Genomic DNA, 115,343 nt, shown 5'->3' on the forward strand with positions numbered 1-115,343 from the left:
CCCATGAGGAAGTGCTGAGATGATTTCATGCGCACCTGTTTTCTTGGCAACATCGATGATTTCATCAATGGTTGCTTCCGGGTTGGCATAATGGAGATTCTCGAGGATCGTGCTTTCAAAGAGAAGGCAATCCTGGAAGGCAATCCCGACGCTCTCACGAAGATGTTGCAAATCGTAGTCCTTGATATCGACGCCATCGATCGTAAGCATGCCTTTGGTGGTATCAACAAATCGGAGCAGGAGTTTCGCAAGAGTACTTTTACCTGAACCTGAGGGGCCCGTGAAAGCACAAACGGTGCCCGACTCGATTTCCAGATGAAAACTATTAATGAGAGGTTCGCGATCATCGAAAGAAACCGCGACATCACGGAAAGCGATGTCGCCGCGAATTGGCTTTTTGATCGGGCTGACTACATCGGTTTCAGATTCTTGAGAATCAAGTACTTCAAAGACGCGATCAATGCTGGCGGAGACACGTGTGAGCTTCGCAAACCCGCTCATAAGTTCCATGACATTGGGGTAGAGTTTCAGAACATACCCAAAGTACATCACAAAAACACCTGTGGTCATGACGTTGCCGTAGACTTGGTAAGCACCGAAGCCGATGAGCGAAATTGTGCCAAGCCCGATGAGCAAATCACCGACCACCTTTTGACGGACATGAAACTTTTTGCTGCGGATCTGGCTTTTGCGGGTGCGATCAATTGCTTTTGCGAAGGCGAGATTCTCTCGGCTTTCGCCAGTAAAACCTTTAACGACTTCAGCAGCAAACAGTTTTTCAATCAGGCTGCTTTGCGCATCCGCAAGATGCTCTTGAGCTTCACTGCTTGCAGCTTTGATGGGGCGTTTAAACCATGTTGCGGCGAGAACATGAAGTGGAAGTACTGCGGTGGCGACAATGGCGAGTTTCCAGTTGATCGCATAAAGCACTGCGATCAGTGCTAAGAAAAGCAATAGCGACTGGAGCAGTGTTGGTAGATCGTCTTGTATGAATGATTGAATCATGAAGCTGTCGTTCATGACGCGGCTGGAGACTTTGCCGGGGCTATGCTTACGGTAGTAGCGGAGATTTTTTCGTTGCAGTTGCTCAAACAACTGCTTACGGAGCGAGAATGCGACATGCTCACCAACATTCACGGCTGCAAACTTGCTGTAAAAATACAGTATGTTGCGCAAGCCGAAGTAGACGATGTACCCCCCGATAACGAACCAAAGAAACACAATCTTTCGGCCATTCAAAACTTCATCGATCAAAAACTTGCCCAGCATTTCGGGGACAAGCGAAACCCCAGTCAGGATCATCAACAGCATCAACATAAAAGTGATCTGCTTGGTATTGGGGCGCAGCAAAGCACCAAGGCCTTTCAGTGAGCCCGCGAGGTCATCACTGGAAATTGCTCTCTTGGTTAATTTTTTCTTAGTCTTTAATTGTTCATCCGATTCGGATTTCATGCTCTGGCCCATTCGAGCGTCCTGCTCAATAATGTTGACTTCATGTCTGGTCAGAAGCGATACGCCACTTCATGCAAACTGCAAATATACAGATACGCACGGAGCATACACCACAAAGGAGTCGAAACTCACCCAATCATCCCACGATGCGGCCAATGCATATATGGGCACATTTTCCACGAATCTGCCCCAATCAGCAAGCTTCTTCTTACACAACGATCATTTGACATCACGATTGGTGAACTCGCGTCAATAACCCCTCAGATATGAGAATTATCGGCTAAACCCTTGTCGATCACCTCCATTTTAGCACGTACACTAAAACCAGTGACGGGAAAATGCAGGCTACGCCAACTTCAGGTCGATTCATTACTAGCCGACACACCGGAGATCACTCCATGCCCAAGCAGCAGACAAGCTCAACCGATGCCAATATCAACAAGCAGCAATCCTCCACATTACCGGAGGGGCTGCCTGCAGGTATCGCTCGCCTGCCAGATATCGATTTGAGACAGCTCTATCAATTAACTGATGATACGGGCATCTTTCAACACGCGGTTTATGCGGCTCCAGACCCCAATCACGGCTATTGCATTGATGATAATGCCAGAGCACTGATCGCAGCAGTGCTTCATGCGAGGCTTCGTGGCTACGACGAGCGAATTGTTCCATTGCAGCGATATCTAACTTTTTTAGCCTACGCATACAACGAAGACACGCATGCATTTCGTAATTTCATGGGATATGATCGCCATTGGCTAGAGGACATTGGCTCGACTGATTCGCAAGGCCGCACAATCTGGGCGCTCGGCCTGACGGTGCATCATGCACCCAATGATATCATTCGTGAATTGGCGGAGCAGCTTCTATTTAAAAGCTACCAAGCTGCATCACATTTCAAATTCATACGCTCACAGACCTTTTCCCTGATCGGGCTACAGGAATACCTAAGCTACAATCCTGATCACAAAGAGATCCGTGAACTTAGAGATGTGATCGCAAATCGTTTGTTCGATCGCTACAAAGAGAACGCAACACAAGATTGGCCATGGTGGGAAAATACCGTGACCTATGACAACGCCAAACTCCCGCATGCACTTTTAATTTGCGGCAAAGACATGCGTCGAGATGATATGGTCGAAGCAGCACTAACTTCACTTGAATGGCTATATGAAGTACAGCTGGCTGACGATGGGCATTTATCGATTATTGGGAATGATGGCTGGCTTCAAAAAGGTCACACAAAAGCAATGTTTGATCAGCAGCCTCTAGAAGCTTATGCCATGATACATGGCTGCCTCACAGCCGCTGCCATGACAAAAGACAGTAAATGGGCAAAATATGCCTGGAATTGTTTTTCATGGTTCACTGGTAGAAATGATACTGGCATACCACTCTATCACCCGGATACTGGAGGTTGCCAAGATGGGCTTGAAGCAAGCGGGCCGAATAAAAACCAAGGCGCTGAATCCTCATTAGCGTACCTTCTATCTGTATTGGAGCTACATCTATATTATGAGTTACTTGCAGCTCGGATCACTTCAACACAGCCTGAAACTTTCGGTATTGGCTTGATTGGTGATGGCAATACTGCGGCCTTTACAATGCAGAACTTTGTCAAACATGAGCACCTTAGACCAATTTCAGCATGGTCCACTGCTCCAGAAAAAGTCAAACATATCACAAGCCCCCTGAGCATGACTGCCTGCAATGATTTGAAAGACTTGCTTGACGACCCTCGTATACAGATCATTTACATCGCCAGTCAACCCAACATGCGTTCTTCACATGCAATCGCAGCTCTCAATGCAGGGAAGCATGTACTACTTGAAAAACCAATCGCAACAGATCTGGGTAGCGCTCACCAAATCATTCAAACAGCTCATCAACGAGATCTTGTCTTGGGCGTGAATCTAATGATGCGATTCGGCCCCCTAACACATCCTGTCAAACAGTTGATTAGACGATCAATTCTCGGTATGCCTTTGCGTGGCTATTACATCAACCGCGCGGGTGATGCTGGATTACCTGACAACCACTGGTTTTGGGACAATGAAATTTCTGGCGGCATCTTTATTGAACATGGTGTACATGCTTTCGATTTAATGCGTTATTGGCTTGGTGAGTCACAAGTACTCTCAGCTTCTCGTTTTCGACGCCACTTCAACGATGATCCGAATGAACAATCACTGATAGATCAAGCAACATGCGATCTGAGATATGGATACCAAACAACGGTAAATTTCTATCATGGCTTCAATCAACCTGTGCCTTTAGATATGCAAGATTCTCGCATCATCTTTGAGAGAGGACAGATTATTTTACGGGGTTGGATACCATCCCAAATCGAAATCCGCGGCATTCTGACCAATTCCGAAATCGATCAATTGCAAGCACTTTTCCCTAAAGCCACAATCAAAACAATTCGCACCTTCGATGAGCCACTCGATATCATGCATCATCACGGCAGGAGTACACGAATTGATTGTGAAATACATCTAAAATGGTCTAGCGATCACGACAAGCAAACACTCTATAGCAACGCAACACAACACTTGATGCAAGATTTTATCAAACGCATTGAACACCGTCGGCATCGACTTCGTGCTGACGCCAATGATGCATTGGCTGCTCTGATGATTGCACTCGATGCTGACCGTATTGCAAAGGGTGTAACGCCATGACGTCAGATGATATGACTAATCCCCCCATCCGTTATGCGCTTATTGGTTGCGGCGGTTTTGGTAGATTCTGTCTCGATCAATACAAGCAAATGTCGAATCTTAAAATTGTTGGCGTATTTGATCTTGATCAAACACTCTGTACAAAAACTGCGATCGAACATCAAATCACCGCCTACACAGATATAGACCAACTTCTCAAGTCTGATGAAATTGATCTCGTACATATTGCAACGCCACCTTTTGCTCATACCAATATCGCAATTCAAGCTTTGAATAATGGCAAACATGTGCTGTGCGAGAAACCATTGACCCTGACACTCGACGAAGCTCAATGCATGATTGAGCTTGCCCGTTCACAAAAACGTGTTCTCGCCGCGAATCTCATCATGCGATACGACCCTCTATCACAAAAGGTCAAACAGCTCATTGATTCGAATATCCTTGGCCAGCCTTTACATGGTTTTTTTGAAAATTACGCAGCTGACGAACCACTCCCCCCAACTCATTGGTTTTGGAAACCTGAACTCTCTGGCGGCATTTTTATTGAGCATGGCGTGCATTTTTTCGATCTCTATCGCTACTGGCTAGGTGATTTCAAAATATCTAGCGCCCAGCACACCGCACGACCCAATCAACTAACCGATGATGGCCGCCCTATCATGGATCAAGTCAATTGCACCGCTATTGTTCGCGACTATATTCCTGTCAATTTTTATCACGGATTCACACAACCCCATCGTTTAGATCGACAAGAGATGCGTATCGTTTTTGAACGTGGTTCTATCCGTCTTTTCGAATGGGTCCCAACATCATACGAACTCGATTGCATTCTCAGTAAACATGACTTCGAGCAAGTACAAACCATTTTGCAGCCTCAGTCTTTCGAGATCACTGAGAACTACAGTCAAACTGATCGTGAATTTCATTCGTATAATCGTGACTACCTAATCGATGGCCGATATCGCATCACCGGTGACGTCCAGATGCCCAAGACAGATCTTTACGGCCACATGGTCCGCGCACTTCTTGACGATCAAATCACTTTCATCCATAACCCCAACCATCAACGCCTGCTGACCGAAGACAATGGATTCACATCTCTTCAAGCCGCCGTACATGCAACTGAACTTGCCTCGCAATTGGGTTCACCATTCAAATAAAGTTCGCAAACAAGAGTGCCCGCGAACATAATCGTTATCAACATCATGCAAAATTTTTATTCTCGGGGTGTTGCAACACCTTCCATCAACTCCTGAGCATCAATGACCGCTTGCGCTAATTCCGCCATTGGACGCCTGGTATCTCGAGATTGTTTTTGCAATCGCCGCATCGCTTCAGATTCGCTCAGCCCAAGATTTTGCATGATCAAGCCTTTCGCTCGCTCAATAAGCTTGCGATCTGCCAATCGTTTTTCTAACAATGCACATTCAAGCTCAGCTTTGCGTTTCTCAAGATACCGCTGCCAAGCCACCGTCATCGATACTCGAAGCGTATCTGCACTCACCGGCTTCAACAGGTATCCGATCACACCCAAATCACCCGCTGCTTCAACATACTCACGATCACTGTATGCACTCACGATCATGACCGGTATACCCATCTCTTCATATAGCACCTTCGCCGCCTCAAGCCCTGTCATCTCCGGCATGCGCAGATCCAATAGAGCAATGTCCGGTCGTTTTTCGCGCGCAAGATCAATAACCTTGCGACCGTTCGATGCCATGCCCAGAACTTCGTAACCTAGCCCAGTGAGTTCCTCGCACAGACTCCTCGCCAGAAGATGTTCATCCTCTGCAATGATGACTGTGCGCACCTCTGGTAACGCAGCTCCGCGACTTGTAGCCTTGTCAGACTCAAAATTCGCCATTTTCTTTTCCCAGATTTTCAAAAATTCTATCCGTTGCCCTCCATCAACCGTACGCGTCCAAACCCGACGAATGTCGTTCCATCCAAAATAATGATATGCAAACGGTTAAATACGAAGGCAATTAAATGTTACCCGATTTAGTAGTTCCGGCATACCTTGTTTCGATCATTTACTTTTCCCCCATTTTTATACACACTTATAAACCCTTCTCATGCCTGATCTTCCCAGTACTACAAACATTCACACTCAAACTAACAAAATCAATTTAGTTAACTTTTACATTCATACACTCAAATGGAAGTACGTCCAATAATTCTCATTTCACGTAAAAACCCCTCGTCCGATCATAACTTCGATTAAGTCCCCACAACTAACCGTCGATAACCCCTGTGACTTCTGTAACGGTTGCGCGACCTATGCCGCGCATCTCTGAACCGATAACACAGCAGCCACAGGGAAAAGCAGTGTCACAAATTAGTACCGCAGACAACCTATTTAAGCCGCCGCAAACGATTGTCATTCAGCCACGCAAGCGTCTATCCGTTCGGGATTTCACAGAGATGTGGCAATATCGAGATCTTTGCTGGACGCTGTCGATTCGTGACATACAGATCCGTTACAAACAAACGCTTCTCGGAGCTGTTTGGGCGTTACTCCAACCGCTCGCCACCTCAGGTGTTGCCACCGTTGTGTTTGGCCATTTCCTTGGCCTCGCCTCCGGATCACTCGCCGATTACTTCCTGCAAGTTTTCCCCGCAATGATCATCTGGAGCCTCTTCTCAGCCATCATCACAGCTACAAGTAATAGCCTTGTCAGCAATGCTGAAATGCTTCGCAAAGTCTATTTCCCACGTCTGATTATCCCACTCAGTTCCGCTGGCGCTCCCCTCCTTGATTTCCTCGTTGCATCATCCGTTGCAATCGCATTCCTCACATTCACTACTCAAAGTATCTCCATCCATTTTCTCCTCATTCCCTTGATTGTTCTCTCGACACTGATTGCGGCATTCGGAATCGGCCTCTCGTTGGCAGCTCTTACTGTCGTTTACCGCGATTTTCGACTGGTTGTCCCTTTTATGGTTCAACTACTCTTCTTTGTGACACCCGTACTCTACGCCCTCCCCGTCACAGACAAATGGCTCCCCTACGCAAGCCTCAATCCGATGTTCGGCCCGATCACAACGCTCCGCGCCATACTCGAAGGCAATCCTTATTCCTTCACACCATGGGCTATTTCTCTCAGTATTTCCGCAACCACGCTTTCCTTCGGCATCTTTGTCTTCACACGCATCGAAAGAAAATTCGCTGACATTGTTTAATCAAACAACTCACCGTTGTTTCAAGGACTACAAATGAGTGACCCGGTCATCCAAGTAAATAATCTCAGCAAGCTCTACAACCGTGGGCAGCAATCAACGATTCACAAAAACTTCGTTGACACTTTCTCAAACCTCATCAATTTTCGTAACAGACAGAAAAACACGACCAACAAAAAAGAAAATCAATTCTGGGCTCTCGATAACATCAATTTCTCCCTGGCTTCAGGCGAATGCCTCGGCATCATCGGCCACAACGGTGCAGGAAAATCAACACTACTGAAAATCCTCTCTCGCATCACCGCCCCAACGCAAGGTCGCATCGAAATCGCAGGGCGTGTCGCATCACTTCTCGAAGTAGGCACCGGGTTTCATCCCGAACTGACCGGCCGTGAAAACATCTTTCTGAACGGCACCGTCCTCGGTATGACCCGCTCAGAAGTCAAACGAAAACTCGATGAAATCATCGAATTTTCTGGTGTTGCAGAAGCACTCGATACGCCAGTTAAACGTTACTCTTCAGGAATGCGTGTACGTCTCGCTTTCGCTGTCGCAGCCCACCTCGATCCCGAAATTCTTATCGTCGATGAAGTCCTCGCCGTTGGCGACATGGACTTCCAAAAGAAATGTCTCGGTAAAATGCAGCAAGCATACAAAGAAGATCGCACCGTGCTCTTCGTCTCTCACAATCTCTCAGCAGTCCAATCTCTATGCACCCGCTGTATCTGGCTCGACAATGGCCAAATTCGCGCGATGGGTGATACCGCAGATGTCATTGAACAATATCTCGCCACCGCTTCCGACCGATCAAGTTGCGATACAAAGAACAATAAACGCTATTACGACAAACATGGCATCGATGCACGCATAACCCGAATTGAACCCAGTATGCAGCACAATGCTGGCTTCTACTACAAACAACCACTTTCATTCAAGATCCACATCGACGCGAAATCTCATCATTTTAATCAGCGTTTCCGTGCTTCCATTCACGATCTCTCAGGCGGCACCATAATCACAAACTTCTCTACCCCCAATATCTCCCTCACTCCCGAACGTGATAATGTCTTCACTCTCACCATCCATGAAGAAAACCTGGTCCCAGGTTCGTACAAACTTTCCCTCTCAATTGGGCAAGGTATGCAAGATCAAGCCCGCGCCGACCTCGACACAATCGTCGACGGCCCAACATTTGCCATACACCCGCTCTCTCAAAATGGTCAAACCCTACACAACTGGTCACGCAATCTAGGCCCCCTCACTCACAACAATGTTTCAGTCATCAACGCATATGTCCATGAAAACAAGGCCGCCTAGTAAGGATCACAAATGCATATGCCATCACATAACCACACACCACTCGTCACCGTCGTTATCCCGACATGGAATGATGACCAATATATTAGTGAAGCAATCCAAAGTATACTCAAACAAACATTCACCGACTTCGAACTCATCATCGCTAACGATGGTTCAACAGACAATACACCTGTCATCGCAGAAAAATTTGCCAAGCAAGACGACCGCATCATCATCCTCAACAAGCCTCATTCCAATGGCTCTATCATTCGCAATCATGCACTCGAAATAACACGCGGCCAATTTACCGCTGTTATGGATGCCGACGACTATTCGGATCACACTCGGCTTGAAAAACAAGTGAATTTTCTTCTCGAAAACCCAGATCATGTCGCCGTCGGCTCATGGTTCGTCCGTGTTGATCCTGAAGGTAATACTCTTGGCATGAAAATGCTTCCCGAAACACACGAAGAAATCGACAGCTTACATATTGAAGGCAACGCCGGTGCGATCGCACACAGCTCTCTGATGTATCGTACTGATGCCTTCCGAGATATCGGCGGTTATAGCGAACGCCCATGCGCAACCGACTACGATCTCGCTTTAAAACTAGCTGAAAAAGGCAGAATCGCAAACCTCCCAGAGGTTCTCTACTACTGGCGTCAACACCTGAAATCAACATCATCGAACAAAAGCATAGAGCAAGCTCGTTGTGCTTTTCAAGCATGGATCGATGCCCGCAATCGCCGCGATCTTCCCATCGATCATAATACTGCGGAACGATTAGGTGACGAAATCAAAACGATGAAGCCCGCCACCAAAGCCCAAATTCTTTCCCTCTGGTCGCGTTATGCACTTCACTATGGTGAGCTTCCCGTTGCACGCAAACATGCCATGCACGCTCTTGCCCGCAACCCATTTTGCCTGCAAAACTGGCGCATTTTCAAATGGTCACTCACGGGTTAATCGGATTAAACAAATGACGCAATACCTAACAAACAACACGACAACTCACAGTCCTTTAATCTCCGTATTGATGCCCGTTTACAATGCGCAGGACTATCTTACTGAAGCCATCGAATCAATTCTCAATCAAACAAGCTCTGATTTTGAGCTTATTTGTATCAACGATGGATCGACCGATGATTCTCTCTCCATCCTCAATGGCTACCAAAAATGTGATCCACGTATCATTGTTCTATCCCAGGAAAATCAAGGTGTTGTCGGCTCAAGAAACAATGCTCTAACTCATGCTAAGGGAGAGTTTATCGCACTTATGGACGCTGATGATCTCTGTGATCCGACACGCTTCGAAAAGCAGATTGGTTTCCTCAAAGCCAATCCCGATCACGTTGCAGTCGGATCCTACCTCATCCGTTCTGACCCCTATGGTTCACCCGCTGGCATGCAAAAACCGCCACTAAACCACGAAACGATCGAATCGGCACTCATCCAGGGCGACGGCTCCGCTATTACACAAGCCACAATGATGATCCGCACCCATGCTCTTAAAGCAATCAACGGCTGGTCACCAGAATACAACTTTGTAGAAGACCTAGATATGCAAATCCGCCTGAGTGAATTGGGCAAACTTGCAAATCTTCCAGAGGCGCTTTTTACTTATCGCCGCCACATGAACTCATTCTGCTTTCGCAACTATAAATCCATGACGACACAAATCGCAGACATCCTTAACCAAGCTTACAAGCGTAGAAATCTTGATAAGCAAGTAACACTGTATCAAGTTCGTCCAGACCTAAATCAGAAGCATAATCCTGCAGATATTTATCGCAACTGGGCATATCACGCTATCGAGAACCGCAATCGTCTCATTGCCTGCAAACATGCTTTGAATGCCCTACGCCGCGACCCGTTTAACACTAAATCCTGGAAAGTAGCCTACTGCTCACTAAGCGCTTAATAGGTTAAGAAGAATATGTCGTTCCACACGATCAAACAAAAATACTGGACCATGCTTAACAAAATTGAGCAGCGTCGGCATCCCTACGAGACGGTTTTATCTCCCCACGATTGGCAATCCGCTATCGATAGCCTTCTCCCACACAACACGCCAATCACACTTGTAGACGGCGGTGCCCACGACGGCATCTTTGCCAAGCAATACGCACAGAATTTCTCCAACATACACATTCATGCCTTCGAGCCCAATACGGAACTTGCTGGCAAACTCAGCGGCAATCTCTCAGGTATTCCGCACACCATCAATCATACTGCACTCGGCAACACCGTTGGCTCAACCACATTCAATATTGGCGATTCACCCATGACATCATCCGTCCTAAACTCCAATCAGAACGGTCGACAGTTTTATCACGATGTCATCAATCCCAAAGAATCTCGCACCATCCCCATCACCACACTCGATCACTACGCAAAAAAACACAATATCCAGCACATCCACATTCTCAAGCTTGACCTTCAAGGCTACGAGCTTCACGCACTCCAAGGCGCGGAAAAACTCCTCAAAAACAAGCAGATTTCATGCATTTTCACAGAAATCAACTTCATGCCCTTCTATGATGGCTCCGCTCTTTTCTCTGACCTCGATCAATATCTTCGTCCACTTGGATATCAATTACATAATCTCTACAACCTCGCAACACGCAATCACAACAATCAACTTAGCGGCGGCGACGCACTTTTTATCACCGAACAATTACAACAACAAACTATCGCAGCATAATTGGCTTTACATGATGAACACTAAAAAATATCCAATCACAGCCATCATCATCTACCGCAACGAGAAGCATTTGCTCACCAACTGCCTCGAAGCACTCCATTGGTGCGATGAAATCATCACTATCGACATGCAATCGACCGATGGCTCCAATGTCGTTGCGAACAAATATGCAAACCGCCAATTCGAGGTAGACCCCTACCCTATCGCCGAACCTACGCGCGTCGAAGCTGCTAAACACGCAAAAAACGATTGGATTTTCTTTGTTGATCCCGACGAGATTATCCCTCCAGATCTTTCAGAAGATATCATCGATGCAATCGAAACCAGCCCACAAGTTGGTGTTATTCAAATTCCGATCCGCTTCTACTTCAAGCGCAGAATGCTTACCGGCACTGTCTGGGGCACATCAACTCACGTCTCCAAAATCGCCAACCGCAAGCGTGCAAACATACTCCCGCTCTGTAACCGCCTCATGGAACCACGCGAAAACTACGAAAATTATCGCATCCCTCATCGTCCACTCAACCACATGATCCACCTTTGGTCCGATTCATATCGCGATCTTTGCCACAAACACTTCGTACGATACCCACATCTTGAAGCGAAGGCCAAAGTCACTCGAGGCGAATCTTTCTCATTGTCACGCGGATTTATAGAGCCATTCAACGAACTTAAAATATGCCTTCGTGATTTCGACGGCTGGCGTCTTGGCCCACGTGGATTCGCACTATCCATTATTTATTTCATCTACACCATTGCGTCAATTTGGCTCATGCTCAGATATCAGGGTAAAGTCACCCCCAACGACACCCAATCGCATCACTCCTCACCACAGCTTCGCGAAGTTAACCCCGCAACCAAATCTTCCCACGCAAGGAGCGCAGCATGAGCACCCACAGCCTCCCGCGCATCACGGTCATCACCCCATCATTTAATCAAGCTATTTTCCTTGAACGTACCATCCGTTCTGTATTGGATCAGAACTACCCTAATCTTCAATACGGCATCGTCGACGGCGGCTCAACGGATGGGTCTGCAGCCATCATCGAGAAATATCAAGATCAACTCGACTTCGCAATCATTGAATCCGACAACGGCCAAGTCGACGCGATCAACAAAGGCTTACGTCGCGCTAACGGCGACATTCTCTGTTACCTCAACTCTGACGATACATTCCTTCCCGGTTCACTCTTCTCAATCGCCAACTATTTCATAGAAAACTCAACCTGCAATTGGCTCATTGGTAATTGCGTTGAAATCGACGCTGACGATAAGCCGCTTCGCCGTCTCAACACAACCCCCGTCAACACACTCGCCCATGCGTTGATTAGATCCCAGCGTCTTGAAATCCCTCAACCCGCTATCTTTTGGCGTAAATCACTCACCGATCAACTCGGACTCTTTGACGAATCATACAACTTCGCATTCGACTACGATCTCTGGTGCCGTTTCCTCGCCGCAGGCCAAACACTTCACAAAATCAATGTCGACCTCGCCACTTATCGCCTCCACGATCAATCTAAAACCTGTTCACTCCAGATTGGCTTCATCGAAAATCATCTCCGTATCGAAAAGCATCACGCACATCTCTTGCAACTCAAGGATCGTGTAAAGCTCTCTCGCTTTTTAGGTTACCGCCATCGCCAGTATGCACTTCTCCAAACGACAGGCCGCCCATGGAAGCATATCCTCACACATCCATGGTGGCTCGCCTCGCAGCAAATTTGGAGCCGTCTTCTCTCACCATTGCCACAAACCACTTAGTAACGTCCCAATAACCAACCCACCCTTACGTACGTCCAGATAAATTCTCCTCTGCCCTATCGATCACTCACGATAACAATACTGCTATCCACCTTATTATTGTGACCCTGAAAAAACTTGACGTTTGTAACGATTATTTCGATTGCAACGTTAACTCTCCCACATCCTGCGCCGATATAACCTGTGAAGACGCAAACGATATGGCCTGTTTCTACCAACACCATATCACAACAAAAGAGGCTCAGTTCATTCCATCAATTCTGCTTATCAATCACATCGCGTAGTTTCATGTGAGGGAAACGAACCATGAATAATCACAACGACAATCAACCACGCATCACCATTATCACACCATCCTTCAATCAAGCTCAATACCTCGAACGCTCCATCTGCTCGGTTATCGATCAAGGCTATGAAAACCTCGAATACTTCGTCATAGACGGTGGATCGACTGACGGATCGCAAACCATCATCGATTTTTATAAAGATGACATCACCTGGTCAGCCTCGTACCAGAACCTCAACGCCGCACAAGCCATCAATAAAGCCTACGAAAAAGCCACAGGCGACATCATCGCCATCCTCTCCTCAGACGACATCTACCTCCCGGGTACTCTTCAAGACATCGCACACAAATTCACCAAGAACCCCGACATCGCATGGCTTACAGGCAACATCCGCCGTATCGACAATCACGACAATAATCTCGGCAAATTCACTGCCACCATGCCCGATGACTTCGCCGCATTCCTAATCCAAGATACAAGCTATACCAGCGGAGCCGCCACTTTCTTCCGCACCTCACTCCTGAAGAAACGCCAACAACTCCTCGATTCCTCACTCAACTATGCACACGAATTCGATCTCGCCTGCTACTGTATTGATCAAGGTCACCTCCCCTATATCTTCAAGAAAACCCTCACCGCTAAACGCGAACACCCACTCAGCAAATCTTCAACCTACACGCTCAAACGTGGCGAAGAATTCGTCACTGTCTGCGAACGATATATCGACGACCTCCCCATCTCCGATCGCTATAACGTTTGGCATAATTGCCAGCAACGACGAAAAATTTTCGACCTTGCCAACCTCGAATCTCAAACCTCACAGACACGCTCATTCCTCTGGAAGCAGCTCCTACAACGACCATCTTGGCTCGCTAGCGACAACTACCGCCAATCACTCCTCAACGATATCACTCAATCCGCTCCACTACGAAATGCAGCATAAGCCTCTCTCTCCTACCAACGTTTATGCAAAACACACAACGTCTCCAAACACAAAACACAATCCTCACAGAAAAAGCTGCCATTTTTGGCAGCTTTTTCATTATCTTTAATCGTCTAATACTTGATTAGTTCAAGATTTCTTCACTCGTCCCGTCAAGGAAACCAGCCAGTTTTCTTGCTCGAACCGGGTGCTGTAATTTCCGGATGGCTTTCGCTTCAACCTGACGCACACGTTCACGCGTCACCTTGAAGATACGGCCAACCTCTTCCAACGTATACGTATAACCGTCACCAATACCATACCGCAGCTTAATAATCTCACGCTCACGATACGTCAACGTCTTCAAAACCTGTTCAATTCGGTTCCGCAGCATCTCGCTCGTCGCGCTATCCGTCGGGCTTGTTGCCGATTCATCCTCAATGAAATCACCGAAGTACGAATCTTCACTCTCACCAACAGGCCGGTCCAAACTGATCGGGTGACGTGAAATTTTCATCACACGACGCGCCTCGCTCACAGGCATCTTTGCTGCTTCCGCAATCTCTTCGATCGTCGGCTCGCGCCCAAGATCCTGCAGCAAGTTCTTCGCAATATTACGCAGCTTGCTCATCGTTTCAATCATGTGCACCGGAATACGAATCGTTCTTGCATGATCCGCAATCGCACGCGTAATCGCCTGACGAATCCACCACGTTGCGTACGTCGAGAACTTGTAGCCACGCTTATATTCATACTTATCAACCGCACGCATCAACCCCGTATTGCCTTCCTGAATAATATCCAAGAAGCTCAAACCGCGATTACGATACTTCTTCGCGATCGACACAACCAACCTTAAGTTACCACCTGACAAATCACGTTTCGCCGACTCATATTCATCGAATACAGTCGTAACATCCTTCACACGTGACGCCAATTCATCCGAGTCTTCCAGAACTAATGATCGCAAGCCAACCAATTCCTCACGCATCACCATCACATCTTCTGGATCATAGCGATCTGGGAATTTCTCAGCATTATCCGTTCGCTTCTCAAGATCTTTCATCTTATTTGAGATCGAACGCAGCTTTTTAAGCAGCGGCTGAACCTTCGACGTACGCAATGACAATTCTTCAATCAACGTCACGATCTTACGTCTTCTCACACGGATACGGTTGATCATCTTAACCGCTTCCGCCTTCTTCACGCCGCCCTCTTCCATCTTGTCCCAATCATTGCGATTCATATCCAGTAACCGCTTGATTGTTTTCAGATTCACCGGGATACGTGCAGCGATCTTGCTCTTCGCATCTTCCTCAGCCGTCGAGATCTTCATCGTACGGTCAAAAGGCAGTTCGCCTTCATCAACCATCTCCAGAATCTCAATCACTTGGCTAATCGCATAATCATTCTCAAGCACTTTTCGCCTGAAAATCATCCGAGTCGTTTCAATCTTCTTCGCCAAACGAATCTCTTCGTCGCGAGTCAGCAAACTGATCTCACCCATCTGCGTCAAATACATACGCACCGGGTCATCAATCCGCCTGTGACCTGATTCATTCAAAGCCACAGCCAACTCATGTCGCATCTGCTCTTGCGTCAGCAGATCCGTACCACCACTACTCTCTTCCTCTGTTTCCTCATCGGAAACTTCTTCTTCATCATCCACCGCCGCTTGTTCATCGTCGACCGGGATCTCTTCCACAGCCGCCTTCTTATTATCAGGAGCCGCATCGGCCTCCTCGATTACGTCCACTTTCTTCTTTGGCTTGAACTTCTCAGGAACCTGCAGGTTGTTGTATAAACCAACACCATCAAGCTCCATCACTGATAGTAAGCCTTCAACTTTCACCGGATCAACATACTCGTCCGGCAACAAGGCGTTCATCTGATCAAACGTGATAAAACCACGCTCGCGACCAAAACCTAACAATTCTTCTACCGCAGGATGCAACACGTCCATCAAGCTGCTACCTACCTCTCTTTTATAGTTCACTCGCGCCCAGCTTTCGCCAGACAGCCATTTCACTCGATGCTAACCGTCCGATGCTTCAGCCCAATCTATCCATCCGTTAGATCTCTAACAGACATCAGAACCAGACCTAGACCACACACACTCGTCCTGAATGTGCGCCCGCAACGCCGCGGGCCTTGTCTTTCTCATCACTAATACCCATCGGGTATCAGCCTCACTAATCACGTCTCACTCTTGCAATTCGCACTGGAGATGGGTTCATCCGACGGTTCTCGACAAGTGCATTCATTAACCGCAACTTGTCCTCTTCTGTTTGTGAACCCGCTCGTCCCTCAGCCTGCAAATGCCGACGTTGTTCTTCATATTCCTTCTCACGACGACGCGATACAATCTTCTTCACTGCCTCGTGAAACATCTCCCTCACCTCATCACCATCACCAATCCCATACCGATCCAGCTCCATCTCAATCTCGGTCACAAGACGAACCAGATCCTCTCGCCCACCACTCGCAAGATCAGCGATCAGACTCGTAACACTCAGTTCCTGTCCTTCGCTTAATCTGTCGTATATTTCCTGATACAGCATCCGATGCTGTTGTTCTTCCATCTCAGCAGGCAGAATCGCTTCATCAAACACCACTTCGTAAATACCCGCCTGCTCATCACCCATCTGAACCGACTCATGGAACAATCCATGCTCTCGAATCAGGCATCCCATGACCTGACGCTCGGCTTCCCTTACTGATTTAAGTTTATGCCCCATTTCCCTTCCGGCAACTTGATTACCAACTCTTTTTTCAGTGTATTCCCCTACCCCACTACCCTCTCCCGCATAAGCAGACTCTCCACCATTCAACCCACCCATTTCCTCACCCCGAGGCCGCCGATACTGCTCTACCCTCGCCGCCTTCGCACTAATCAACTGTCCCACCGCCTCTTCACTCATCCCCAATAATCCAGCCATCTGACGTATCACAAGCGCCCGACGTATCGCACCCGTCTTACCCAACCCCATCTGCACCATCCGATCAATAAACCCTTCCGCAATCCGCTCTCGGCCCGTCACCGTGTCATTCCCCGCCATCTGTTCTTTCAACCGACTAAACAAGAAACTCAGCGCATCTTCCGCACCCGTTACAAACCCATCCCATTTCTCACGCCCACCCTCTTCCTTCATCAAGCTGTCCGGGTCATGCCCGTTCGGCAACACCGCAATCGCAACATCAATCTCACCCGTCAAAAAGACCTCAGCCGCGCGATCCGCCGCCTTCTGACCCGCCTCATCCGCATCAAAAATCAGCACAACCTTCTCAGCATATCTTCGCAACTCACCCGCATGCTCACGCGTCAACGCCGTCCCCAGCGTTGCCACCACATTCTTCGCTCCCGCCTGATGACACGCAATCACATCCGTATACCCCTCCACAATTACCGCCGTCCGACTATCAATGATCGGCTTCTTCGCCGCATGCAGCCCATACAACGTCCGACTCTTATTGAACAGCTTCGTCTCAGGACTATTCAGATACTTCGGCTCATCCTCTTCTCTTAACTTCCTTCCCCCAAACGCGATCGGCCTCCCAATTGCATCGAAAATCGGGAAAATTAACCGGTGCCGCATCCGATCATAAAGACTCCCATCCTGACGCCGACCAACCAACCCCGCCAACTCAAAACCCCTCACATCCCAGCCTCTTTTTGCGATCACCTGCGCCAAACCATCCCACGCATCTACACTCACACCGACCCCAAACACCTCCATCATCTCATCGCTGATCTCACGCTTCCCAACATATTCTCTGCCCACCGCCCCATGCCGTTCATGCCCATACATCGCACGGAAAAACTTCACCGCAATCTCATTCGCCTCCCCAATCAATTGCCTTTCCCCCTTCGCCTCCATCTGCTGCTTCGTCATCTTCTCACGCGTCAGTTCAATCCCCGCACGCTCAGCCAAATGCTCCAACGCCTCCGGAAACGACATCTTGTGATAATTCATCACAAACGTGAACACATCGCCGCCCGCGCCACAGCTAAAGCACTTATAAATCTGCTTCTGAGGTGAGACAAACATCGACGGATTTTTGTCTTCATGAAACGGACACAAGCACGCAAACTCACGACCCTTAGGCCGAAGCTGCACCTGCTCGCCGATCAAACGAACGATATCCGTCGCCGCCTGCACTTCGAGTTTTTGATCCTCACGAATCACCATCTCGTTCATCCATCAAAGCCCATCCCCACCTGTTTTAAGAGAATCATTCCTCAAACCCACGACAGCTGGTCATGGGGTGTCTTACAACCCAACCATCAATCGCCTGCAATAAAAATCATTACAAACGTTCAATGCATGCTAACCATATTGAAAGCAAGACTTATCAGGTTGAGCCTTCATCCTCTTAAATTGACGCATGAAATGCTTACACGTTCACTCATCCAAAGCTATCTCATTCCGTACAGAAAACGCGGCACAAAAACCGCCGTTTCAAACCAATCGCCATTGCACAACGACCGACACGAAACGTACATGACAGCTAAAATTCAGCGTAAACACCACGTCATCACGCGGGCTTCGTCCTCATATTCTAAAAAGGTTGTTGCTGCAGCCGCTGGATCAACCGAGTTGCGATTTTTGGGATGTTGCAACCTCACCGGTAGTCGCTGGCAGCGAATGAAAGTTCCCCAAGATTATCAAAAAATACGTTATCCTGAATAAATTTAAAAGATGATCTGACTTCAAACAGCTTAAAGTAACAATCTCATCCCGCTCAGGTCAAGTATTTTCGCCTCCCCAGTTTCCCTCACCCCTGATTTTTCCCCCGCCTTCCCAACGTACGCCGCCCACCTACTCTCCCGCAACCTAGGGCCCTAACTCACCCCCCACCCTTTGGATACGCCACATGGCGCAGCCGCCTAAAGCAACTCCGCCATGTTTAATCCTGTTCCAGAAACACAACTTATTCAGCAGCGGCTTCTGGTTTATATGCATATTTACGCTTCAGTGGCTTCACAACCAAACCGCTTTTAATCGCTTTGGTGCTCGCCTTAACCTTGCGAACCGTACCGTCAGGCATCAAAGCATTCACAGACTGAATGTTTGGCTTGAACTTACGCTTTGTCTTACCGGTAACCTTTGTACCGACACCACCCAAGTATTTAGCCTTACCACGGAGGGTATAGGTATTACCTGTTGAAGTACGGCGTCCTGTAAATTCACAAACTCGTGGCATGTCTTCACTCCAGTAAAGTAGAGCCGAATATTCTACAGATCAGCCCACTTCATGGCAAATCTACACTTCCTCCCCAAATTAATCCCCAACACGCTCATTCTAACCCTCAACCCCACCTCAACTCAAATACGCACCACAATTTTACCCCGCACATGACCCTCTTTCAGCCGCTCCAGCCCTGCAATCGCCCCTTCCAACCCCACAACTTCCCCCACCATCGCATCCAGATCCCCGCTCAACACCAGCTCCAGCAGCGTCTCCCCCATCTCCTTCAATACACATTGAGCCACGTAATCCCCACTCAAATACGCCCCGCCCAATGTGATCGCGTGCTGCGAGTACCCCCTCGCAAACCCATTGATACCGCTCGCATCCGCCATCCCCACCACATGCGCCACATGCCCCCCAAACGCGATCATCTCCAGCGCCGCCATCCCCGCGTCACCCCCCAGCGTATCCAGCACCACATCCACCCCTCTCCCATCGGTCAACGCCCTCACTCCCTCAGCCACATCCTCTTTCGTGTAGTCAATCACCTCATCCGCCCCCAAACCTTTAACGTAATCCACATTCCCACCGGAGCACGTCGCGATCACACGCATCCCACCCCTCTTCGCAATCTGTATCCCAAATCCCCCCACGCCCCCTGCCCCAGCCTGAATTAATACCGTATCCCCTTCCACCATCCCAACTTTTCTGTCCAGAGCCAATAGCGCCGTCATCCCCGCGCAAGGCAGCGCCGCCGCCTGCTCAAAGCTCACCCCCTCCGGCATCCGACTCACCACATGCCCCTTCACCACCACATACTCACCCAATCCTCCCTGCACCCGAATATCGTTATGCACCATCACCGCCTCGCCCCCCTCATACCCATCCTCACCACCGCACCCCTCACCCACTTCTTCCACCACACCCGCAACATCAACCCCTGGCACGTGTGGCCACGCCCATTCCTTCATCCCACCCTCAGCCAACTTGTAGTCCACAGGATTTAACCCACAACACACCACTTTCACCAACAACTCCCCATCACCTACCTCAGGCTTCTCCATCTCACCCAACTCCAGCGATCCCAAACCCGTCTTGTTCTGAAGCACTGCTCGCATATCCATTTCCTTTTCTGTATAGATCCACCCCTGAATCATATCCCTCACCCCATCCGCTCGAAGACCTCACCATACTTCTCTTTAGCCGCCACCAGATACGCCTCCCTCGCCGCAAATCGCGCCCGTTGTCGCCACTCAATATCCACCACAACAACCACACCGATTAGACACGCCCCACAAAGCCCCACTAATAGCCCATACTCACTCCACCCTCGCAACGTCTCGCTAAACCCATCATCCAAAACAAACGACACCATCCAGCACCCCCCAGCAAAATGCGTCAACCACCACATCACCCCAAAACACCAGACCTTCCTCCCCCATCGGCTCCATCGCCAAGCATGACCATCACTCACCCCCTCATTCGGCACACTCCCACGCCACCACTCCATCACCATCAGCGGCAACCCCACCCCATTCAGCCCCGGCAACAACCACGTCCAAATCAACCAATCTCCGTCAAAAAACAGCCGCTTCGCCCCCAGCCCTCGCACATTCTCATACACACGCACACCCCACCACATCAAGACCCATATCCCCAACACCCCCACACCCGCAACACCCATCACCCACCACTCCCAATGCGCCCATCCCATCACGCGCCAAACCAATCCCCCCCCCGCACCAACCCCCATCACCATCAGCAACGCGCACACCACCCCCACCAATCCTCCCATGGGCTTATATTCCTCAACCCCATATTTAAAACCTAAAATCCCCATACCTCAAACCTCCCTCGTAACACGGTGAATCGATGACAACCGCCACATCATAACCCCAGCCTTATCACGACACACGACTTTATAACAACTACAAACCATTAACTTACACTTCTCCTCACACCACCTCATTTCCCTCCCACCCCTTAAACCTCTAAAATACTCCTCCTATGACTCAAATGCAGCGTGAAGAACTTTCTGTCGACCAGGAAAAAGCCATCCTCGTTGGCTGCCTCCTCCCCAACGATCAAACCGACCCCAACGATCCGCTCGGTGAATTGCGATCCCTCGCATCCACCGCCGGCGCTATCGCCGTCGATGAAATCCTACAAAAACGCATGAAACCCGCCGCCAAGACCTTCATCGGCAAAGGCAAAGTCGAAGAAATTGCAGACCTCGTCAAAGCGCACGAAGCATCCGTCGTCCTCTTCGAAAACGATCTCTCTCCCTCACAAATCGGCAACATTGAGCAAGTCGTCGAATGCAAAGTTCTCGACCGCTCCGAACTCATCCTCGATATCTTCGCAGCCCGTGCACAGACCCACGAAGCCCGCCTTCAAGTCGAACTCGCACAGCTCATCTACACCTACCCTCGTCTCCGCGCCATGTGGTCACACCTCGAGCGCATCGCAGGCGGCGCCCCCGCCGGCATCGGAACCCGAGGCCCCGGCGAGCAGCAACTCGAAATCGACCGCCGTATCGTTCAGAAAAAGAAAACCCAACTTCGCCGCCAAATCGCTGACATCCAAGCCCGCAAAACACGCGAAGTCGCCGCACGCAACAAAGAAAACTACACCGTCGGACTCGTCGGCTACACCAATGCCGGCAAATCAACATTCTTCAACACCGCAACCGACGGCGGCGTCTACGCCGACGACAAACTCTTCGCCACTCTCTCAACACGAACACGCAAATGGAACCTCGGTGACGGCGACGCCGTCATGCTCTCCGACACCGTCGGCTTCGTCCGCAACCTGCCCCACCACCTCGTCGCCTCATTCCGCGCTACCCTCGAAGAATCCATCCACTCCGACCTCCTCCTCATCGTCCTCGACGTCGCCAACCCGCGTGCCATCCAAGAACTCGACACCGTCATGCAAGTCCTCGATGACATCGGCGCAACCGAACAACCCCGCGCACTCCTCCTCAACAAAATCGACAAGCTCGATCACAACGCAGACATCCTCTACTTCCAGCAAAAATACCCCGAAGCACTACCCATCTCCGCAGCAACAGGCAAAGGCTTCGCCGAAGTCGTCGAATTTATCCGTGAACGATCCAACGGCTCATCCCGCGAAATCCCCCTCACACTCAACATCGCCGACGGCAAATCAATCCAATACCTCGAATCACGCACGACCGTCCTCAACAGGGAATACCTCGACGACAAAGTCACACTCACCGTCCGCATCGGACGCAATCAACTCGACCAACTTCGCGCCATAGGCACAACCGCCAAGCTCCCCGACGACCTCAACACCAAAGGCGGCTGGGGCCGTTAACCAAAACCAAAACTCACTCAACGCGACCCACAACGTCGCGTTTTTTTTACCCCCAGCCATGACCTCCTCAAGCTAACCTCTTCACGGTTTCCAGACCCCAAACACGATCACCACATTACTCTTACAAAAACATTTCGCCACTTCATCCACATGCATTCCCCTGCACCTCTCTCCCCCTTACAATGCACCCTTCACTTAGAGCAGGCTGCGCCACGACTTGCTGTATAAGTTACTGGCGTAATCAACCGCAGTACCGTCTGAGGAATATTCTGACACAACGGCTTACCGGCCTACGCAGTAGGTATTGACACAAAACGCTCTAACATACATATATCAACCATGTGGAGGTGCTTGATCATGACTCGTCCCCTAAACGTCGCTATCGTAGGCGCCGGCATCATTTCCGATGCCTACCTCAAAGCCGCCAAAGATTTCAACCATATCAATATCACAACCTGCGCTGACCTCAACCCCGATGCAGCCAAAGCAAAAGCCAAAACCTACAACATCCAATCACAAACGCTCGACGACACCTTCAACAATCCCAACGTCGATATCATCCTCAATCTCACCATCCCCAAAGCCCACACCGAAGTGAACCTCCGCGCACTCAACGCAGGCAAGCACGTTTACCTCGAAAAACCGCTCGCACTCGATCTCGATGAAGCCAAAACCGTCCTCGAAACCGCAAGAGCATCTAATCTGCGCATAGGTTGTGCCCCCGACACATTCTTCGGCGGCTCACACCAAACCTGCCGACAACTCATCGACGATGACGCCATCGGCACCCCTACCTCCGGCACTGCTTTCATGCTCTCTTCCGGTCCCGAGTCTTGGCACGGCGCTCCCGACTTCTATTACAAACCCGGTGGCGGCCCTCTCTTCGACATGGGCCCATACTACCTCACCGCCCTCATCAACCTCCTCGGCCCAATCGAACAAGTCATCGCCTACACCACACGTAAATCGCCAACCCGAACCTGTACCGCCGAAGCAACCAACGGACACATCATCTCCGTCGAAGTCGATACCCACATCGCCGCACTACTCAAATTCGAAAACGGCTCCATCATCAACCTCATCATGAGCTTCGACATCCAAAACCACTCGCTCCCGCCCATCGAAATCCACGGCACTACCGGCTCACTCTCCGTCCCCGATCCCAACGGCTTCGGCGGCGACATCAAACTCACCAACATCCACTCCGATCACCCACACGAATGGCAAACCATTACCCCCACCCTACCCTACCTCGATAACCATCGATCCATCGGCCTCGACGACATGGCCAACGCCATCATCCACAACACCCCACACCGCGCCTCCGCCGAACTCGCCTTCCACGTTCTTGAAGCCATGTCCGCCATCCTCAAGTCTGGCAACGAAAACAAACCCATCAATCTAACCAGCCGATGCACCAGACCTCAACCTTTACACCCCGCGCCCCAACCAACCAGCTAACCACATCCCAAACAAGCCCACACGTTCTACGTGTGGGATAACGTAAAGCTAAAAAAACACTCCCACAATCTACCTCAGCAAAACCCACACAAATACGGCACGTTCCGTAACGTGATAAAAGAGACAAAACCAAATAAATATCACACCAACCCCATATCCTCAAGCCTGCCACCGCCGGTGGCAGGGTGTTTGAAACAAGCACGCTCGACCCCCTACAAAGCAAGCCTCAAAGGCGCGATACCAAAACACCTTCGACATAAAAACCAATAAGTAATCATTATGAAAAAAGCAGCAATCTTCTTCGGCGGATGGGACGGACATGAACCCGAACAAACAACCGCAATCGTCAAAAAGCTTCTCGAAACCGAAAACTTCGAAGTACACACCTACAACACACTCGACCTCCTCGAAGACAAATCACAATTCGAAGACTTCAGCCTGATCATCATGAATTGGACGATGGGCGAAATTTCCTTCCCTGCCATCGAAGGCCTCCGCGATCTCATCGCCTCCGGCATCGGTCTCGCAGGATGGCACGGCGGCATGGGCGACGCCTTCCGCAACAACGCCGAATTCCAGTTCATCGTCGGCGGGCAATTCGTCGCACACCCCGACAATATCCGTGACTACACCGTCAACATCTCCAACACCCAAGACCCTATCACGCAGGACCTCACCGACTTCCCCATGCACTCCGAACAGTATTACATGCACACCGACCCCTCCAACCAGGTCCTCGCCACCACAACCTTCTCTAGCATCGAATCCCATCCTTGGGTCAATGGCACAACCATCCCCGTCGTCTGGAAACGCACCTACGACAAAGGCAAAATCTTCTACTCCTCACTCTGCCACGTCGCCGCCGACTTCGACGTCCCCCAAGCCAAAGAACTCCTCCGCCGCGGCATGCTCTGGGCCGCCAAATAACCAACACGATCCAAGCCCCAAACCTTCCCAAGTTGATCGGCGGTATGACGTACCAATTCGAATTCGATCAATCTGATATCCGCAGCATTCCAGATACATTTCGTTTTTGACTGCGCACTTTTCCAATCAAAGCTAATCGTGCACGATTGAACCATGGCAATATAACATTACAATGCTGAACATTAATTAACGATGTATTCGCTTATATGCGACCCGATTCATGCTATTTACCGAGGGCAAAAATGAAATCAGCAGCTACCATTCATATGGCCACTATCCTTGTAGGCCTCACGATATCTCCTTCACTACTCGCACTCGATCAATCCATCGAACACATCCGAGGTGACCAGTCACGCCAACTTCTAGGTGACGGCACCGGCGTCGTCGTCGGCGTCATCGACTCCGGCATCGACTACACGCACCCCGCGTTCACCAACCTCACCACCGATGGCAAATCAAAAAAATACGCCGCAAAAAACTTTGTTCCATACGAAAGCTCCACCAACGACGTCGCAGGTCACGGCACCGCCGTCGCATCCATCATCGCCTCAAACGACCCAAACCACATCGGACTCGCACCCGATGCTCAACTCCTTAACGCACGCGTTCTCAACAACAACAACGGATTCAACAACGGCCAATGGGTCGGCAACGGCATCGCATACGCCGTCAACAACAACGCCGACATCCTCAACCTCTCTCTAAACTACGCCTCCCCCAACAGCAACGGCAACAACATGCTCGACCTCATGCTCGACTGGGCGGCCTACGAACGCAACACACAAGTCGTCTCCATCGCCGGCAACATCCAGAGCAGCTACACCCAAGTACGAAGCCCCGGATCAATCTACAACGGCTTCGTCGTCGGCAGAACCACCGCCGACTTCTCCCAAGTACACAGCAACTCTGCCAACGCCTACACACAAGATGGACGCATGAAACCCGATCTCGTCGCACCCGGCACCAACATCACCATCGCCAACGATGACCACGAATATCAAAACGATTACCACTACAACTCGGCCTACGGCACCAGCTTCGCCGCACCTCACGTCGCTGGACTTCTCGCACAACAACTCGAATTCGGACGCGCCAACAACCTCTCCACCTCAAACATGGTCACCAAAGTCACCATGATGAACGCAACCCTCCACATCAACGACAAAACCGGCAACCTCCAAAAACCCGCCACCGCCTTCACCCAAGGCGGCGTCTACACCGTCACCAAACCACTCTCCGTCGACGCAGGCGCAGGGCAAGTCGACGGCATCAACCTCTACAACCAATACGCACCCGGTGAATTCGGCCCCGGCTCCGTCAATAGCATCGGATGGGATCTCAACGAAACAGGCGTCGCAAACAACAGCCACGTCGAATACATCATCAACGCACCACTCGAACTTGATTCCGAACTCGCCGTCACACTCAATTGGCTCCGCAAAGTCACACGCACCGACAACGGCAACAGCATCGTCGATATCAACGACACCTACACCTACTACGACCTCAACAACCTCGATCTCCAAATCCTCAAAGACGGCAACATCATCGCTCAATCAATCAGCATCCGTGACAACATCGAACAACTCCGCATCAATATCGATGATGAAAACGCCCAATACTCACTTCGCGTATTCGGTAAATCCGTCGGCCACACACCCGAATCATTTGCTATCGCCTGGTCCGCTGTCGCAATCCCCGAGCCCGCAACACTCACCCTTCTACTCGCACTCTCCCTCACCGCAACAGCACGTAAAAACCGAAAGAACTGCTAACTAAGCAAAGCTTCGCATTTGTGCGCACAATCTGATCATCGATCATTTTGTGCGCACAAATGTTTTTCAATTTCTACCTCATTTCTCGCCATTCTTTGGCCTTTCTTCACCAAAGTAGAACCTTTTCCCTTCATTTCTGATCATTCTTCAAATAGACCCATTTCCCTTCTTTCAATCAATAGATCAACCTAACCCGTACACTCCGCACACTTTACCGCTTCATAAACTTCACCCCGCCGCGCTTTTGTGCGCACCCCCACATTCACGATTTCCCCTCTAGCAACGTTAAACCCACGATTTCCAACTTCCAATTTCAAATTTCCCATCGTTTTTCGCACACAAACGCGCATCCGTGCGCGCGTTCTATACCAATAAAACCCAACTCCCAGCATATTCCGCGCGCACAAAAGCAAATTCACCCATCAACACTCAATCATTTCTGATGCGGATGTTTCTTTATTTTCACTTAAATTCATTTGCATCTTCACCTGTCGAATTGGTTAATTCAAACAGTTCAACGAAAGGAGTCAAACGAAGATTAGTTAGCAAAAAACAAGTGTAAAAACCATTGAATCATAAAACAAAACACAACTGAAAGGCAGACCGCCATACCATAAGTAACTCAAAATGACGACCTAATCATTTCACAGTTTCTTACAAAGGAATCCATATTATCCAGAATTTTCCGTAGCGTAGAAAGATTGAAAGAGATAGATAGTTACTGAAAGGATCATTCTTATCGAACAAACAAAGTATTGTGACAGCCATCTAAATTTCTACTGACAAGCCCCTCGCTTACTCAATAAGCACGGGCTTGTTTCTTTTCTGACACATCGTTCTTATCAATTGATCGTGTTCCCATACGCAGGCCAATCGTAGCGATCAGAATGATGATCAAGTGGCCCCAAAGCATTTGTGAATGAATCGGCTCATAAAACGCAAATCGTCCACGATAAACGATCACGATCGGCAACCAATGGATGATCGGAGGCAATATGCACAATATACGGAACATATGACTGCCAGTATGAATAAAGTAATACGCACAGAGTGCCCAACTGGATGCGCTGATGATTGCGTAATGCTCCCAAAGTAGCGGCCGAAAAATCAGATGAAGGTTAAGCAATATGGTTGCGGCGCATGCGATCATCAGCGGCGAAGACCGAATTTTACTTCTATATTTGTAAATATAAGCCATCGTTACAAAAATGATAGCCCATTCAATCGCAGTGATGATGGTGAGAGCCGAAGAGGGGAGCGACGGCAATCCTGCCCATTTCTTAATTGTATTCACAACTGAATGATTCTGAATGATTGTCGCGGCTTCCATCAGTGTTGGCGTAATTTGCTTGAAAAATATGTGATAAGGTTCTGAACCGAGCATTGGATAAGTCGCGATGAGAATCAAAACAGTTACGATCCCGGAGATCAATATAAGACGAAAATGCTTTAATGGGATCGCGAGAAGGATAAAAGGTAATGACGTTGCTTTGGCAACACCTGCCAATGGAATGAGAATTGCGGCGGTGACCCGTCGATTCTGAAGATAAAGATAGAAGATTAATGTGATGAGACATGCGATTAAAAGTGAGACGTTGCCGACACGTACGCCACGTAGCATCAGAGGCGATGTGGCAAGGATGAAGCATAGAAGACCGGGTGCGAGTTGGTGAAGAGTACTTAGCCATCTGTTTTTGGGTGATGGATTATCACGACTAATAGATTGATAAATCATCGCGCTGTAATAGGCGGTCAGGAAAGCGGCAATACATAGAAGGATCTGAAATACAAACCTCGCAGATGGATATGAGAGGTATGCAAATGGTAACGCGAGTACGGCAACAGGCGGCGGGTAGATATAACGGTTGTTGTCTGCAACGTTGCGTTCGGCTGCCAATTTTTTGTATTGCGGGTTCATGTGTGAACCACGATAGAAACCGGCGTTGAGTTGCTTGTCATTGGGGATTGGAATGGGGTAGAGGTGCTGTGGTTGGTTTTGCTGAATCATGACAGCGCCCATGTAGAGTTGCGCAAAATCTTCCACCTTGGGCTTGGATATTGCATAAGGCAGGAGTAGGCCGAACATGTAGAGGGCGGCGATCATGAAGAATGAGGTGTTGATGCGTTTGGCTGTTTTTTGTGTGAACATACCGCAAGGCCCATTGAGAAGAAGATTCAGATGTGCATTTTAATGGGTGTCGGCAATTAGGGAAAGGTTGATGGGGTCAGAGATTGACGTCAATAAAAACCCCCAACCATTGCTTGGTTGGGGGTTTATGTTTGTCAGTTTTTAGTGCATCAAAGGCCAGATTGGAGGAAGAATTCCATGAGTTCGTGGCCGTGCTCGATGTGGAGATCGGAGGCTTCGGCGTTGGCCTCGCAATAGGTACGTTCGACGGCGCCCTTCATTTTGTGGCCTGCAATGAGGAATGGGACGGGGCGGGCGTGGTGCTTGCGGTTGTCAACGCGGGTGTAGTGGTCGGGGAGAAGGAGGATGCGGTAAGGTTCGCCGCGGTCTTCGAGTGCGTTGTGGATTGGGCCGACGATGTGCTGATCGATGGATTCGATGGCGGCGACTTTGGTTTTAGCGTCCGCGGCGTGAGAAGCTTCGTCGGGCGCTTCGACGTGAACACAGACAATGTCATAGGCATCGAGTGCGGCGATGGCGTGTGTGCCTGCTGCGGCGTAGTCGGTGTCGTGATAGGAGGTTTGGCCGGGGACGTCGAGACGGTCCCAACCGATGAAGGCTGAGATACCGGCGAGGAGGTCGACGGCTGTGATCATAGCGCCCTTGATGCCATATTTTTCGAGGAAGGTGGGCATTTGTGGTTTGGTGCCCTGCCCCCATGGCCAGAGATGTGTGGCGGGCGCGTCGCCGATCTCGCGGCGTGTCGCGTTGATCTCGTGATCGGCGAAGATGGTCTCTGAACGATGAATGATGTCACAGAGGACTTGGGCGGATTCGCCACCGACGGGAAGGTATTTCTTCATGGGTTCGCCGGGAACGTCATGAGGAGGTGTTGTGACGAGTTCGGAATAGTCACGCGAGCCTGAAGAATCGATGAGGATGTTTCGGTAGCTGACACCGGGATAGATTTTGACGCCGTCGAGTGAGAACTCTTTGGCGAAATCTGCGAGGAGCGTGCGTGCTTCATTGTCAGTGATGGCGCCGGCGGAGTGATCTTGCATGTTGCCATCGATGACGGTGACGAAATTGACTCGGAAAATCCAGTCGGTGTCTGAGAGGGGGATTCCGAGTGCGGCGGCTTCGAGTGGAGCGCGTCCAGTGTGGTATTCAGCGGGGTCGTAACCGAGGAGTGACATGGAGCAGACATCTGAGCCGCAGGGCATGCCTTGGGGTGTGGTGTTAGCGGTTCCGATACGTCCGGCTTTGGCGAGGGCGTCGGTGTTGGGGATATTGGCGGCTTGGAAAGCGGTCTTGCCATCGAAGTCTTCGAGGGGAAGGTCGGCGGCTCCGTCGGGGATGATGATGACGTACTTCATGTGTGAGATTGTAATGGAGAGAGGGAAATCGGGGAAGTCGATGGACATGGAAGGCTGAGATGAGACGATAAGTATGCTTGAAATTTTGTCAGATTCTGAACATAAAACGTGATTGTGCGGTAAACCCATCTCCGAGAAAAGTCACATACTCAATAGAGCTTGAAAGGAGATTTTATGTTTAATTCACGTATTGCAATCGCACTCACATGCTTGGTTTTACAGTTTGTAGGTGCAGCTCATTTAGTGGCTGATATAGATAAGACTGAGTATATGCCGAACCCAAATCTTGGTATCACGGGCATTCCGGCTGATCTGGAGCCAGAGTATAAGAAGGCTTTCAATCGATACACAGAGATCATCGCTGAGAATGGGAAACCGATAAGAATCTTTGCTCAAAACAGATTACGTAATGAACAGATTATTCGAAGCAGAAGTATTCTAGAACACTATCTAACCAATTTAGCTGACTCGAAGTTTGGTCATGATAAATCAAAAATAGGTAATGCGATGGCGAACAATCACGCACAATTGCTATTGCTTAATGGTGCAGATGGTGAGGGTAGAGAAGTCTATATTGATGGGCAACCGCTTTACGAAAATGAGATTCAGGTTGAGGGGCATCGCTGGTATATGAACCAATCTTATGATGATCACCGTGATGCTTCTTACGAAGAGATACTGCATTTGGTGCATGATACGGGGATTGGTGTCGATGGGATCAATTCATTGCCGGGGGAGGCGCCAATGTTTCAGAAAGCGATACGAAGCGCTCAAGTAGGTGCGATGAAAAACAGGCTGTGGGGTGTGTTGGATCGAGAATGGATCAATGAATTGCGGCGTGAAAATAGTTTAAGCCAAGAATATTTAGCGGCTGCTATTGATGCTTACTATGGCTTGTGGGGCGCATGGGATGAAGATCCAACGAAAAGTATGTGGGGGCTGTTTGATGTTCGTGATCGCGAAGCGATGAAAACGAAAGATGCACCGGGGTATGCGGCGATAACTGATTTTTTCCATCCATATTTCACTTATAACGCTCGAATAGATGAAAATTTCAAGGGTGTATTTTCATTACGATTCAATGGGATGCTTCCATACACCAACCATTCACGATATCTCAAGGATATTACGCTGCTAGGCAATCATGATATTGATGTTGTCGTTAATGAACTGGACAACTCTATCACTGGAAATGACGGCGTTAATACGGTTATTTTCAGTGGCTCATTTGAGGAATACATCATTACACAACAAACATCTGGACTCATCGTTAAGGATTTATTGCCCGCGAGAGATGGTGTAAATACGTTGTTTGATATTGAACAACTACAATTCTCGGATCAGAGGATCGACACTGAAAATTAAGCAATAATATCCAATATTTAATTTTAGGTCGGCTTACATTAAATCAACATTATTTTGCTAGTAGATCTCAGAATATATATTGAGATCTACTAGCTTTATAAGTTTTGTCCCACATAGTCGGATATGAAAGAAATTCGTTCGTTATATTTACGTTATTGGTAAAGAATTCTGTTAGCTTTCACGACGATGCTTAAGGAGCATGGGACGAGGAGAGCGGCAACGGCCAGTGCGGTTGGAGTGGGGACGGCAACGGCCGAAGGCTCAATGGTTTGAACAGTGTTGATACCTCAAATGATTTTAAAACATGAAAAAGCTGCAATGATTAGATCGCAGCTTTGTGGTGTTTTATTATGATTGCCTGTTTAGAGATTGAGTTCGATACCTTCGGTGTTCCACTTTTCGAAGAGGATTTGGAGTTCACGCATGGCGGCGCGGAGGCGTTCGGAAGCATCGTTCATGTTGTTGTAGAGTGCTGGATTGGCGAGGAGTTGGCCGACGGTGCCTTTGCCTTCTTTTGCTTCTTCGAGGGTATCCTGCAGTGTGTTGACGGTTTTTGAGAGGTCGTCTGCGAGAAGGATGTAGCGGTTTTTGAGTTGAGCGATGTCTGCTTTGACGTCGGTGACAGTCTGGTTGGCGTTGGCGGTGAGATCACGAGCGTTGGCGACGGTTTGGGTGAAGTTCTCGTGTATTTCTTTGTCGTTTACGTATGAATCGATGCCTGAGAGGACGGTCTTGAACTGCTTGAGACGTGAGTCGGCACGTTGGAGTACGGTTGCGAGATTACCGACAGCTTTACCGTCATCGACGTCTGTGAGAGATTCGAATTGTGAGAGTTTGCTTAGGTTTTGGCCGAGTTGATTCCATGTATCGGAGAGCTCGGTGATATGGTCGGCAACATTGGTGAACTTGTCGAGAGGCTCTTTGAGCATGGTGTTGAGTTGGCCGGTGAGCTGAGCGAATGGAGAAGACTCGGTGGCAATGATAACGGCGGAGCCATCGAGAGCAAGCATAGGTGTGTTGTCGGTGTAGTCTTCGAGTTTGGCGCGAGAGAAAGAGATAGAGCCCGAGCCAGAGAGGAGTGATTTGGGGATTGAAACTTCGATGCCTTCGGGTAGGTGATATTTGTCGTCGATTTTGCAGAGGATATCGACGCCGGTTCCTGGAGGAGGCTGAAGTGTGATCTTGCGAACTTTACCGATGGCGATGCCTTCAAGGTAGACGTTCGAGTCAACTGAGATGCCGGAGGCGGACGAGGCTTTGATTGTGAGGAGGTATCCGGGCTGTAGTATTTCCGGGAGCCAACCGAAAAGTAAGAGCAAGACCATGAGGCCAAGGACACCACCGAGTGCGGTGAATCCAACGGCAATATTTCTGAATCTATCTTTCATGGTTTGATCCTTGGAGGGTGGTGGTGTGATTTTGAGGGTGTCAGATAAAAGATCTAATCACTGGATTGATCTTCTTGTTTGTTATCGGGATGAGCGGCGGGGTTGCCATCTGTATCTTTATCGAATCCTGAGCGAATGGAATCAAGGTCTTGTTCGTCAGCAATTCCCTTAATAAAACGTTGAACGAGTTCGTTGTCGGATTTTCGGAACTGTTCTGGGGTTCCATCGCAGACGATTGAGCCGTTGTAGAGTAGAAGCATTCTGTCGGCGACTTTATTCGCAGACTGCATGTCGTGGGTGACAACGATGGAGGAAATACCGAGTTCTTTGTTGAGTGCGATAATGAGTTCGTTGATGACGTCTGCGCGGATGGGGTCGAGGCCGGTGGTGGGTTCGTCGTAGAGGATGAGTTCGGGTTCGAGAACGACGGCGCGAGCAAGGGCAACGCGTTTACGCTGTCCGCCTGAGAGTTGAGCGGGCATTTTCTGTTCGAGACCCGAGAGGCCGACTTGCTTGAGGACTTGCGCGACACGTGCATTTTGTTGCGGTTTGGTGAGGGTGGTGTGTTCAACGAGGGGAAATGCGATGTTCTGCCCGACGTTCATGGAGTCGAAGAGGGCGCCCATCTGGAAGAGGAAGCCAATCTTTTTGCGCATTTCGACGAGCTGTTGTTCGTTGGCGTGATCTACGCGGACATCGTTGAAGAAAACTTCGCCCTGATCGGGCCTGAGGAGGCCGACGATGTGCTTGAGCATGACGGACTTGCCGGTGCCTGATGGGCCGAGGATGACGGTGGTTTTGCCGCGTTCGAATTCGAGGTTGATTCGATGGAGAACGCGGAGTGGGCCGAAGCGTTTTGAGACGCCGTGAAGGCGCGCGACATGTGTATCACTGTTATGTGTGATAGCAGGTGGTTTGCTGAGGGGGTGTTGTGATCCCGCCCCTTGGTTGGGTGGTGTGGGGTTATCGGTCAAACGTTACTCCGAGAGGAAGAAGTCTTTGATGCAGGCGATGACTTCGTCCTGTTGTTGTCGGGTCAATTCGGGGTAAACGGGGAGGCTAAGCACTTCGGTGGCTGCTTGTTCTGAGTTCGGCACAGAGCCGGGGTTGTACTTGAGATATTCGAAGCAAGGTTCGGTATGGAGTGGGTATGGGTAGTAGACACGAGCGCCGATGCCGTTGGCGTTGAGGTGGTTGAGGAGTGCATCGCGGGCGCCGCCGTGGACACGGATGGTGTATTGATTGAAGACGTGCTTGCGGTACTCGTATTCATGAGGGGTAGCGACAGCGATGTCTTCCAGATGGCGGTTGTAGCGGTGCGCGTGCATGATGCGTTTATTGGTCCATGCGTCGAGCTGGTCGAGCTTGATGGAGAGGATGGCGGCTTGAATAGCATCGATGCGGAAGTTGCCACCGATGTTGATGTATTTGTATTCGCCGTCCATGCCGTGGTTGCGTAGTTGGCGGAGCTTTGCGGCGAGGTCGTCGTCATTAGTGACAATGGCGCCGGCGTCGCCCATGCATGAAAGATTTTTAGATGGGTAGAAGGAGAGGCAGCCGCAGTCACCAAGGGTGCAGGCCATTTTATCGGTGTACAAGGCGCCGATGGATTGGGCGGCGTCTTCGACGACTTTGAGGTTATGTTTTTTGGCGATGTCCATGATGGGGCCCATGTTGGCGGGGAGGCCGAAGAGATGGACGGGCATGATGGCTTTGGTTTTGTGAGTAATTGCGGCCTCGATGTTCTGATGCTCGAGGTTGAAAGTTTTGGGGTCGATGTCGATGAAGACAGGGACGGCGCCGAGGCGGGCGATGGAGCCAGCAGTGGCGAAGAATGTGAAGGGTGTGGTGATGACTTCGTCGCCGGGCTGGATGCCGAGAGCCATGAGCGAGAGGAGGAGTGCGTCGGTGCCAGAGGAGACGCCGATGGCGTGTTTGGCGTTGTGGTAGCTGGCGAGTTTTTGCTCAAACTCTTCGACGTACTGTCCGAGAATGAATTTGCCGGATCGCATGACTTCGAGAACTTTGTCGTCGATTTGAGGGCGAAGTGCGTCGTGCTGTTGGGAGAGGTCGAGCAGAGGTACTGGCATGATTGGCACCAAATGATTCATGTCGCCGGGGTGCATGTTTTGGGGGAGTGGCACCGGGGCTGGGGTTGATAAAGTCAGGGAGCGGGCGTCGTGGCGGTGCTCCGAGGAAAATGATACAGCAAAGGGGGATGGGTTGCTGGGCGATTGCGTAAAAAAATGGTTGTTTTTGGGGGTGTGAGGTCGGTTTTGCCTGAGAGGCATGGTGTGGATTGAGAGTGTATGGAGGTATTATCGGTTGGCTGGGGGTGTGGGGTATGAAAAAGCGTAAAGGAGGCTGTGTGGATAGAGAAGCGGGGTTACAATGGAGTGAATTATGAGGCAATGGATGCTTCATGGCGGGTGGACGCGCTGAATGCTTGAAGGATGAACAGGAAACGGTATGTACGATCTAAATATTCCGGACGATGAACGAGGGGATGTTCTGAGTGAGCGAAAGCAGGCGGCGCCGGCTCATGAGGGGAAGTGCCCGGCTTGTAATCAGAAAATCGGGGACGGAGCTGTGCTCTGTATCAAATGTGGTTTTAATCTTACTGAGGGGAAGCGGTTGGAAACCGCGGTGGTGGATGAGGCAGATGCGGAAGCTGCGAAGGACAAACAGAAACAAGAGAAAACAAATGTCGTGCGGCTGACGGAGGCGGATGCTCTGATTGAGAAGGGGAATCGGGCGGCACTGGCACAGGGACGGGATATTACGAAAAAGAAGGCGGGAGATGAGGCGATGAGAGTGGGGGCGGATGCGGAACACCGGATGAAGGAATATGTCATCCCGGGCGTGAGTATGGTGGTGATGCTGCTAATTTTGGGGGCGCTCACGCCAATTGGGTGGGATGCGAGCGGGACAGTGAACGCGATTTCGGATGCAACGGGTTGGGATTTGCCGGTGATGATGGGGTACGGTGTGGCGTACCTGTTGAAAGCTGTTTTTTGGGTGGGCTGGTATATCGCGTTATGGGTGGGGTTGATTGTTTTGAATGCACTTTTAAGCGTGGGTATTGGCTCGATTGGTTCTGCGATCATTAAGATTGGCGCATTAGCGAGTGGGGTGATGCTGATGAGTGCGGTGTATGGGAGTGTCATGCATTTGCTGACGGGTGGGTTAGCGGGAGCTGGTGGGATCGGGATGGTGGTCCATATAGCGTGTATTTTGAGTTTGTTTTACGTGTTGTGTTATCAGTTTTTTGAGATGGAGGGGAAGGAGCCGTTGTATTACTTCATCATATCGGTGGGATTGCCACTGATTGTGATTTCGCTGATTGGCATGTTTTTAGCTATGTAGCTGTGATGGTATGATGGTGAGTTGAATTGGGAGGAGACGAACGGGCAAAATTTAGGGCAATGTTTTCGGGATGAATTGGGCATGTATGATTTAAATGAATCGGGCGATGAACGTGCAGTCAAAAAGGAACGTGCGGTTAAGGTGCGTCGGAAGAGCAAGGCTTTGGTGTGTCCATCCTGTAATGCGGAGGTCGGAGCGAAGGCTGTGATCTGCTTGAATTGCGGGCTGAATCTGTCCAAAGGAAAGTTTGTACAAACGGCTGTCGATAAGGGAGTCGTTTCGACTGTCGCGAGAGATGGTGGCAAGCATAAACGAGCGGGGGAAGTTGTGCAGACACATATTCCGGTGGCGAGGAAGATTCGGGATGATGCGAAATTAGAGTTTAAACATGATTGGGCTGAGCCGGGGATTGTGATGGGCGTGAGCTTAGCATTGCTGTTCATCGCGATGATGGTGACAGGCGCGGAGGGGAGCGCGACAGTGTTTGCGAATGGGATGAGCCGATGGTTGGCAGGGCCGGTGATGACGGGCGAGCGAATCGTCTTAGCGCTGATTAGTGTGCCGATGATGTTTGTGGCATTGTCGGTATCGAACCTGATTTTCGGAGTATCGATGGGGAAGATGGCGGCGGTGCCGTTGAAGCTGATGTCGATGTCGTTGGCGGTGCTGGCAGTGGTGAGTGTGATTGATGGTGGGGTGTATGTGCTGACGAGCATTTTACCGGGAGTCGGGTCTTTACTCGCACTATTGGGCGTGTTTATTATTCCGATCGTGATCCTGATCGTGCTGACGGTTTTTACGGCTTTGGCAGATCATTATTTCGAGATGGATTATATTTCGAGCACTGTTTTTTACTTATTGGGTGTCGTGTTACCTGCGGTGGCGTTAATCGTAATTGCTGGACTGATTATTGGCGAAAAGATTACGGAGTATGACGTGCGTCTTGGTGGGATGTGGGGGTAAGAATAGTGATCGTGAGGGAAAAGATACCAGCTTGGGATGTGGATGTTTGTAGGTGAATTTAAGTTGGCTGTAAAACACCCCGCCACCGGCGGTGGCGGGCTTGTAGTAGTTGATATTGAATGTGTGGCTAGAAAGACGTTTTGACCTAGTCGGATTCGGAGAGGCGTTTGACTTCTTCGCCGGCGAGCAGGTCGATGGCTTCGTTGACCATATCGTAGATGACGGAAGCGTCGGGGTGATTGGGTAGTGCGGCAGTGAGTTGTTCGGGCGTGATTGAATCGAGAATTTCTTGGGGTTTACCGCCGGGGAACCAGTGACCAGCATTGCCGAGTAGGTTGAATCTCATTTTTGCGTAGTCGGTCAGGTTCCAGCCGAGTGTGAGGTTGCGTAGCCAGAGAATGACTTCGAGATTCAGGCCAAAGGTCTGATCGAGGTCTGGTAGGAATTGAGTATGGTATTCAGGGTTGCGACAGGCGGTATTGGTTTCGAGGGCATCGTAAAGGCGTTCGATGATGGATGGAATGAGGTCGTTGGATTTATCTAACAGTTTGATAGAGTCGACATGGATATCGTAATCCGTAGGCTTTGATGCGCCGCAAGAGAGGGTGTGTACTTCAGGTCGAGAGAGGCAGAAGAGGTTGTTGAAAGCCATGGGATGAAGTGGGCCGGTGAGGTTGGTGAAGGATGGGGGCGCGTTGTAGAGTTGACCGCCCTTATCGTTGGGCGAGATGATGAAAACGCCCATGTCGCGCTGAGTCGCTGCTTGGATGGCGGGCCAATTGCGTTGAAAGATGAAATACCAGTGGAGGTTGACGTAGTCGAAGCCGCCGTGTTGATCGTTGTGGTTAATGGCTTTGAGGATAATGTCGAGAGGGCCGTGTGTTGAAAAGCCGACGTGTTTGACGAGGCCTTTGGCTTGCAGGGTGCGAATTGCGTCGAGGCAACCACCGGGTCGGACGGATTGTTGTAGTGTTTGGTCGTCGTTGATGCCGTGGATTGAGAGAAGCTCGACGTGAGAGAGGTTGAGACGCTCGAGAGATTCGTCGAAGTGTTGTAAGAATTCAGCAGGGTCGTCGGTGGGGGCAAGTTTGGTTTGAACGATGAGTTCTTCTCGTGGGAGTTGTGGGAGGATGACGCCGAGTTGCCGTTCGGAGGGGCCGTATCCGCGTGCCGTTTCGATGTGGTTGATGCCGAGTTCGAGTGAACGAATGATGGTGTTGTTGAGGTTGGTCTGGCCTTCAGATGGTACATCAGAGAGCGGTTTGTCGGTCCATCCATCCTGGTAACGCATGCCTCCGGTTGAGAAGATGGGCATCATGATGTTTGTTTTGCCGAAGCGGCGGCGGATCATGCCTTTAGAATCGGTCAACTGATGGGATGCGGATGTGGGCATAGCGAACTCCGTGAATGTATAAGTTTGAGGTTGTATTGTAGCGTAGGTTGGCGTGCATGAGAAAAGCCGCTCATGGATAAAACGTGAGCGGCTTCAGAATTATTTCGAATGCTTTAATGCGTTCTATGGCACGATGACGAGCTTGCCGATGTGCTGGCCTTTGTGCATTTGGATGTGAGCGTTCTGAATATCTTCGAGTTTGTATTCTGCGTCAACGTGTTGCTTGTATGAACCGTCGGCGAAGCCATCGAGGATTTCATTACAGCCGCGTCTCCAGACGTCTTCGCCTGCGTACATGAGTTCGCCGAGCACCCAGCCGGTGATGGAGGCGAATTTACGGATGAGTGGTGTGACGTCGACGGTATCGGGAGCACCGAGGAGGCCGTAGACGTAGACGACACCGAACTGAGCGAGGCATTTAATTTCGGTGTTGAGGTATGAGCCTGATGCGACGGGGTCGAAGAAAACGTTGACGCCTTTACTTTCGGTGAGCTGGCGCATTTCTTTATGCCATGGGAGCATGGTGCGGTTGCCGTCAGTGTCCTTATCGTGTGTTAGAACGATGTGATCATAATGAGCGGTAGACATGTTTTTGAGTGTGTCGATTTTATCTTGTGAGGTGGTGAGGCCAATGGTTTTGCAGCCGAATTTTTTGGCGATTTGTGCGGCGGCGAGTGCGACGGATGATGAGGCAGCGGGGATGGCGATGATGTCGCCGGCTTTAATGCCATGCTTCCAAACAAGACAGCCCCAAGCGGTGAGGTATGGAAGCCAAAGTGCGCCGAGCTGGTTGTCGGGGATGGTATCGGGGGCCGGCAGGACTTTGGATTCTGGTACGCAGTAGTATTGCTTGTATGTGCCGCCGAAACCGCCAGCAGCTGCACGTGGGGCGTCGGGTGTGATGACAACGCGAGTACCTTCTGAGAGGGTGGTATTGGGGCCAGCCTTTTCGATGATGCCGCCGCCTTCGATGCCGGGGGTAAACGGAGGCTCGCCAGAGGCAATTTTGTAGAAGCCTTTACGAGCGAGGAGGTCGGCGTGGTTCATGCCGATGGAAGTGAGTTTCACGAGGACCTGGCCCTCGGCGGGTGTAGGGATTTCGGTGTCCTTGATGAGGAGGTTTTCAGGGCCACCGAACTGCTCGACAATGATTTGTTTTTGGGTACTCATGAAGGCATTTTAGCGGTGTGAGGGTGTGGTGTCATTTCATGTGTGTTAACGGAATATGTCGAGTAGGTCATTTACGGGGTTAGAGCGTTGATCACGATTACGTGGTTGCTCTTGCGGGGATTGTTGTGGTTGCTGATCGGAACTTGCGTTGGAGGATGACTCGTAATTTTTGGCGAGAGCGATTGCGGGGGGTGGGGGGTTCCATGCTTTTAGGCCTGCCTTGCGAAGTTTATCTTCGTTCATGTTTTGGCCGATGCCGCCGATCAAGCCTCCAAGGGTACGGCCGAGGTCACCAGTGTTCTCGGCGATGGCTTTGGTGCCGGTGGTTCCGACGATGTTGAGATAAAGAAAATTCCAGTCGATGTTTGGGTTGTTGATAGAGCCAGAGATTGGGACGTTGTAGACCTGATCGGCGTTGAAGGACTGGGAGAGGAGTGGGGATTGGGCGATGAAGGAAGCGCCCATAATGCCCATAAATGCGTTGAGGCGTTGATTGTTGAGATTGGCGCGGACCTGGAAGCCAACGGCAAGGTCTTCAGAGGTCATCCAGACTTGTGAAGGTTCAACGAGGCCGTTGTTGATGGTGATGTCCATTGGTGTGAAGGTTGCGGTATAGGATTGGGCTTCGTTACGTTGGCTGGTAAGACCGATACCGAGTCGGCCGATGACGTTGCCCATACCTTGCATGAGCCAACCTTGTCGTTTCATTTGAATGGCGCCAAGGTCGAGTGTGCCATCCATGTTGAGGGTCTGGGTTTGAAAATTGGTGAGCGGTAAGGCGAAACGTTCTTTCTTGACGAGCAGACGGATGGGGCGTTCGGAGTTGATCGCATCTGCAAGGACGGGCTGGGCTTTGGCGAGAAGCGTGGAGAATGTTTGTGGGGTGGGTTTGAGTTGAGCGTCGAAATCCTGACGGAGGGTGAGGATGTAATCGCGGGTGACGTGAACATAAGCAGGAACATCGAGGGTTTGCGAATCGATTTTCAGGTCGATATTACCGGGGAAGTCGCCGGTGAGTGTGAGATTGGCGGTAGAACCAACGAGGGCGATGAGCGAACCATTGTAACGACCCAGTTGATCTAACAGATCAATAGGCATACTCTGGATTTGGCTGTCGAAATTGAGGTTAAGGTTTTCGGTATTAATCTTGCCTTGCGAATCGACAACATTTGTGAGTGTGGTTTTTGAACGGATTTTGCCGGTGGATGATTTTTTGTTTGCGGATTGCTGGAGGATGTCGGCTGTTATATTGAGAGTTGTTGGTTGTGTTAGGTCTTGCGCGTCAGCTGTTGCGGCGAGGTTACGGATAAAGAATTGCGTGTCGGAACCACGTTGAACGGCAAACTCTGTTGAGGTGAGATTTGCTTTAAGTTTGGTTTGTTTCGGGTTCATGGAGAGAGGGAGAGAGCCGTCGGTGAGATTGAGGGTCAGTGTTGTGGGCTTGAGTAAATTGAGACGGTTGGCGGGGTTGGTATTTTTGTTTTGTGCAGCGGTGTAGGCGGCATAGGTTTGCGGGGTGAGGGTAAATTTGATGTTGGAGTTAGATTTAATGTCGATAATTTGTTGATTATCGACCGTATCGAGTTGGCCGTCGATATCGGCAGTGAGATTTGGAGAAGTAACGGAAGTGTTGAGAGTGAAGCGCTTATTGAGGTCACCCTCGGCGGTGATGGTGATATTGTCGATTGATGGGCCGATGAGTGTGGCCATACTATTACTAGCGCCAATTAGACTATCAAAGATTGCGGGTGGGATGTCTTTGAGTGTGATCGTTGATTTGTGGAAGGCAGGTGTTTGCCACTTTTCACCCGGGAAATAAGTGTGAATATTACCCGTGATTGATGCGGATTGTTGCTGATTTTGGAGTTTAGCCGCAAGCTGAATGGGGATATCTTTATCGCCAAGATTGGTATTAGGGTGGATATAGATGGTTGAGTTTTGAAGATTGAGGTTTTGATAATTGCCTTGCACAAATGAAAGGTTATCGAGTCGGAGGGTGAGGCCGGTAGTGATGTCGTTGGGGGTGATGGATTGAGATTGGGTATCAATCTTGAATTGTTCAACGCTGAGAATAAGGTTTGCTGGCGAAGCTAGTTTGTAGTCATCGCTATTTAGGGCTGCTGCGAGAAGATTGGGTTGTATGCGGTAGTTGACGATGGTGTCTTGCGTGAGCTGGATATTATTGGGTGAAACAACAGCGTCCATGGTTGCGTTGCCGTGCGCGGTGGTGAGTTGAAGATTGAGCATACCTTCTTGTTTTTGACCGCTGTAATTAGCGATCAGGGCTGAATCGATGGTCGCTCCGAGGGCTTGCATATAGAGATCAGAAGAATTGAGAAGATCATCGAGGATTGCAGCAAGTGGGAATTGATTGACAGCTAGTTTCACGTCACTGGTGTACTGATTGGTCGCGAAAGTGTTGTCTGGTGCGAGCCAATCATTGATGTTGGCAGTGAGATTAATTTCGCCACGGTTTTTATTAAGCATCGCAACGGAATTGAGATTGGCGGCGAGTGATGTGGCGAGGTGATCGGATTGAAGCGTCGCAACTGTACGGCGAAGATCTATTTCACCGACATTTGGTGTATGGAGCATGATCTGTGAGATGTCGAGTTTGAGATCGGTCTGAGCGTTTTGCAGGTTAGGTTTGCTATTCACGATGGGGAGATTGAGCTTATCAAGAGCAAGTGTGATCGTGAAGGGTTTTTCAAGTGTTGAATTGTTTTGGCCGGTTTGATCACGGGTGATGATTCGCCAAGCTTCTGGGGTGATGTCGAGAGTGAGTTGTGCTGGCGTGGCATTGGTGATGGAACTGCCGTTGCTTGCGATATCGGCAGAAGCATTGATGTGCTGTGATTGGGTGTTGAGTTTGATTGCCATATTGTCGAGATTGCCGTTTGCGGTCAGCGAGGAATTGAGCGTCGGGCCGATGAGAGCGATGAGTTTACCTTGCTGATTGGCCATACGATCGATTGCATCAATAGGCAGATCGTTGAGGTGGGCTGCGACATCAAGATTGGTTTTTGTGAAGGTGAGTTGGGCATTGTTATCGAGGAGATTTTGGATGTTGGCGTTGATATCGAGTTTGCCTGCGGATTGATTTTGTGTGATAGAGCCTTGAATGTTGATTGTAATGTCTTGCGGGCGTTTGAAATCAATTTGCGTGGTTGGAATCTCAAGGATGATCGGTTCGAGATCTGGAGCGTTGTAGGTTAACTGTGCATCTTTGACGTTTAGTGCAAAAGACAGACCAGCGAGCATATTGGAAGTGCTATCTTTTGAAGGAGATTTTGGCTTTTTCGGTGTTGATGCTTTGGGTGAAGATATTGCTGCATCGAGATTGGTTTGGCCGGTGGGTTGTTGAATGATGTTGCTGCGCAGGTAAGCAATATCGATGTTACCTAGATTGCGTGAACCGGAGATGAGTGAGCCAAGGGATGCATCGGGAATTTTCAGCGATTGAATTGAGAGGACAGATTGATTCTGAGGGTCTCGGAGCTCGAGATCCGTGATGTATTGCCCAGAGAACCAACCGATTGAGATTGACTTAATGGTCACTGATCCGGGGATCTGCGTATTGATTATTTTTACAAGAAGGGCTTTGCCGGGAGTTGTCGAGAGGAGTGAAGGGAGCGCAAGAATGAGGAGTAGTATTGCGAGAATCGCGATGGCAATAATCTTGCCAGTACGGTTCTGCTTGGATGGTTGAGCGGCTGGTGTGTTTGTTTCGTTCATAATATGTCCCCGCAATTCCTGGGGTTAGTTTTTTGTATTTAAGTATAACGAGCATGAGGGGGTGAGTATTTCAGAGAGTTATCTGTTTCACTGAATCTTGATGCCTGATGATAAGCGCTATATTGATCTTCGTCATGATGAAGGTGGAGATGGGGGTAGATGGTGAAAAACCGGTTAGCGGTAGGGGAAGCGATGAAAAAACACGCTCATGTACGAAGACATGGGCGTGCTGTATTTCATAGGTTGCTTAAGCACTAGAGTTTATCGGCGGCTATGGAGGCGAGTTCGCTGCGTTCTGACTTAGCGAGCGTCATGTGGCCGACAAGAGGCTGGCCCTTAAGCCGTTCGATCATGTAGGAAAGGCCGTTGGATGAGGCGTCAAGGTAGGGATTATCAATCTGTGCGACATCGCCGGTGAGAATGATCTTGGTGCCTTCGCCGACACGCGAGACAATTGTTTTGACTTCGTGGGGTGTGAGGTTTTGTGCTTCATCGATGATGATGAATTGATGAGGAATGGAGCGGCCTCGGATGTAGGTGAGAGGTTCGAGGACGAGCTGGCCGGAGTCCATGAATTGTTTAATACGTTGCTCGGGGTTTTTAGATTCGGCATGCTGGGAACCTACGCCACGCGTTGACATGAGGTAGGTAAGGTTGTCGAAGATAGGTTGCATCCAGACCGATAGTTTTTCGTCTTTATCGCCGGGGAGGTAGCCGATGTCACGGCCCATAGGCATGATGGGGCGGGCTACAAGGAATTTGTCGTAGCGTTCTTCGATGAATGTTTTACTCATGCCTGCAGCAATAGCGAGGAGAGTTTTACCGGTACCGGCCTGACCGAGAAGGGTGACGAGTTTGACTTCATCATCGAGGAGTAGATCAAGGGCCATGGTTTGTTGGACGTTACGTGCCATGACGCCAAAGACGGGTTTACGCGGGGTATTGACAGGGATGAGATGATCGGTGTCTGCAAGGCGGCGAGCGATGCCGGAATGCGATGAGTCCATTTGAGATTGTAGCTTGATGAATTGATTAGCATGGATATCGATGGGCTCCGTTGAGCCATCATCGTTGGTGATGAAAAGGAAATCTTTAATTGAGTCGATATCAAGCTGTTTTTCCTGATAGAGCATGTCGATGATCTCATCGGGAACTGCGATTTCCAGATAACCTGCGTAGAGGCGGTCACTGTCTACTTTTTGGACTTCAAAATCCTGTGTTTCTATGCCGAGGGCATCAGATTTCAGGCGGACGTTAATGTCCTTGGTGATGAGGATGGTTGTTCTGCCAGCTTGCTTGAGGTTATATGCAACGCCGATAATGCGATTATCGGGAACCTCATTACGGATCATGTGTGGGCGCTCTTCGTCGGCAAAGTCGACACGGATGCGGCCGCCATGCCCGTTCCAATATACACCTTCGGCGAGCTTTCCTTTAGAACGCAACTTATCGAGTTCACGGATAACTTGCCGAGCATTGCGGCCGACGTCATCGTTTTCTTTTTTGAATTTGTCGAGTTCTTCGAGAACGGTGAATGGGATCACAACTTCGTTATCAGCGAACATGAAGAGGGCTGCGGAGTTGTGGAGCAAGACGTTGGTATCGAGGACAAAATATTTTACATGTCCGGATTTGGATGATTCATTCATACTCAACGAGTTCCTCTCTCAGCCTAAGATTTCAAAGTCCACCCTGCCCTAAAGGCATTTACTTTTGGGTACGCCTTTCATTATGTCATACGACATTACGATCTATTTTGTTCATAAATTGATTATCGGCAAGGATGATTTTGTTTGGTGAATATCTTATGAAGATGTGATGAATGAAATTATATAATCCGGTGGACACATGTGATAAAATAGGCGTTTTATCGCCTTCAACATAGTATTTACGTTGACATTCTCAGCTTAATTGATTTGAGCTTGATGGATTGAGAAAGTGTTCGTTCGATGAAGAACTTGAGCGTCATAGCCAGCATGCTTGAGCATTTTGGCATAGGGAAGGAAAGTGTTGGCAACAATCAGCAATTGACCATCTTTGGCTAGATGCGGCCTGGCGGATTCTAGGAGACGCTGCATCATCGTTATATTTTGCTCATGGCCCTGATGGTATGGTGGATTAGTAATCATCAAATCAATTGATTCAGGGTTAATCGGATTCTGAAGATCAAATTGCAATTGAGGATATGGATTATGCGCATCACAAGTTGCTGGGTAGAAAGACATCGCAGCATCGGCCGCGCCAATGCTTATGCGATCTTGTAGTGATTGCGTGGATGCATTCTCCCAAGTGCAACTAAGTGCTAGTAGATCGATGTCAGACAGGTAGACATGCTTAGCCCCAAGTTGAGCGGAGGCTAGGCCAAGAATACCTGAGCCACAACCGACATCCCAAACGGTTTTGCCTTGAACTAGTTCGGAAGATAAATGATCAAGGAGCATTGCAGAGCCGTTGTCGAGATGCTCCCACGAAAAGATGCCGGGTAGTGTTCGGTGCGAAACAGTCGTATCGGTCGAAGAGAGATCATAGGTATGGTATGAATCGAGGATAAGCCCAGGATCGTTTTGCCAACGCGTCTGCTTTGTTTGATCAGATTTGTAGCATGTACCGACGCGGCAATGTTTTTTGATAATCGTGGTCTCACCGGAGCCGAGAAACTGGGTCGCATCTTTGATGATGGATTTTGCGCCCAATTGAGTTTGGCCGACGAGATATAGCGGTGTATTGGGTTTGAGTGCGCGTTTGATTACAGTAAAAAGTTTACGAGTGAAGTAGCGGCCCTTGGGCACAGTGAGTAACGCTGCGTCATACTGTTCGTGTGCATTCGGCAGGACAGATGGATGCACAGTAACTTGGCTGTTATTAGCAAAATGCTGCGACAATGCTAAGTAGCGGCGAAAATCCTTCAAATACAGATCGATTTTAGCGTTGGGGAATAGTTGGTGAGCTTGCCGTGCAAGGTAGCCAGTTGGGTCTTCGAGGATAAGCAAGCGTTCTGGTAATTGATGATCAGCGTCACGAAAAGCTTGAAAGAGTAGTTGCTGAGCGTTATGGAGGGCATCTTTTTTGATGCTCATGAGCGGATTCCTTGCAATAAAACGTGCGTATTTTGAGGATGACGGGTATCGTCATCAATTCTGTCATTGATATTTCACAAATGTCACGCGACTTGCGAAATGATTGTGAAGCTATTTTATTGCATTGAAAGCGGCATAACAAAGGTGCTTATGGAGGATGTCCACTTCGCTGAAACCGATAGCACGGAGTTGGTCAATTTGCCAAAGTAAGGAGCGAGGGGTGTCTTCCTGTTTTATATGATCAAAAACGAAATCACGATATTCATCATCTACAGTTTTTGAGAGATATTGGCCATATCTTGTGTAGGCGTCTTGGTGGATTGAAGAACTGGTGATATCCACAAGATCGAAAACAAAAAGTGAGGCTCCGGGACGAAGGGCGGTATGGAGTTGCTTGTAGGTATCCAGCCATTCACGCTCATGACGAAGGTGATGTAAAACAAGCGAACAAAGAATAACATCGTAATGATTTTCCTTGAGAGAAAGTTTTCGGATATCTTGAGCATGCGTTTTGATTATGCCGGATGTTCGTTTTGCGAGTGATTTTTCGGCGGTTTGAAGCATCTCTCTCGAAAGATCAACAAGCGTAAGATTTACATCAGGAAGTTGATTGCGGAGATTGGGTGCTTTACTCTGCAATTTCTGAAGTAGTAGATTGGATGCATTACCGCCACCACAGCCAAGATCAAGAACGCGCTTGATCTGTGGCTGCTGAGCTACGGCAACTGTGGCGATCATATCGAGACATAGCTGACCATCGAGAATCGCTGGCATGATTTGATCTGGGTCACTGAACAGTTCTGTATTTTCTGAAAAAAATTCCCTGATCTGATCAACAGATGAAACTGCTCGGGAAGTCTGCTGTTTTAATGACACACGATCTACGTTTTTTTTACTAACCATTGTTATGCTCCTGCAATCTATGTAGGACGATAGGCGCAATAAAAGAAAAGAGCACCATTTATGGTGCGTGCCGCTACTTAAATGCACAATACGCGGCACAAACACCGTGTTTATGAAGAACATCTACGCAGGAAAAACCAGCGTTCTCCAGCTGCGTCAATTGCCACATGAGAGGACGAGGTGAATCCTCTTGATCAATGTAATCAAACACAAGATCTCGGTATTCAGCATCCTTAAAGTTAACGAGATAATCGCTGTACTGTTGCCAAGCCAATTGATGAAGCGTGTGATTATCATGTTCAACGAGGTCGTAGATCCAAAGGGCACCGCCGGGTTTGATAGCGGTGTGAAGTTTTTGGAATACTTGTGACCACTCATGCTCTTCACGAAGATGATGGAGTACCATGGCGGCTACGACACAGTCATATTGCTTTTCGGGAAGATCTTTGTTGCGTATATCGTTTTGAAGCAGCGTAATTTGCCCCGTGGTTTGCGATGCGATGCGGGTGCTAGCACGTTCGAGCATATTGGGACTGAGATCATTGAGTGATACATGGACTTGATTATGTTTGAGTTGCTGGAGAATACGAAGCGTGAAGTTACCGGCACCGCAGCCGATATCGAGGATGTGCGACATGTTGGGAGTATGATTTGTTGCGGCTTGAGCGATTAGATCCAAGCAATAAGCTGCGTCGATGGCCGCGGTCTGGCCGGTTTCGAGATTGGAAAAACGCTCAACGTCATTGTCGAAACGCGATCGGATTTGTTCGGGGGTTGATTTTTCATTCAGTTGGCGAGACATTCATAAATTCCATTTCAAATGGTGATTTTAAAAAAGCAGCTCTCACTTGAGAGCTGCTTTGTGGTTTGATCTGTGCTGAAGGATCAGGGTTGCTCTGCAAGCACGGGTTCGGTTGTGGTTTTAATTCGATTAATGGCGCTGAGGTATGCATGCACCGCCGCCTCAATGACGTCTGTTGAGAATGCGCGGCCTCGAACTTTACGATCGTTGTGTCGAATCTGGACAGCAACTTCACCTTGTGCATCTTTGCCGCCTGTGATGGCTCGTGTCTGATATTGCTCAAGCTTAACGTTCACGCCCGTAATGCGTTGGATCGCTTCATAACAAGCATCGATCGGCCCATCGCCGGTTGCTGCATCCATCTTTTCTGCACCTGATGAATCACGCAGAACCACTGTCGCGGTGCTGATTACACCTGTTCCGCTGCTGATTTGGAAACGAACAAGTTCCCAAAGCTGACGCTCTGTTTCCATTTCCTTATCAATAATCGCTTCAATATCCTCGTCATAAACATCCTTCTTCTTGTCAGCCAAGGTTTTGAAGGCGTCATAAACGCTGATGAGCATTTCATCATCGATTGAATAACCAAGTTGCTCAATACGATCTTTAAGTGCATGGCGGCCAGAATGCTTTCCTAATACAAGCTTAGATTCGGGAACGCCGATGTCTGTCGGGTTCATGATCTCATAAGTATTGCGATTCTTGAGCATCCCGTCTTGGTGGATGCCGGATTCGTGAGCAAATGCATTCTCACCCACAATGGCTTTATTACGCTGAACTAACAAGCCTGTGAGGTTGGAGACCATGCGTGATAAGGGGTAAAGTTTTTCAATCTTAATGCCGGTCGTGAACTGCTCATAGAAATCAGCGCGAGTACGAAGTGCCATGATGATTTCTTCGAGGGCTGCATTACCAGCACGCTCGCCAATACCGTTAATCGTGCATTCAATTTGACGTGCACCACCTTGCATGGCAGCGATAGAGTTTGCAACGGCAAAACCCAGGTCGTTGTGACAATGCGACGAGAGGATGATGCCTTTTTCATCAATAATAGGGAGCTGTTCGCGGACGTATGAGAAGATGCGGCCGTATTCTGCTGGCATCGCATATCCAACAGTATCGGGGATGTTGATTGTCGTTGCACCGGCCTCGATAACAGCACCGGTAATATCAACCAGATGATTCAACTCAGTGCGTGAGCCATCTTCTGGCGAGAACTCAACATCGTCGGTGTACTCACGTGCATGAGCAACAGATTTCTTTGATAACGCAACGATCTCATCGAAAGCTTTGTTTAGTTTGTGTTCACGATGGATTTTTGAGGTTGCACAGAACACATGAATACGTGTTTTATTACCACCTTTGATGGCTTCGCCTGCACGATCGATATCGCGCGGGACACAGCGAGACAGACCTGCGACGATCGTGTTTTGAATTTCTTGGCTGATGGCACGAACGGAATCGAAATCACCTTGAGAAGTGATGGGGAATCCTGCTTCGATGACGTCCACACCAAGCGCTTCAAGTTGCCGTGCAATTTCGAGCTTCTCAGAGTTATTGAGAGAAGCACCGGGTGATTGTTCGCCATCACGAAGGGTGGTGTCAAAAATCCGGATGTATTTTGCGTTATTCGGGTCAACTTCGCCAAATTGTTGATTGGTTGTAGACATCTGCCTAACTCCTGAATTGAGTGACTGAACCGTTCAGCCTGTGAATCTATCAGTGATGATAGAGGTTGGATGTAAAAAAACCCTGTCGGTTTTAGCCGGACAGGGTGTTGGAAGCTTGTTTTGGGGAAGCATCCCAGTCCGACTAACTGCGCAAAATAAGTAGGCCAAGGCTAAGGCCGAGGTCTAGTTGAATGCTGCTAAGTCGAATGGAACGTTCGTTGTTCATGGTTAGTAAGGATAATCAGCAAATACGGGTGTGTCAACGGAGCTGGCCGGTTTATGGCAAGATCTTGCGATAATCTCACAATTAGTGGGCTTAGGCACGGTATGTCGTGACAAGGAAGGCGTATAACTGGGTCTTGCCCGAGTTCTCGATCATGTGAGGGACATCAGCTCGGTAATGAGCAGAATCACCTTTTTTGAGTACACAGACATCATCACCAGAGTGAACCGAGCCCTGCCCTTTAAGGACAGTGAGGAATTCAGTGGTGCCTTCAAAGTGCGAAGCGGAGCGCATCTGCGTACCGGGCTCAAGGCGGAGCTCATAAAACTCCACATCTTTTTCTTTATTAAGCGGAGAAAGCGTACGAACCTGCATGGTGTCATCAGATTTGTAGATGAAGGTCGGGTCATCACCACGGATGATCTCGATGTGCGATTCAGTCATTGCAGCATCGACAAGATGACCAAGGGGGAGATTAAAAGCTTGCGCGATACGATATGCGACACCAAGTGTCGGATTGGCCTGCCCTCGCTCAATCTGTGAAAGCATGGAACGGGAGACACCTGACGCATCGGCAAGTTGCTGCAATGTCCAACGTTGCTTTTTTCGAAGTTCGCGAACTTTATCACAAACAGCCTTTGTGACGGGATCAGAACCGTCATGCCGATCATGAGAAACGCTGGGGGTCGGATCTTGTGGTGTATTGCCCTGAGATTGGTTGGGGTTATTCGTCAAATGATATCCAATCGAATCATACGGATGGTTTTTTGGGTCTCAGTCGCATATAAGATACCGAACAAACGTCCATGATATTGTAACACCAAGATACTTCATGTGTGGTGCCCGATGGCAGAATTAATGAACGCATTAGTTAAACGAAAGTCAGAACGTGGCCTGTGGCTGGAACAGGTGCCAGTTCCTAAGATTGGGCCAACTGAGGTTCTGATACGTGTGGACCGTACAGGAATCTGTGGTACGGATCTGCACATCTATAACTGGGATCGTTGGGCTCAGCAGACAATCCCCGTGCCGATGGTTGTGGGGCATGAGTTTGTGGGTGAGATTATCGAAGTTGGAAGTATGGTCAGTGATTTCCATGCTGGGCACATTGTCTCCGGTGAAGGACATGTAGTTTGCGGGCATTGTCGTAATTGCATGGCAGGCAGACGGCATTTGTGTGCTGAAACCAAAGGGATCGGTGTCAATCGACCTGGCGCATTCGCTGAGTATATTGCGTTGCCACAGACAAATGTCTGGTTGCATGAGCATGGGCTTGGGCGTGACACGAAATCAATATTTGACCCTTTAGGGAATGCTGTCCATACCGCCCTATCTTTCGATGTATTAGGGGAAGATGTATTAATTACTGGAGCTGGACCGATTGGATGCATGGCATGTGCGGTCGTGAAGCATGCAGGCGCAAGGTATATCATTGTCACCGATGTGAATGAGTATCGACTTGAACTTGCCCAAAAAATGGGAGCAACCTGCACGGTCAACCCAAAGCATGAATCTCTTGATGACATACGAGAAAAGCTAAACATGCGAGAAGGTTTTGATGTCGGGCTAGAAATGTCAGGCAATCCAAATGCTTTCAGGCAAATGCTTGCACAAATGTGCCACGGCGGAAAGATCGCGATGTTAGGCATCCCGTCTGAGGATATCTCAATCGATTGGAATCAGGTCGTATTCAATATGATCACGATCAAAGGTATTTATGGACGGGAAATGTATGAAACTTGGTACAAAATGACCGTGATGATTCAGAGTGGCTTGGACATCTCGCCCGTCATCACGCACCGATTTGATTACACGAACTTTGAAAAAGGTTTTGAGGTTATGAATACCGGCCAATGCGGCAAGGTCATTTTATACTGGAACCAAGACAATAAACCTCCAAACATTGACTAACACAACATCAAATGAGGTGCACATGTACGGTCAATTTAGACAGCATTTAAGCGATGAACTTACTGCGATAGATAAAGCCGGGTTGTATAAACATGAACGCTTTATTAGTTCTCCCCAGCAAGCTCATGTTGGTGTATACCGACCGGAGGATAAAAACGGTAGTAAGCCCGTTCTAAATTTATGTGCCAACAACTACCTCGGTCTGGCGAATCATCCAGATATTATCTCAGCAGCAGAACGTGCGATGCGTCAGTGGGGCTATGGTTTAGCATCGGTTCGATTTATCTGCGGCACACAAACAATACACAAACAACTTGAAGAAAAACTAAGCCATTTTCTAGGAACTGAAGACACGATTCTTTACTCATCGTGCTTTGATGCAAACGGCGGATTATTTGAAACTATACTTTCTGAGCAAGATGCGATCATTTCAGATCAACTCAACCATGCCTCCATCATTGATGGCATACGCCTCTGCAAAGCCAAGCGATATCGTTACACCAATAATGACATGAATGATCTTGAAGCGAAATTAAAGCAAGCTGATGAAGCTGGTGTCCGCTATAAGTTGATCACAACTGATGGTGTATTCTCAATGGATGGATACATCGCACAACTAGATAAAGTTTGCGATCTAGCTGAACAATACAAGGCACTTGTCCATTTCGATGACTGTCATGCGACAGGCTTTCTCGGAAAAACGGGACGAGGAACACATGAATTTCGCGGCGTGATGGATCGAATAGATCTCACAACTGGCACCTTAGGCAAAGCAGTTGGCGGCGCGTCAGGCGGTTACACTTCTGGCAAGAAAGAGATTGTCGAGTTGCTACGGCAACGGTCACGTCCTTATCTTTTTTCAAATTCACTCGCCCCCGCGATTGTGGGCGCAACACTCAAATCTCTCGAAATCATGGAATCAACAACTGAACTCCGGGACAAGCTGGAAAGCAACACAAAACTATTCCGAGAGGGAATGAGCGAGGCAGGTTACGATATCTTGCCAGGCGAACACCCAATCACGCCGATTATGATTGGTGACGCAAAAAAAGCGGCATCTCTAGCCGATCAAATGCTCAAGCGTGGAATTTACGTGATCGCTTTCAGTTATCCTGTGGTACCTGAAAATATGGCTCGGATTCGCGTTCAAGTATCTGCTGCTCACACTGAGGAAGATTTGAAATTCGCAATTGATCAGTTTTCTGAAGCTCAAAAAACATAGAAAAATGCAATGAATCTAATCACTCTTCACCTATTCATCACCACAACACATCCGTGATACAATGCGTTCATGTCCGATTTATTACCGATTTTCGCGCCCTATAGCGGCTGGTTAATTCTGCTACTCCTGCTAATGATCGGAATTTGCATTGCTGCATATGGCCTACTTCGTGACCGGCGCAAGCCATACCCAAGATGCCCAAAATGTCGCTACAACCTTACAGGTTTTCAAAATTCATCTAACGATCAATGCCCTGAATGCGGCGAAGTAATTCATACACAAGCTAATCTATACTCATGCAACCGCTCATACCGTTTGATCATCTTGGGCTTGCTATTTGCTTTCGCATTACCAATCTTTATTGTACAGCGTAGAGTTAGACAATATGGATGGATCTATTATACGTATGTCGGACCGCTTTATTATCTACTGCCTGATGTAGTGATTGCTGAAAAAGAAATCAATGGTTTCAAAATTATTGAAACGGCAGATCGAAGAGCATATTACACATCTCGAAATGACATCACCCATCTTACGATTGCAACTGAAAACGATATTGTCATACAAAAAGATGGATTTCGCTGGCAATACGATATTGATGGCCGCAGTCAGAGTAATCGTGAAATCATCGGACAAGACATTACAGGTAACAACTATCCAAATATCGTTTTTTTCGAATGGACCGGCGGTGCACATTGTTGCTATCCAACGACCATTCTAGAACAGCGTGAGGATCAAACTGTCGTGCTATTCGACGACGATCTGGGGAATTCTTCCATACAAATACTTGATTTGAATAATGATGGCATACAGGAGCTCATTGTTCGTGATCAGATTTTCGCGTACTGGAAAACATCCTATGCCGGCTCACCCTTACCTCAAGTCATCTATCAATTCGATGGCGACCAATACGTAACCGCTGCCAATCTGATGCTCCAACCTCCACGAACAGACAAACAGCAAATTGAGATTGCGACGCGCATCAATCAATCGATGCAGAGCAATACTTACCTAGATGCTTACTACTCATATATTCTCACGCCATTTACAGACCTCGTTTACTCCGGCAATGCTAGCCAAGCATTTGAGCTTCTGGATTCAACTTGGCCTGAAAACGTCAATACCATATCTAAAGACCAGTTTATCTCTGAATTTAAAGCACAAATACGCAAATCTCCCCATTACCAGGTGATCTGCCAGCTTAACGGGGATATATTTGAGGACTGAGCAAATATCACCATAATGGGTAATCTGGGAGTGTGTGTGGCCCCTCCCCTTGCAGGCTTGCATTGCACCCTGCATCATCGATGAATCAAAAATACTAGCTGGAGACAGTCATATGACCGCAACCACAGGCGAGCGCATCACGCTAACCGATGGCAAGCTCAACGTACCCAACCAACCTGTTATCCCTTTTATTGAAGGTGATGGCACAGGCCCTGACATCTGGGAAGCCTCGCAAGCTGTCTTCGATGCTGCGGTTGAAAAAGCCTACAAGGGTGAAAAGAAAATTGCATGGATGGAAGTCCTCGCAGGTGAAAAAGCTTTCAACCAAACCAGTGATTGGCTGCCCAAACAAACCTTAGAGGCGTTTGACACATTCCTCGTTGGCATTAAAGGTCCACTCACCACACCAGTCGGTGGCGGCATTCGTTCACTTAATGTGGCATTGCGTCAGATCCTCGATCTCTACGTCTGCCTCCGACCTGTTCGCTACTTCGATGGCGTTCCCTCACCGGTCAAACAGCCAGAGCTCACCGATATGGTAATCTTCCGTGAAAACTCGGAAGATATTTATGCTGGCATCGAGTTCGAAGATGGCTCCGATGATTGCCAAAAATTCAAAAAACTTTTCGCAGATGCTTTCCCAGACAAAGCATCAAAAATCCGCTTCCCTGAAACAACCGGCATCGGTATCAAACCGATCTCTAAAGACGGTACATATCGCCTCGTCCGCGCAGCGATCCAATACGCTATCGATAACGATAAAGATTCCGTCACGCTCGTCCACAAAGGTAACATCATGAAGTTTACCGAAGGTGCATTCCGTGACTGGGGCTACCAGATCGCTCAGGAAGAATTTGGCGCAAAGGAACTTGATGGTGGTCCATGGTGTACTTTCAAAAACCCCAACACCGGCACGACGATCACGATCAAGGATGTCATTGCTGATGCTTTCCTCCAGCAGATCCTCACCCGTCCTGCAGAATACTCTGTGATCGCAACAATGAACCTCAACGGTGACTACATCTCTGATGCACTAGCAGCATGCGTTGGCGGCATCGGCATCGCGCCTGGCGGCAACATTAACTATGATTCAGGCCACGCCATCTTCGAGGCAACTCACGGCACAGCCCCAAAATACGCGAACCAAGACAAAGTCAATCCTGGCTCTGTCATCCTTTCAGGCGAAATGATGCTGCGTTTCCTTGGTTGGACCGAAGCCGCTGACTTGATCATCAAGGGCATGAACGGTGCCATCGGCGCCAAGACTGTCACCTACGACTTCGAACGCCTCATGGACGGTGCGAAGCTGTTGAAATGCTCTGAATTTGGTCAAGCCATCATCAAGCACATGGGTTAATCATCCCGATAATATCCAACGAAATACTTCAGCCGCTCTCTACGAGCGGCTTTTTCTTTCCCTCACACATCCAAATACATAAACATCCTCAGTAACCCTACCCCGTATCCATATGGCAATCACCCACAAGCTTTTCCCGAATGTTTAGTCGATGATCTACTCATATCAACGATCTGCTCAACAAACACAAAGGAGCAAACCATGTGGAAAGGTTACCTGATTCTAACTCATGCATTGAGCCGCTCTGGTATTGGCGCTCTACTTGTCAGACTCATGGTTGGCTTTGTCTTCTTTTATCACGGCTCGCAAAAACTTTTTGGTTGGTTTGACGGCCCGGGAATCGACAATGCAAAAATGTTCTTTACTGAGTTGCAAATCCCTATGCCTCACATCACTGTTTGGGTCGCATCTATCACCGAATTCTCCAGTGGAATCCTTCTCGCCCTTGGCTTCTTGACTCGACCCGCATCATTTCTCTTGGCATTCTTAATGTTCGTCGCTGCATATGTCGTGCATAGCGGCAACGGTTTTGATTTTTCAAACAATGGATACGAATATCAAGCAGTTCTGATGATCGTCGCGATAGGCTTTGTGTTCAGCGGCCCCGGCAATATCAGTGTTGATCGAATTTTCTGCCTATGCTGTAAGAAAAACTGTGATGACAACATGTGCCCAGCCGACAAATGCGACAAACAATCGCAAGATCCCACATCCGAGGACGGCACCAACCCCACCGAATAAAACAACACAAATCATGAATCATCTCAAGCCTGCACTCAAGCAGGCTTTTTCTATGCCGCAATTTTCGATTAGAATACATGCATCGCCATATACTAGGGAGCATCGTGAAGTATCAACAACAAATCGAACTCGAAGATATTCTTGAAACAACCTTTCAGGACATGAAGCTTTCCAACAGTGAGTCTGATGCAATACGTCAGATCGTTGACGACATACAAGCCGATCACCAAGCGCTTGCGTTCATGCGCAATAAAGCATTCGGTATCGCTCGCAAGCATATAAACTCAAACCCAACTCAAGTCATAGATTGGCTCGAACGCCTAGACAAAATAATTGATAACGCAACGCGTCATCCCGCACAACCTTCGTCATCAAAGCAACCGGTCACAACATTCTCACCCGGAACATCATGCCTGCAATTAATCAATCAAACGCTCGCCGAGGCTCGCATAGCCATCGACATCTGCGTCTTCACCATCACTGACAATCACATCACACAACAGCTTATCGATCTTCACAAACGAGGCATCCCCATTCGCATTATTTCTGATGATGATAAATCAACAGATGATGGTTCCGACATCTACCAGCTAAAACGCATGGGGATCCCAACCCGTACCGACCACACCTCAAACCACATGCACCATAAATTCGCGATCATCGATCATAAAACACTTCTCACCGGATCATATAACTGGACCCGTGGCGCTCGCCATAATCATGAGAATATACTCCGCATTCATGACTCATCGATCATCAAAGCATACTCACAAACTTTCGATCATTTATGGAATGAGTTCGACATTTAGTACTGGAAATGATGATGCACGACCACACTGAAGAACCTATCGAAAACGACAGCAATAATACTTCTCCAGTTACTCCAACATGCATCAAGTGCATTCAATGTGGCTACGATCTCACCGGCGTTGCAATCGGTGGGCAATGTCCTGAATGCGGTGCTTCAGTCAATATCTCATTTCAAGTATCACAAAATACGACATCTGGTTACGCCATCGCATCACTGATCTTGGGTATCGCATCAATCGCAGGCTGCATGTTTTATGGCATCCCGAGTGTAATCTGCGGACCACTCGCCATCATTTACGCGGGCAAAGCAAAAGACCAAATCCTTCGTGGTGAACGTATCCCCGCCTCAATGAATATGGCCAACGCTGGGAAAATCTGCGGCATCATTGGCCTATGTATTGGTCTTCTTGGCTTACTTGCATTCATCGCATTCATCATCATTCAGGTTGTCTTTGTCACGATGTAGCTTAAATCAACTCTCCCCTGCAACCTCATCTTGATAACGCTTCACACACTCAATAATCTCGCGTGCGGCAGCATCGTTACCTTCCCAGCCCAATGTTTCGACATGATTATCACCTTCCAATTGCTTGTATGTCGCAAAGAAGTGTTCGACTTCTCTCAAAAAATGAGGTGGCACGCGCCACAAATCACGATAATCCGCGAAAATTGGATCCGTATTCGGAACCGCCAATACTTTAAAATCATTGTCTCCCCGGTCCTGCATCCGAAACAAACCTAACGGTCTTGCCTCAATCAAACATCCGGAAAATGTGGGTTCATTAACCATTATCAACACATCAAGCGGATCACCATCCTCCGCAAGTGTCTGCGGAATGTAACCATAATCACCTGGATACATCGCTGAGGAATACAGGTATCGATCAAGCTTGATCATGCCTGTTTTTTTATCCACTTCAAATTTTGATCGCCTCCCTTTCGGGATCTCAACGATCGCATTAATCACTTCAGGTAAGTTTGGCCCTGGTTTTATTTTCGCAAATGCATCTGAACTTGGCATCAATATCTCCTCATCAATACTAACTGGCTACACGTCATTGACATCAATCGTGTCTTCTAAACCCGCTTCATAAGCCTGTATATATACTAATTCGACCCTCTAACACACAAACCACACACTTAATAAAATAAATCTTCAATCCATAGTTGTATCATTCTTGCCAATCATGCGTCAAACGTCCCCTCGCCCTCATTACTGGACGCACAACCCCCAAATATCTTTTGTTCAGTGAATAGCTTTTTCTATTAATGATTTTCTCATTCACAGTTGCTCTAATCACTGTTAAAATATTCCGTTAAAAATATAGAAAAGAAAAACATGTAATAGGAAAAGGCATATGGCCACAGAATCAAAAAAACAAAATCTCGATACAGAACTATTCCAACTCCTCGGACAAGCCGTCGAGCAGACAGGCACCTCCCCAGATAGCTCAAAAGGCAAACGCATCAGAGAAATGATGCACACAGCTTGTAAACTCTCACGTGATCACGCGGATCTAGGCGAGCTAAAACTTCTCTCCCAATCACTCAAAGAAATGAGATACGCCCTAAAAGTTTTCCGCCAATATCCCGGCCACCGAATCTCTATCTTCGGCTCTGCGCGTACGCCTGAAGATCACCCCGACTATATCGCTTGTGTCAACTTCTCCAAGGCACTTGCCGAATCTGGATGGATGGTGATCACCGGAGCAGGCGATGGCATCATGCGCGCGGGACACGGCGGAGCAGGCACTGAAAAATCCTTTGGTGTCTCAATCTCACTCCCCTTCGAAGCAACTGCAAACGACATCATCCAGGGCGACCCGAAACTCATCAACTTTCGCTACTTCTTCACACGCAAACTCATGTTCATGTGGCACTCACATGCTATCGCACTCTTCCCCGGCGGATTCGGCACACAAGACGAAGGCTTCGAAGCTCTCACTCTCATCCAGACAGGGAAAGCTCCCATTCTCCCTATCGTCTGCATAGACGCACCCGGCGGCGACTACTGGCACCACTGGGACAACTACATGACCCACTCACTACTCGACTACGGTTGGATTAGCCCTGAAGATAAAAACCTCTACTTTATCACAGACGATCATCTGAAAGCCGTCGAACACATCCAACACTTTTATCGCAACTATCACTCACAACGCTTTGTCTTCGACACCATGGTAATCCGCATCAAACGCCGCATCACTGACAAGCAACTCCAAGAACTCAACACCGAATTCGCATGTCTCGTCAAATCAGGCAACATCGAACAAGGCCCTGCCCTACGACAGGAACGCGATCACACTGAACTGCCTCGAATTTATTTCGAATCTCATAAAAACCAATACGGCACACTCCGCAGATTAATCAACAAACTCAATGATTTTGATGTCATCAACAACCCCGCCGTTTAATCTTAGCCAACGAGTCAACACTCAAATAAACACCAACATTTACTGTTGGTGTTTATTTTTTATCTCTTAATTCATACATCAATATGCCCGCAGCAACTCCCACATTCAACGAATCCGCATTCTCATCAATCGGCACTATGACCATCTCATCGCATAAACCCCTCACCTCATCCGACAAACCGTTCGGCTCATTCCCCATAACCAATACGATTCCTTTTTGATTAACACGCCCCTCAAATCGTGCAACATCAATGGCTCGGCCACTCACATCTGCACCTAAAACCACATGTCCCTTTTGCTTTATACGTTTTATATCCTTCAAAAAATTCGTAGATCTTACAACTGGCAAACCAAACACATTCCCCATTGACACGCGAATCACCCGTCTAGCATATGCACTCACACCCTTTCCTCCCAAAAGCACACCACCCACTCCCATTGCCTTCGCTGTTCTTATCATCACACCCAAGTTTTCTTCATTTTCGACATGTTCACACACCAGTAAAAATTCTTTCTCACCTAGATCATCAAAATCATATGGTCTCACAACACTTCCATAAGCCATACACCCACGACTAAACCGATACCCCATCATCCCCTCAAACACTTCCTGACTAGCCGTGTACAAATTAACATGACTCAATCCCTGAAGAATATCACGACACCGATCTTCCCATCCCTGTTCACATAAAACACAATCCACCTGATATCGCTCATGCTCGCGCGCCCATCTAACCAATCGCTGCACTGGCTCCCAACCCTCAACCACAAAGCGAGTATCATCATTCTCACCACGCCGCACGACATACCTAAACTGTTCCAACCGCTTATCATTTACCGAATTGATCGTCTCTATATCCATCTCAATATCATACCCATACCAATGAATATAAAAAACGTCCGCAAAAAGCAGACGTTTTAATAGTTCAATTCAGTGATAATCACTTCGTTTCTGTCGTAACTTTTTCCTCAACCGCCAATTCTTCATCCACCACCTCATTGACCATCGCTTCAACCTCAACAGGCTCCTTACCTTCAAGCATGGCCGCCAGTTTTCTACGCATCGGCGACATTTCCTGCGTGTCTTCCTTCGTCATCTCAACAGGCTCAATCACTGCCGGCCCTTCATTCACATCTAGTTCAGCCGGCTTCACACGCTTCTCATCCACGCTTTCCTGAGCTTGCACAGCCGACTCGGAAATTTGGCCATCAGCATCAACCTCGTCAAACTGAACTGCAACGCGCTTCGACACACCACGTTCTTGCATCGTAATCCCGTACATAATATTACACGCCTGCATGGTGCGTTTATGGTGGGTAATCACAATAAAGTGAGACACATCCAAGAAACTCTGAACAATCTGCGTAAACCGCTCAACATTTGCCTCATCCAGAGCCGCATCAACTTCGTCAAGAATCGCATACGGCGAAGGCCGGCTCTTAAAAATCGCCATTAATAACGCGATCGCCGTCATTGTCTTCTCACCACCCGAAAGCTGTGACAACGCACGCGGTTCTTTCCCCGGCGGCTTCGCCATAATCGTAATCCCCGCTTCAAGCACATCAATCTCCCCATCCTCATCAGCCTCCATCACCACATCCGCTCGACCACCACCAAACAGCTTGCGGAACAACCCATCCTTACCACCAAAGTTATGCTTGATTTCTTCGAACGTCTGCATAAACATCGTCCGCGAGTTCGTATTGATCTCGTCAATCAACGATTCAAGTTGCTCTTTGGCTTCCTCAATATCCTTGACCTGCTCAATCAAATCATCATGACGTACTTCAAGATCTTCCTGCTCGGCAATCGCATCAAGATTCACATTGCCTAAGCGATGAATCTTCCCGCGTAGTTCGTTGATCTCCTTCTCCACCTCATCCCAAGCAATCTCAAACGGATCGCTCGGCTCATCTAAGCCGTCAAACGCCTTCATATCCACAGGGGCTTCCACCTGCACTCCACCAATTCCCCATACCTCTAACACAGCATTAGCCGCTTCCTCAAGCTGCTCCAAATGGCGCTTGTATTCATACACCGAAATCCGGTAATCACCTTTCGCCTTCTTGTACGTTTCACGCACATCTAGCTCAAGCTGTTCCATTCCGCGTTGCTGAACCCCCTCAAGCTTCACTTCAAATTCTCGCTTACCCATCTCAAGCTTATGCAAACGATTATCAGCCTTATTCAAAGCCTTTCGATGCGTCTTCACATTCAACTTAAGCTCTGCCAACATCTCTTCTGCATGCTCAACTTTTTCGCCAATCTCTTTGCATTGCTCAACCAGCACATCAAGCTTTCCTGCCGCATCCTCAGCCTCAACCTTTGCCTCAGCCTGCGTCGTCTCAAGATCTTCAATCCGGCCGCGATGCGAAACCAATTGATCTTCAAGCATCTTGTGTTGGCGTTCGACATCTGCTGTAGCAATCTCGATCTGGCGCAATTGCTTTTGCGCTGACGACAATTGTTCCGCGATCTGTCCAGCCTCAACACGAATATTGCTCACGCCTTCCCGAGCGTCCTCAGCCTCACGCACCATCTCTTCAATCCCTGCCTCAGCCTCGCGACATGCATCCTTCTTTGTTCTTGCATCCGTCTCCAGCTGCTCCGCCTCACCACGATTCTGCTCACGTTTCTGAGCTGTCTCCTCAAGCTGCTCTTGGATCTGCTCGATCTCTTCACTCAAGCCAGGCTGCTCACGTTCCAAACGCTCAACTTGGCCCGTCAAAGATTCAATTCGTGATTCAAGCTTATTGCTTACCGCGGTTGCATCATAAATTGACTTACGCAGCGCACTCGTAACCTTCTCCACGTGAGCTGCATTTTCGGACAACTCACTGAGTGTATGCGTATCAGCCTCAATCTTAACATCTAATGCACTAATAGATCGCTCTAACGAGGCCAATTCTGAACGCCGGCTAATCAGCCCACCCATCTGACCACTCATCGGCCCAGCATAGACTCTGCCATCCGCATCCAGCAACTCCCCACTCCCTGTCACAAAGCGACTACCGCTCGGCATCACCGCGCGCATCATCATCGCCCCATCCAAATCCCTCACAACCCAAGTCTGCCCCAATATCCTTAACGCCACAGGCCCCAACCATTCCGGATACGCAACCAAATCCAACACGCACTTAACCCCTGCAACCCCTTTATTCATCCCCAATTGGCTCGGCAGCATCGGCTGATCAATTGCCAAAAACGCAACACGACCACCCAACGCTTCAATCGCTTCTTTACCACCCTCACTACTACAAATATCCGCTAATCGATCAACCACGATCGCCTGCTGATACTCACCCAACGCCGCCTCAACAATCGCAGCATCCTCAACGTCAGCCTCAATCAGCTCCGCCAGCATCCCACGCACAAAACCAAACGCAGACCCCTCCCCTTCCGTTTCAGACAGCGCAAGAACCGCTTTCACCGGATCACTCACGCCCTCCTGATTCTCTTCCATTTCTTGCAGCACACCCCGCCTTGAATCCAATGCCGATCGTTCCTGTTTACAATCTCCTAGTTGCTGTGAAATTTCTTTCTGTTGCGAGTCAAACTGCTCTCCTCGTTGAACTTCATGCTCAAGTTGTTGCTGCTCTTGCTCTAACAGTTGCTTAGCCTCTTCACGCTTCGCCTCAGAATCAGCTCTCTCTTCAAGCAGCCCCTTCAACTGATCACCAATATCTGCCGCACGACGATCGATTTTCTCACGCGTCGCATGCAAACTATTCTCATACACTTCAAGCGATTGTACTTCGCTTCTCAGTTTATTCACCCGCCCCATCATCTTCCCAATACCCCGTTTTTCATCTTCCAACTCGCGGCGTTTCTCGTTAGCTTCCTGCTGCAAACGCTGGTACTTGCTACGTGCATCCTCCAAGCGTGATTCAACAGTACTCTCACGCTCAGCCAATTCCTCAGCCAGCTTCTTCGTCTCAACCTGCTCGTCAGCCAGTGTGCGGCCGCGCTCAGTCAACTCCTCAAGCCGATTCGCATCCCGTTCAATCTGCCCCGTCAAATCCCCAAGCGTAGTCGCAGCAAATCTCTCGCGCTGCTCAGCTTTCTCCTTGCGGCTTTTCTCACTCATCCGCTCATGTTCAAGTTGCTTTTGCTGATCCACCACAGCCTTACCCTCAACCTCAGCATCAGCCAAAGCCTGCTCATGCTGCGTCAGCTCTCTCGCCGCAAATGCGCGATCCGCTTCCGCCTGATCAAGCTCCTCCACCAATCCGCTCAGTCCCTCTTCCAGCTTATGGTACTCAGCAAGTGCATACTGCAACTGCAACTCGCGCAACCTCACAGAATAAGTCTGATACGACCGCGCTCTCGCAGCCTGCATCTTCACTGACCGCAACCTTCTCTCCGTTTCTTCCAACCGTGTACGACATAGATTCAGGTTCGTTTCCGTACGCTCTAACTTACGGATAGCCTCTTTCTTTCTCGCCTTAAATTTACTGATCCCCGCCGCCTCTTCAAAAATAGATCGGCGTTCCTGCGAATTCGCCTCAAGCATCCGAGCAACCTTGCCCTGCTCGATCACCGAATACGCCTCTGTCCCCACCCCGGTATCCATGAACATCTCTTTCACGTCGCGCAATCGCGCACGACGATTATTGATCAGATACTCACTCGTCCCATCTCGATAGAGCTGTCTTGTAACCGCCACCTCATCCACATCCAACCCCAAACGCCGCTGCCCATTCGCCTCAGGCAGATTCTCAAACGTCAACGTCACACTCGCCATCCCGCTCGGCTTACGCGCACTCGAACCGTTGAAAATCACATCCTGCATCGCACCGCCACGCAGACTTTTCGCGCTCTGTTCACCCAAAACCCATTTAATTGCATCCACGACATTAGACTTGCCACAGCCGTTCGGCCCGACAATGCCTACAATCGGAGCATCAAAGTTGATCTCGGTCTTATCCGCAAAAGATTTGAAACCCGCAAGGGTCAGCTTTGCTAATCGCATATCGCCTACCGACCTCCATGTCGCTTATGTATCGTCTCTATAGCCAGCTCCGCCGGCCATCGCCCCTGATCATCTGCCCAACCAGCCTACACACTTTCGTATGCATTCCCTAGACAGACGCCTTATTTGTCACAACGCACCATCATACGCAAATGGTGCCCACACGTCACCCAATGAACGCCGCTCATTATCGCTAAAAAGCATCCCCAAGTCGAGTCCAAATCGATTTTACGCCCAGACTTGCGTAAATCCCCCCTTTCTCAGCCCTGCCTTCCCAGATATCCCCTCCCAAACTTTTCCTACACGCCCCATCTCCCCCCACTTCACTTTAGCTTTCCACATCCAGCCGCCACAAATCCATCAAAAAAACTGAGCAGCTTTCGCCACTCAGCTTTTATTCACATTATCCATACAAGCAAGGCTTACTCAGGCCGTGCCTGCTGCTTCGCATCATTACTACCATCGCTCTCAGCACGCCCCTGCTGCGGTTTATCGAACCCGCGCTGCAGCGTCATTGGAGCGCCAATTCGGCGACCCGCCTTCTCACCAGAAACCGCAGGCGAATCTTCAACCATCGGATCAATCGCGTCGGAATCTCTTCTCACACCATCAATCTGATTAGCTTTCTGATAATCATCAATCTGCTTCTGCAGCGGACTCTGATGCAACACCACCTCCGCTTTGACATATCCCTGTTTGCTCAACTGGTACACCACATCCGCCACCTGACTGTACGTCAGATCAAGACCCGGCTGATCTTCAAAATCAACCTGCCTGTGACCCAGTAAGTAAACCAGTGTCGCTACCGTCGACGGGATCTCATACTGTTTCGGCTTCCTCGCCTCCACAGCGGCCTTCCGTTTATCTTTCGCATTCGCGACCACATCAGCTTTCTCACGTGCATTCAATCGATAAAACACCGTCGTTGTCCTGCTCGCCGCACTATCCAGCACGTTTACTGCCGTCGGATCAACAACCCGGTCATTCGACCGTAGCATCAATCGATCGCTCCACATCGACGCATACCCCTCATCCGCCAGCTTCATCTGATCGTTAAACAACACAATCCGCGGAATCCCATACTCATGCGTCACATAAATCAGTGGCTTCTCAATTCCCCGAATACGGTCAATCAAGAATTTCACTTCATCATTCCCGTCTCGCACAACATATCGATTCAAAAGCTCATGCCCTGTAATCGCAATACTGTTATACGCCGCCAATCGTACTTCCTGCTTCGCATCATCCAAGAGCGCGCTCAATGCTTCTCGACCATTCGCCGAGTCAGGTAAGTACACCAGCAGCTCTGCAACCATCTTACGTGTTGCCCAATCCGGATCCTTCGACATTTCCTGCAGATACCGCGATGCACGCTCATCACCCAACCACGCCCCAGCTTTCAGAGCAGATCGCTTTACATGCTGTAAATCATGATCATACAGCACACGTAAAACATCCAAACTCATCTTCCCAAGCGCTCTCCACGCCTGAACAATTTCATCTTCCTGCTCAGGGAATTTTTCCAAAACCTTCGCCAGCTTCGCTGCTTGTCTTGCCTCAAAACCTGGGCTAACTTCAAGATAGGTACTCTTAATCAACCCCAGTAATTCTTCTGTTCGGTATGCCCATCGCTGTGGCACAGTAATCCGAATAAATGTATCCGTCTTCGCCTCCGCAATCGGCTGCGAATCTTCATGATATCCATACTTCTCATTAATCCGATCAGCGATCATGCGGCTACGCGTGTAACTCGGCACATTCAACACCAATCGCATATCACGATTATTCTTCACCTCACCGCCAGCAATCACAACCGCCTGACGACTAAATTTCTGCAACTCTTTCCGATCCGATATATCGCGCTTCATCGGCGACATATAAATCGGCCCAATCGCTCCCGCTTCCTTCTTGATAAACCGACCCGGGAACTGAACACCACCCGGACTCAATTCCGTACGCCACAAACGCCCACCATCCAAACTTTCCGTATCTGTCCCCGGCAACGCAGACACCAACAAATCAAATCGCTGACCCTTCACCGCACCCGCTGGGATCATCCCCTCAATCGCAACAATCGCACTCCCCTTATCTGCCATCATCCGCTCTGGACTCAACCAACCATAACCCTTCGATGGCGTACCCACTCCCTGCTTCCGCAATTCACTCACCATGTACTGCTTCAAGTGTTGCGGTATCTGCCTCGAGCCTGTCCCCTCCAAATCCACCACCAAACTGTAATTCGATACAAGCATCGGCGCAAAACCGTCCAGCGACGTCAACGAACCAACCGACCCATGCAGATACGACGGCCCCCTAAACATCGGCATAGGCTTCGCACCCGGCGCAGTCGTTCGCTGCTCAGGCTTCGAGCACCCAGGCATACCGACCACCACAACCATAGCCGCACACGCCAGCATCGACGCCGCAGCAATCCGCACGACTTCCGTCTTACGTACCTGTCTTTTTTTCATGCTGTTATTCATCCAATACTTGTACTTCCGGCTCACCGGCCTCATTCAATTCAATACCGTTTGCATTCTCGATGTGGCCGAACCTTACGCAGCTTTTTCTGGCAGAAACAAGCTGTGGAAAGAACCTCTGGGGGTTCTAAGGGGGGGATCGCATTGTCCCTCATTTCAAATTCCACATCAAGAACATTTCAACCACCCACCTACTTTTTGCGATCCATCCTCCTTTATCATCCCCCTCCCCCCCATTACCACACATCCCGCACATATCCTACCAAACCCGCCATAAATGTCAGTTTATACACCCCACGCATCCCCAAACCCTCATCACCCTGCTAAACTACACCCATGCCTATGAAACAAGACATCGAACGCGTCCTCATCACCCGCCAGGAAATCGATCAGCGGCTCGACGAGCTTGCCAAGCAGATCTACGACGACATCATCGCCGACTCTCCTTCCTGCCCTGACAACGGCACGCCCATCATCCCCGACATCACGCTCGTACCCATCCTCACCGGCTCCATCATCTTCGTTGCCGACCTCATCCGCCGCCTACCACTCAAAATGCAGATCCGTGTCATGTCTGTCACCTCATACCCCGGCACAGCCACCTCCACAAAAGGTGCATCCGTCGAAGCCGCCCTCACCCGCCTCCCCGAACGCCTTGATGGCCACCACGTCCTCATCATCGATGACATCCTCGACTCCGGTAATACGCTCAAACTTGTCAAAGAGATCATCGCCAAGAAAAACCCAGCAACCCTTCGATCCTGCATGCTCCTCCGCAAACAGCGACCCGAAGCCCTCGCTGAGGCCTGTGAATACATCGCTTTCGATATCCCTGACGAATTTGTTATAGGCTACGGCCTCGATTATGACGATTATTACCGTAACCTCCCCGAAATCTGTACACTCAAACCCGAGGTCTACGAAAACGATCTATAAACCCACACCCACTCCTCCTCAGACGCATACCCACACCCACGCGATCTAACCGCACCAACATTTTCTCATGCCCCCACGGAGCAAACACATGTTCCTCACCTCAACAACCCAATCCCCATCACCCAAAACGCTTCGCCGCAAGCGCATACCTATCCATCCCAAACATCCCCCCTCCCCCACTAAACTCGACTACGCCGATGATGGCATCACTCCCGACATCGAAACCAATATCCGTCCCGGCGTCATGATCCCTCACGACATCCTTCAGCCCGGCGAGGCCATCATCCTCCTACTCAAACCTTCACTGCTCTACATCGTCCTTGCTCCGCTCCGCGCCATTGCCATCCTCGCTTTTCTCACCCTCGCAACTCTCGTCGCCAACAACATGTACACCTTCACCAATCCGCGTGAAATCATCTTCATCGGCGGCGTCGCCATCGCAGCCCGCATCTTCTGGCAATTCGTCGAATGGCTCTCCCGAACCTACATCCTCACCGATCAACGCCTTATCCGCATCAAAGGCGTCACCACCGTCTCCGTCTACGAAACACCACTCAGTAACATCCAACAAACCGAAGTCATCCGCTCCATCCGCGAGCAGCTCACCGCTCTCGGCACCATCGCCTTCTCTACCGCAGGCACAGGACACATCGACGCCTACTGGGTCATGCTCAACAATCCCTACGAAATCCAGAACACCATCATCAAAACCATCAACCGCTACCACCCCCGCAATAAACGCAACCCATAATCAACTCACAACCCTCGCTTTCCCCTCACTTAGCTCACTCAGCCCTCTGCCCCAAACGCACCTAAAATCACCAAGCAACCGGCAAACAAAAAGCCAGCATAAACGCCGGCCTTACTTATCAATTCTTTTCCAACATTCTTCCAAGACACATGTCTTCCCAGCATATCGGTAGCTCATTCGGCCTCACAGAAAATATCACGACGTCTAATATGCCCCCAACCATAAATAATCTAAAAAATTGCCAACCAACACCTGCAAGTTGGAAGAAGTAAGGTTAATTATCCTTCTTCAATTCAACATCCCTACCCACTATATCTACCGAGGAAATAAACGACATTCAGTTGAATTTCTTTCATATTTACGACCGGTCAAAACCTTCTGCAATAACCCGACCGGATATTTCCAATAGAAAGGTGTGTACTTCAGGTAGCGCCAATAATCAAACCAGAATGCATGCCGTTTTCTCTCAAAATTCCACGGCTTACGCCTGCCCGTGTAATGAACACAACACGGGTCTTTCATCGCTAACTTCAATTGCTCATCAGTTTCCGTTTTATACTGAACATCTTCGCGATACGGAATTGTTGTCAAATTCCATGTCTGATCCAAAAAATAAATCTTGCCTGCCATAACATAATTGAGAATATCTTGATCACATGCCTGTATATTCTCTCCAATAGCAAGCAAAGCCTGCTTGTACTTCGGCAGCAATTCATGCTCACGAATACGCTTCAGATTCATCAGCATCACGCCACTGTTAAAACGTATACCTTCTGGCATGTTCATATTATCGTATTCAGTAGCAAGTGCGCAAGAGAGTTCTGCCGCAGCAGCATAATAATCATCAATCGGTAAATGCCATAGTTCTGATATCGACGCCCTGAAGATTAAATCACAATCAACATACAGAATGCGTTCTAATTGCGGCAACAAATCTGCCAGTGCCAATCTGTAATACGCTGCTGTTGTTAAATGAACCGCCAACGGCCAATCTGAAAACTCTGAATCGTCAACCTGTATAAATTCAACGGTTAAAGCCCCAAGTCTTTCACAGGATTTAATCTGTGATTTCGCTCGTTCACTTAGCTCACCATGCAAAACATAAAGATGAACACTTGCATCAGAATCAAGATTTAAAATTAACGAAGCAATAGCAACACATGCGTGCTGCACGTAGTTCGAATCGGTTGCAAGCGCAACCTTCATGTGATGAGACATCTGAATATTGACCCCGGAAATAGGCTGAGGATTAGGACAGTTCATTAGATAATAATTGCAATTCAGCCGAGTTACAATTTTCCTAATAATGTGTTGTGAACAACATAAAAAGACGTTCTAACCACTTGAACAATCCTATTGCCAATTGACCTAATCACACAATCAATCGACTACATGACAAAACCTTGACCACACCAACATGTACCCACACACTCCCAGCGATTCTTCAATGCACCACCATAAAATTTCAATTACACACCATGCCTATGCAAACATCATGCCGCCATCGCCTTTTTCAGAAGGCGCGCACAAACGCGCGTTTTGGCCATATTTGCCTAGTTGAAACTCGTGTGTGCGCGCGTTTTTTCGATCGTTTCTTTCAAAAACTGATCAATATCTGCCCAAAACCGGCCAATTCCAAATACATACAAACCCCAAAATAAATCATACGCGCGCACAAAGCCGCATCAACAACCATATATGAAACTTATCGTTCCGTATTCAAAATATGCACACGTTTTGCGCGCGACATGAATTACGTGTTTCCACCGAATCCCAACAAAAAAGGCTGACACTTAGCATCAGCCTTTCAGAATTCTCTGATTGATTACAAATTACCCGCGACGCACTCGAACACTGTCAGCATGGCCATCCAACCCCTCTGCCTCAGCCAACATGGCAATATTCTTGATCGTCTGTTCACTCATCCCGTTCTTGTAACATACAGTCCCTGTACGCTTTAGGAACGTGAACGAGCTGATCCCGCTTGAGAACCGCGCCGTCGTCCCAGTCGGCAACGTATGGCTTGGCCCAGCATAATAATCACCCGCAGCAACTGGAGTTTGATCTCCAATAAAGATCTCACCCGCGTGACGAATTCGTGGTAACACACTGTCAGCATTAGAGATAGCTAAATTCAAGTGTTCGCACGCGATCTCATTCGCATACCCAATCGCTTGATCTAAATCTTTCACCAAAACTGCACAACTTTCTGTTTCCAGCGCCCGGTCAATTGCCTCAACACGTTTACGCTTAGATAGTTGCGCCTTCACTTCCGCCACAATCTTGTCGATCACCTTCTGATCCCATGCAACCAAAAAGCACTTACCTGGGTTGTGTTCTGCCTGTGCGATCAGGTCAGCCGCGACACATGCCACTCGGGCCGTATCATCGGCAATTGTGACGATCTCGCTTGGGCCGTAAAACCCGTTGTCCGTGCCAGTTACGCCGTTAACCATGGCTTTAGCGAGCTGAACATACATGTTCCCAGGGCCAACGATCATCTCGACCTTGTCGACGCTTTCAGTACCGTAAGCCAGCGCGGCAATCGCTTGAGCGCCGCCGATGCGGTAGACCTGTTTGATCCCCAGCATCCAACAAGTGCCTAATACCAATGGGCTTATGTCACCAGCTTCTTCATCACCGATACGTGTTGGGGGCGGGCTAACAACTGAAATATTTTCAACTGGCACCCCCGCAGCCATCGCCGGGACAGCCGTCATGATGAGCGTTGAAAACAAGACTGCCATGCCGCCAGGCACGTAGCAGCCGACACTGTCGACGGGCGTGAATCGCATACCAAGCTCAGCGCCATCAATTTCGATCGTATCTAAATCCTTGGGGCAACAGTGTTTTTGATACGCCATGACGTGATTGATCGAGGCTTGCAATGCGGCCTTAATCTCGCTGTCCATGGTGTTATAAGCCGCTTCGAGTTCGGATTCTGCAACTTTGATACGGGCTGCATCAAAGTTTGGATCCGTCCATTTCTGCATATATTTCACAACCCCTGTGTCCCCATGATGCTCAACGTCAGCCAAAACCTCGATGACTGCTTTTGCTGCGTCGCCGGAGAGGTTCGTGGTTCCTTTCAGTCGCTTGAGGACTGCGTCGTAACCTGCTTTGCCTTGGGCTGTGTTGACATCAAAAACTGGAAACATCTTAATCAGCGCCTTTCGTAAAGTTCGCTAGCAAATGATTTTAGGGTGGTCCTGCCCGACAGTTCGATCGACTGGCCACACATTCATCGTTGGTGGTATGGGGTATTGATCGCCTCTGATTCTGTGCATAAAAGCGTCATTGAACCGTGAGGATACGTCTATATGATACACGCAGTTCAGGGCCAACACATCTAAGCCCAGATTATCATTGAATTTGCCATCCCCCCATCCCCCCCTACTTCACACTCCCAATCCCATTCCCCTGCCCCCATTTTCCCCATCCCAACTACTTTTATTTATGCGAAGTAAAAACCCTCGTGTAAACGAACATACCGTAGTAATGGGTTATCGACGTGTACCGCGTGAGCGTTTGAAGTACAGGCCATTACGGCGCGCGATTAAAGATTTAATTTCGAGAACGACGAGCTCTGATTTCAATGTGTGCGTGGGTAGATCAGTCAAACGTATCAGTTCATCAAAATTACGAGCATTCTCTTCGGTATCAAGCACACTCATGATGATCTCTGAGGGCGTGATGTTTGCATCCGATTGATCTAACTCATCATTAGTTGTTGTGTCGTCTTGATTTTTGATCGCGTTTTTATGTATCAGTAATTTTTGATTTACAGTATTGCCTGACGATTGCTCTTGATCTTCATGATTCGAATCTATCTTACGTCTATCTAATGATGAGGTAGTTTGACTGCCTATAGCCGAATGGTAGGGTGCTGCTGAAGGGTGTGTCAGCGAGGAGTTGGCGGGATGATCGCTGCGTTGGTTGGTGGGATGGGAATTGGGGCGATTGATAGTGGAACTATCCTGGGGTGTTGCTAGAGGTGAAGTTTGTGATGTCGTTGAAAATGTGTTTGACGATAAGGGGGAAGAAGGGGTAGTTGAGGTGGGAATGAGGGGTGAAATTGTAGACACGCTTGTGGGTGCTGATGGAGATGCTGTCTTTGATGGGTTTGAATCTGTTTCTGAAGCTATTCCGTCGGGATTGATGTTTGAGTTCGTCGCGATGTTGATGTCGGTTATTTGCTGGGTTTGCTCTTCGATGGCGGTATATAGATGAGTCTGCTCAGCAACCGTATCAAGCACGTCGGCGGGAGTGGTGATGAGTTGAGCGAGTCCGTCGCGGATGAGGGTGTTTGTGCCGGTGGAAACTCGGGAATCGACGCGGCCGGGGAGTGCGAGGAGATCACGCCCTTGAAGAATGGCGTGCGAGGCGGTGCGCATGGCGCCGGATTTAGTTGCGGCTTCAATGATGAGTGTCGCGAGGGATAGGCCGGAGATGATGCGATTGCGAGCGGGGAAGAGTTCGGGGCGTGGGGCGGTGTTCATCGGAAGTTCTGAAATGACGGCGCCGCCGGCGGTTGAGGATGCATCTTGCTCTAACTGGCAGATAGATTTGAAGAGTGGCCAATTCTGTTTGGGGTAGGCTTTGGCAAGCCCAGAGCCAAGGACAGCGATGGTGCGGCCGTGACGGTTGATGGTTGCGGTGTGTGCGGCGGTGTCGATGCCGAGAGCGCCGCCTGAGACGATGGTGAAATTGTGATCGGCGAGTTGTCCGGCAAAGCGTCCTGCCTGCTCTCGGCCATAGATGGTGCATTTGCGGGAGCCGACGATGCCGAGCGCATTGGCGTCTTGAAGGTGGAGGTTGCCTTTCACCCAGAGGATGCGGGGCGCGTCGTCGATACTGCGGAGGAGTTGGGGGTAATTGTCATCCCAGAGAGAAACGAGGTGAGCGTTATGTTTCTCGATAAGTTCGAGCTCTTGGGAAAGTAAGTCGGATTGAAGGACGTTGTCGATGGCGGTGCGGATGTTATTTGCACCTTTTGGTGTTAGGCCTTCGATTTGCTGTAGGTTGCTGTTGTCGAGAGAGATGACACGGCGTGGATCTGGGGGTTGGTTAATGAGTTTCGCTTCACCAAGGATGAGTTTCTGAGCGGTGATCGGGCCGATACCTTTGGCGAGACGAAGGATGAGTTCGCAATGTGTTTTGCCCCAATTCATAAGATTGATGGTAGCAGAAGGTGTTTGGGGTGTGAAGATTTTTGAGTATGAATTACGGAATGATGTGGAGATGCGACGGCGAGTGTGGCTCGCTGACGATTGTTTAACGGAATATGCAGATTTTGATTGCAGGCAATCGTCGGGCGGTTGTAGCACACCCCACGACCGGCGGTCGTGGGCTTGATAGAAAAGGTGGGGGGGGAGAAAGTGAATAAAAATGGCTCGCCACGTAGGTGTGACGAGCCGTAGAGGTCGGTATTGTCGGGAGCTTGCCGTCACATCCCCGGCTGGTGCCGCGAGTGAACGTGGTGACTCCGTAATCAACCCTGGGTGCGTTCAATAAACGGGTGTGTACTGAACGTCAAAGAGGGGGGGGATTGATTACCGGGGATTGCTCCCGCTCATACATTGATAATCAGTCACTAGATCACCTCCTTTGAAAAAGGGTTTGTCTGGCCGCCACAAGGTTGCCGATTCGCCACCGACTGGCTGATAAGTCGGCCCTTGCCGCCAAAATTTTATTGCACCGCAACGTCTTGCGGGCACACTAATCAATGGCTGCACAGCGGTTCAATAGACTATGCGAGCCAATGATCGGTCAGCCTGGATGGAGATTGCGTGGCATGGTTCGCACGCTTTGCAGATCACCACTTGGACTGACAATTTAATTATGTGGCTGAAAATTGTGAAAGTCAATGATTTTTAGCACATCGTTTGGTAGAAATCCAAATCGTTTTATCACTTGTATGACTATCTGCAATAAGGGGCAAAGCGGTCTTCGGCTTGCTGGACCAGCGACCTGTCAGGTTTCGGCTATTGAAGTGGTAGGTCATAAGTTGGATGTAAATTTGGATGAATCTGCGAGCTGGAAGCACATAGCTATTTGAGAATGAGAAAAGAGGTCATAAAAAAACGAGCAGCGGAAAGCTGCTCGTTTGGGAAAATAATGTTTTTGTGAGGGGAGGAGAGGGGGAGGATTATTTTGTGTTGGTGAGGAATTTGTATTTGCGTTTGAAGAGGTCGGTAAGGTGTTCCACTTCAGTGGAAGCGTTAGGCGACCATGAGGCCCAAGCAACTTCAACAGCACACTTGGCAACAGCGGTACGGATGCCTTCACGGATAAATTTGTTGAGGCGTTTGAGAGGGAGTGCTTCGATGAACTCTTCACGAAGCGGCACGCAGATTCCAGGGGTTTCTGGATTGGGGATGAAGTAGGCGAGGACTTCGATGTCTTTGCCTTTGCTGTCGGTGAGGATGAACTGCTCGGTCCATTTCCAAGCGGAGCCGAACCAGATGATTTCGCGACGGATGTTTGGGAATTCGTCGAAGTTTACGAAGAGCTGTTCGAGAATACGCTTGCGACCGGCAGGGTCGTAAACGCTCATGAGCATGTCGAAAGTTGGTTTGGTCCAACGATCTTCCCATGCGCCTTGTGTATTTGATTCGGTTGAACTCATGGATTGGATATCCTGTCGTGCTGGTTCGGAAGAAAAGCCCGGCTGTGGTAGTTGAGTCATGCGGTGCCCCCTGCCCGGCTGTCGGAAAATGATTTTACTCAACAGCTTGCGGTAGGAGGGGTATGATGTTGTGCGATTACAGGGGCTGAGCTGCGGATTTGCAGGAAAGACACTATACGTGGATTAAAAAATCAAAGCAAACGGGAAGCTGGGGCGTGAATCCGAGCATAAAGTCATATTATGAGAGAACTTAGAAATAATAATGCGGGGTATGGTGGGGGAAACGATGGGGGAAATGAACACGGAGGTCATCGAGGCCGTGAGCGTACGGGGCCGGTACGGGTGGTATTGATGAGCAAGCCACCGATGCCGGGAGCGGTGAAGACACGGCTAGCGAAGGATACTTCAGCGTTTTGTGCGGCACGGATCCATCAAGCGATGCTCCAGACAATGATTACGCGATTATCGCATCTGGCAGCGGATATGGGGAAGGGGAAAATTGAGCTGGTGCTGGCACTGACAGATGTGGAGGGGATGGATGGTAAGATGCGAAAATGGGGGGATATGGTGACACAAACAGCGATCGGCACCAAAATTTTGACGATGGCGAGATGCGACAATCCGCGGGATGATGAGGTGATGTCGGTGACGTTGCCAGAGGATTGGGGATTAGTGGATCAGGGGACTGGAGAAAATTGGGATTTGGGCAAACGGCTGGAGCACGTTTGGGGGATGCGGCCTAAGCAGAGTGTGATGTTTTTGGGGACGGATTCGCCCGATGTGCCGGTGGATTATTTGTGGGAAGCGGTGAGGCGATTGAAGAATGGCCGGGAGGGTGTGATTGGGGAGGTCAGTGATGGGGGGTATTGGACGCTGGGGATGCCTTGGTTTGAGCCAGAATTGGTGAGAGGTGTCGACTGGGGCACGGGGAGCGTGTACCATCAGACACTGGAGAACGCTGAGAACGTGAATGTGAGGCTGACAAGTTTGCCGAAGTGGCATGATGTCGACACGTTAGAAGATTTGAAGGCGATGAGAGATCGCATGAAATTCGAACGTGAGCCTGCGTTACAGCAATTAGTTAAGAAACTGGATGAACTAGCAGGGGTCTGATTGCTTATGAATAATGGTGCAGACACAAATAAGGTTGAGGCGCGACAGGACGAGGTTGATTTTGATTTGTCGCAGTCACGAATTCTGATTGTTGATGATAATGAGCAGAATGTGGAGTTATTGCAGGCGTATTTGGATGCGTTGCCGTGCGAGGTGGATGTGGCATATGACGGTGTGGAAGCGATTGAGTTTATTGAAGATGGGGAGAAAGCGCTGCCTGATCTGATCTTATTGGACATTATGATGCCAAAAATGTCGGGGTTTGAGGTGTGTCGAAAGTTGAAGGATGATCCGGCGACAAGAAGCATACCGATTATGATGGTGACGGCGTTGAATGAACTTGGAGATATTGAACGGGGCGTGGAATCGGGGACGGATGACTTTGTGACCAAGCCAGTCAATAAGCTTGAGCTATTAACTCGAGTTAAATCATTACTTCGCGTCAGGCATTTGAAACGGGAACTGGATCGGACTGAAGCGTATATCAAGAACCTGCAACGAGAAGCTGAAGATGATCAGATGCAGGATGATGCTGAGTAATTGCTATATACATATAGATAAAAGATTGAACGCTGGCTGAGAAGCTGGCGTTTTTGCTATTTAAGAGGATGTGGATTGGTCCGACTAATCGATCGGAAAATGGGATTGAATGGGCGAGATTATGGGTTAGAGCCGATAAGTGGGCGGCGAAGGGTGTTAATTTGTGCGGATTGTGCGGATTGTGCGAGATGTATGAGGGTCAAAGGCGGAAACTCCGAGTTGGATTAAATCAAGAGGTAATACTTAGATGGAAGGGTGTCGATGTCATGCACGTCACGACAGATGTATGTCGTGGAAGATAGAGCTGAGCCGACCAATCTCGACTCTATTCAAAAGTTAGATCCAGCTGACTTGAATCCCTGCCGAGTCAGCACTGCAAGAGTATGCAGTTTTGAAACGTCAGGGGTTTGGTCTCAAGAGGGTCCAGAACATTTCTAAAAACCGGCAACAGCAGCTTCGACAGCTCAAAAGTAACTACAGATAACTGTCACGAAGCAAAAAGCCGGCGAAAGAGAATGGAGGACAGTTAGCATGAGTCGAATTAATACCAACGTTAATGTGATGACGGCACAACGCGTCACCGGGATGAACACAAAGTCCCTGAACACTTCCTTGGAACGTCTGAGCACGGGTTTACGAATCAACCGTGGTAAAGATGATCCCGCGGGTCTGATCGCTTCTGAGAACTTGCGTTCTGAGAAAGCTGCGATTGAATCTGCTATCAGTAATGCGCAGCGTGCTGATCAGGTCGTGAACGTCGCTGAAGGCGGCTTGCAGGAAATCAACAGTGCTTTGGTCGAGCTTCAGTCACTGGTTACAGGTTCAGCAAACGAAGCTGGTCTGTCCAAGGAAGAAAAAGAAGCGAACCAGCAGCAGGTTGAATCCATCCTGCAGACGATTGACCGTATCTCAAACAATACTTCTTTCCAGGGTACAAAACTGCTTAATGGCGATTTTGATTTCCAAGTAGCAGGCAAAGATGCCAACGTACAGTCATTGGAAATCAATGCAGCCAAGATCGGTAGTGAACCACTTAAGGTTCAGGCAAACATCACGCAGTCTGCCCAGCAGGCTGGTGTCTACATGTCACTCGGCGGCACGCTTCAGCTCGACGACGATGCGGACAGCACCTTCTCCATCGAGATCGGCGGCTCACTCGGCTCACGTCAGCTCAGCTTCGCTTCCGGCACAACCACTTCCGATATGGCGGCACAGATCAACACCTTCACCGATGTCACCGGCATCAAGGCTGTCGCAGTCAACAGCGGCGACCAGGACGGCATCAAGTTGGTCTCGACCGACTACGGCTCAAATGAGTTCGTGTCTGTGGAAGTTCTCGATGACGGCAACGCATCTGCAGGCGACGGCATCTATAATCTTGACAGCAAGAACACCAACGCTCTCGGCAAGACCTTGGGGACGCCTACGACAACAACCAGTGATGACCAAGCTGATGCCGCCACTGCGACCGCATTTGGTATCGCGGTCGGCGATATTGGCACGCTCAATGTTGGTGATACCCGTACCGTGGTCGCAGCCAACGGCGATCAAACGGTCTACACTTATCAGGGTGCTGGTACCAACAGCGATCACAAGTTTGATGTGGCGGTGAGCGTCGCAAGCACCAGCGCATTGACAAGCTTTGCGAGTGCGAACGATGTGATCCGTGATGAAGGCCAGGATGTCACCGGCACGATCAATGGTTTGGCAGCCCGCGGTGATGGCCGCACGATGTCGGTGAAGAGTGATGCACTGGATATGTCGGTGACACTCAAGGACAACGGTGCCGCCACGACGGCAAGTGCAACCAAGACCGGTATCGTCGACCTAGTGAACATCACTGGCGGCGGTGCACAGTTCTCGATCGGCCCATCAGTCGATGCCACCAACTCCGTGCGTCTGGGCATCTCATCGGTCAGCTCACGTGAAATCGGTACGACCAGCTTCGGTGCTAAGACTTACAGCTTGTCTGACCTTGGCGGTGCTGGTGACCTGAACGTCATCGATGGCAACCTTGAAGAGGCACAGGATGTTGTGAATAAGGCGATTAAGTCGATCTCCGCACAACGCGGTCGCTTAGGTTCCTTCCAGAAGAACATCATTGGTTCAACCGTGAACTCGATGGGTGTTGCTCTCGAGAATATCGCGGCGGCTGAATCAGCCATCCGTGATACGGACTTCGCGAAAGAAACGGCTGAAATGACACGCTCCCAGATCTTGTCGCAGGCATCACAAACGGTGCTCGCTCAGGCAAAATCTCAGCCAATGAGTGTCCTTTCACTGCTCTAAAGTGAAACGTTCGGTTAAAGCTAACGTCCGAATAACTCGAGAAAGACGGCCTAACGGTCGTCTTTCTTCTTTTTTATATATGATTTTTTATACATACTTCACACCTTCTATCTCTCATTATCCTCTCATGAAATGTCTGATAATCTGCGGTGTATCCGATTGTAAATGGACGTTTTCCGATCCTACGGGTTATGACAGATGACCGACTGTGCGAAATACTCGGGTTATAACGATCAAGATATTTGAATCAAATGTAGCACTTAAGTAATGTCCCCCCTTCGAAGGGTCGATGGGTCTTGTGTCGCAGCAAGTTACGCGGCGATCGAAAGAGGATTTAAGAGTAACTCATTCGTATTTGTAGCTTCCTTCAACCGTTTCATGTCCATTGAATACAGTTGATTGAAACTGAAAAGAGAGTCCCATTCACCACTCCACGGTTTTGGGTCGCCGCTTATCGTGCGTCTGTATCCCTTACCGCTTAAAGAGCATGGAGGAAAATCATGAGTCGAATTAATACCAACGTCAATGTGATGACGGCACAACGTGTTTCGGGGATGCAAAACAAAGGATTGAACACTTCCTTGGAACGTCTGAGCACGGGTTTACGAATCAACCGTGGTAAAGATGATCCCGCGGGTCTGATCGCTTCTGAGAACTTGCGTTCTGAGAAGGCGGCGATTAGCGCAGCGATCACGAATGCCGAGCGTGCTGACCAGGTCGTGAACGTCGCTGAAGGCGGCTTGCAGGAAATCAATGCATCGCTTGTTGAGCTTCAGTCTTTGGTTACAGCATCAGCAAACGAAGCTGGTCTGTCCAAGGAAGAAAAAGAAGCGAACCAGCAGCAGGTTGAGTCTATCCTGCAGACGATTGACCGCATAGCAAACAATACTTCATTCCAAGGCACGAAATTGCTCAATGGAAATTTTGACTTCCAGTTGGCTGATAAAGACGCGAACGTACAGTCACTGGAAATTAATGCGGCCAAGATCGGCAGTGAACCACTCAAAGTTCAGGCAAACATCACACAGTCAGCTCAACAGGCAGGTACCTACCTATCACTCGGCGGTACACTTCAGCTGGATGACAACGCGGACAGCACGTTCTCCATCGAGATCGGTGGCGCACTCGGTTCACGTCAGCTCAGCTTCGCTTCTGGCACAACCACCGCAGATATGGCAGCACAGATCAATACTTTCACCGATGTCACAGGCATTAAAGCAATAACAGTCAATAGTGGCGATCAGGATGGTATTAAATTGCTATCTACAGAGTATGGTTCCAATGAATTTGTGTCGGTTGAAGTACTGGATGATGGCAACGTCTCAGCGGGCGACGGCATCTTCAATCTCGACAGCAAGAACACCAACGCTCTCGGCAAGACCTTGGGGACGCCTACGACAACAACCAGTGATGACCAAGCTGATGCCGCCACTGCGACCGCATTTGGTATCGCGGTCGGCGATATTGGCACGCTCAATGTTGGTGATACCCGTACCGTGGTCGCAGCCAACGGCGATCAAACGGTCTACACTTATCAGGGTGCTGGTACCAACAGCGATCACAAGTTTGATGTGGCGGTGAGCGTCGCAAGCACCAGCGCATTGACAAGCTTTGTGAGTGCAAACGATGTGATCCGTGATGGAGGCCAGGATGTGACCGGCACGATCAATGGGATCACTGCCCGCGGTGATGGCCGAACGATGTCGGTTAAGAGTGATGCACTGGATATGGCTGTCACACTTCAAGATGATGGTGCAGCATCAACTGCGAGTGCGACCAAGACAGGTATCGTTGACCTAGTGAACATCACTGGTGGCGGTGCACAGTTCTCGATCGGCCCATCAGTTGACGCAACCAATCAGGTACGCTTAGGCATCTCATCGGTCAGTTCACGTGAAATCGGAACAACAAGCTTCGGTGCAGAAACCTACAATCTTGCAGATCTCGGCGGCTCAGGTGACCTTAACATGATTGATGGTGATCTCGAAAAAGCGCAGGATGTCGTAAATGCATCAATTAAATCAGTTTCAGCAATGCGAGGCAGATTTGGTTCCTTCCAGAAGAACATCATTGGTTCGACCGTGAACTCACTCGGTGTTGCACTCGAAAACATCTCGGCGGCTGAATCGGCCATCCGTGATACGGACTTCGCGAAAGAAACGGCTGAAATGACACGCACACAGATCTTGTCACAGGCATCACAAACGGTGCTCGCACAGGCAAAATCTCAGCCAATGAACGTCCTTTCACTGCTTGGATAAACAAAGCAAGACAAACAACGTCCGAATAACTAACAAGGCGACCAATTGGTCGCCTTTTTATATGGACTGAAGCGCAATGATATTTTCTTGCAGGCATATCTTGGAATTGTTAGATCCAGCATACACGGCATGACTCATAATAAAGTCTATTAAGATCGTTTATATCTATTTTTTAAGTATTAATCGCGATGCAATTACGCTGTGAGATGTAACGTCACGTCAAGTAATCATGACTAGGTAGACGTATAAGGTTTGTAGCGATCGTACGGAATGCAAAAAAGAAAAGTGCGTATTCGTGTCCGATAAAAAAGTTTTACTCTCAAGGTTATTAGGCGAAGGCTTTCTTCCCGATTTCATACGTGCAGCCGAGAGGAAATTTCGGAGGCCAACTGACAACCCGCAGGATGCAGGAAAAGGCAAATCGGATTGATGTCCATAACATTCCGATTGCCATCAGCCACCAAGGAAGGTGGAAGGAGTTGCAAATGAGGTAAGGATACCTTGCAAAAGGGAATGATCAGACCATTCCTAAGAAGATTACCAATCTACAAAATCAGTGTAAAAAACGGGCCTATTATCGGCCCAAAAGCATCAGTCAGATCGGATCGGAGATCCGTGAACGTTCAGCAGGAAGCTGGATTCGTCAATCGACGGCCAAGAACGTAACACGGAAGCGTGTTCACGGAGGACCAAAACCATGAGTCGCATTAATACTAACGTACAGTCACTTATTTCCCAGAGAACATTAGCCAGTCAGAACAAATCCTTGAACGGCTCGCTTGAGCGTTTAAGCACAGGCTTGCGCATCAACCGCGGTAAAGATGACCCTGCGGGCTTAATCGCATCAGAAAACCTGCGTTCTGAAAAGGCATCCATCGGTGCTGCAATCAGCAATGCTGGACGTGCCGATCAGGTCATGAATATTGCTGAGGGTGGCTTGCAGGAAATCAATTCACTTCTGCTTGAAGTTCAATCGCTTGTTACAGGGTCTGCAAACGATGCAGGTCTCTCTAAAGAAGAAAAAGAAGCGAATCAGCTTCAGATCGATTCAATCCTTGAAACCATCGATCGTATTTCAACATCTACTTCATTCCAAGGCACAAAGTTGCTTAATGGAACTTACGACTTCACCATCTCCGGCCAAAACGGCGTTGTTGATGACGTAAAAGTTAACGCTGCGAAGCTTTCACACGGCGAAAACCGTGATGTAAATGTGCTCGTCACAAAATCCGCTCAACATGCTGGTGTTCTGCTCTCTTTAGGTGCAGATAAACTTGATCTTGGCGGGATGTCAGCCAACGGCACTGATAAGTTGACGGCAGCGGATAAGAACTTCATCTTTGAGATTGCAGGCGCAAAGGGTTCAAAAGAATTCACCTTTGCTTCAGGCACCACACTCAACGATATGATTGCAGCAATCAATACCTATACTGACGTGACTGGCCTCTCGGCAACACTCAGTGGCGGCACAGCCATTTCACTGAAATCAAACGAGTTTGGTTCCGATGAATATGTTTCCGTTAAAGTCATCGACGATGGCGATATGGATAACAATGTAACCGGACCAACGACTGGCATCTATAAATACGAAGAAAAGAACGGCAATGTTGCTCATTCCACCGGTATTGGTGCCACGATTGCAGACTGGGGCACCAATGGTTCCTGGACAACAACTGCATTCGCAGCAGGTGCTGGTACTGCCGCTGCAGACGCGGCAACGATGGCTGGGATCATTGAAGCGACCAACTTAAATGCTGAAGGTGAAAGAGATACATCACTTGGTGCAAACACTGGTGCTCTAACGACATCAATTACTGGTATCGCAAACAATGGTTCTGCTGTTTTCACCTCCTACAATGAGAACCACGAACAAGTTCGTTACGAAGTCAGCAAAGATGGTACTGGCAACATCTCATACAAAGAAGTCACAGAAGCCTATACACCAAACGCTGATATCGCACCATTATTGCCAGCAACATGGTCTTACGCTGAAGGTAAAGAGCCAGAGCGTGACTCCGGTCAAGACGTTGGCGCGATTGTAAACGGTGTTGTCGCAACTGCTGATGGCAAGCATATTACCGTCCGTACAGATGTTCTTGATACCGAAATCAAACTATCAGATAGTGGTGCTCAGAGTCTCAATTCTGTACAAGCTTTCACCATTACAGGTGGCGGTGCTCAGTTCAATCTCGGCCCATCAGTTGATATCATCAACCAGGCCATCATCGGTATTAGCAACGTATCTGTACGTAACCTTGGTACATTCGAACATGGTTACCTTGACGAGCTTGGCTCATCCAAGGACAGCAACCTGGTCGACGGTAACCTATCTAAGGCACAGAAGATTGTTGACGATGCAATCAATCAGGTTTCTTCGCTCCGTGGCCGCATCGGCGCCTTCCAGAAGAACACAATTGGTTCAACGATCAACTCACTGAGCGTTGCACTCGAAAATACAAGTGCTGCTGAATCATCCATCCGTGACACCGATTTTGCTGCAGAGACTGCTGAAATGACACGTTCTCAGATCCTCTCACAGGCTGCACAGACTGTACTCGGTACCGCGAACTCTTCACCACAAGCAGTTCTTTCACTACTCGGATAATAACTCAGAATGGACAAAGGAAGCACCGCAATTAAAGCGGGCATCCGATCACTGATGCGAAACGGCGACATGATGTCGCCGTTTCTTTTTTTGTATCCCCCTGCCCTACCTTGATCAGTGATAGTCGATCATCAACCGAGTTGATCGTCGAGTCTGATTCACAATTTTTCGCCAACAACCATGGAAATTCGGCCTCCACTACACGATGACGCCTAAGCAAATCGTGAGTTTTTTTCGCTATAAATATGCTAAAAACTTGCATTTATAGCGTATTTGATTACTTTGATCGTATCTGGCAAGGATTGCTAGATATTGCTTATGGCGTAGTTAGATAACATGAGCAGGCCAAGTTTGAATCACATCGCCCACGCTTAAGCACGGAGGCTTACCTTGTCCAAGCCACGCGTATCCATTCTCATTCCCAACTATAACAACGGCAAATTATCGACTCATGATCAGCAACATGATCTGATCGGTAACTTAATGGCGACGCTCCATAAAACACTAAAAAATGAACCGATGCCATTCGAAATAATCGCGTTTGATGATGGCTCAACCGATGACAGCCTCGATACACTCCGTTCTTGGACAAAACAAACATGGCATCACGGAGGCCCTGTACTCAATCAACTCATTGAAGCAGAACACTGCGGCGTTCTAGCTGTCACCGCAAACAAACTCGTCGAAGCATCATCAGGGGATATCTTGGTTCGACTTGATGGCGATGTTGTCATCGCAACAGAAAACTGGGTTAGCAAACTCTGCCAAATCTTCGATGACGGCCCGAATGACCTCGGAGTGATTGGTCCAAAACAACTTGGACTATCTGGCAAATTGTATGCTTTCGGCGATTGGCTGCTTCACCCCAAAGGATACCATCACATCGGTGCGGAGTTAGACCGTTATGCGCATAGACAGCCATTAGAAGTTGACCACGTCATGGGCTGTTTTTACTGCTGCAAACGCGAAGTACATGATCAGTTAGGCGGCTATGATGAGAAAATTTTACGCGGACAAACCGTAGACTTTGGTTTACGGGCAAGATTACATGGCTGGCGTTGCTGGGCGGTGCCACACATCGAATTTCAGCACTGCCATGGCTTACGACTCGATCGTGACACTCGGGCTGACGAAGAGGAAGGTATCTCCTATACACTCGATGTGTTCAAGAAAAAATGGGGCTTCGATCGTATCGCTCCTGATCTAGACTATGTACGCGAACATTACACCAGCACGCCATTGCTATGGAATGCGAATGTGTTTGGCATCAATGCCGATGAAATCATGATCTCCCATCAAAACCCTACCTTGAGCATGGATGATAGTGAATGGGGACGATACGCGAACGACACCAGACTACAAACCAGCACTGAAAATAAAGTCCAATTAATTAAATCCGCACTAAAAATGCTTCCTGAAGATAAACGTGAGGATGCAAAAGTTGGTGTCATTGGGAATGGTGCTGGTGTTTTGGGGCTTATCGCTTTCAATAAAGGCATCAACTATACAGGTACGGATTGGTCTGAAGGAAAAGTGAAAGTTGCGAACCGCTGCATCGAGAGTGTTCCAACTCAAAGCAACCCCAAACCCAAGATCATACACCACACTGATTGGCGCAAGATTCCGTTAGAAGACGGGTCACTTGATGTTGTTTTACTGATCAATGTACTCGACAATCATGCCAACCCCGTGTCATTAATCAACGAAGCACACCGCGTGCTCGGTGATGGTGATGATAAAATTCTTCTCACCTTGACCCTTCGCAAACCATCGCGGCCAACAGGCCCTGCAGATCCAATGTGTACGTACACACATCTTGAAATCGCGAATCAAATCAACGCGACAGGTGGATGGGATTTATATTGGTGGGATCCTGAGCAGCAAGAAGGCCCTGTTGCGGTTATATTCAAACGTGTTGAGAGCAAGACGACTGAAGCCGATGAGAAGCCGGAAATGGTTGTGGTTGCAGAACAATTGCGAAATCAATCGACTAAGCAATTGAGTGCTGCAAGACTGTAAACACACGAATCAGGAAGGGATTTGATGAAACTGTCGCGTCGAAATATCTTGATGATAGGGATCAGCATGTTGGCAGCTGGGTGTGTCGACACACGAATGCGATACCTGCCGCGTCCGCGTGTCGATTGGCCCCACGCAAGCAAGCCAAATAGTTCAAATCGGTTGAGTATTGCGCCTAAACCCGCACAAAAAACAGCTGCAGCCCGACCTGCCACATATTCCCGGACACGATCAACACCTTCAAACTCAACGACGCGTCGCTCGGTCACATCACAACAAACAAAAGTCAGCCACGGTGCATTCCGCCCGATTGCTCGATCCAATTGGACAAAAATCGGCCCCGCTAAAGGCCGCGTCAACACAATGCGCGGCGTCAACAAAATCACCATTCATCACGAAGGTTCCAGCACATTCTGGACAACCGACTACCGCACAACAGCAAAGCATCTCGATGATGTCCGCAAAGGACACGTTGGCAATAAAGGCTGGGGAGATATCGGGTACCACTACATCATCGATCGAGCGGGTCGTGTATGGGAGGGACGCAGTATCCGCTACCAGGGCGCTCATGTAAGCGGCCACAACCCAAACAACGTTGGCGTTATGGTGCTTGGCAATTTTGAAAAACAGAAACCCACCAAAGCGCAGCTTACAGCCCTGCAAACCACACTACGCGCATTGATACGTAAATATCGTGTGCCTGTCACGCGTGTCTACACCCACCAAGAATTGATGCCGACAAAATGCCCAGGCCGTAATTTACAGCCACTCACAGTCAAAATACGTAAAAGTGGCGTACTAACATAGTCTCTCAAATATATCTTTAATTCTTGAAAAACGGCCATTTCTAGACAATATGCGAGCCAATCGCTCTGCGGATACAATATAGCCATGAGCAATGTGACCGAAGAAAATCAGCCTGAGAATGCTGCAGATCCACCTGCTGTCGATGCAGAGACCTGTGACGAGGTAACCGAGGAACACGAAGAAACGCTTGTATCCGAGGACACAACCCCCAATGCATCCATGCCAATACCAAGCGACAGCACTGAAGCTATTCCAGAGCCTGTAGATGAACATGCTGACGAGCCAGAGGAAGGCACATATGAGGTACCTGATGACCTCGATGAGCGTGTAGAAGCAGCACTTCTCACCAGCCCTCAAGTGATGAACGCGAATCGCATTGGCAAAGCACTCGGTGGACTCCCGAGTAAAATCATCGTTGAAGCGATTGACCGCCTCAACATTGTCTATGCAGAGTCAAATCGAAGCTTCCGCATTGAGCAGGTCGCAGGTGGATGGCGCATCATGACATTACCCGAGTATGGTGATGTGCTAGCTGGGATCAGTAAACAACGCACCACGGAAACAAAGCTCCGTCCTCCTCAATTGGAAACTCTTGCGATTGTCGCCTACAAACAACCAGTTACACGCGTGGATGTCGAAATGATCCGAGGCGTTGCCTGCGGCGAGGTACTGCGTTCTCTTATGGAGCGACATCTAGTCAAAGTCGTTGGCCGAGCCGACGAAATCGGGCGCCCGATGCTCTACGGCACAACCAAGAAGTTTCTTGAAGTTTTTGGTCTCAACAGCACCAAAGATCTGCCGAATGTCGAAGAAATCGGCATCGACTAAGGAACGTCAAATCTATTAAAGCAATAGAAGCAGGCTTCAGCCTGCTTTTTTCATATCAATACATCAAATACTGTCAAACTACCCTTTCACCTCAAAAAAGCGATGTTTGCAGAAATCGTGACTTTCTATATCCCAAAGGGTATATTATCGATTAGAACTGCGGCTGAACACGAACTCAATCCTTTGCAGTTGAGTATTGAAAGAGTCGCAGCACCCACCCTGCTGCTCACGTGTTCAAATCCACCGCAACCGATGTACCCACGAGATATTTTGATGCCACAACCACAATTTCCAAAGTACCACAAAACAAACCTATGGATACTGTCTGTACTTGCAGTACTCACCTTTGTTGCCACTGGTTGCAGCCAATATCAATTGGCTGGCCGTGTGATAGAAGGCCCTAATTCATACATCGCTGTTGTCGACCAAAATGACCCACGCCTCAACGCTCATCAATATGGCGGTGGTGTCGCAAACACCCAAATTTCCGTCACACTCGACCCCAACGATATGCGCCCGATTCATGAAGGCACAGCATACTCAGACCTCAGTGGCAACTTCTCACTCCCCATTAATGCCCAAGGCGCTGGCTTCCTCATGTACGAAGCCCAAGTCACGGCTATCGAATCCGGCCACATGCCTACCCAACAAGAATTCGCACTCCCCTCAGCAAGCAAACGCATCCTTGTCGTCCTCAAATCAGGTGAAGGTAAACTTTCACCCAAAACAAACCTCATCGAAGAAACCCTGAAAATGGGCGAACCTTACATGAGATAACCTTCCTGCCAGATTCAAATTGATTTCTGATGGGCAGATCGGACGATCGGATGGAATTTTGGCACAACTTCCGATGTTGGCAAAAATAGAGCGAGATAGTAGGCAATCCGCTTGTCAGCAGTATTGATATTCAGCATCGATATGTGGGACAAATCGTGAGCAAACCAATCAGAACGCGCATCTCTTGGGGACCCAGCTGCTTATGGTTCTCAGTCACCTACCTGCTCGCTCTTGCCGCGACATTCTATACACAAGCCAACCTTCTCTTCTGGGCATTTGGTCTTATGACCGGCGCTATCGTTGCATCTTTCTGCTTCTGCCTTATTACACTTCGTCATGTAACCGTCAAACGCCTTCTCCCAATGCACGGCCTCGCGCATGAGCAACTCACCATCCGGTACAACATCCAAAACAATGCGCGGCTCAGCTTACTCAATCTAACCGTAACCGAATTGAGTGAAGACATCACAAACCACCTGCCCACCTCCCCAATCGGCTGGCTACTATACGTTGGCTCAGCTCAACACATGATGGCCGAAGCCCCCTGCTGGCCCAAACATCGCGGGCCACTTCACTTCCAAAAAATCCAACTCGCCTGCTCATTTCCTTTCGGTATCCTCAAAAAAACAGTGACTTTCGAACAACCCGATTATTTACTCATCTATCCACGTATTTTTCGTTTAAATAGACGCATTGCAGCATCAATCTCTCGGATCACACACGAAGGTAATATACAAAAAGAAAAAAGTGGAGGTACGGAAGATTACTTCGGCCTTCGCGAGTATCACACCGGTGATAGCATCCGCATGATCAACTGGAAGCAATCGGCCAAAACAGGCAATCTGATCGTCAAAGAAATGACCCAACCGTGCCCTCCCCAAACAATGATCAACTTAAACCTCACACCCCCTGATGCTACGGACCTTACACAAACACAAATCCATTCGCTCCAAGAACAAGCAATCAGCCTCGTTGGCTCTGTCATTTGCGATGCCTATACACACGGCTACCCTGTAGGTCTGACTATCCCTGCATTAGACATAACCTTCCCTCTTCATCACAGCCTACCACACCGCACAAAAATCCTTGAATCTCTCGCACAGATCGAACTATCATCCATCGATTCCGATGCGGCTGGCACAACCGACAAAGACGCCATCAATATTACAACCCATCCTTTATCTAGCCACTCATCCAGCAAACTCACACTCAGCGTCCACGACATCAATCAATACATCACCGATCAAGACGTTTCGTCTCATGATCTTGACCAAGATGAGCAATCCGATGGAGGTGCTGTATGAGGATTCACTCCCTCTTCCGCAAGCTCATGTTCTTCATGGTCATGCTCGGCATTACCTCTTTCTGTATCGCAGAACAAAATTATGGCCTCCTCTTAGTACTCATCATTCTTGGTGCCTTCTCTTGGCTTCTCACCGAAACACCCCACGGCCGCCCTTTGCCACGTCCCCTTATCTACCTGACTTCCGTCATCATCATTATTTGGCTCGTCCTTGATCTATACTATTTCCGATCCCATACCCTCATCGCGATGGGACACTTCACCATCTGGCTTCAACTCATACTCCTCTTCTCGCAAAAAACAAACCGCGAATACGCACAACTCATCATTCTCAGCATCCTTCAAATGATCGGCGCAAGTATTCTCAGCATCTCCATGCTCTATGGCATACTCCTCTTCTTATACAGCACGATCGCAATCATTACACTGCTCGTTTTCAACCTGAAACTAACCAATGACTTCATCTATAAATCACGTCAAAAATCAGCGCTCGACCCAACTCTCATCAATCGTCCCATTGCCGCCTCAACGCTTGACCTTCGAAAATATCTTCGAAAAACAACACTCACCGTTGGCCTCATCTGTTTCTCTATCGCAATCCTCACATTCACGATCACACCTCGAAAACCTTTCACCGCAACAGCACCAAGCAATTTCTTAAACTTCAAGCAACGCATTACCACAGGCTTCAACGCTTCAATTAACTTGAATAATCCAGCCCCCCAGCCGGGCGACAACCAAACAATCCTCAATATGACCGTTGAACGTAACGGTCAAAATATTGGCTCACCCTATCGCCATTTCCTCCTTCGAGGATCTGTACTTGACACATACAACAGAGGTTCACGCCAATGGTCTCGAAGCACACACGCCCAACAACTCGAAACTTCAATTTCACTCTCAGATAACGATCTACCCTTAGCGCAACCCATTCAACTATCAGCCATAAACACCGCAACAATCACCTATAGGCAACCCAGCAAAAACTACATCTTCACACTACCCTTTGCTTACAACATCTCCAGCAATGATTTTTCACGCATCCTCTCTGGCAATGCTGATCAGCAAATCCGCCTCCATCGCACACCTAGCAGCAATATTAATTACACCATCAAATGGGACAGCACACTTACCGACAATACGCTAGATTTCATTCAAAACCAACAAGCAAATACAATCAAACTCGGCCAACACAAAATAACAAACAAATACAATCAATCGCTCTACCACTCAAAATTTTACGCTCGCAATTGGTACATTGCACCACGCGCAACGTCTAAACTCGCGCAATCAATTCTAGAACCCAAAAACCTCTCGCGTAGCCGCTTCGAATTATCAACACCTGACGATATGCAAATTGCAATCGTCTTACGTGACTATCTCCAGAGCAACTTCAAATATTCGCTTGAAGCACCTCCACGCGATTCTCATTCCAAACGTGACCCAGTCATTAATTTCCTCTTTGAAACTCATAAGGGACATTGCGAACTCTTCGCAAGCGGCTTCGCCGCCCTATGTCGATCCATCGGCCTCGCCGCTCGTGTCGTCACTGGCTTTCGCGCCAGCGAATTCAACGCCCTCGGCGGCTACTATATCGTCCGCAACAACGACGCCCACGCATGGGTAGAAGTTAAAATCGATAACCGATGGGTTACTTTTGATGCAACCCCACCCGCCGATGTTCAAGAGCAACATGCTGTCCAACCCACATTCACCAGCAACGCCTCACACTTTTTCGAATACGCCAACTATCTCTGGATCGGAGCCGTCGCAGCCTTTGACCGTAAAACTCAAACGAAACTTCTCGACTCAATCAAACAGCATTTCGCCGCTGGCGATGAAAATCGCCCTGATGGCGTCTTCTACCATTACTACGCACAAGCTCGTGATTGGCTTGCCGCCATCAAAATGCAGCACGTCTTCATCCTCTTACTCTTAGCCGTCACCGCCGCGGTTCTTACCGCCTTCTACCTATTCACACGCTACCGCATCCGACGCAAAGCAACGCAACTCAACCTAACCACATTGCCTCCTGCACAACGAAAATCTCTCGCAAGACAACTCGACTTCTTCCTCAGCACCCAACGGCTACTCGCCCAGCGCGGTTACCATCGACCCGATTGGCAAAGCCCAATGCAATTCGCTCTGCAACTCAACCACTCTCAGCAAGAAGACCTTCAATCTCTCATCGAACTAACCCGCCATTTCTACGATATTCGCTACGGAAACCACACCCTTACAAACGAACGTAAAAACCTAATCGACAATTATTTACAAACACTCAAAAACGCATTACACACCCCCTCAGCCTCCGCTCACTAACCCTCATCTCCCAAATTTTGATGGCATATCAACAAGACACCCGTCATCATATGTCGTATACAATGTTTCGATCACTGAGCGGCCGTTCTCTATCGCCCTCAGCACCCAACATGAGGTATCGCATAATGCTGATTCTTTACAGGTCTTGATTGTAAAACCTAATCAGCCAACTCACGGACAATACCTCGTTTTTTCGTCATCGACTTACTGGTCAACAAGTAAGTCATGACGAATAATGCTCTAGGTGTGATCGCCGGCACGGACGCTCGCGAGCCTCGTTTCTGCATCCTTCGGCCTTCACAACTCATGCCTGAGTTCACACAAAGAAATCAAAACCCCATCGCAAACTCCCGCACCATGTTCTATGGCGGGCAATGGGTCGCATTGTCCGAATCCACACCGCCAGATCAAAGCAACCTCTTCGAAAACGATCCCCCCTCCCCGCCTCCCTCAAACGGCAACTCGCGCAAAAAAACTTCTTCACACACCCAACGAACCTCGCGACGCCGTGATATCACTTCGCCTCCTCGCAGACGTGGCAAGCTCGCTATGTGGCTTCTATTACTCACATGCCTCACCCTCGCATCCATCCCCATCTTCGTCGACATCAACCACGGCAGCGTCATCGAGCAAGCCGAAGCTCGATCCATATGGACCAGCATCGAAACCTATAAACTCATTAAAAAATTACCACCTGATGAGCTATCCCTCGAGCCCTTTGTACCTGTCTACAACACACAACGGCAACTCACCGAACCCCCTGCTGGCACTTGGCTTTTCATGATGAGCTTCGCCGCCGACGACTTCCTCGGCGGCATGCACCTCACATCCGAATACATCCTCGATGCACGCATCGTCTCCGCGGTCTTCGCCCTCCTCACCGTTGCCGCAGTCTATTGGATCGGCTTCTCCATCGGCGGCAACTGGCTCACCGCCATCTTCGCCACAGCCATCATCATCTCCAACCCAACCTTCCTCTACTACGCGCGCCTCGCGACGCCTGACATGCCCACCGCCGCATTCATGATGCTTTCCATCGCCGGCGCCCTATGGGCCGTTCGTCCACTGCGACCAACCGCCATCCTCGGCCGGCAAGCACTAGGCTGGACTTTCTCAGGCCTCATGATGGGCCTCGCCATCCTCACCGGCGGCCCGGCACTCATCGGCCCCATCATCATCCCACTCTTCGTCATCATGCTCCTCTGCCCGCATCGCGCCTCACACCTCCTCGGCCTCCTCGCCGCAATCCTCATCGCCGCCCTCCTCATGACCCCATGGATCGTCTACGTCCAGTACGGCAACAACCCCGCTCAATGGACCGATTGGACGCAAACAATCATTCCCACCAATCTCGCTTCCTTCGAATCAACCTTCAAGCTCTCCGGCCTCCGGCTCCTCGCACTCATCGCCGCAACCACGCCCTGGCTCTTCTGGTTCATCGCACTACTCGTACAACCCTTCTCTGATTCCTCTGCCGGCGCGCGGCTCCGCATGTTTATTGGCTGGTCTTGGTTCGTTACCGTCATCCTCCTACTCCTCATCCGCCCTGAATCCCAAATCACCCAACCGATCCTCCTAATACTCCCCGTGTTCGCCGTCGCGCTCGGCCAAACATTCCGTCAATACACCGACCTCGCCGCAACTGGCCGTTACGCACGATTCTGGCGTCTCATGCGCTGGCCACACTTCGCCTTCCTCCTCATCATCTCCGCCATTCTCCCAATCGTCCTCTTCCTCGAACCCATACTCATGAAGTACGGCTACATCACCCTCATCTTCGCCGAACCCATGCACTGGACCTACTGCGCCGCCCTCGCCTTCATGCTCATTACACTCTTCTTCCTCGCCGCACGAGCCGCCATCCGACACTACCCCATCCAAGCTGTCACCTTCTGGGCACTCTGGGGACTCGTCACCTTCACCGCAATCAACGTCCCACTTGTCCGAGGCCCCATCTACGTCTCACCCATCAAATACAACGCCGAGCAAATCGCATACCTCACCTCAAACGCCCAGCTCTACGCCGTCGGTTTTAGCCCATCCCCCAACTTCCTCCTCTATACCGAACGCGAGATCCCCATCATCAGCCCAGAGCAAGCCACTGAGCTCCTTCAAGGCGGCGGACAAATCTACATCCTCACACCCAATATCCCCCCCGATCAAGCACCCAGAGGCTATATCAACCGTGGTTACTTCCCAAACGCCGACGTACAGCTCTGGCACGGCCAAACGCGTTTCTCGCAATCCGATACAATACCTCTCCAATAAGTTTCTCACTCCCAATACCACAAGAGCCTTCCCACCATGAGCGACAACCCCAACACAAACTACGATCTCTCAATCGTCATCCCCGCACTCAACGAGCAAGACAACGTCGAACCACTCGTCTCAGAAGTCGAAAATAACATCCGTGGCAAGGGGATCAACGCCGAACTCGTCTACATCAACGACGGCTCCACCGACCAAACACTCCCCAACCTCAAAGCACTCCAGCAATCACGCCCTTGGCTCGTCATCCTCCACCGCGACAAACCACAAGGCCAATCCTCCGCCATGTTCGCTGGCATACAAGCCGCATCAGCACCCTATGTCGCCACGCTCGACGCCGACCTCCAGAACGACCCCGCCGACCTCACCAAAATGTACCAGATGATTCAGGACGACCCCTCCATCGATATGGTGCAAGGCGACCGCTCCCGTAACCGCCAAGATAATATCATCCGCAAAGTCACCTCCCTCGTCGGCCGCAAAATGCGCCTCCTCATCCTCGGCGACAAAGTCCGTGACACCGGCTGCTCCGGCCGCGTTCTTCGCTCCTCCATCGCCAAGCAATACCCACTCCAATACAAGGGCGTTCATCGCTTCCTTCCCGCCTACGCAAACATGCTCGGCGCAAAAGTCGTCGAACTCGAAGTCGTTCACCGCGCCCGCGTCGCAGGTGAAACCAAATACGGCTTCGGCATCCTCACCCGAGGCTGGTCCGGCTTCTGGGACCTCTTCGCCGTACGCTGGATGTTCAAACGCCATCGCGATACTTCCACTGAACGAATGACCTCTAACTAGCAATTAGACATGAATAACAAAACAATTATCCGAGCGGCATACCCCTTATTCCTCTTAATCTTATCCTGCGCATACACACTCACCCTCAGCGCACAACAATCCATCTTCGACAACCCCAAAAACACCCCCTCAACTTTCCACGGCATCAACGCCGGTGCACCCATCTGGAACGGTGAAACAAAACTCACCAAATACCGCATCTACCAAATCGCATCCACCGGCACGCGCGCTATACGCATCAACTTCCGACTCGACGGCAACAAAGAGTGGACGCCCGAACTCCTCAAAAAATACGACATCATCATCCGTCACGCCCACAACGCCCGCTTCAAAATCCTCGGCCTTCTCTGCAATGAATCAACACCCGGCGGACAACGACTCTGGAACACCACATCCCCTTCACCCAATAACCAATACGTCAAAGACTTCTCCCAAAACGCTGCTCTCCTCGTCGACCGCTACAAACGCTACATCAAAACATGGGAAATCTGGAACGAACCCGACGCTTGGACAAATATCAACTACCGATCCAACCCACGACAAGCCGGAGGCACCTACATCCTTCCCGAAGTCTTCGCGCACATGCTCGTCCAAACTAATCTCGCGCTCCGCAACAATAAACGCGGCAACCTAATCAACGACTACAACATCAAACTCGTCACAGGCGGCCTCTTCGCTCACGATATAAATAACACACAAAACACCGCCGCCCCTTACCTCCAATCCCTCTACAACCAAACCACCACCTTCAATCAGTTCAAAGAAAAAAAACAAACCCCCTACCCTTGGCACATCCTCGGCTACCACTTCTATATCGACCAAGGCAAAAAACTCAACCCCAAAAAGCTCACTTCCTACCTCGACGCAATCACCAAAACCGCTCGCGAAAACCACGATTCATCCCTCTTGCTCATCACCGAATTCGGTTGGCCAACCAACCCACCCTCCGAACAGATCCAAGCGGAAAACCTCGCCGCTACCTACGACATCTTCCAGCAACGCAACGACATCCTCGGCTCATACTGGTACCAATGGACAGACGAACCCACACAGGCCCGAGGTCTCATCAAGAAAAACAGCATCCAGTACTCCAAGCGAGCGCTCGATATCTTCAGAAAATACTGCAAAACCAAACCCTCAAATGAATACTAACCTCAATTCTCCGCCCAATACGCAAAACGCTTCACACTCTTCAATTCATACTTCACACCATGCGGCCCAGCATATTTCACCAGTAAACGCTGCCGATCATCACTCGCATCAAACCAAAAATCTACCGGCTCACGCCGCTCCCTCGTCGGCCCAACATACCTCAACTGCACATGATATGCCTCTAACTTACCGATAGGCAGATTCAGCTTCTCTTTCCCCATATTCACTGCTCTCCAATCCTCCGTCCGAACAGGCGACCATTTTGTCGTCGTCTGATCTGGCAATAATTTCAGATCAATCCCCTCACCTTCTTTCACCACATCATACGGATATCCGCGAAGCACCAACGTCATTGCGTCTAAAAATCCATAACCCGCATCCTTACCCCTTGGCACATCAAACTCTCCATCCCGACTTCCTTCATTGGGAAAATACGAATCTTGCTCCCACTTCACCTCGCCATCCCAATTCACAAATCGCTTGTACGTCGTCCCGCAGTCTTCAATTGAGCCATGATCTAATTTCCAACTCTTAAAATCATCCACACCCACATAACTCATCATCCCATAGTGATACACATAATTCGCAACAGGGATATCTTCCCGAATGTGATGTTTAAACACCGGCAATCCTCCCCCAGCTTCCCCTCTCGCACTCTTCGTAAACGTCTTTGTGCTGAAATGTTCCTTATTCGTAATGATCCTCGCCTCGTACCGTCTAACCGTCCCATAGATCGGCCGAACCGCATCATAAACCGCCCACTCCGCTTTCCCATCAAACCATATCGGATCATCAGCCCATCGCCGATCCATGCCCTTTACGCCCTCATCATCTGCCCCCCGCACAACCTCGCTCCCACACCCAAATAACACCACAGCCATCAGCACCAATAACGTCAACATCTGTTTCATTTTCATGCCATACCCTATGAATAAGATCATTTCGTGACTATACAGGTAAAACCCGCCCCCACGCGTCTTTATTCATTCCAAACTCGACGATCTTCCCACCATCTTTTATCATCGGCCTAAGCATCGCAACCACTTCCTTCCGGAATCTCCACCATGCAATCCATCTTCTTCATCACGCCGCGTTCACTCACGCTCCTCACCTTCCTTTTGGTTGCCCTCTTCATCTACCTCGCCATCCGCGCCTTCAAAGGCAAACGCATCGACAACCATCCTCTCTGCAAACAATGTCGCTACGACCTCACTGGCACAAACACCCCATACACCACCTGCCCCGAATGCGGCCACGACATCTCTCTCCCCGCCAACCTCATCCATGGCAATCGTCAACGCCGCCCCTACCTCACTTCCCTCTACCTCCTCTTCGCTCTCTTCTCCTTCACACCCCTCACTTATCAACTCACACAATCCAACCTCAACAGCTACAAACCACTCCGCCTTCTACTTTTCGAAGTCACGAACCCCACATGGTCATTTGACGACAAAGCCGCACTCAGCGAAATTCAATTGCGAATCCAAGGCAACCATCTCTCCACCGCACAAGCCAACCAACTCGTCAGCGCGCTTCTCCCATACATCACAACGCAATCAAAGCTCGGCAAGTTTGATCTACTGCAAACAATCCGCCGCACCGATGACAACTACTCACTCTCAAACCAAACCCACCTCAACATCTTCAATCTCATCGCAGCCGACTCCTTACAAGGTTCAATCCCCTACCAAAGCTTTGGCATGCAAAAACGTTTCTGTGAATACCTCAACACACCCGATATCGTTTCCAATACCCGCCTCAAACATTACGCAGCAAATCTACTCAATACACTCAACACAACCGATCTGAAAACCATCACAGAAACGCAATCCAAACCCGTCGACCCAAACATCGCCCCTGTCGCCCTCATCCTCGCGCACCGACGCAATCTGCTATCGGATGCCCAACAGCAGCAACTTGCTCAATACATCACACACTACAATTTTCAAGGCCGCGCCTACCGCGACAAAAACACCGACTATCTATATCACATCTTCAGCAACTACGATAATTTTGTTTTCAAATCTATCCCATATGATGCGCAGACTAATCTTCAGTTAGACCCCGTCGGCCAATACACATACAAAACCATCGGCTTTAACATCGACAATCTATTCTATCCCTACAAAGACACATACGATCAATGGTCAAATATCGGATACCCACACACCATACGCTTCAGCGGCGGTGGCTCCTCCTCCTCCCGTACTCGGCTCAATCGCCTCCCCTTCAAACTTAAACCCGCTCAATCCTTCAGCCTCGTCTTGGATGTTGAATACACTTTCACTAATTGCGACACACCCATCAAAACGCAAATCACAACACAACCTCAAACACTCACCTACACGCAAGACCTACCAGACATCCAACGCATCACCAACAATCTAGATGCCGAAGCCCTCGCCGATGGCATCCAGTTCATCGCCCCCGATAAAAACCTCCACGCGACCCGTATCTCAAACAATACGCCTCACACTCAGTCCATCGTCTACTGCAAGATCGATGATATCCCCTCACCGCGCAACCCCGAATGGCGCACATCAATCTCCCAAAGAATCAACAGCACCATCGCCATCAACACCCCGTTCGCCTACCACTTCTACATCGAACACGACGGCAAGCTTTACGACACAGAATCCACCATCTCATCCGAGACCGGCAACACCATCAACTACTCAACAGACAAATTCAAAAATATCCCCACCGCCCTCGTCGGCAAGAAAGTCACCGTCCTCCTCAAACCCGACATCCACAAAGCTCAAACCTTCATGCTCACCGACAAAATCCTTGCCAACGAAATCCGCATCCCCAACGTCCTTATCGTTGAATACATCCCCGCCACCGATACCACCCCCGCCCGTATCTCAACCGAACCTCATCCCCCCTCATCATCCTCCCTGCCAACCACATCTTCCCCATAACCCCATCAATCCTCTATACTAAGAGTTGGAATCATCCCCTCGCCCCCAATAACCCACCCCATAACACCCCATGAAAATACGAATCACCAAAACACGCGTCATCGTCTGCTCCATCATCGCAGCACTCGCCGCCGTCGGCATCACCTACGGCATCTACTCCCTCCTCAATTCCGCCAACACCATCACAATCAAAACCATCCCCTCAAACGCAGCCTCCGCTCAACTCATCAAAACACCCGATCAAGGGATCCAATACCAAATCAAAACCTTTGATGGGCAAACCCAACACCTCTCTCCTAATCAATTCGCCTCAGAAATCTACAACGAACACACCAACCGCACACTCAAAACTCAAATCTTTGTCACCATCTTCAACATCACCAACAAAGACAAATTCGGCTGGGTCGCGCTCGGACTCCTCGGCCAACTCGTCTTCGCAGGACGCATGATCGTTCAAATCATCGCCTCAGAAAAAAAACGACAATCCGTCGTCCCCGTCGCTTTCTGGTGGATGGCTCTAACCGGCGCTTCGATGCTCTTGCTCTACTTCGTCTGGCGCAAAGACGTCGTCGGCATCATCGGCCAATCAACCGGTTGGCTCATCTACACGCGCAACCTCTACTTCATTTATTTAAAACCATCACCCCCCACGACACTCGAAGACACCGAAGAAGGCAACCTCCCCGCCTCCGAATAATCCCCCCTCCCCTTCCATTCCCCATCAACACAACATAACTCATACACAAATAAGCCCACACGCTCAGCGTGTGGGATACTTATTATCTCATCATCCGTTTTGCACCCACCCAACTCTCACACCCTACAACACCAAACCCCGCACCGCCGGTGCGGGGGTGTCTGCAAAAGAAGCATCATATACCTACAACCACCACTCCTCGCTTGCGTCTTCTCTAGCACTTAACTCACCTCATCCAACCTCGACTTCACTGCTTTCGCATTCTCAACATCCCCCAATTCCTCATAGAGATCCACCAGATTTTTCAAACTGATCTTGATCGATTCCGATTCATCTTTCGTTCCCCTCTCCAAAATCGCAATCGCTCGCTCCATCAACACCACAGCCTCCACTAAGCGTCCCCACTCCCCATACACCAGCGCAAGATTGTTACACGCCGATGCCAACACATCTCCAATGCCCCCGAATTTTTCGTCTATGACTTCATCGTCATCCCCAGCAAGTGATTCGCACAACGCAATCGCCTTCTGATAATGCGCCGCCGCCTCATCCAACTTCTCCAAACTATGATTCACATCCCCTAATCCATTTTCCAAATACGCAATATCAATATGCCGTTCCCCGTACACCTCAACCAATATTTCAAGCGCCCCCTCATACATCTCCATTGCCTTACGATACGCCCCAAGACTGAAAAAATTCTCCCCCAAATGCTTCATGCTCTGCCCAATCTCCGGATCACCTGCATTGCGCAGCTTCCGATTCAACTCCAGCGATCGCATGAAATACGCTTCCGCCTCAGAGAACCGCCCCTGATCCACATACAAATCCCCCAAATCATCGAGCAGCGGCACAATATCCAAATGCTCCCTGCCGATCAACGCTTCACGCAATCCCAACGCCCGCCGATACAACCCCTCCGCCTCTTCCAACTCCCCCGTCATCTTCAATCCAAACCCCAACTGCTTCATCACCACCGTCTTCAGATATCCATCCGTCTCATCCTCCGACGCAAGCGCTACCAGCATCCCTTCCATCAGCGACCGTCCTTCATGGACTCTGCCCTGACTGAAAAATACCTGCCCCAAATTACTCGCTGCAACCGCCTTCACTTCCTTGCCCACACCCTCCATGCCAAGCACCCGCTCATACAACCCCGCCGCTTCATCATGCCGCTCTAACACCTGGTACAACTCCGCCAGATTGCTCAGCGTCATCGCCAACTCCGTGTCGCTTGCCTCCACGTTTTTTTCCATCACTCCAATCGCTCGCAGGTAATGACGCTCCGGCTTCTCAAACTGCTCTGTCTGGTAATACACCTCAGCCAAATCGCAAAGTGTATGCGCGATCTCCAAATCATCTTTATTCAGCGTTCTTTCCTGAATCAAAAGCACCCGCAACAACAACGCTTCCGCTTGATCAAACGATTTCATCCCCAGATAAAGATCCGCCAGATTCTGCAGCTGCTTCGCATACTCCGCCGACTCAGACCCATGCAGATCCCCCATAATAAACAGCGCCCGCTCATACAGCGTCTCCGCCTCTTTACTCTTGCCCTGCCGTTTATAGATCATCCCCAGATTCCCCGCCACCAATGCCACATCTTCACTTTCCACCCCTTCCTCATGATCCACCTGCTCAAACAACTGCAAACTTCTGCGGTAAAACTCAGCCGCTAATTCATCACTTTCCAGCACATCATTCAGATACGCCATATAAAACAAACTGCGCGCGATCATCTCCTCATCACCCAATGATTCCGCCACGTCTAATGCTTGATTAGCCACCTCCAGCGCAGCCTCATACTCGCCCGTATCGCACAACTGCTCGACTTTTTCATACAAGGCATCCCAGTCCATCTCATCCGCACTCCACATTATGAATCCATCGCTCCATCATGATTGACAGCCCTGCTGTTTCATTCTAATCAGCCGCTGTAAATGGGCTAATATGCCCGAAGCACGATCATAGCAGCTTGCGCAAAGTTATGTGTATTCAATCACTTACAGCCGCCATTTATTTAATCGGCTCAATTTCCATCTTCTCCCTCAATCTCCACGAATCACACCTAACCACCCGACACATTTGTTGCATATGTCGCGGGGGATAGAATACAGGCATGATGCAGGTCAAACGAATTATTGATGCCAACGCCAACCGTGTCCGAGAAGCCCTTCGGGTGATGGAGGAAGCGGCGCGTTTCCTCTTAAATAACAAAGACTTATGTTCACAGATCAAATCGATGCGTCACGATTTCGCTGCCGCCATCTCACAAATCCCCAATCTTGAATCTCAACGGGATACCACCGGCGATGTTGGCACAAGTGTTTGCACTGCAAGAGAATACGAACGATCAAACACAAAGGATGTCGCGATCGCTGCGGGTAAACGACTCAGCGAAGCACTTCGAGCGATTGAAGAATATGGCAAGGTGCTTGGGCCTGTAGGTGTCGATTTGGTACGTGCCGTCGAGCAACTTCGGTACCGTGGGTATACGGTTGAACAATCTCTAAATATTGCACTGTCATACAGTTGTGATGCAGATTGGCAGCTATGCCTATTGCTCACACGCGTGATGTGCGAGCATCACACATGGGAAGTGGTCTTGAAAGAAGCGATCAAAGGGGGCGTGGATTGCGTGCAAATACGTGAAAAGGAAGCAGAGGGCGGCTTAAGTGGACGCGCGTTAGTGATGTACTGCAAAGAAGTTGTGAAGATTTGTCATGCGGCTGACGTGGCGGTGATTGTCAATGACCGCGCGGATGTGGCGATGATGTGCGGGGCGGATGGGGTGCATGTCGGGCAGCAGGATGTTGGGTGTGATGAGTTGCGTAACCTCTTTGGTGGCCAAATGTTAGTTGGTGTGAGTACGAGTTGTATCGCGGAAGCGGAGCTGGCTTGGGAGATGGGCGCGAGTTATTGCGGGGTTGGGCCGATGTTTGCGACGACCACGAAGGATAAAAAAGTGATTGTGGGGCCTAAGTATTTGAACGAATATGGGTTATGGGGCAAGCTGCCAGGCTTGGCGATCGGCGGGATTGAGCCGAGCGAGGAGAAATTGGAGGCTTTGAGGGGTGCGGGGATGGGTGAGGAAGGGATGCGATTGGGGATGGCAGTGAGTGGTGTGATCTGCCGATCTGAGAAGCCGGGCGAGGTGGCTGCGGACTTAAAATCTCTATTCAATGGTTAGAAGGCATGTGCGCGCGTTTTGCGCAACGGATCAGGCAGCGTTTTTGTTAGTACCTGATTCGGTTGTGTTTATAGTTGCCTATCAAGAAAATGAGTGAAAATGCGCAAAGGTTCAAAATGAGCCGGTTTGGGTTGGTTTTGGTGAGTTTGGGTTGAAAACGATTCAAAAAATGAAAGAAATCATGAGTTGTGAGCTGTGTGCGCAAAAACGCGCCGCGCGTGGTGTTCGCTTTTGTGCGCGCATACCCGATCAAAAATCCATATCAAATTAAGCGTAGCCACACAAACACAATTACTGATTTACATGTACTCCAACATAACACATGGCTATAGACCGTCCAGCACGTTTCCGTTAATCTTTTTACAATAACATTGTTTCTTAGAATTGAGAAAACGTCATGAGCACCAAATTACCTTACTTAGCAACTCCCGGATCTATCACAAACGCTTTAGATAAAATCGCCAATGCGGCTACGCCGCCAATATGCAACAATGATTTCGTTAAAAGCAAACTTAAAATTAAAGGCGGAACTGGCAGTTCAATTGCACCATTTCTAAAAAAGATTGGACTAGTTGCATCTGACGGAACTCCAACAAAACTTTACAAGCAATTTCGCAACCCCGCCTCTGCAGGATCTGCAATAGCAGACGCGATCAAAATTGGCTACAAACCTCTATACGAAGCAAACGAATACGCTCATGAGTTATCAGATAAGGAACTCAAAGGTTTAATTATGGAAGTAACTGGGCTTGAGGGCAGTAATGCGTCAATGCAACGGATTTATGGCACATTTAAAAAACTCAATGAAAAAGCTGACTTTGAAAACCCAGTGTCCGATTATACCGAACCATCTACGAGCGATGAAACACAGAGAGTAACCCATAACAATCATTCTGAATTACCACTTAACATCGGATACACAATCAATCTCAATCTTCCCCCAACAACAAATATTGAAGTTTTCAATGCAATATTCAGCAGTTTAAAACAGCATTTATTGAAAGATTGATTGTTATGAGAACATCTGAGCTCAAATCGTTTGGAATGACTGCTCAACTAATTGAATCTGATATACAGAAAATCGAACACGATTACCAATTAGAATTGCAGCCTCCTAACGGTAAAGAAATTAATGAGAAATACTACCCACAGTTTGATCAATTAGTTAGAGATGATGCATCTAAAATGAGTAAGTATTACGAATTGTTCTATTGCCTAGAAAAAACAATTCGTGAATTGATTGCATTAACGCTTAAAGATTCTAAAAAACAATCGAATTGGTGGAATAACCATTCTATACCACAAAGAATTTTTGATGATGTAAACAAAAGAATGACGCGTGAACTTGATTCAGGCATAACATTACGCTCAGATCATGAAATCGACTACACAACTTTCGGTGAATTAAGCGAGATTATCAAACATAATTGGGATGAATTCGGTAGCATATTTTCAAGTTTACGAGCTGTAGAAAAAATACTGTCGAATCTAAACATACTAAGAGGGCCAATTGCGCATTGTGGTCATTTAGCTGAGGACGAAGTGCTACGATTAGAATTAAGCATCAGAGATTGGTTTAGAGCTATGGAACAAGCTTAATTTTTCATCAGATCTATTTAGATATTCACAAATCAATAAAGCTCAGCGCGGTGCTGAGCTTTTTTAGTTTATCCTAACTCATGGTTAGTTATCCTAATTGCTTACGACGAAGAAAGACTGGTGCGAGGGCGAGGAGGCCGAGAGCTGCAGCGGAGGGGGTTGGGACGGCGATTGCGGTTACCTCTGGATTTTGAGCGGCGAGGAATTGATCGTAATCGATGAGCTGGCCGTAGATGTTGAAAGAGCCGGAGGAACCGGGTGTGCCAGTTTCGAATGATTCGTTGATGTTATCGAATGACCTGCCGAGACCGACGAGTTGGAGTGTGGTGTCGATGCCGTTGAAGTTGTAGACAAAGTCGGGGTTCACGGTGTTATCTGTTAGTGAGTATGTGTCTGAGCCAAGAACTTGTGCGACATCGGGATTGGCAGGATCAATGAAGAGGCGTGCGGGGCCACCGTCTTGCACATTGAGGTCAAGCTGGAACTGTATGTAAGAGCCATTAAGTCGGGTAACAATGACGTTACGAATGGTATCGGGTGTGGTGCCTTCAATGGTTGCTTCACCGTTTGTATAGTTGATGGTGCCAAGAAGGAAAGTTTCGTTGAGTCCTACATCTTGAAAGCTATTTTGTATGCCGTTGGATTGATAGATATCACCATCATTGCGGTCGCCGGTTGTGGTTTGGCCAAGAAATCCCGTACGGTAATTTTCACGTTCGAAGGTGCCGCCAGTGTTTTCAGGACTGATGTATAGGGATGAAACGAATGATGAACCTGAGACCGTTGCGGCTTGTGTCGCGTTTACAGAGAGTAGCGTGAGCGCGGGAACAATAAGTGTTGTTGACAGGACTGACAGCTTTGACATTGGGGACTCCTGATCCTCAAGTGTGATGGTATAAGAACCATCTTCTATGTGTAACCATACATGTAGGCCGATACTAAAGGCAACGATAGACCTGACCAGCGAATTGCTGAGGTGAATATTAGGAATGATGAAATGGTAATCAAGTCGTGAAGGCAGTCATTAGATATGCGGATTTCGGTAAAATTATAGGGTAATCCGAAGCTGCGATGAAAGGGATGATATTCGTTTTGTGCGTATTGAGGGTAATCTGATCAATAAAAAAGCTCAACCATGTACGGCTGAGCTTCGTTTGTTTTTCAACTAACTTAATGTTTGCAGCGTCTGATTAGGCGCGAGCGGATGCCTGCGCTGAGGCGGGTGACTGTGGGTTGCCGACGAGGTCGCCGTTGGTTGGGAAACGTTCGAGGGCTTTGAGTAGTTGATCAACTTGCTGCACGGGAGGCATGTTGAGGAGTCGACGACGAAGTGCGTTGATGGTGGTGACTTCGTGAGCGGACATGAGTTTTTCTTCTTTACGTGTGCCGGAGGCTGCGAGGTCGATGGCAGGGAAGACGCGTTGCTCGGCGATCTTACGATCGAGGATGAGCTCCATGTTACCGGTGCCTTTGAACTCTTCGAAGATGACTTGGTCGCCACGTGAGCCGGTATCGACGAGTGCGGTGGCGATGATGGAGAGTGAACCGCCTTCTTCGAACTTACGGGCAGCACCGAAAAGTTGTTTCGGGATTGAGAGGGCGCCGGCATCGAGTCCGCCGGAGAGGGTGCGGCCAGTGTTTTGGAGGTGAGGTGAGGTGTTGAAGGCCCGGCCGAGACGTGTGAGCGAGTCCAAGAGGATGATGACATCCTTGCCCTGCTCTGCCCAGCGTTTGGCGCGTTCGATGGCGGCCATGGCGAGGCCGACGTGTCGTTCGGGGGTGTGGTCGTTTGAGGAGGCCCAGACGGTGCATGGAACGTTGCGACGGAAGTCGGTGACTTCCTCGGGTCGTTCATCGATCAGGAGCGCGACGGTCTTGGCTTCGGGATGGTTTTTTTGGATGGCGAAAGCGATATTTTGAAGCAGGGTCGTCTTGCCAGCTTTGGGTGGCGAGACGATCATGCCGCGCTGGCCGTAACCGATGGGGCAGAAGAGATCGATGAGGCGACATGAGGCGGGGCAGCCGGGGTATTCGAGTGTGAGACGGGGCTCAGGATCGATTGTGGTGAGGTCTTCGTATCTTGGATGTTCTGTGTTGACGTATTCGGAGGCTGGGATGCCATCGATCTTGATGATTTTGTTAACACGAAGGGCAGAAGGAGCGATTGCGTCGGGTTTGGGACGCTTGAATTGCTGCTTTTTGTGCTGAATTTTGCGTTTATTGTTTTTGTTGTTTGCACCACCCATGGGCTTGCCGAGTTCGACTTCGAGTTCGAGTCCGGGTCGCAGGCCGTAACGGTCGATGAGCTGTGCAGGGATGACGGGGTCTTCGGGGTCAGCGATGTATGTGTCGTTGAGTTGGCGAAGGCGTCCATCGACGCGAGTTAGAACTTCGAGTATCCCGGTTGCAGTTTTCATGGTCATTGTTCTTGTGTCGGCGAGAAGCCGAGTTGTAATCGGGGTCTATAAAATAAGTGTCGGCAATCAGCACGACGAGCCTAATGAGAGGCAAATATGCGATGATAATTTCTGTGAGAGGGTGAGTTTACCGAACGATGTGCTAGCGAGTTAAACAGCGCGTACGCAGTATGAGGTCATTCAGAGCTACATCTGAATGAATGGGAGAAGTACATTAAAAAAGCTCAAATCGTTATCGTAGGGTCGGTGGCCGTTATAAAAGATGTTACGGAAGGCAGCGAAAACCTGAGCTGCTGTATCACACACGGAACTGGCCTTAACGTTAACAGATTAAAAACTCTCCGCCGGTGTTTTGAGAATTTGCGTTGGCTTGTCAGGAAATGATCATGCGAATAATGCGTGATTATAACCGGAGGCAGCCGGTTTGATTGGGGTATGTTGCGTTATTGCTGATGTCGGTCAGGTGCCTTCCCCAAGGCAAGAGGCCGACTGCGTGTACGCCTCTGAAGGCGAGTCACACATGGGTTACCGGGAATGCCGGTGAGATAATCTAAGTTTTACATGGTTACGAGGGTAACTTCAAGTGTCATCGGCAAAATGGTGATTATTTCCTCTAAATAATTAGAAGTATCGGGTTTCAGGGGACTTAGGTAAAATATAGAATAGTGTTTGACTTTACTATTGATAATCATTTATCATGTGGTATCGCAATTGGATTAGACATCTGTCGATTTAGTCGATTTTTACTATCTCATATCGAATAATTGGTGAACAATGAACGGCACACTGTATTTTTATCTGAGCGTTTACTGTGTATTAATTTTGTTAGTATCGTTGTTTGGTGGCATCATCCCGATGATGGTCAAGCTGACGCATAGACGGATGCAGTTTGCGATCAGTTGTGTTGCTGGGTTTATTTTGGGGATCGCAGTGCTGATTTTGCTGCCAGGATCATTTGAGTCATTAGGGGAAGCGTTTTATGTGGCGAACTGGGTGATTGCGGGGATGTTGGTCATGTTTTTCCTGGAGCGTTTTTTCTGCTTTCATCACCATGATGTTGATGATGCGAATATTGATCATGCATCATGCAAAGATGCACCTGAGGGGATTCAAGCAGAAGTTGATCGTCACAAGCAAGGCGAGTGCGGATGTGCTCATGAACACCATCATGGTCAATCTGTGGATGGGAATGAGCAGATTAGCCTAACGGCTCATGAACACAAGCTGACATGGAGCGGGGCGGCAATTGGCCTGACATTGCACAGTATCATTGCAGGTGTCGCGTTGGCGGCTGCGATGGCGGGAGAAGGGGAAAGCGGCCGGTTTTGGCCGGGGATTGCAGTGTTTTTGGTTATCGTTCTGCATAAGCCGTTTGATTCGATGACGCTGGGAACGCTAATGGCGGCGAGCGGCTGGTCTAAGGGGTGGCGGCATATCGTAAATGGGCTATTTGCATTGGCGGTTCCGTTAGGTGCGGTGCTGTTTTTGCTGGGTGTTGGGGGAGGAAGTGATGTGCATGCGAATGCGATCGTGGGTGGCGCACTGGCATTCTCGGCGGGGGTGTTCTTAGTGGTTAGTCTGAGCGATTTGTTGCCAGAGATTCAGTTCCATCATCATGATCGGTTGGGTTTAACAGCGGCGCTGCTGCTGGGCTTGGCGCTGGCGTATGGGGTGGTGCTGTTTGGACACAGTAAGATGCACGGCGAAGATGATGGGCACAATCACGGGGCAAATGCAGCGGAAGTCCATGTGGGTGAGATGGAACGTGAGATACACATGATTGGTAATCAAGAAGCGGACGTGCATATTGAAGCCGGTGAGGTGGATGAGCATGCTGAACATGATCATGAGTAATACAAGACATAGAAGTGTATTGAAGCGTGAATATGGCTGAATCGCTGAGGAGTGGTTTGGACAACACGGGATCGCTATACTACCGATCCGATGAACACTGAAAATAAGACAAACGAAATGGCGACGAAGGCGGACTCGAAGATCGAGACCGTCTCGTTTGTCAGTTTAGGGTGCCCGAAGAACTTAGTTGACAGCGAAAAGATGCTAGGGCTACTGGCTGAGGATGGACTGTTGCCTGTTGACAGTGACGAGCCTGCAGATGCGGTTGTTGTCAATACGTGCGGCTTTCTTGAGGCAGCTAAGGATGAGTCTATTGGAGAGATCAATCAGGCTGTTGCTCTAAAAGAAGAGGGACTGGTCAAACGTGTGGTTGTGGCGGGGTGCCTGGTTCAGCGACAACGGGCGAAGCTGCTGGAATGGTGCCCGGGGATTGATGCAATGATTGGGGTGTTTGATCGAGATCGGATTATCGAAGCGGTCAAAGGCCCGACGGGTTTTGAGATCGGTAACGATATTGCCGTTGAATTGCCGGTGTATTCGAGTATCGCGGCGAATGCGGTGATTGCAAAACAACACCGAGAGATGGGGGATGAGGTCACAGGATATTTTGAAGAAGATGGCGGACGGATGCGTCTAACTGCGCGTCATTATGCATATCTTCGAATAAGTGAAGGATGCAATCAAAACTGTGCGTTCTGTACGATTCCATCGATCCGAGGGAAGATGCGCAGCAAGCCGGTCGATCGGATTGTGGGCGAAGCGCGTGAGTTGATGAATGATGGGGCATTCGAGTTAAATCTGATTGGTCAGGACACGACGAGTTTTGGGGATGATATTGGCTACGAAGCGGGGCTGGTTGGGATGCTTGAGGGGCTTAATGGTGTGGTGAAAGAGTATGGTGGTGGGTGGGTGCGTTTAATGTATGCGTACCCTTCAAAGTTTACGGATGAGATGGTTGAGGCTATCGCACGATTAGAGCATGTGGTGAAGTATATCGACATCCCACTGCAGCATATTAATGATGGGGTGCTAGATCGGATGCGGCGGTATACAAGTCGTGAGTGCATTGAAACGCTTCTTCGGAAATTGAAGGAAAGGGTGCCGGGGATTGCGATCAGGACGACTTTTATCAGTGGGTTTCCGGGCGAGACGGAAGAACAGCATCAGGAACTGGTTGAGTTCGTACGTGGGTTTGGTTTTGAGAACATGGGTGTGTTTGGATACTCGCCTGAGCCGGGAACTGTTGCAGGGACGATGTATGGCAAAGGCGATGCCGTTGATGACGAGACGATTGCAAGACGGATTGATGAGTTGATGATGACACAGCAAACGGTAGTGTTTGAGCGGCATGACGCGATGGTTGCGAATGAAGATGAAGTCGATGTTTTGATTGATGCAAAGACGGATAGCGTCCTGGAAGGTGAAGACGGTGATGTGGCTGGCGTGCTTTATCAGGGACGAACAAGTAGGCAGGCGCCACAGGTAGATGGTGTGACGTATGTGCATAGTGAGAGTGGACAGGAATATGCGTTAGGTGAGATTGTGAAATGCCGCGTGATTGGGTATGACGGATATGATTTGATTGCAAAGCCTGTGAGAGAATTAGAAAAACGCGTATCGCTACCTTTGGCATAGTGATTGGCATTAGATACGACTTAATTGAGCACGCTAGTTAGCGTGCTTTTTTATTAGTCGGATTGTAGGGGTTATGCGGGAAGAGAATACATGTTAATCGCATGATTGGATAAGTATGACTCATGTTTGCGGCTTGATGTGATATGCTTAAATATGAGATCAGAAGGGGGTCGTATGAGAAGAGAGCCGCAGATGTCGCATTGGCATAACAAACATGATGAAGGCTGGAGTGACGGCGTTGAACAGAGTGATGTTCGACGTGAGTTATACGCCAGAGCTGAGGCGAGATTGGAACTCGCAAGACAGCGGCTTGAGGAGGCTCGTCAAAAGCGAAATGGGACAAAAAAGGATAAGCCAAATTTAAAACTGGTTGGCCATATTGAAGATCGAGAGAAGCGATCAGAACGTAAAATTACGTTTTCTGATTCGGAGGTATCCAAGGCTAGACATGTCGAGATCGAGGATGAATCGAGTTCGTTTAGTGCACCTCATGGACAAATGGGCGATCCAATAACGGCAACGAATGATCCGAGATGGGTTTTGGCTGTACGTGTTGCTGCGGTTATGGAGGGGAGTATCGTTCGCCCTGAAGAACGTGAGAAGCTCATCAAAATGGGCCGCACGTTTGGAATGAGTGTGTTTGATTGCAATTTAGTGATTGCGATACTGCAAGATCAAGCGAGAAGAGGGAACCTGCCGGAGTATTGCCCACAATTAGCTCACAAGCAATTACAACTCATCCCCCTGCCCCGTCAAAACCCGCTTAATCAACCGATCGAAATGAATGTCGGGCTGCGGAATTCTATGATCGTAGCGGCGGTACTACTCATGGAAATTATTGGGTTGTGGGTCATGCTTAAGACTTAACACAATGATTTAAGTTGCACATTCGAAAGAGACAGACAGTTGCTCACGATCATGACGTGAGCTTATTTTATGCCTAGGATTTGCTTTGAGGTGAGTAGTATGAGCTTCATGTCTAAGTGAAAGGACATTTGCTCAACGTAAAGCAGGTCGTACTTAATCCATTCCTGAAAATCGAGACCTTCATCACGAGAACGATAAACTTGCCACATGCCAGTGATGCCGGGCCTGACTGAGAGACGCGCTTCACGCCATGCGGGGCAAAATTGATTTTCTGATTCAGGAGAAGGACGTGGGCCCACGATAGACATATGACCTAAGAGAACGTTTAAGAGTTGAGGAAGTTCATCAATGTTGAGTTTACGGATGAGACGTCCGATGGTTGTGTGCCTTGGATCTTTTTCAATATAGAAGTGAGGGCCATCTGAAACATTTTGCTGCTGTAGTTTTTGTTTAATTTCTTCTGCATTATTACGCATAGATCGGAACTTGATACAAGGAAATTGTTTACCATGCATGGTTTCTCGGGTATGGGCAAAAAAGAAGGGACGGCCATCTTCGATGTAAATGGCGAGCATCACAATCGGGAATATTGGGAGAAGTAAAATAAGAATCAATAATGAAAAAACGATGTCGAATGCTCGTTTTATAAAACGTTGAATGGTCGTGAGTCTACGTGGTTTAACATCATAGTATAAGTCCTTCGATGTTACGTTTGGTTCAATCGGATCCCATGTAAATTCGCTTGGTTTGGGGCGGTGTTGTGGGTCATCCCAGAGTATAGCTGGCCCAACGACTGTATGTACGGAATCTATGTGTCGGCCTGCACCAATCCATATAGGGCCAACAAAAACTGTTTTGCCAGTATCAATCTGAAAATCTGCCATTCTCCAAACAGGCAATTGGGCATTGATTCTTTCGGTCGATGGAATAGTTGTATCTGGACGCCGCCAAATATTTACAAGCTGTCGCGTGTATTGATTGCATTCTGAATTTCTAGTTACGTCAAAAACAGTTGCAGGAATCGAAACCGCGGCACGATCAATCTGAGATATTTCTTTTCGTAGTTGATGCCAAGCTTTGTGAATGTCCTGAAATCTTTGCCATGATTCCGCAATGACAGGATCTGGGGTGAGTGCGACACGTGTAACTTTTCGGTTTGCTGAAGGATAGAGCCGTTCGAATCGTATAAAACGATCATTTTCGTCGGTAACGATCCGTTCCTTGTATGCGTGCTCAAGCTGGTCATGGAGACGCAAGATGAGTAAGTGTGGGCGAAGCCAATTGAGAATGTCATGGATTTGCAGGAACTTGAATGTGACGAGTGAGGTTTGATCCAGGAGTAAATAAAGTTCTGCAGTGTGGTTAATTTGCGTGTGCTGATTGACTCGTACAACCTGAATATTGCGCGCAGCCCAAAAACGGTCATGGAGCTGAGATGTATTCAATCCCCATATCGTTTTTTCATTTACATGGTGTGCGTTTGAGTTCGTGATCATTGAATGAAGCTGCCTAACAATGTGTTAGGCTGGCCGTTTTGATTTTACAGTACCATAGGAAGCGACCGCAGATGCGAGCGGGCCGAAACGTTCAGATTGTTGCTGCGTGAATACACTTGAAGGTTTGTAATCATGTGAAATGCGAGACTGGGCGGCAGACATTGTGGCATAGGATGTTTTCTGCATATCCTCACTCAACGCGTGATTAAAGACGACACCTGCAATTTGAGCTTTGAGCGTATAGAGATGCTCAAATGATTTAGTGGTCAAAGATTTTTGATCACCTCTTGAGACGACCATGATTACGTTGTCAACCGCTGCGGCCATAATGGAAGCTTCAAGTGAACCAAGAACTGGTCCCGTATCAATCAAGATTACGTCGTAGTATCTTTTGGCTTGTTGAACGAGTTTACTCAATTCGACAGGCGAGAGTTGTCCTGCATGATGGGGTTTTGCATCGCCGATAGGGAGAACAAAAAGGTTATCAATATCAGTCGGGCCTGCTGCATCTCGAACATTTAGACCAGAGCAGGCATCAAGTATGCCAACGGATGTTTCACTTTGCATTGCAATTGCTTGCGCAACTTGCTCTTCAGTCGCAATGCCTCGATCAATAATAAATTGCTTTTCCGATATGTCTCGATTACGCGTTGCTAACTGAACTTCATGAACATGCTGCTCAGTAATAATCTCTTGTGTGAAAAGAATTTCAGCAATTGATCTATTAACATGCGCATCTAAACGTCTTGTAAGACCGCCAGCAACAAGATCGCAGTCAATCAGTAGTGTTTTTGAACCCGTGGCAGCGAATGAAAGACCTAAAGCTACGGACATGGATGTTTTACCAGAGCCTGCCGCGGGGCCGGTGATGGCATAAGCTATGCCTTGATCCTTGTCAGGATTGGATGCAATCTGTAGCAAGGTACGTATGTGATGGACGGCGTGCGATGCGATTGCAGCTTGTTCGGGATCTGCAAGCTCTGTAGGTAAAGTCGGCAATACGCCCAGCATTCGAATGTCCTTGAAGCCAACCTGAGCGTCTTCAACATGCCGTAAACGACGATCAGCAAGACCGATTAACAGAACGATACCCACGCCAAATCCAGCGCCACCACCAAAACCGATGATGCCAAACTGGACTCGTTTAACGGTGTTGTACGGCTCGAGCGGAAAATCACCTGAATTAAGTACATGAACAGTTTGTTCAACAGGCTGCTCAACCTCTAGCCGTTCAAGACGCGTTGTTGAAAATGTTAAGTCATCCTTCGTTTCACCAATTTCTTCATTGATTTGAGCGATTTTGTTAATACGCTCTGCAAGCGTTAGTGCTGAAGCATCCTTATCAGAAATTTCATCTTCAAGTGCTTGTTCACGTGCCCGTAATTGCTTCAATGGTGACTGCGGAACTCCTGCCCCATCTAGTGCTAATCCACTTCCTGAAAGAACATACTGATCAATTTGGCGTTTCACAGCCTGAAGTTCAGCCTTCGTATTACGTACTTCTGTGTGCCCCGCTCCAATACCACGCGTATCAAACATATGCAATCTGGATTCGAGTAGCTCCTTTTGATTGAGTAAGGTGCGGATCC

General features: G+C 49.0%; 85 protein-coding genes (2 of these 85 running past the window's edge). 50 read left to right on the top strand and 35 right to left on the bottom strand.

Annotated elements, in window-relative coordinates:
• On the bottom strand, positions 1-1,452 hold the start of the coding sequence (locus tag KS4_RS11905; RefSeq protein WP_200761202.1) for an ABC transporter transmembrane domain-containing protein. 3,189 nt of this gene lie to the left of the window's left edge; 1,452 of the gene's 4,641 nt are visible here — the first part of the coding sequence; it begins with the start codon at positions 1,450-1,452; its stop codon lies beyond the left edge, outside the window.
• A gap of 398 nt (positions 1,453-1,850) precedes the next feature.
• Between KS4_RS11905 and KS4_RS11910 the strand changes: the two genes are divergently transcribed.
• Together KS4_RS11910 and KS4_RS11915 are read left to right on the top strand one after the other, a co-directional pair.
• The gene (locus tag KS4_RS11910) at positions 1,851-4,136 is read left to right on the top strand and encodes a Gfo/Idh/MocA family protein (protein ID WP_200761203.1); all 2,286 of its coding nucleotides are present in this window, start codon (positions 1,851-1,853) and stop codon (positions 4,134-4,136) included.
• Positions 4,133-5,296 (top strand): Gfo/Idh/MocA family protein, encoded by a 1,164-nt coding sequence (locus KS4_RS11915; protein WP_145078276.1) that lies wholly within the window; start codon positions 4,133-4,135, stop codon positions 5,294-5,296. The genes KS4_RS11910 and KS4_RS11915 overlap by 4 nt, the downstream gene beginning before the upstream one ends.
• Before the next feature lie 56 nt (positions 5,297-5,352).
• Here the strand turns inward: KS4_RS11915 and KS4_RS11920 are convergent, their stop codons facing one another.
• Positions 5,353-6,003: an ANTAR domain-containing response regulator gene (locus KS4_RS11920; RefSeq protein ID WP_145078279.1), complete on the bottom strand. Its 651-nt coding sequence runs from the start codon at positions 6,001-6,003 to the stop codon at positions 5,353-5,355.
• Between the two features lie 464 nt (positions 6,004-6,467).
• Between KS4_RS11920 and KS4_RS11925 the strand changes: the two genes are divergently transcribed.
• The 8 genes from KS4_RS11925 to KS4_RS11960 all read left to right on the top strand — a co-directional run bounded on the left by KS4_RS11925 (position 6,468) and on the right by KS4_RS11960 (position 14,316).
• Entirely contained in the window at positions 6,468-7,322 is an 855-nt protein-coding gene (locus KS4_RS11925; protein ID WP_200761204.1) for an ABC transporter permease, read from the top strand.
• 33 nt (positions 7,323-7,355) lie between these two features.
• Positions 7,356-8,636 carry an ABC transporter ATP-binding protein gene (locus KS4_RS17650; RefSeq protein ID WP_200761205.1) on the top strand — a complete coding sequence of 427 codons (1,281 nt, stop codon included), beginning with the start codon at positions 7,356-7,358 and terminating at the stop codon, positions 8,634-8,636.
• A 12-nt stretch (positions 8,637-8,648) separates the two neighbouring features.
• A complete protein-coding gene (locus KS4_RS11935; protein ID WP_145078285.1) occupies positions 8,649-9,584 on the top strand; it encodes a glycosyltransferase family 2 protein in 936 nt (311 codons plus the stop codon).
• Positions 9,585-9,597: 13 nt separating this feature from the next.
• Positions 9,598-10,539, top strand: coding sequence for a glycosyltransferase family 2 protein (locus KS4_RS11940; protein WP_200761206.1), 942 nt, complete (start codon positions 9,598-9,600; stop codon positions 10,537-10,539).
• Between the two features lie 15 nt (positions 10,540-10,554).
• On the top strand, positions 10,555-11,322 hold the full coding sequence (locus KS4_RS11945) for an FkbM family methyltransferase (RefSeq protein ID WP_145078291.1): 768 nt from the start codon (positions 10,555-10,557) through the stop codon (positions 11,320-11,322).
• 13 nt (positions 11,323-11,335) lie between these two features.
• Positions 11,336-12,211 (top strand): glycosyltransferase, encoded by an 876-nt coding sequence (locus KS4_RS11950; RefSeq protein ID WP_200761207.1) that lies wholly within the window; start codon positions 11,336-11,338, stop codon positions 12,209-12,211.
• On the top strand, positions 12,208-13,086 hold the full coding sequence (locus KS4_RS11955; protein WP_145078297.1) for a glycosyltransferase family 2 protein: 879 nt from the start codon (positions 12,208-12,210) through the stop codon (positions 13,084-13,086). Before KS4_RS11950 ends, KS4_RS11955 begins: the two co-directional genes overlap by 4 nt.
• Positions 13,087-13,392: 306 nt before the next feature.
• A complete protein-coding gene (locus KS4_RS11960; RefSeq protein WP_145078300.1) occupies positions 13,393-14,316 on the top strand; it encodes a glycosyltransferase in 924 nt (307 codons plus the stop codon).
• Between the two features lie 124 nt (positions 14,317-14,440).
• Here KS4_RS11960 and rpoD read toward each other — a convergent pair whose 3' ends face one another.
• Both rpoD and dnaG read right to left on the bottom strand, forming a co-directional pair.
• Entirely contained in the window at positions 14,441-16,258 is a 1,818-nt protein-coding gene (gene rpoD / locus KS4_RS18070; protein ID WP_145078303.1) for an RNA polymerase sigma factor RpoD, read from the bottom strand.
• Positions 16,259-16,487: 229 nt separating this feature from the next.
• The gene (gene dnaG / locus KS4_RS11970) at positions 16,488-18,494 is read right to left on the bottom strand and encodes a DNA primase (protein WP_145078306.1); all 2,007 of its coding nucleotides are present in this window, start codon (positions 18,492-18,494) and stop codon (positions 16,488-16,490) included.
• A gap of 303 nt (positions 18,495-18,797) precedes the next feature.
• Between dnaG and KS4_RS11975 the strand changes: the two genes are divergently transcribed.
• Positions 18,798-18,986: a hypothetical protein gene (locus KS4_RS11975; protein ID WP_145078309.1), complete on the top strand. Its 189-nt coding sequence runs from the start codon at positions 18,798-18,800 to the stop codon at positions 18,984-18,986.
• Between the two features lie 241 nt (positions 18,987-19,227).
• Here the strand turns inward: KS4_RS11975 and rpmB are convergent, their stop codons facing one another.
• The 3 genes from rpmB to KS4_RS11990 form a co-directional block, all read right to left on the bottom strand.
• Positions 19,228-19,500 (bottom strand): 50S ribosomal protein L28, encoded by a 273-nt coding sequence (gene rpmB, locus KS4_RS11980; RefSeq protein ID WP_145078312.1) that lies wholly within the window; start codon positions 19,498-19,500, stop codon positions 19,228-19,230.
• Between the two features lie 122 nt (positions 19,501-19,622).
• Positions 19,623-20,645 (bottom strand): zinc-binding dehydrogenase, encoded by a 1,023-nt coding sequence (locus KS4_RS11985; RefSeq protein ID WP_145078315.1) that lies wholly within the window; start codon positions 20,643-20,645, stop codon positions 19,623-19,625.
• A gap of 5 nt (positions 20,646-20,650) precedes the next feature.
• Positions 20,651-21,328, bottom strand: a complete 678-nt coding sequence (locus KS4_RS11990) for a hypothetical protein (RefSeq protein WP_145078318.1) — start codon at positions 21,326-21,328, stop codon at positions 20,651-20,653.
• A gap of 167 nt (positions 21,329-21,495) precedes the next feature.
• Between KS4_RS11990 and hflX the strand changes: the two genes are divergently transcribed.
• The 4 genes from hflX to KS4_RS12010 all read left to right on the top strand — a co-directional run bounded on the left by hflX (position 21,496) and on the right by KS4_RS12010 (position 26,990).
• Positions 21,496-22,827 carry a GTPase HflX gene (hflX, locus tag KS4_RS11995; RefSeq protein WP_234698800.1) on the top strand — a complete coding sequence of 444 codons (1,332 nt, stop codon included), beginning with the start codon at positions 21,496-21,498 and terminating at the stop codon, positions 22,825-22,827.
• A gap of 357 nt (positions 22,828-23,184) precedes the next feature.
• Complete coding sequence (locus KS4_RS12000; RefSeq protein ID WP_145078321.1) at positions 23,185-24,288, top strand: Gfo/Idh/MocA family protein; 1,104 nt, start codon at positions 23,185-23,187, stop codon at positions 24,286-24,288.
• Positions 24,289-24,567: 279 nt separating this feature from the next.
• Positions 24,568-25,215, top strand: coding sequence for a ThuA domain-containing protein (locus tag KS4_RS12005; protein WP_145078324.1), 648 nt, complete (start codon positions 24,568-24,570; stop codon positions 25,213-25,215).
• A gap of 242 nt (positions 25,216-25,457) precedes the next feature.
• Positions 25,458-26,990, top strand: coding sequence for a S8 family peptidase (locus KS4_RS12010; RefSeq protein ID WP_200761208.1), 1,533 nt, complete (start codon positions 25,458-25,460; stop codon positions 26,988-26,990).
• Positions 26,991-27,789: 799 nt separating this feature from the next.
• Here KS4_RS12010 and KS4_RS12015 read toward each other — a convergent pair.
• Positions 27,790-29,139, bottom strand: a complete 1,350-nt coding sequence (locus KS4_RS12015; RefSeq protein WP_145078330.1) for a glycosyltransferase family 87 protein — start codon at positions 29,137-29,139, stop codon at positions 27,790-27,792.
• Between the two features lie 149 nt (positions 29,140-29,288).
• Positions 29,289-30,542: a cofactor-independent phosphoglycerate mutase gene (locus KS4_RS12020; protein ID WP_200761209.1), complete on the bottom strand. Its 1,254-nt coding sequence runs from the start codon at positions 30,540-30,542 to the stop codon at positions 29,289-29,291.
• Positions 30,543-30,668: 126 nt separating this feature from the next.
• Here KS4_RS12020 and KS4_RS12025 point away from each other — a divergent pair, with 126 nt between their 5' ends.
• Positions 30,669-31,859 (top strand): hypothetical protein, encoded by a 1,191-nt coding sequence (locus KS4_RS12025; RefSeq protein ID WP_200761210.1) that lies wholly within the window; start codon positions 30,669-30,671, stop codon positions 31,857-31,859.
• Between the two features lie 362 nt (positions 31,860-32,221).
• Here the strand turns inward: KS4_RS12025 and KS4_RS12030 are convergent, their stop codons facing one another.
• From KS4_RS12030 to KS4_RS12040, 3 genes are read right to left on the bottom strand one after another with little or no spacing between them, the layout of a single operon-like run.
• The gene (locus KS4_RS12030; RefSeq protein ID WP_145078336.1) at positions 32,222-33,247 is read right to left on the bottom strand and encodes an MlaD family protein; all 1,026 of its coding nucleotides are present in this window, start codon (positions 33,245-33,247) and stop codon (positions 32,222-32,224) included.
• Positions 33,248-33,300: 53 nt separating this feature from the next.
• On the bottom strand, positions 33,301-34,221 hold the full coding sequence (locus KS4_RS12035) for an ABC transporter ATP-binding protein (protein ID WP_200761211.1): 921 nt from the start codon (positions 34,219-34,221) through the stop codon (positions 33,301-33,303).
• A 3-nt stretch (positions 34,222-34,224) separates the two neighbouring features.
• Positions 34,225-35,337 carry a DegT/DnrJ/EryC1/StrS family aminotransferase gene (locus KS4_RS12040; protein WP_145078339.1) on the bottom strand — a complete coding sequence of 371 codons (1,113 nt, stop codon included), beginning with the start codon at positions 35,335-35,337 and terminating at the stop codon, positions 34,225-34,227.
• A gap of 379 nt (positions 35,338-35,716) precedes the next feature.
• Between KS4_RS12040 and KS4_RS12045 the strand changes: the two genes are divergently transcribed.
• The gene (locus tag KS4_RS12045; protein WP_145078342.1) at positions 35,717-36,613 is read left to right on the top strand and encodes a zinc ribbon domain-containing protein; all 897 of its coding nucleotides are present in this window, start codon (positions 35,717-35,719) and stop codon (positions 36,611-36,613) included.
• A gap of 81 nt (positions 36,614-36,694) precedes the next feature.
• Entirely contained in the window at positions 36,695-37,576 is an 882-nt protein-coding gene (locus KS4_RS12050; protein ID WP_145078345.1) for a hypothetical protein, read from the top strand.
• Between the two features lie 145 nt (positions 37,577-37,721).
• On the opposite strand, the gene KS4_RS12055 is transcribed toward KS4_RS12050, so the two are convergent.
• The 9 genes from KS4_RS12055 to KS4_RS12095 form a co-directional block, all read right to left on the bottom strand.
• Complete coding sequence (locus tag KS4_RS12055) at positions 37,722-38,969, bottom strand: aldo/keto reductase (RefSeq protein ID WP_234698801.1); 1,248 nt, start codon at positions 38,967-38,969, stop codon at positions 37,722-37,724.
• 123 nt (positions 38,970-39,092) lie between these two features.
• Positions 39,093-40,139, bottom strand: a complete 1,047-nt coding sequence (locus KS4_RS12060) for a zinc-binding dehydrogenase (RefSeq protein WP_145078348.1) — start codon at positions 40,137-40,139, stop codon at positions 39,093-39,095.
• Positions 40,140-40,184: 45 nt separating this feature from the next.
• On the bottom strand, positions 40,185-43,874 hold the full coding sequence (locus KS4_RS12065; protein ID WP_145078351.1) for an AsmA family protein: 3,690 nt from the start codon (positions 43,872-43,874) through the stop codon (positions 40,185-40,187).
• Between the two features lie 254 nt (positions 43,875-44,128).
• Positions 44,129-45,523: a PhoH family protein gene (locus KS4_RS12070; protein ID WP_145078353.1), complete on the bottom strand. Its 1,395-nt coding sequence runs from the start codon at positions 45,521-45,523 to the stop codon at positions 44,129-44,131.
• Positions 45,524-45,781: 258 nt separating this feature from the next.
• Positions 45,782-46,951 carry a methyltransferase gene (locus KS4_RS12075; protein WP_145078357.1) on the bottom strand — a complete coding sequence of 390 codons (1,170 nt, stop codon included), beginning with the start codon at positions 46,949-46,951 and terminating at the stop codon, positions 45,782-45,784.
• A 111-nt stretch (positions 46,952-47,062) separates the two neighbouring features.
• On the bottom strand, positions 47,063-47,854 hold the full coding sequence (locus KS4_RS12080) for a class I SAM-dependent methyltransferase (RefSeq protein WP_200761212.1): 792 nt from the start codon (positions 47,852-47,854) through the stop codon (positions 47,063-47,065).
• 73 nt (positions 47,855-47,927) lie between these two features.
• Positions 47,928-48,656, bottom strand: a complete 729-nt coding sequence (locus KS4_RS12085) for a class I SAM-dependent methyltransferase (RefSeq protein WP_145078362.1) — start codon at positions 48,654-48,656, stop codon at positions 47,928-47,930.
• A gap of 83 nt (positions 48,657-48,739) precedes the next feature.
• The gene (locus tag KS4_RS12090) at positions 48,740-50,326 is read right to left on the bottom strand and encodes a 2-isopropylmalate synthase (RefSeq protein WP_145078365.1); all 1,587 of its coding nucleotides are present in this window, start codon (positions 50,324-50,326) and stop codon (positions 48,740-48,742) included.
• A gap of 316 nt (positions 50,327-50,642) precedes the next feature.
• Positions 50,643-51,284 (bottom strand): helix-turn-helix domain-containing protein, encoded by a 642-nt coding sequence (locus tag KS4_RS12095; protein WP_145078368.1) that lies wholly within the window; start codon positions 51,282-51,284, stop codon positions 50,643-50,645.
• Between the two features lie 123 nt (positions 51,285-51,407).
• Between KS4_RS12095 and tdh the strand changes: the two genes are divergently transcribed.
• The 7 genes from tdh (at position 51,408) to KS4_RS12130 (ending at position 58,283) form a co-directional block, all read left to right on the top strand.
• A complete protein-coding gene (gene tdh, locus KS4_RS12100; RefSeq protein ID WP_145081627.1) occupies positions 51,408-52,460 on the top strand; it encodes an L-threonine 3-dehydrogenase in 1,053 nt (350 codons plus the stop codon).
• A 22-nt stretch (positions 52,461-52,482) separates the two neighbouring features.
• On the top strand, positions 52,483-53,682 hold the full coding sequence (locus KS4_RS12105) for a glycine C-acetyltransferase (RefSeq protein WP_145078371.1): 1,200 nt from the start codon (positions 52,483-52,485) through the stop codon (positions 53,680-53,682).
• Between the two features lie 69 nt (positions 53,683-53,751).
• Complete coding sequence (locus tag KS4_RS12110; protein WP_145078374.1) at positions 53,752-54,909, top strand: hypothetical protein; 1,158 nt, start codon at positions 53,752-53,754, stop codon at positions 54,907-54,909.
• Between the two features lie 112 nt (positions 54,910-55,021).
• The gene (icd, locus tag KS4_RS12115; protein ID WP_145078377.1) at positions 55,022-56,266 is read left to right on the top strand and encodes an NADP-dependent isocitrate dehydrogenase; all 1,245 of its coding nucleotides are present in this window, start codon (positions 55,022-55,024) and stop codon (positions 56,264-56,266) included.
• A gap of 201 nt (positions 56,267-56,467) precedes the next feature.
• Positions 56,468-57,007: a DoxX family protein gene (locus KS4_RS12120; protein ID WP_145078380.1), complete on the top strand. Its 540-nt coding sequence runs from the start codon at positions 56,468-56,470 to the stop codon at positions 57,005-57,007.
• 104 nt (positions 57,008-57,111) lie between these two features.
• Positions 57,112-57,816, top strand: a complete 705-nt coding sequence (locus KS4_RS12125; RefSeq protein WP_200761214.1) for a phospholipase D-like domain-containing protein — start codon at positions 57,112-57,114, stop codon at positions 57,814-57,816.
• A 14-nt stretch (positions 57,817-57,830) separates the two neighbouring features.
• Entirely contained in the window at positions 57,831-58,283 is a 453-nt protein-coding gene (locus KS4_RS12130; protein ID WP_145078386.1) for a hypothetical protein, read from the top strand.
• A gap of 6 nt (positions 58,284-58,289) precedes the next feature.
• On the opposite strand, the gene KS4_RS12135 is transcribed toward KS4_RS12130, so the two are convergent.
• Positions 58,290-58,838: an inorganic diphosphatase gene (locus KS4_RS12135; RefSeq protein ID WP_145078389.1), complete on the bottom strand. Its 549-nt coding sequence runs from the start codon at positions 58,836-58,838 to the stop codon at positions 58,290-58,292.
• A gap of 337 nt (positions 58,839-59,175) precedes the next feature.
• Between KS4_RS12135 and KS4_RS12140 the strand changes: the two genes are divergently transcribed.
• A complete protein-coding gene (locus KS4_RS12140; protein WP_145078392.1) occupies positions 59,176-60,231 on the top strand; it encodes an LOG family protein in 1,056 nt (351 codons plus the stop codon).
• A gap of 52 nt (positions 60,232-60,283) precedes the next feature.
• Here the strand turns inward: KS4_RS12140 and KS4_RS12145 are convergent, their stop codons facing one another.
• The 3 genes from KS4_RS12145 to KS4_RS12155 form a co-directional block, all read right to left on the bottom strand.
• Positions 60,284-61,093: a TrmH family RNA methyltransferase gene (locus KS4_RS12145; protein WP_145078395.1), complete on the bottom strand. Its 810-nt coding sequence runs from the start codon at positions 61,091-61,093 to the stop codon at positions 60,284-60,286.
• A 79-nt stretch (positions 61,094-61,172) separates the two neighbouring features.
• Complete coding sequence (gene smc / locus KS4_RS12150) at positions 61,173-65,204, bottom strand: chromosome segregation protein SMC (protein WP_145078398.1); 4,032 nt, start codon at positions 65,202-65,204, stop codon at positions 61,173-61,175.
• 422 nt (positions 65,205-65,626) lie between these two features.
• Positions 65,627-67,675 (bottom strand): flagellar basal body P-ring protein FlgI, encoded by a 2,049-nt coding sequence (locus KS4_RS12155; protein WP_200761215.1) that lies wholly within the window; start codon positions 67,673-67,675, stop codon positions 65,627-65,629.
• 345 nt (positions 67,676-68,020) lie between these two features.
• Here KS4_RS12155 and KS4_RS12160 point away from each other — a divergent pair, with 345 nt between their 5' ends.
• Together KS4_RS12160 and KS4_RS12165 are read left to right on the top strand one after the other, a co-directional pair.
• Positions 68,021-68,620 (top strand): phosphoribosyltransferase, encoded by a 600-nt coding sequence (locus tag KS4_RS12160; protein ID WP_145078404.1) that lies wholly within the window; start codon positions 68,021-68,023, stop codon positions 68,618-68,620.
• Positions 68,621-68,708: 88 nt separating this feature from the next.
• The gene (locus tag KS4_RS12165; protein ID WP_200761216.1) at positions 68,709-69,371 is read left to right on the top strand and encodes a PH domain-containing protein; all 663 of its coding nucleotides are present in this window, start codon (positions 68,709-68,711) and stop codon (positions 69,369-69,371) included.
• A gap of 315 nt (positions 69,372-69,686) precedes the next feature.
• On the opposite strand, the gene KS4_RS12170 is transcribed toward KS4_RS12165, so the two are convergent.
• The 4 genes from KS4_RS12170 to KS4_RS12185 form a co-directional block, all read right to left on the bottom strand.
• A complete protein-coding gene (locus KS4_RS12170) occupies positions 69,687-70,577 on the bottom strand; it encodes a glycosyltransferase family 8 protein (protein ID WP_200761217.1) in 891 nt (296 codons plus the stop codon).
• A gap of 626 nt (positions 70,578-71,203) precedes the next feature.
• Positions 71,204-72,529 (bottom strand): histidinol dehydrogenase, encoded by a 1,326-nt coding sequence (gene hisD, locus KS4_RS12175; RefSeq protein ID WP_145078413.1) that lies wholly within the window; start codon positions 72,527-72,529, stop codon positions 71,204-71,206.
• A 345-nt stretch (positions 72,530-72,874) separates the two neighbouring features.
• Positions 72,875-74,542 (bottom strand): DNA-processing protein DprA, encoded by a 1,668-nt coding sequence (gene dprA / locus KS4_RS12180; protein WP_145078416.1) that lies wholly within the window; start codon positions 74,540-74,542, stop codon positions 72,875-72,877.
• A 977-nt stretch (positions 74,543-75,519) separates the two neighbouring features.
• Positions 75,520-76,059, bottom strand: coding sequence for a hypothetical protein (locus KS4_RS12185; protein WP_145078419.1), 540 nt, complete (start codon positions 76,057-76,059; stop codon positions 75,520-75,522).
• Between the two features lie 180 nt (positions 76,060-76,239).
• Between KS4_RS12185 and KS4_RS12190 the strand changes: the two genes are divergently transcribed.
• The 14 genes from KS4_RS12190 to KS4_RS12255 all read left to right on the top strand — a co-directional run bounded on the left by KS4_RS12190 (position 76,240) and on the right by KS4_RS12255 (position 97,078).
• Complete coding sequence (locus KS4_RS12190) at positions 76,240-77,112, top strand: TIGR04282 family arsenosugar biosynthesis glycosyltransferase (RefSeq protein WP_145078421.1); 873 nt, start codon at positions 76,240-76,242, stop codon at positions 77,110-77,112.
• A gap of 6 nt (positions 77,113-77,118) precedes the next feature.
• Positions 77,119-77,652: a response regulator gene (locus KS4_RS12195; RefSeq protein WP_145078424.1), complete on the top strand. Its 534-nt coding sequence runs from the start codon at positions 77,119-77,121 to the stop codon at positions 77,650-77,652.
• 531 nt (positions 77,653-78,183) lie between these two features.
• Positions 78,184-79,941, top strand: coding sequence for a flagellin N-terminal helical domain-containing protein (locus KS4_RS12200; RefSeq protein WP_145078427.1), 1,758 nt, complete (start codon positions 78,184-78,186; stop codon positions 79,939-79,941).
• Between the two features lie 500 nt (positions 79,942-80,441).
• A complete protein-coding gene (locus KS4_RS12205) occupies positions 80,442-82,202 on the top strand; it encodes a flagellin N-terminal helical domain-containing protein (RefSeq protein WP_145078429.1) in 1,761 nt (586 codons plus the stop codon).
• Positions 82,203-82,899: 697 nt separating this feature from the next.
• Entirely contained in the window at positions 82,900-84,807 is a 1,908-nt protein-coding gene (locus KS4_RS12210) for a flagellin N-terminal helical domain-containing protein (protein ID WP_145078432.1), read from the top strand.
• A gap of 390 nt (positions 84,808-85,197) precedes the next feature.
• Entirely contained in the window at positions 85,198-86,826 is a 1,629-nt protein-coding gene (locus KS4_RS12215; protein WP_145078436.1) for a glycosyltransferase, read from the top strand.
• A 24-nt stretch (positions 86,827-86,850) separates the two neighbouring features.
• Positions 86,851-87,633, top strand: coding sequence for a peptidoglycan recognition protein family protein (locus KS4_RS12220; protein ID WP_145078439.1), 783 nt, complete (start codon positions 86,851-86,853; stop codon positions 87,631-87,633).
• 84 nt (positions 87,634-87,717) lie between these two features.
• Positions 87,718-88,461, top strand: coding sequence for an SMC-Scp complex subunit ScpB (scpB, locus tag KS4_RS12225; protein WP_145078442.1), 744 nt, complete (start codon positions 87,718-87,720; stop codon positions 88,459-88,461).
• A 273-nt stretch (positions 88,462-88,734) separates the two neighbouring features.
• Entirely contained in the window at positions 88,735-89,238 is a 504-nt protein-coding gene (locus KS4_RS12230; RefSeq protein WP_145078445.1) for a hypothetical protein, read from the top strand.
• Between the two features lie 155 nt (positions 89,239-89,393).
• Entirely contained in the window at positions 89,394-90,542 is a 1,149-nt protein-coding gene (locus KS4_RS12235) for a DUF58 domain-containing protein (protein WP_145078448.1), read from the top strand.
• Complete coding sequence (locus KS4_RS12240; protein WP_145078451.1) at positions 90,539-92,863, top strand: transglutaminase TgpA family protein; 2,325 nt, start codon at positions 90,539-90,541, stop codon at positions 92,861-92,863. Before KS4_RS12235 ends, KS4_RS12240 begins: the two co-directional genes overlap by 4 nt.
• 225 nt (positions 92,864-93,088) lie before the next feature.
• Positions 93,089-95,131, top strand: coding sequence for an ArnT family glycosyltransferase (locus KS4_RS12245; RefSeq protein WP_145078454.1), 2,043 nt, complete (start codon positions 93,089-93,091; stop codon positions 95,129-95,131).
• Between the two features lie 36 nt (positions 95,132-95,167).
• A complete protein-coding gene (locus KS4_RS12250; protein WP_145078457.1) occupies positions 95,168-95,926 on the top strand; it encodes a glycosyltransferase in 759 nt (252 codons plus the stop codon).
• A gap of 9 nt (positions 95,927-95,935) precedes the next feature.
• Entirely contained in the window at positions 95,936-97,078 is a 1,143-nt protein-coding gene (locus KS4_RS12255; RefSeq protein WP_145078460.1) for a hypothetical protein, read from the top strand.
• A 2-nt stretch (positions 97,079-97,080) separates the two neighbouring features.
• Here the strand turns inward: KS4_RS12255 and KS4_RS12260 are convergent, their stop codons facing one another.
• Positions 97,081-97,995, bottom strand: a complete 915-nt coding sequence (locus tag KS4_RS12260; protein WP_145078463.1) for a DUF3108 domain-containing protein — start codon at positions 97,993-97,995, stop codon at positions 97,081-97,083.
• 147 nt (positions 97,996-98,142) lie between these two features.
• On the opposite strand from KS4_RS12260, the gene KS4_RS12265 reads away from it, so the two are divergent.
• Both KS4_RS12265 and KS4_RS12270 read left to right on the top strand, forming a co-directional pair.
• Positions 98,143-99,999, top strand: a complete 1,857-nt coding sequence (locus tag KS4_RS12265; protein ID WP_145078465.1) for a hypothetical protein — start codon at positions 98,143-98,145, stop codon at positions 99,997-99,999.
• Between the two features lie 70 nt (positions 100,000-100,069).
• The gene (locus KS4_RS12270) at positions 100,070-100,696 is read left to right on the top strand and encodes a lipid-A-disaccharide synthase N-terminal domain-containing protein (protein WP_145078468.1); all 627 of its coding nucleotides are present in this window, start codon (positions 100,070-100,072) and stop codon (positions 100,694-100,696) included.
• A gap of 221 nt (positions 100,697-100,917) precedes the next feature.
• On the opposite strand, the gene KS4_RS12275 is transcribed toward KS4_RS12270, so the two are convergent.
• On the bottom strand, positions 100,918-102,555 hold the full coding sequence (locus KS4_RS12275) for a tetratricopeptide repeat protein (protein WP_200761218.1): 1,638 nt from the start codon (positions 102,553-102,555) through the stop codon (positions 100,918-100,920).
• 260 nt (positions 102,556-102,815) lie between these two features.
• On the opposite strand from KS4_RS12275, the gene KS4_RS12280 reads away from it, so the two are divergent.
• The 3 genes from KS4_RS12280 to KS4_RS12290 all read left to right on the top strand — a co-directional run bounded on the left by KS4_RS12280 (position 102,816) and on the right by KS4_RS12290 (position 105,485).
• A complete protein-coding gene (locus KS4_RS12280) occupies positions 102,816-103,886 on the top strand; it encodes a thiamine phosphate synthase (protein WP_145078474.1) in 1,071 nt (356 codons plus the stop codon).
• A gap of 397 nt (positions 103,887-104,283) precedes the next feature.
• Positions 104,284-104,895, top strand: coding sequence for a DUF5343 domain-containing protein (locus KS4_RS12285; protein ID WP_145078477.1), 612 nt, complete (start codon positions 104,284-104,286; stop codon positions 104,893-104,895).
• Between the two features lie 5 nt (positions 104,896-104,900).
• On the top strand, positions 104,901-105,485 hold the full coding sequence (locus KS4_RS12290; protein WP_145078480.1) for a Swt1 family HEPN domain-containing protein: 585 nt from the start codon (positions 104,901-104,903) through the stop codon (positions 105,483-105,485).
• Positions 105,486-105,573: 88 nt separating this feature from the next.
• Here the strand turns inward: KS4_RS12290 and KS4_RS12295 are convergent, their stop codons facing one another.
• Both KS4_RS12295 and rho read right to left on the bottom strand, forming a co-directional pair.
• Positions 105,574-106,350 carry a hypothetical protein gene (locus KS4_RS12295; RefSeq protein WP_145078483.1) on the bottom strand — a complete coding sequence of 259 codons (777 nt, stop codon included), beginning with the start codon at positions 106,348-106,350 and terminating at the stop codon, positions 105,574-105,576.
• Positions 106,351-106,675: 325 nt separating this feature from the next.
• Positions 106,676-107,902, bottom strand: coding sequence for a transcription termination factor Rho (rho, locus tag KS4_RS12300; RefSeq protein ID WP_390620439.1), 1,227 nt, complete (start codon positions 107,900-107,902; stop codon positions 106,676-106,678).
• Between the two features lie 774 nt (positions 107,903-108,676).
• Here rho and KS4_RS12305 point away from each other — a divergent pair.
• The 3 genes from KS4_RS12305 to KS4_RS12315 all read left to right on the top strand — a co-directional run bounded on the left by KS4_RS12305 (position 108,677) and on the right by KS4_RS12315 (position 112,258).
• On the top strand, positions 108,677-109,756 hold the full coding sequence (locus KS4_RS12305) for a ZIP family metal transporter (protein WP_145078489.1): 1,080 nt from the start codon (positions 108,677-108,679) through the stop codon (positions 109,754-109,756).
• A 51-nt stretch (positions 109,757-109,807) separates the two neighbouring features.
• Positions 109,808-111,391, top strand: a complete 1,584-nt coding sequence (gene rimO, locus KS4_RS12310; protein WP_145078492.1) for a 30S ribosomal protein S12 methylthiotransferase RimO — start codon at positions 109,808-109,810, stop codon at positions 111,389-111,391.
• Between the two features lie 174 nt (positions 111,392-111,565).
• Complete coding sequence (locus KS4_RS12315; protein ID WP_145078495.1) at positions 111,566-112,258, top strand: hypothetical protein; 693 nt, start codon at positions 111,566-111,568, stop codon at positions 112,256-112,258.
• A 62-nt stretch (positions 112,259-112,320) separates the two neighbouring features.
• Here the strand turns inward: KS4_RS12315 and KS4_RS17655 are convergent, their stop codons facing one another.
• Together KS4_RS17655 and KS4_RS12325 are read right to left on the bottom strand one after the other, a co-directional pair.
• Entirely contained in the window at positions 112,321-113,754 is a 1,434-nt protein-coding gene (locus KS4_RS17655; protein WP_200761219.1) for a sugar transferase, read from the bottom strand.
• 24 nt (positions 113,755-113,778) lie between these two features.
• Positions 113,779-115,343, bottom strand: partial view of a nucleotide-binding protein gene (locus tag KS4_RS12325; protein ID WP_145078498.1) — the 3' portion only. Its footprint extends 862 nt past the window's final position; 1,565 of the gene's 2,427 nt are visible here — the last part of the coding sequence; the start codon falls outside the window, past its right edge; its stop codon occupies positions 113,779-113,781.

The sequence above is a fragment of the Poriferisphaera corsica genome (genome assembly GCF_007747445.1).
Lineage (GTDB): Bacteria > Planctomycetota > Phycisphaerae > Phycisphaerales > Phycisphaeraceae > Poriferisphaera > Poriferisphaera corsica.

Coding starts and splice junctions, on each gene's coding strand:
- KS4_RS11910 (WP_200761203.1), top strand. CDS start 1,851: ATGCCCAAGCAGCAGACAAGCTCAACCGATGCCAATATCAACAAGCAG.
- KS4_RS11915 (WP_145078276.1), top strand. CDS start 4,133: ATGACGTCAGATGATATGACTAATCCCCCCATCCGTTATGCGCTTATT.
- KS4_RS11920 (WP_145078279.1), bottom strand. CDS start 6,003: ATGGCGAATTTTGAGTCTGACAAGGCTACAAGTCGCGGAGCTGCGTTA.
- KS4_RS17650 (WP_200761205.1), top strand. CDS start 7,356: ATGAGTGACCCGGTCATCCAAGTAAATAATCTCAGCAAGCTCTACAAC.
- KS4_RS11935 (WP_145078285.1), top strand. CDS start 8,649: ATGCATATGCCATCACATAACCACACACCACTCGTCACCGTCGTTATC.
- KS4_RS11940 (WP_200761206.1), top strand. CDS start 9,598: ATGACGCAATACCTAACAAACAACACGACAACTCACAGTCCTTTAATC.
- KS4_RS11945 (WP_145078291.1), top strand. CDS start 10,555: ATGTCGTTCCACACGATCAAACAAAAATACTGGACCATGCTTAACAAA.
- KS4_RS11950 (WP_200761207.1), top strand. CDS start 11,336: ATGAACACTAAAAAATATCCAATCACAGCCATCATCATCTACCGCAAC.
- KS4_RS11955 (WP_145078297.1), top strand. CDS start 12,208: ATGAGCACCCACAGCCTCCCGCGCATCACGGTCATCACCCCATCATTT.
- KS4_RS11960 (WP_145078300.1), top strand. CDS start 13,393: ATGAATAATCACAACGACAATCAACCACGCATCACCATTATCACACCA.
- rpoD (WP_145078303.1), bottom strand. CDS start 16,258: ATGGACGTGTTGCATCCTGCGGTAGAAGAATTGTTAGGTTTTGGTCGC.
- dnaG (WP_145078306.1), bottom strand. CDS start 18,494: ATGAACGAGATGGTGATTCGTGAGGATCAAAAACTCGAAGTGCAGGCG.
- KS4_RS11975 (WP_145078309.1), top strand. CDS start 18,798: ATGACAGCTAAAATTCAGCGTAAACACCACGTCATCACGCGGGCTTCG.
- rpmB (WP_145078312.1), bottom strand. CDS start 19,500: ATGCCACGAGTTTGTGAATTTACAGGACGCCGTACTTCAACAGGTAAT.
- KS4_RS11985 (WP_145078315.1), bottom strand. CDS start 20,645: ATGATTCAGGGGTGGATCTATACAGAAAAGGAAATGGATATGCGAGCA.
- KS4_RS11990 (WP_145078318.1), bottom strand. CDS start 21,328: ATGGGGATTTTAGGTTTTAAATATGGGGTTGAGGAATATAAGCCCATG.
- hflX (WP_234698800.1), top strand. CDS start 21,496: ATGACTCAAATGCAGCGTGAAGAACTTTCTGTCGACCAGGAAAAAGCC.
- KS4_RS12000 (WP_145078321.1), top strand. CDS start 23,185: ATGACTCGTCCCCTAAACGTCGCTATCGTAGGCGCCGGCATCATTTCC.
- KS4_RS12005 (WP_145078324.1), top strand. CDS start 24,568: ATGAAAAAAGCAGCAATCTTCTTCGGCGGATGGGACGGACATGAACCC.
- KS4_RS12010 (WP_200761208.1), top strand. CDS start 25,458: ATGAAATCAGCAGCTACCATTCATATGGCCACTATCCTTGTAGGCCTC.
- KS4_RS12015 (WP_145078330.1), bottom strand. CDS start 29,139: ATGTTCACACAAAAAACAGCCAAACGCATCAACACCTCATTCTTCATG.
- KS4_RS12020 (WP_200761209.1), bottom strand. CDS start 30,542: ATGTCCATCGACTTCCCCGATTTCCCTCTCTCCATTACAATCTCACAC.
- KS4_RS12025 (WP_200761210.1), top strand. CDS start 30,669: ATGTTTAATTCACGTATTGCAATCGCACTCACATGCTTGGTTTTACAG.
- KS4_RS12030 (WP_145078336.1), bottom strand. CDS start 33,247: ATGAAAGATAGATTCAGAAATATTGCCGTTGGATTCACCGCACTCGGT.
- KS4_RS12040 (WP_145078339.1), bottom strand. CDS start 35,337: ATGCCAGTACCTCTGCTCGACCTCTCCCAACAGCACGACGCACTTCGC.
- KS4_RS12045 (WP_145078342.1), top strand. CDS start 35,717: ATGTACGATCTAAATATTCCGGACGATGAACGAGGGGATGTTCTGAGT.
- KS4_RS12050 (WP_145078345.1), top strand. CDS start 36,695: ATGTATGATTTAAATGAATCGGGCGATGAACGTGCAGTCAAAAAGGAA.
- KS4_RS12055 (WP_234698801.1), bottom strand. CDS start 38,969: ATGCCCACATCCGCATCCCATCAGTTGACCGATTCTAAAGGCATGATC.
- KS4_RS12060 (WP_145078348.1), bottom strand. CDS start 40,139: ATGAGTACCCAAAAACAAATCATTGTCGAGCAGTTCGGTGGCCCTGAA.
- KS4_RS12065 (WP_145078351.1), bottom strand. CDS start 43,874: ATGAACGAAACAAACACACCAGCCGCTCAACCATCCAAGCAGAACCGT.
- KS4_RS12070 (WP_145078353.1), bottom strand. CDS start 45,523: ATGAATGAATCATCCAAATCCGGACATGTAAAATATTTTGTCCTCGAT.
- KS4_RS12075 (WP_145078357.1), bottom strand. CDS start 46,951: ATGAGCATCAAAAAAGATGCCCTCCATAACGCTCAGCAACTACTCTTT.
- KS4_RS12080 (WP_200761212.1), bottom strand. CDS start 47,854: ATGGTTAGTAAAAAAAACGTAGATCGTGTGTCATTAAAACAGCAGACT.
- KS4_RS12085 (WP_145078362.1), bottom strand. CDS start 48,656: ATGTCTCGCCAACTGAATGAAAAATCAACCCCCGAACAAATCCGATCG.
- KS4_RS12090 (WP_145078365.1), bottom strand. CDS start 50,326: ATGTCTACAACCAATCAACAATTTGGCGAAGTTGACCCGAATAACGCA.
- tdh (WP_145081627.1), top strand. CDS start 51,408: ATGAACGCATTAGTTAAACGAAAGTCAGAACGTGGCCTGTGGCTGGAA.
- KS4_RS12105 (WP_145078371.1), top strand. CDS start 52,483: ATGTACGGTCAATTTAGACAGCATTTAAGCGATGAACTTACTGCGATA.
- KS4_RS12110 (WP_145078374.1), top strand. CDS start 53,752: ATGTCCGATTTATTACCGATTTTCGCGCCCTATAGCGGCTGGTTAATT.
- icd (WP_145078377.1), top strand. CDS start 55,022: ATGACCGCAACCACAGGCGAGCGCATCACGCTAACCGATGGCAAGCTC.
- KS4_RS12120 (WP_145078380.1), top strand. CDS start 56,468: ATGTGGAAAGGTTACCTGATTCTAACTCATGCATTGAGCCGCTCTGGT.
- KS4_RS12130 (WP_145078386.1), top strand. CDS start 57,831: ATGCACGACCACACTGAAGAACCTATCGAAAACGACAGCAATAATACT.
- KS4_RS12135 (WP_145078389.1), bottom strand. CDS start 58,838: ATGCCAAGTTCAGATGCATTTGCGAAAATAAAACCAGGGCCAAACTTA.
- KS4_RS12140 (WP_145078392.1), top strand. CDS start 59,176: ATGGCCACAGAATCAAAAAAACAAAATCTCGATACAGAACTATTCCAA.
- KS4_RS12145 (WP_145078395.1), bottom strand. CDS start 61,093: ATGGATATAGAGACGATCAATTCGGTAAATGATAAGCGGTTGGAACAG.
- smc (WP_145078398.1), bottom strand. CDS start 65,204: ATGCGATTAGCAAAGCTGACCCTTGCGGGTTTCAAATCTTTTGCGGAT.
- KS4_RS12155 (WP_200761215.1), bottom strand. CDS start 67,675: ATGAAAAAAAGACAGGTACGTAAGACGGAAGTCGTGCGGATTGCTGCG.
- KS4_RS12160 (WP_145078404.1), top strand. CDS start 68,021: ATGCCTATGAAACAAGACATCGAACGCGTCCTCATCACCCGCCAGGAA.
- KS4_RS12165 (WP_200761216.1), top strand. CDS start 68,709: ATGTTCCTCACCTCAACAACCCAATCCCCATCACCCAAAACGCTTCGC.
- KS4_RS12170 (WP_200761217.1), bottom strand. CDS start 70,577: ATGAAGGTTGCGCTTGCAACCGATTCGAACTACGTGCAGCACGCATGT.
- hisD (WP_145078413.1), bottom strand. CDS start 72,529: ATGTTTCCAGTTTTTGATGTCAACACAGCCCAAGGCAAAGCAGGTTAC.
- dprA (WP_145078416.1), bottom strand. CDS start 74,542: ATGAATTGGGGCAAAACACATTGCGAACTCATCCTTCGTCTCGCCAAA.
- KS4_RS12185 (WP_145078419.1), bottom strand. CDS start 76,059: ATGACTCAACTACCACAGCCGGGCTTTTCTTCCGAACCAGCACGACAG.
- KS4_RS12190 (WP_145078421.1), top strand. CDS start 76,240: ATGAGAGAACTTAGAAATAATAATGCGGGGTATGGTGGGGGAAACGAT.
- KS4_RS12195 (WP_145078424.1), top strand. CDS start 77,119: ATGAATAATGGTGCAGACACAAATAAGGTTGAGGCGCGACAGGACGAG.
- KS4_RS12200 (WP_145078427.1), top strand. CDS start 78,184: ATGAGTCGAATTAATACCAACGTTAATGTGATGACGGCACAACGCGTC.
- KS4_RS12205 (WP_145078429.1), top strand. CDS start 80,442: ATGAGTCGAATTAATACCAACGTCAATGTGATGACGGCACAACGTGTT.
- KS4_RS12210 (WP_145078432.1), top strand. CDS start 82,900: ATGAGTCGCATTAATACTAACGTACAGTCACTTATTTCCCAGAGAACA.
- KS4_RS12220 (WP_145078439.1), top strand. CDS start 86,851: ATGAAACTGTCGCGTCGAAATATCTTGATGATAGGGATCAGCATGTTG.
- scpB (WP_145078442.1), top strand. CDS start 87,718: ATGAGCAATGTGACCGAAGAAAATCAGCCTGAGAATGCTGCAGATCCA.
- KS4_RS12230 (WP_145078445.1), top strand. CDS start 88,735: ATGCCACAACCACAATTTCCAAAGTACCACAAAACAAACCTATGGATA.
- KS4_RS12240 (WP_145078451.1), top strand. CDS start 90,539: ATGAGGATTCACTCCCTCTTCCGCAAGCTCATGTTCTTCATGGTCATG.
- KS4_RS12245 (WP_145078454.1), top strand. CDS start 93,089: ATGACGAATAATGCTCTAGGTGTGATCGCCGGCACGGACGCTCGCGAG.
- KS4_RS12250 (WP_145078457.1), top strand. CDS start 95,168: ATGAGCGACAACCCCAACACAAACTACGATCTCTCAATCGTCATCCCC.
- KS4_RS12255 (WP_145078460.1), top strand. CDS start 95,936: ATGAATAACAAAACAATTATCCGAGCGGCATACCCCTTATTCCTCTTA.
- KS4_RS12260 (WP_145078463.1), bottom strand. CDS start 97,995: ATGAAAATGAAACAGATGTTGACGTTATTGGTGCTGATGGCTGTGGTG.
- KS4_RS12265 (WP_145078465.1), top strand. CDS start 98,143: ATGCAATCCATCTTCTTCATCACGCCGCGTTCACTCACGCTCCTCACC.
- KS4_RS12270 (WP_145078468.1), top strand. CDS start 100,070: ATGAAAATACGAATCACCAAAACACGCGTCATCGTCTGCTCCATCATC.
- KS4_RS12275 (WP_200761218.1), bottom strand. CDS start 102,555: ATGGACTGGGATGCCTTGTATGAAAAAGTCGAGCAGTTGTGCGATACG.
- KS4_RS12280 (WP_145078474.1), top strand. CDS start 102,816: ATGATGCAGGTCAAACGAATTATTGATGCCAACGCCAACCGTGTCCGA.
- KS4_RS12285 (WP_145078477.1), top strand. CDS start 104,284: ATGAGCACCAAATTACCTTACTTAGCAACTCCCGGATCTATCACAAAC.
- KS4_RS12290 (WP_145078480.1), top strand. CDS start 104,901: ATGAGAACATCTGAGCTCAAATCGTTTGGAATGACTGCTCAACTAATT.
- KS4_RS12295 (WP_145078483.1), bottom strand. CDS start 106,350: ATGTCAAAGCTGTCAGTCCTGTCAACAACACTTATTGTTCCCGCGCTC.
- rho (WP_390620439.1), bottom strand. CDS start 107,902: ATGAAAACTGCAACCGGGATACTCGAAGTTCTAACTCGCGTCGATGGA.
- KS4_RS12305 (WP_145078489.1), top strand. CDS start 108,677: ATGAACGGCACACTGTATTTTTATCTGAGCGTTTACTGTGTATTAATT.
- KS4_RS12315 (WP_145078495.1), top strand. CDS start 111,566: ATGAGAAGAGAGCCGCAGATGTCGCATTGGCATAACAAACATGATGAA.
- KS4_RS17655 (WP_200761219.1), bottom strand. CDS start 113,754: ATGATCACGAACTCAAACGCACACCATGTAAATGAAAAAACGATATGG.